This window comes from Amphritea atlantica (assembly GCF_900111095.1).
Lineage (GTDB): Bacteria > Pseudomonadota > Gammaproteobacteria > Pseudomonadales > Balneatricaceae > Amphritea > Amphritea atlantica.
Window position 1 is genome coordinate 1 of sequence record NZ_FOGB01000015.1, and the last position, 111,726, is coordinate 111,726.

Genomic DNA, 111,726 nt, shown 5'->3' on the forward strand with positions numbered 1-111,726 from the left:
ATAGGGTTCGATTCGAGCCGCTTTTTGGCGAGACAACGCCGGAGCTTGCGACGATGGCCGGCAGGGGGCAGTGATCCTATACGAGGCTCAAGTAAGATCTGTGACTTCTACATTAAGCCGCCACTCTTGATTAGAGATCGGGCGGTTATTTGCGTCTGAATTTTGTACATCAACGTTTATCTTTACTGTTGATCTAAGTACGAGGCTGATCAGTCTCGTTACTCTTTTTTCTTTTCTCTGTGTTCTCAGAGTCCTCTGTGGTAAAAATGCTCTCCTTATCTCTGATCGTTGAGCCAGTCAGTTAATGCAGCTGTCTGGCGTGTGATTCTGTACGCGATAGAGGTTATTGATGTGAGGGTGCTAAAAACCGATGAGAGCAAGATTAATTACCCAGCAAGGCTACGATAAGCTCAAAGAGGAACTGGATTTTCTCTGGCGCAAAGAGCGCCCGGAGGTGACTCAGAAGGTTACCTGGGCGGCCAGTCTGGGAGACCGTAGCGAGAATGCTGATTATCAGTACAATAAAAAACGTTTGCGGGAGATTGATCGTCGGGTCCGCTACCTGCGTAAATGTATCGATGAACTGGGTGTGGTCAATTATGCGCCGGAACAGGAGGGCAAAGTGTTCTTCGGTGCCTGGGTTGAGATTGAGAACGATGCCGGTGAGATAAAACGTTTTCGTATTGTCGGCTATGATGAAATTTTTGAGCGCAAAGACTACATCTCTATCGATTCACCAATGGCCAGAGGCCTGTTGAAAAAAGAGGTGGGGGACGAGGTGCTGATCAGAACGCCGGCCGGTGAGGCGTACTGGTATATTAATAAGATTGAGTATATTCAATCCTGACGGTACCGACAGCGCTCTGGCCAGTACTGCTGTTGTATTAAAGTCTGATCAGCAACAGGTTGAGAAAATAGCCGCCGACAATCAGTATCAGGAACAGTATCAGTGCCAGCAGCAGGGGTTTCGCTCCCGCCTGTTTGATGGTGGCCCAGCGGGTTTGTAATCCCAGTGCGGCCATCGCCAGCGCCAGACTGAACTGACTGCACAGTTTGATCAGCTGTAGCGCAGGCTCTGGAATCGCTGTCAGGCTGTTAACGGCGGTTGCAGCGATAAAACCAAAGACAAACCAGGGAATAATGATCGTCCCGCCTTCGGCCTTTTCATCAGCAGTGCGGTTCAAGCGCGAGCTGAGCAGCAGAATAAAAGGGGCCAGCATCATCACCCGAATCAGTTTTACCACCACGGCGGTTTGCAACGCCTCGCCACTGATCGATCCTCCCGCTGCCACCGCTTGCGCGACTTCATGCACGGTGCTGCCAATATAGATACCAAATGCAGATTCACTCATGCCGGCAAACTGATAGATCAGCGGGTAACTGAACATTGCCAGCGTGCCGAACAGGACGACGGTGGCTACCGCCACTGTGACATGTTGCTGCTTCGGTTTAAGTACTGACTCGGTGGCCAGCACCGCAGCAGCCCCACAGATTGCGCTGCCAACCGAGGTGAGGATGGCGACATCGCGATGCAGTTTGAAAAACCGTATGCCGATCCAGGTGCCGACACTGAAGATGCAGACAATGGTTACCGCATCCAGTAACAGTGCCTGCCAGCCAACTGCGAGTATCTGTTCCAGACTCAGACTAAAACCAAACAGTACGATGCCGGTGCGCAGTAAACGCTGCTGACAGAAGAGGGTAAAACGATTGTCAGCGAAGCTGAGTACAGGGTGATCGAAATGCCCCCAGATCATGCCCATCAGAATGGCCAGCGGCAGGGCGCTGAGCCCGATACTGGCGACAGGTTCCAGGTGGGCCAGTCCAAGTGCCAGAGCGGCAATAATGGGAAGCAGTATAGATCGTGGCATAGTTGGGCTCAGATTGGTTGTTAGCGCAAGGGTTGTGACAGGCGCTATCTTCCAATTTTAATGATATTAAGTAAAATGGATGTTTCTAACATTAGATATAAGAAAAACCGAACAATGAGTCTGTCCCTGAGACAACTGAGAATATTCGAGGCAACTGCACGTCTGGGGCGGTTGACGGCGGCGGCTGATGAGCAGGCGCTGAGCCAGTCCGCGGCCAGTCAGGCGCTCAAGGAGCTTGAGGTGTCGCTGGGATACCGCCTGTTTAGTCGTAACAGTCGTGAGCTGGTGATAACTGAGATGGGGCGGGATATTCTGCCCCGGGTACGGGATATACTGATCAATGTTGAACGCCTTAATACTCCTCGGGGCGGGGGGATCAGTGGCTCATTCCGGGTAGCGGCCAGTGTCACCATCGCCAGTTATCTGTTTGCACCACTGATGGCTGACTTTATCAGGCAGTATCCACAGGTTGAACCCGATCTGCAGATCGCTAATACCCGGCAGGTGATCGCAGGGCTGGAGAAGGGGCAGGCACATATCGGTCTGATCGAAGGCCCGGCTTCCCACTCTCAGTTGCAGATTATCCCCTGGCGCAGCGATGAGTTGCTGGTGTTCTGCAGTCAAACCCATCCGTTGGCGCAGGCAGGTCACCTGAGTGTTGAGCAGATGTCGCAACAACGCTGGATTCTGCGGGAGCAGGGATCAGGTACCCGCGAAGTGTTTGACCGGGCACTGCAGCAGGTGAACGGGAATGTCGCTATGGTGATGGCGCTCAACCGCCAGGAGGCGATTAAGCAATCGGTTAAGGCGGGTCTGGGGATAGGTTGTCTGTCACGGCTGGCGGTTGCTGAGGAGCTTCGCAGGGGCGAGCTGGTGGTGTTACAGACGCCGTTGCAGCTGTCCCGGCAGTTATCAGTGGTAGTGCCCAGCGACACCTGTAGCAACCCGTTGGTTCAGGCATTCCTTCACTTTCTGCAGCTACCAGAGGCTGCGCCGCTTCAGACTCATCCGGTGGCATCGTCTGCTCCGATAAGCCGATAATAAGTGTCAGAAAATACTCAAGAAATACCGCTTCAGGCCGAACTATAACTGACGCGATAGTAACCCGGGTATTGTGGTTTTCAGATGCAGATAGAACGGCTTGAACAGTTAGAGCAGCGAATTGAGGGCTACACCTCTTCGTTAACCCATGCGGTTAATGAGGGGCGTGGTGCACAGTTCTCTATGCTGTTAAGTCTGATCACTGCTACCGAATATCAGACGCAGAAGGGCCGGACCACATCCGAAGGGTTTCGCCTGCCGGAACCCGAGACGCTGGAATACCCTGATACTGACTCGTTGCATACCGCCGAGGTGGTAAGCCGTCTTAACAGTGCGGTCAATGAACATCATGCGGGGGATTTCGCCTACCTGCTCAGTCACCTTTCGGTGCAGGAGAATACACCGGTCAGAAGTGTGTCTGCGGCGGATGATTTTGCCCGGATCGGGCTGGCTTCTGCGGGTCGTCTGATGCTGGATGAGATCGACCGTTCCGGTCAGCAGTTCAGTGCCCGGGCCTGAGGGCGCGTGTCGCTGGCTGGATCTGCAACCGCGTTTACTGAGCGTTGGCAGTATTACGTACGCCAGTGAATCTTTTCAACCGTATCCCCCTCGATCCGCCACCACTCATCCGGATCATCCCCTGAGGTCCAGCCGCTGGCGATACAGCGTATTTCGGTCTCCAGTTCACGGGCAGCCTGTTGCGCACAGTCCAGATCTTTGATCCAGGGAGTCTGGTCGGAGTTAAACCAGATACTGCTCCAGGCTTTGCCTGAGACCTTTTCATGGATCATCACTGGGATCTCGCAACCACTGATTCTGGCGTTGAAGTGGTGCACCTGGCCCTGCTCGAAATCTCGCTGCAGCGATTCGCAGAGGCTCTCCAGCCACTGGGTTATCCGTTCGAGAGAGCGGTCTTTAATGTAGATCTCAATATCGGGGTGGCGTTGGTCTTCAGTCATGGTTTTGGTCAGATTTCAGGTCGGGTTGGCTGTCGGTTAGCAGAAAGCGGAAAATCCGCAGAACGCTCAGGCTAATATAGCCGAAGGCGGCGGTTATTGCTCCGCAAATTGCGACAATAAGTCCGACCAGTGCGAGAATCTCCCGCGGCAGGCTTTGCATCAGCAGAAACTGGGCAATCGCCAGGGCGATAAAGCCGATCATAAAGAGACCGATGCCGAGCAGCAGAATGGTCAGGTTCTGCTTGACGTTGTCGGCACGGCGGATAAGACGTAAGCGCAGGCGTTGTTTTAAGTTGCCCCGGCGCATCGCTTAAATCCGCCGGAAACGCGCCAGGCAGACATCCAGAGTCAGTTCTAACTGGCTCAGCGCAGCCAGTCGTTCACGGGCACTCTGATTGATCCGCCAGCCATGGGGCGTCATCGCCAGTAGCTGGCTGATCTGGGTCTGGTCAGGCAGGGAGAAACGATATCTGATCGCTTCAGTGGAAATATGCTCAAACGCTTCGCCGAGCACGGTTGCCGGATCAAAGCCTGAGTGACGCACCTCGTCGTAGATCAGTTCGCGCAGCTCGATCAGGTGGTCTTCGCCAGGGTAGGCGATCAGCAGCTCCGCGCCTGGCTTCAGCGTGCGACTAAACTCATCCGGCATCAGTCGGCTGAACAACACTGATATCAGCTCCAGAGAGTAGTCCGCTACCGGCATCCGGGCACCGGAGGCGACCATCCAGGTAATGCCTTTACTCTGGCTGCAGGCTGCTTTGACGGCGTGTTTTGAAATGTCGAGTCCGGCCAGTTGATAATCGACGCCGCTTTGTTGCAGCTGCTGCTCCATCCGGCAGGTGTAATAACCCTCACCACAGCCCATATCGAGAATGCGGGGTGATTGATGCTCTGCCGCACGCTCAGCCAACCGGGTAGCGATAGTGTCAGCCAGTTGCTGGTAATGCCCCAGGGCAAGAAAGTTGCGCCGTGCCTGCACCATTTCGGCATTGTCGCCGGGATCCTTAGAGCGTTTCTGATTGGCTAACAACAGATTCCAGTAGCCCTGTCGGGCCGCATCAAAGCTGTGGCGATCCGGGCATTCAAGGTGCTTGCTATCGCCTGATAAGGATTGCAGACAGACGGGGCAGTTCAGGTCAAAGTTCATTCCGCTTACCGGGTCAGCAGTTTTGCCATAATGTTTTCATACAGTGATGACAGGGTGTCCAGATCATCCGCCTTAACCCGCTCGTTGACCTTATGGATAGTCGCATTGATCGGTCCCAGCTCGACAACCTGGGCGCCGGTGGGTGCGATAAAACGGCCATCAGAGGTGCCGCCGGAAGTGGAAAGCTCTGTCTCCAGGCCGGTAACCGCTTTGATTGAATCGATACAGGCGTCTACCAGATCACCGCGGTCGGTAATAAAGGGGTTACCGCTGAGGGTCCAGTTGATATCAAAATTCAGGCCGTAGCGGTTGAGAATCGCATAGGTCCGCTCCTTGATCTGCTCTGCGGTGACTTCGGTGGAGAAACGCAGGTTAAACTGCACATCGATATGGCCCGGGACCACGTTGGTTGCACCGGTACCGGCATGGATATTGGAGATCTGCAGGCTGGTTGGCGGAAAAAACTCATTCCCCTCATCCCAGACTTCAGACGCCAGGTCGTTCAGTGCCGGAGCGGCCAGGTGGATCGGATTTTCCACCAGATGAGGGTAGGCAACGTGGCCCTGCACGCCGCGTATGGTCAGGTCACCGCTGATTGAGCCGCGGCGCCCATTTTTGATCACATCGCCGACCTTCACGGTGCTGGAGGGTTCGCCAACAATACACCAGGTGATCTTTTCATTGCGTGCTTCCAGATGATCGATTACCCGGGTGGTGCCATTCACAAACGGCCCCTCCTCATCGCTGGTGATCAGCAGGGCGATCGAGCCATCATGGTCGGGGTGATGCTCTAAGAAGCGTTCCAGCGCGGTAATAAACGCCGCCAGGCTGCCCTTCATATCGGCGGCACCACGACCACACAGAAAACCGTCCTCTATTACCGGATCAAACGGTGGATGGTCCCAGTTGGCTTCCGGGCCGGTGGGCACCACATCGGTGTGTCCGGCAAAACAGAACAGCGGTCCTTTGCTGCCCCGGCGTGCCCAGAAGTTTGTCACCTCTTCAAACTGCAGGCGTTCGATATGAAAGCCCAGCGCTTCCAGCCGTTCGATCATCAGCTCCTGACAACCATCGTCTTCGGGGGTGACGGAGCGACGGGAGATCAGTTGTTTGGCAAGTTCGAGGGTGGCACTGAGTTGAGACATGGAGGTTACCTTAACGCCGGATGGCCGTTGCAGGGGTGGATAATGGGGTGCTGCGGTGAGCAGCACCCTGACACTGGACGGAGAACGCCAGGCTTAGTTGTGCGCGTGCAGCTCTTCGTTCAGCTCGATTGCAGACTTGTTGGTCTTCACTTCGACGCGACCGGTCTGAGAGTTGCGGCGGAACAGCAGATCCGGCTTACCGGCCAGTTCGGCGGCTTTCACAGTGCTGACCTCGTTGTTCTGGTCATCCAGCAGTGTCACTTTGGAGCTGGCAGTGATATACAGACCCGCTTCAATAGTACAGCGATCACCCAGCGGCAGACCCAGGCCCGCATTGGCACCCAGCAGACAGTTTTCACCGACGGAGATCACGACATTGTTGCCACCGGACAGGGTTCCCATAGTGGAGCAACCGCCGCCGAGATCAGATCCGTTACCGACCACAACCCCGGCTGAGATACGGCCCTCGACCATGCTTACGCCCAGCGTACCGGCGTTAAAGTTAATAAAGCCTTCATGCATCACCGTGGTGCCTTCGCCGACGTGGGCGCCGAGACGGACGCGGGAGGTCGCTGCGATCCGGGTGCCGGCAGGGATAACGTAGTTCGCCATTTTCGGGAACTTATCAACTGAATGGACATCGATAATCCGTCCCTGAGCGCGGGCTGCCAGTTGGCGTTTAGGCAGGTCCGCCAGGGAGATGGCTCCCTCACTGGTCCAGGCAACGTTAGGCAGCTTACCAAACATGCCGTTCAGGTTCAGACCGTGAGGCTTCACCAGACGGTGAGACAGCAGGGTCAGTTTCAGGTAGACCTCCGCGGTGGACTCAGGGTCAGCATCGGTTTCCAGAATGGTCAGAATCATCGGTTGCTGAGTACCTTTACAGATCTCAACGATCTCGGCCTGATCCTCTGCATCGATCGCCAGAAAAGCCGCTTCCAGTTCGCTCAGCTGAGAAGTTGTCAGTTCGATCGCCTGATTGCCACCGTTATAGCCGGCGATATCCTTAACCGCGGTGATCAGTTGTGCGGATGGATTCAGCAGCGGGCTGTTAAAATAAACTTCCAGCAACTCTCCCTCTGATGATTTTGTGCCGATACCCAGGCCGAATGCAAATGTACTCATTGTTTGTAACTCCATAGAACTTTTAAGAATTTATTTGAACAGAGCGCTGTAGTCACTCTCTTTGAAACCCACCTGAATGCGGTCGCCGAGGTTCAGCACCGGACGCTTGATCAGCGTCGGAGTGGCCAGCATCTCGCGAATGGCGGTGGTTTCATCAATACTGTTTTTTATACTGTCATCCAGAGCACGCCAACTGGTGCTGCGCTTATTTAACAGCGCCTCCCAGCCGAGGCTGGCAACCCATTCCTGTAACTGGGCTTCTGTCAGCCCGTCTTTGCGGAAATCATGGAAACTGAAATCCACCCCGTTGCTTGTCAGCCAGCGCTGCGCTTTCTTCACTGTATCGCAGTTTGAAATACCATATAGTGTCGTCATGTTCTGCTCCTCAGGCGGTGAGTGATTCAACGTAGCGGCGAATCCGCTGCGCACCTTCAACACACTCTTCCAGGGTTGCCACCAGTGCCATCCGCACAAAGCCCGCGCCCGGCAGTTCGCCTGTCTGGTCCTCCCTGGAGACGTAGCTACCTGGCAATACCGTAAGGTTTTGCTGGGCAAACAGTCCCTGAGCAAACTGGTCGTCAGGAATCGGTGTAGCGGCCCAGAGATAGAAACCGGCATCGGGCATTCTGACATCCATAACAGGCTCAAGAATTTCCAGCACTGCGGCAAACTTCTCCCGATACTTATCGCGGTTCTCCAGCACATGGGTCTCATCGTTCCAGGCCGCAATACTGGCCAGCTGTACCGGAATTGACATGGCGCTGCCGTGATAGGTGCGGTAGCTGGTGAACGGTGCAATCAGACGGGCATCGCCAGCCACAAATCCTGATCTCAGGCCCGGCAGGTTAGAGCGTTTCGACAGGCTGTGGAACACGACACAGTTTTTATAGTCGTGACGGCCCAACTGGGCACAGACTTCCAGCAGGCCTACCGGCGGATTGGCTTCATCGAAATAGATCTCTGAATAGCACTCATCGGAGGCGACAATAAAATCATACTGGTCAGACAGAGCAATCAGTTTAGCCAGCGTTGCGGCGTCTGTAACTGCCCCGGTGGGGTTACTTGGTGAGCAGAGAAACAGCAACTGGCAGCGTTGCCAGACCGCTTCGGGCACCGCATCAAAATCGGGCACAAAATGGTTTTCAGCGGTGCAGCTCAGATAATAGGGTTCGGCACCGGACAGATAGGCCGCGCCTTCGTAGATCTGATAAAACGGGTTCGGTGATAACAGCAGCGGTGTTGCCTCGGTGGCAGGCACCCGGTTGATGGCACACTGGGTGAAGGCGAAGATCGCTTCCCGGGTGCCGAGCACCGGTAGTACATTATCGGCACCGGTCAGGCTGCCAGGCTGCAACTTAAAACGCCGGATGGCCCAGTCCGCAATGGTCTGACGCAGTTCAATTGTGCCGGCGGTGGTTGGATAGTTGGCCAGTTTGTCCAGATTCTGGCTCAGTTCATCGATCACAAAAGCGGGTGACGGGTGCTTCGGTTCGCCGATGGAGAGCGCGATATGTTCAAGCTCGGTGGGAGGGGTTACCCCGGCTTTCAGCTTAGCCAGTTTTTCAAATGGATATGGCTGAAGCTTCTGCAGATCTGAATTCATTGAAATGCCTTGTAATTGCCGCTGACAAAAGAGCGGAAATTATACCGGATGGAAGCCAGCAGGCCAATGAAAGCCACCATCTATTGACGTTTATATGCAATGGCGGATGAGATAAGTGACATTCTGCCGTCTACGACATAACCTTAAGAAACAGGAACAAACGGGGGAGTTGGTAAGCGTGCTTACAGATAGTCGATTACACCCTAGGGTTGACGCTGATTTTGAGGTCCGGGTGGGCATCCCTGGCGATAATACCGGTGCCCGGATTATCAATATTAGTCTGGGTGGTGTTGCCATTCAGGGTAGCCAGGCGCTGGTGCAGGTGTTAAAAAACGACAATGCTAATCCCAAAGGGGTGAGTGAGCATGTGGTCAGTTTTAGCATGCCTGACGGTGAACTGAGTGAAGTTTGCCGGTTAATCCATATCCGGCGATTGTCTCAGAGCCGGTTTGAATTTGGTATGAAGTTTGTCGATCTGAACCCGCAGGATGAGCAGATCATCGCCAGCTATGTTGACCGCCATGTGGTCTGATCTGCCAGAACAGTAGCGCAATCACTGCCCGGTGAGACCGCCGGGCTCTCTGCCTTGCATCGCTATCAGGACTGCAGGGGCGCCTTTTCACGGCGGATAGCTGATCTGAACAACTCTTTGCCATTCTCCAGCATCACCAGCAGGGCTGGTACAACCAGCAGAATCAGCATGGTGCCAAACGCCAGCCCGAATACCAGTGAGGTGGCCATGGGAATCAGGAACTGCGCCTGCAGCGAGGTTTCAAACAGTATGGGTGTCAGGCCTGCAATGGTGGTGAGAGAGGTCAGCAGCACCGCCCGCAGACGCTGACAGGCCGCTTCCACTATCGCGTTGTGAACACTCATCCCCTCTTTGCGCAACTTCTGGAAAAAGGTGATCAATACGATGGAATCATTAATGACGATGCCAGAAAGGCCAAAGCAGCCAAACAGTGACAGTATGGTCAGGTTCTGCCCCGTTAGCAGGTGTCCGGCGATGGCTCCGGTCAGTCCCAGGGGGATCGCCAGCATCACTGCCAGAGGCCAGCTGTAGGATGAGAACACCCAACTGAGAATGATAAAGATCAGCAACAGCGCTATTAACAGACCCATCTTCATATCCGCCAGGGTTTCCCGCTGGTTTTTATTACGCCCTTCAAAACTGGCCTGAACGCCATATTCTGAGGTGATCTGCTGTAGTTTGCCGGCGTTCAGGTCAGCGATAATTTCATTGGCATTGGCGACTGCTTCATCAAGATCGGTGGTCACCTTAATCGCCAGCTGACCGTCGACCCGCTGTAGCCGGTCAAGCCCCTGCTTATCGGTGAACTGCACCACATTGGCCAGCGGCGCAGTCTCGCCATTGGGGAGCAGAATCGGCAGGTTTTCCAGGGCGCTGAAACGATCCCGTTCGCTGTCTGGCAGTACCACTCTGACCTCGACCTCATCCTCTCCCCGGTTGAATATCTGTACCAACTGGCCATCAAAAGAGGAGCGTAGCTGGCGGCCAACCGAGTTGAGAGTCAGTCCGGCGGTCTTGCCTGCCGGTGTCAGTTGGTAGATCAGCTGAGACTTACCAAAGGGCAGATCATCATCGACGTTGCTGACGCCGTTGTACTGACTCAGTGCGTCCTGAACCGCGAGCGAGGCTTGCTTCAGCTGTTCAACATCGGAACCGACCAGTTTAACTTCAAGCGACTTGCCGGGTGGGCCGGAACGATTCAGGTCGATGGTGAATTTTTCAATACCGGCGGGCAGTGTGATCTTACTGCGCCACTTTTTAATGATCTCCCCGTTGGTGATCTCCCGGCTGTCGATTGAGGTCAATTGCACATAGAGCGCACCAAATTCATCGCCCTGACTGGACCCCTGACTGGTGCGGCTGCTATTGGTTTTGCGGTGGATCTGCAGTGCCATCTTAATCAGATTGCCGCCCAGCTCCTCCTCGGTCTGGTGCAGCGTCTGATCCAGATGTTGCAGGAATTTATCCACCTGATCGGGACTACTGCCCGACGTGAACTGAATGTTGGCGTTCAGGGTTTCCATCTCAACCGCCGGGAAGAAGGTGAACTTTATCCGTCCACTGCCCACCAGCCCGATGGCAATAATAAACGCTGCCAGGGCGATTGTGACTGTCACCCAGCGAAACCGGATGGCGCTTTCAACCCAGCTGCGAAACCGGCCGTTCTTAAAATTATTGAACGCGGCATCGAGTCTGATACGGGTTTTTGAGGGGTGCAGATCGGCCGCTTTATGCAGACTGTGGTGCAGGTGGCCGGGCAGAATCAGGAAGCACTCCACCACCGATGCCATGATGACACAGATAACCACGGTGGGAATATCGATAAGGATATTGCCGATAATGCCGCCAATTAACAGCAGCGGCAGAAACGCGGCGATGGTGGTGAGAGACGAGGCCATGACCGGTGCCAGCATCCGGTGGGCTCCGCCGATGGCTGCCTTGAGCCCCGGTTCCCCCATCTGCAGATGGGTCAGGGTGTCTTCACCGACCACAATGGCATCATCAACAATAATACCCAGTGCCATGATCATACCGAACAGGCTGATCATATTGATGCTGCCCCCAATACCGTAGAGAACCGCCAGCGTCGCCATAAAGGAGACGGGAATCCCTACCGTTACCCAGAAGGCCACCCGGGCATTGAGAAACAGAAACAGGGTGGCGATCACCAGAATCAGTCCGCCGACGCCGTTTTTGATCAGCAGGTTAATGCGGTCCTGGATCGCTTCATAGCCTTCATCAAAGGCGATGAGCTGGATATCCGGTGGCAGTGTGGGTTGCCTTTCACTGAGCCAGTCGCGCATTATTTTAGCGGCTTTCAGGGTATCTTCATGCTCTGTGCGGCGCAGCAGTAACTGGATTGCCGGTTGGCCGCGATAGGTGAGATAGGTCTGGTTGTCCCGGTTGCGCCAGTCAAGGGTGGCGATATCTCCCAAACGCAGCAACCGGCCATCTTTGGCGGTAATCAGGGGTAGCTGACTAAAGCCCTCAACATCGCGCTGCTGACTGAGACTGCGGATCTGACGGGAACCATCCCCCTGTGCAGCGGTACCCGCCGGCAGATCGACGCTGCGCTGATTGATAATCTGGGCGACATCGCTGAGACTCAGCCCCAGTTCATGCAGGCGGCTGGAGGGGATCTGAATGGCGATCTCCTCTTCTGGTAAACCAACAAAATCGATTTTGCGGATACCCCGCTGCAGCAGTTCCCGTTCATACTGACGCGCCAGAATCCGTAGTTCCTGTGCGGACGCTTTGTCGCTGGTAATCAGGATCCGGGCGATATCATCATAGCGGATCACCCGCTGTACGATCGGCTTTTCCGCATCCGACGGCAGGTTGGTGATGCCATCGACCTTCTGTTTTACCTCATCAAGAATATAAGCAACATCACTGTTTTCCTCCAGCTCCAGGCGGATGGAGGCGGAACCCTGGGTGGCGGTCGAGTAGATTGCATCGATACCGTTAACCGATTTCAGCTCCCGCTCTATGGGAAGGATGATCGAGCTTTCCACATCTTCTGCGGCCGCACCACTCCAGGGCACGGCGATGGTGATAATATCCAGCTCGAAAGTGGGAAAAAACTGGGTGTTAAGCTTTTTTAATCCCCAGACGCCCGCCAGGATCATCAGCATCATCAACAGGTTGGCGGCCACCCGGTGTTCGGTAAACAGAGTGATCAGGCTTTTCAGTGGCCCCTGGCTGGTCGGCATAACTTACTCCGTCCCGGCGGCTGATGCGGGTTTGGTATCAGGCGTTGGCTCAGCCGCAGCCTGACTGCCTGCAACCTCAACCAGCAGTCCGGTCATCGCATTGGGGAGCTGCGTGGCCAGTATGGGTTCGCCGGGCTGGATCGTCGCGCTGCGAACCAGCACTTTCGACTCGCCCTGACTGTCGCGAAGGTCGCCTACCCGCTCAATGGTGACGCCCTGCAGACGATTGTCTTTTACGGTGTAGATCCGGTCGGTGCCAAAAATCGCCTGCGGCGGCAGTGCCAGCAGGTTATCCTGCTCCGGCATGGTCAGTCTCAGCGACAGAGAACGCCCCGGCTCGCCACGATAATCCCCGGAATCGATGCGGAACAGTGCGTCTACCCCGGCACTGCCGCTCTCGACTGCGGCGGCAAAACGCGCCAGTGTCAGTTTAAGGGGCTGACCATCGAGGGTGGCTGTGGCGATAATCTGTTTGCCATGTTTCAGCTGTTGGTGTAACTGCGGCAGGTAGCGACTGGGAACCTGCGAACGCACTTCAAGGGTGTCGGTTGCATACAGTGTCAGCAGCGGGTCTCCGCTGCGAACCCGCTCACCGGCGGCGATGTTAACCTCAGCGACGCGGCCACTGAAGGGGGCGGTTATCTGGCTGCGTTCCAGGTCGAGGGCGGCACTGTCTCGCTGTGCGGTTGCCTGCTTCAGCTGGGCCTCCAGCTGGGCCAGCTGGTTAGGGTAGTCATCGATCGACTGTTGACGGCTGTTAAGGGACAGCGCCTGCTGCTGCTTGGTTCTGCGGGCATCATCCAGCTGGTTCTGGCTGGCCAGGCTGCGGCTGCTAAGGTCCTGATAGCGTTCCAGGGTGCGCTGAGTAAGTGAGACCAGTTCCTGCTCTATTTTCAGTGCTTTCAGGTTGGCCTGGTAACGCACCTTTTCTGCGTCAATCAGCGCTTCAATCCGGTCAACCTCGGCCTGTTTCTGCGACAGCAGTAATGACGCATCGCGGTTATCAAGCTGAATCAGTAGCTGCCCCGCATCGACAGAGTCCCCTTCGGCGGTGAGGCGTTGTTCCACATAGGCGTTGATCGATGAGGAAAGGGTGCTGCTGGAGGGCGATTCTATCCGGCCATACAGTGACAGCTGAGGCGAGTAGTGTGCGGGTTGCGCCTCGATAACCCTGACCGTCCAGACCTTCTCTTTGGCCGGGCGGGAGGGGGCGGTTGGCCGGGTGAGTATCAGCGTCAGAAATATCGCCACAGCACCCAGCAGAATCAGCACAGACAGTAGCCAGTGCTTGTGTTTTTGGTAAAACGATTGTGTCTGCTGTTCAGCCATTACCCGTCCATCTGTAAGCCGTAGTTATTAGATTAGCAAATCATAATACATCTGTTCTGGTCAGTAAGCAGGTTTGTGTGGCTCTTTACAATTCTTTACCAGATGTTAGCTTTACGTTATTGGCTGCGTTTCAGATGACAGGAGAGAGTTATGCGAACCCGATCAGTAATGGCGCTCAACCCTCAGGGGTTTCACCGGGTGGTGTATCACGAATGGGGCAGTGCTGATAATGACCGGGTGCTGGTGTGTGTCCATGGACTGGCGCGTAACAGCCGTGATTTCGATGAGCTGGCCCGGGCGTTAGCACGGGACTATCGGGTGGTGTGCCCGGATATGCCCGGGCGGGGGGAAAGCGACTGGCTGGCACCGGGAATCAATTATGATATCCCCCGTTACATGAGCGATATAACGACCCTGCTGGCCCGGCTGGATGTCGACCAGGTTGACTGGATTGGCACCTCGATGGGGGGCATAATCGGTACCTGCCTGGCGGCACTGCCTGATTCGCCGATTCGTTCGCTGGTGTTGAATGATGTGGGATGTTTTATTGGCAAAGCCGCACTACAACGGATTTCACAGTATCTGGGTGATCATCGTTTCAGCTCGCTGGCAGAGCTGGAACAGTATATGCGCACCACCTATACCGCTTACCAGGGACTGAGTGACCGGCAGTGGCAACATCTGGTCCGCTATGGTCACCGGACGCTGGCAGAAAATCAGTACGGGCTGCACTACGATCCCAGGATTGCAGAGCAGAGCCGCGAGATAGAGGACCAGGATATCGATCTGGAACCCATCTGGCGGCAGGTAAACTGTCCTCAGATGCTGATCTGGGGCGATCAGTCGGATGTGTTGACCCCCGACACTGTGACACGGATGCAGCAGCTGCGTCCTGATCTCCATCTGTACCGGATTAAGGGGATGACCCATGCGCCATCACTGATGGAAAGTGAACAGATAAACGCGATACAGCAGTGGTTACGAGACAACCGGATTAAACATCAGGGAGCAACATAATGAGTTCACTTTGTAGCTGGCCATCGGACCAGCTGTGCCTGACAGCGGAGGCCCGGGAGCAAGCCGTGCGTCGGGTTGAAAAAGCGTTCGCCCTGACGCTGGAATCACTTAAGGTCGATATTGGGCTGGTTGAACTTCTGGAGTCGATCTATGTGCCGCTGGGCGCCTGGCTGGTAGCGCGCAAAAATCAGCAGCAGGGACCGCTGGTGGTGGGTATCAATGGCGCCCAGGGGGCCGGTAAATCCACCCTGTTCAATCTGCTCGAGGTGATTCTCGAAGAGGGCTTCGATCTGAAAGTGGTGGGTCTGTCGATCGATGATCTCTATAAGACCCGGGAGGACCGCGAAGCACTCGCCCATGCGGTACATCCATTACTTAAAACCCGCGGCGTGCCCGGCACCCACGATGTTGAGCTGGGTATCGAACTGATTCGCGGGTTGAAAGGAGAGTTTGGCGATGACGGCCGCAACGTCAAAATTCCGGTCTTCGATAAATCGATAGATGACCGCTGCCCAACTGCATTATGGCAGGAGTGGCAGGGGGAAGCGGATGTTATCGTGCTGGAGGGCTGGTGTGTGGGTGCCTCCGCCCAGTCGCAGAGCCAGTTAGCCGAGTCGGTTAACGATCTGGAGCGTAGTGAAGATCCCCTGGGGTTCTGGCGGGGCTATGTTAATCAGCAGCTGGAGAGCAGCTACAAAGAGCTGTTCGATATGATCGATGTGCTGATTATGCTGAAAGTGCCGAGCATGGAGTCGGTGTTTGAGTGGCGCTCGCAGCAGGAGAAAAAACTGGCGGAAAGAGTGCGCTATTTTTACGATACTCAGCAACCTACACAACACCTGCGGATTATGAACGAGCGGGAGATCCGGCGCTTTATTCAGCACTATGAACGACTCACCCGCAATATGCTGGAAGAGATGCCGGGCCGGGCCGATGTCTGTCTGGAGCTGAATCAGAACCATAAAATCGGTAATATCCGCATCAACAAACCGTTGTAAAACAGTGTTAAGGGAATCAGATGAAACGTATTGTGCTGGCCTGTGTGTTGCTTCTGCCACCGCTCGTACTGAGTGGCTGCCAGAGCGCCTATTATTCGGCGATGGAGAAAGTGGGGATTCATAAACGGGATATTCTGGTGGACCGGGTTGAAGATACCCGGGCGGCTCAGGATGATGCTCAGGCGGAGTTTGTCTCTGCACTGGAGCAGTTCCGTACTGTGGTGAACTTTGAAGGGGGCGAACTGGAGTCGGTGTATAACGATATGCAGTCTGCCTATGATGATAGTGAAGCGGCGGCGGAGTCGGTCAGTGATAATATCCGTCAGGTAGAGGATGTTGCCGAAGCGCTGTTTGATGAGTGGCAGGGGGAGCTGGATCAGTACACCAATACCAAACTGCGTAATCAGAGTGCCCAGACCCTGAAAGAGACCAAATCCCGTTATCACGCATTGCATACAAGTCTTAAACGTGCGGAAGCCAAAATGCAGCCGGTATTGGCCGCCCTGAAAGACAACACCCTGTTCCTCAAGCATAACCTCAATGCCCGGGCGATTGGCTCGCTGAAAGGGGAGTTTGGTGGCATTAAACGGGATATCGACCGCTTGCTGGCCGAGATGCAACGCTCCATTAAGGCATCAGATCAGTTCATCAGAGAGATGCAGCAATAACCGCCGTTGTCGGTGCGTGAAAGGGATGTTGTGCGCTTGATACACCCCTCAGATAGGCAAAAATGTCATTGAGGCGGCACTCTGCACCACCCGGGTAATATTACGGTTGGTGGTGTCTGCGATCAGCAGCGCCATCATATCCTGCAGGCTGATCAGCTTTCCAAACAGACGCTCATAACTGAGATTGCGGATACCATTCTCAGAAACGCCATTACTGAGAATATAGCGTTCCCCCGTGCTGTTTCTGCGGTTGTTCAGTTGCCAGGCAACTGTCTCCAGGTTCCGGGCACTGTTGTACAGTTTCTGCTGATCGATCTCGTCGAGCAGGAAAAATTCATCCTGATAGTTGTAGGCGGCAAACAACATACTGCTGAGTCCTGCCATTAGTGCGAAGACCCGGTCGCCCGGGTACTCTTCACTGAAACTGAGCGTGATCGCCTTAGTACTTTTAGCGCCATTAAGCTCGGTAAAGCCTTTGATTCGCTGATTGCTGAAGATCTGTGCGATACGCTTCTTTACCGTGGTGCCCGGAGGGGCTTTTGCCAGCTCCCGGGGGTTACGTTTATACAGTTTTATCGTCAGCTCACGGCAGAGTTTGTGAACCTCTTTGATATGCATGTCGGTGACACTGTCGATATCACTTTTCGCCAGATTACTGAGTTTGAAGTTGCTGGCAGAGTTGGTTGCGCAGCCGCCCAGTAATAGCAGCGAGCTGATCAGACAGGCCAGTAGCAGTGAGTGAAGTCTCACGTGTCCGGCTCCTCTTCAAGCAGTTCAAACTGATAGCCGGAGCTGACCGGCTGGGCATTATCCTCCGGTGTACTGAAGGCGATACCGCCCTGAACCAGGCTTTCCAGATTGGTGGTTTCCACTTTTAATCCCTTAAAAATTCCAAACTCAGCATCAATGCCGCCAATATTCCAGAATTTGCTGGCCTTGGTTACCAGCTTGCTATAGCGGCTTTTAATATTCACAAAGAGCTTCACCCGGTGACCGTCATCGCTCAGTTCATAACCGGATACATAACCAACCGGCATGCCCCGATAGTAGATATTACTATTGATATCGATAGCGCCGAGTTGTTCCGTTTGCAGCACAATATTCAGGCCCGGCAGGTTGCGCTCCGCCGGGCTCTCCGGTAAACCGGTGAAGCTAAGCTGTCGTTCGCCGCTGCCTGGTAGCGCCTCGATATGGTTTCCGGCAATCAGGGTTTCCGGATAATCCACGCCGGACAGGTTGATCCGTGCGGCGGCGATCCAGAAACGGGAGCCCTGGCGGGCCAGCAGCGCCCCCTCTTCGGTGAGAGCGATCTTTGTTTCGGCACTGCCCTGACTATCGAGCAGCCGGACCTGTTCGACCCTGCCCATTATCAGACCTTTGAAGTAGACATTTGCGCCGACGGTAATATTGGGCCCCGCCGGAAAAGTCACGGTGATATCGGGCCCCTTTTGCAGCGCTTTACTGCGGGTGTTATAGAGTTTAAACAGCTGACGGCGGACGGCGGCTTTGCCATGGTCGCTGAGATTGTCAAAGGCGATTCCACCCCGCAGCAGCGTCTGCATCGATTCACTGTGTATCTTTACGCCACTGCGGCTGAGGCTGGCATCCACGCCACTGGCATTCCAGAAACGGCTCTGGTCGGTGACCAGGTGGCGGTAGGGTTTATCGATCAACAGGTGAACAATGACGCTGTCATCATCTGCCAGGGCGTAGTAACTGATAGTGCCGACAGGGAGTTGTTTATACAGCACTGGCGCTCCGCTGGTGAGCGAACCGAGCGTGTCGGCTTGCACCCGAATCGCCAGCTTATCTGCATTCTCCTTATACAGTAGACGTCCCTGTTTACTGGCATTGTCAAAGTTGCGAAACAGATGAAACGGGTGCTCCTGACCGACGCTTTGCTGATCTTTGGTATCGGGGGTGAAAAATCCGATGCCACCATTGATTACACTGCTCAGCGAGCCACTTTCGAACTCAACACCATCAACATCCGCTTTCAGATGGATGCCACTTTCTTCCCAGAACCGACTGTTGTGTTTGACCAGACCGGCGTACTGCTCTTTGATGGTGGCATAGATCAGAACTTTGGTTCCATCCGGGTTGAGCTCATAGCCGCTGACCTCACCCACCGGAATCTGACGGTACATTACCGGAGAGCCGTAATCGAGGGACCCCAGCCGATCACTTTCCAGGCGGATATTGAGGCCGGAGATCGCGGGCCGGTGGGCCGGCGGCGTATTCAGGGCGGTGAAGTTAAACTGCGCTTCACCGGTGCCCGGTTGCAGGATGATGGCGGACCCCTGAATCAGGTCGCCAATGTTTTGCAGCCGGGTGAGTGACAGCTTGGGTTTCGGCAGCCAGAACTGACTGCCGGAGCGTAACAGCGGTCTGGCTCTGGGATCGATCAATAGCCGGGCATTGAGGGTTTGCAGGTCTTCGCTCAGCTGCAGACTTTGCACCCGGCCAATCTGAATCCCCTCACTGATGACCCGGGTGCCCTCATGGACACTGGTACGCGCCGGAAACTGAACATTGACCACAATACCATCCTCCGCCGCTTCGAAATCGGCAAACAGGTGGAACTTATGATCCGGCGTCAGCACCGATGTGTCATCCGGTGGCGTGTAGAAACTGATCCCTCCGGCAATAATTGCTGCCAGAGAGCCAAAGCGCAGGTCTACCCGTGACAGGTTGGCTTTGAGGCTGATACCACTGGCGTTCCAGAAACGGGTGTTATCGGTGATCAGATGACGGTATGGCGGCTCGATAAACAGTTCGATGCGGATCTGTTCGGCATTGTCGGTGAGACCGAAATTGATCACCTCGCCGACCTCTATCTGGCGGTAATAGACTTTTGCGCCGCGCTGTATCGACTGTGCGGAGTCGGCTAGTAATGACAGGTAGAGCCCCTGGCGGTCTTTGAGGGGCGGGGCCGGTTCATTATCAGCGATAAAGCTGAAACGCTCTTTACCCTGACCCGGTTGCAACTCGATATAGTAACCGGACAGTAGAGTATCCAGGCCTTTTACGCCGCTGAGGGAGATCTGTGGCTTGACCAGCCAGAAACGGGTGCCATCGACCAGGATCTCAGATGCCTCCTTCTCCATCTCGATGATGGCGGTAACACTTTTCAGGTCTTCATTCAGTTTCAGGCTTTTAATTTTGCCTGTTGGCAGACCCCGGTACATCACTTTGGTAACACCGGCCTCAAGGCCTTCAGCCGTTTCAAACTGTACCTCAATCATAATACCGGCGTCCTGATAGTTTTTTACTACCAGCCAGCCGGCGATAATGGCGGCCAGGAAGGGTAGCAGCCAGACTACAGAGGGGCCACGGTGGCGCTTTATCGATGGCGTTACAGGCGCATTATCCGCTTGAGGGGTGCTCATTGTTCATCCTTTTTATCGCTCACGCCGGAGGGCAGATCCGGCTTCCTGTTATCCCAAATCAGCCGTGTATCGAAGCTGAGTGCAGAAAACATCGTTAACAGCACAACGACGGCAAAGGCGGTGGCGCCATCGTTACCTTCAATATGGGCAATATTCCCCAGTTGCACCAGCGCGACCAGTATACCGATAACAAAAATATCCAGCATTGACCAGCGGCCTATCCACTCGACGATACGGAACATAATGGTTTTCTGGCGCAGGTTGGTCTGCAAACGAAATTGAACCGTGCAGAGTAAAATCGTCATGGCAATAATCTTCAATACCGGCACCACAATGCTGGCGATCAACACCACCAGACCGATCAACAGCATATCCTGTTCCAGCAGATGGAGTATACCGCCGAGAATGGTGTTTGGCTCGCCCTGGCCGAAGGATTTGAAGGTCATGATAGGTAACAGGTTGGCGGGCAGGAACAGCAATACGGCGGCCAGCAGGCTGGCCCAGCTAAGGCTTAATGAGTTAGGAATACGACTGTGTAAGCGGGCTCCGCAGCGATCACAGTGGGCTCCCTCCTGGCTGATACTGTGCAGTTTTTCACAATCGGTGCACAGCAGATAACCACGCTCACGGGCTGAATGGTACTGGGGCAGGTGGTCAGCCATCGGTATTGTCCTGCTGGCGATGCTGATGGATCTCATGCCAGATCTGGTGGGGGTTAAAAAAAATACTGTTGAGGGTGATCACCAGAATCAGTGCGCCGAGGCTGTAAAGCCCCAGGCCGATATCCAGGTCAGCGATATCTTTCAGTTTGATAATGGATATCAACACCCCGAGCAGGAAAATCTCCAGCATCCCCCAGCCCCGCAGATGCTGATAGCTGTGCATCGCCTGCCGTAACAGTCGCCCTTGCCATCGGTAGTGCAGAGTGAAACTGATGTAGAACAGGGCGATTAACTGGAACAGAGGCACGACCACCGCGAATAGCAAAATCAACAGGGCCACCAGTGGCAGACCGCCTTCGTAGAGCGACATCGCACTCTGGAGAATAATTTCGCTCTGGCTCTGGCCAAATACCTGCAGGCTGAGAATGGGAAACAGGTTGGCGGGAATAAACAGAATCAGACCCGCGACGGATAGCGCCAGCAGGCGTTCAATGCAGTTGTTGGTGGTGTAATATAAACGGGCATGACAACGGGGACAGATAACATCCTCGCCGGGCTGACTCGCGACCCGTTCCAGCAGCAGATCACATTCGTGACATGCGATCAGTTGTTCAGGTGTGCCATGCATAGAGGTATAGACCGTTACTAAAACAGAACTCAGAGTATGCCAGATTTGTTACCTGAACCCATAGTCAAATGGATCAAGCAGCAATCGTTACAGCTAACCTCAACTCAGGCGCTGTCGGGTGGTTGTGTTGCCGATATTCGCAAACTGACTCTGCACAGTCAGCAGGGGGACTGTCTTGAGCTGGTGTTGAAGCAGATGTCGGGCAGCTCAGCGGAACAGCTGGCGGCAGAGGCGTCCGGTTTGCAGGCGCTTCGTCTGCCCGGTGACGCTGCGCTAAGAGTGCCGGAGGTGGTATGGCAGGAAGGGAACTGTTTGCTGCTGGAATACCTCCCGACGGCTGTTCCGGCTGAGGATTTTGCGGTTCAGCTGGGGATAGGTCTGGCGTTGCAGCACCGGTCAGGCAGCGTCAACAGGGGATTTGGTTTTGACACCGATACCTTTTGTGGTGGCACCCGGCAACCCAATCGCTGGCAGGCGGATGGCACTGTTTTCTACGCACAACAGCGTTATCAGGTGCTGGCAGAGCAGAATTTGCAACGCAATCGTATCTCATCGGGGTTGTTTGAGCAGATGTTACGGCTGTGCGACAGACTTTCTGAGCTGGTGCCTTGTCAGCCTGCGGTGTTGCTGCATGGGGATCTCTGGTCGGGGAATGTTATCTGCGGTCCCAGGGGCGAACCGGCGCTGATCGATCCGGCGGTTTATTATGGCTGGGCAGAAGCGGAACTGGCGATGACCCGGATGTTTGGCGGTTTCAGTGAGCGTTTTTATCAGGTCTACGAGGCTCATAGTGATGTTCTGCCAGACTGGCGAGAGCGTGTTGAGCTTTATAATCTCTATCACTATCTGAATCATCTGTTGCTGTTTGGCGATGGCTATCACCGTGATGTTGAACGCATTGTGAAGTACTATAGCGGCTGAAGTGCCTGTATCAGCCTGATCTGATACAGGGGGATGACACCGTCAATTAATTTTCAGGTTCTCTATGAGTCAATCCGATCAGGGCGATTTTAAAGCCCTGCGCCGTGAATATGAGGCGCACCCTCTTAACCGTTCCGATCTGGCCGCTGATCCGGTGCAGCAGTTTGCTGACTGGATGCAAACGGCTACCGAATACCGTCCCGATGATGCTACCTCGATGACTCTGGCCACCGCTAGTGCGTCGGGTATGCCCTCTGCACGAATCGTTCTGCTGAAGCATTTTGGCGCTGAAGGCTTTGCCTGGTATACCGACTATCGCAGCCACAAAGGGCAGGAGCTGGCAGACAATCCACAGGCGGCGTTGATGTTTTACTGGTATGGGCTGGAACGGCAGGTGCGGATTCAGGGTCGGGTAGAAAAACTTTCTGCTGCAGAAGGGCAACGTTATTTTAACGAGCGTCCGGTTGGCAGCCGTATCAGTGCTGCGATTTCTCATCAGAGTGCCGTTGTCGATAGCCGTGAAACACTGGAGCAGGCCGTCACAGAGTTACAACAGCAGCATCCAGAGGGTGATATCCCTTATCCTGAATTCTGGGGTGGCTATCGTCTGATTCCCAGCTATTTTGAATTCTGGCAGGGACGGGCAAGCCGCCTGCATGACCGCTTCAGCTATACGCTGGTGGACGGTCAGTGGCAGATCGATCGTCTCTCACCCTGAACCCCGACGGAGCTTAACGGATGACAGAACAACGACTCTCCTGTGTTGAAGTCGAACCCGCGCAACCCGCCGTTGCCAGTGTGATCTGGTTGCATGGGCTGGGTGCCGACGGACATGATTTCGAACCCGTAGTACCGGCGCTTAATCTGCCGGATACTCTGCCGGTCAGGTTTGTGTTTCCTAATGCGCCGGTGCAACCGGTCACCGTGAATGGGGGCTGGGAGATGCCCGCCTGGTATGACATTCTGGAGATGAAACTGGAGCGTAAGATTGATGTGCAGGGGTTACTTCACTCTGTCAGTCAGATTGAGGCTCTGATCGAGCGCGAAATTGCCCGGGGAGTTCCCTCCGAGCGGATTGTGCTGGCCGGTTTCTCTCAGGGCGGTGCCGTGGCGTACCATACCGCGTTATGCTGTGACAGGCCGCTGGCGGGTCTGTTGACCCTGTCTACCTATGTGGCCACTGCCGGGCTGATTAAGCAGCATCAAAGCGATGCTAACCGGACGATACCCATTGCGATCCATCATGGCAGTGAAGATGACGTGGTGCCCATCACTCTGGGGACTCAGGCTGTTGAGCTGTTGCAGCAACTGGCATATCAGCCGGAATGGCATCGCTGGCCTGTTGATCACGGTCTGTGTCTGCCCGAGGTAGAAGCGATCGGTATCTGGCTGACAAACATATTAACCATGGAAACGAACTAAATGAAGATCAGCGATAATTGCTATGTTGAGATCCACTTCACCCTCAATAACGAGGATAACGAAGTGGTGGATAGCTCTCTGGGCGGCGAACCACTGCCTTATATCCATGGCATGAAAAATATCATTCCCGGCCTGGAGCAGGCGCTGGAAGGGCGGGTTGCAGGCGATAAATTCAGCGTCACAATCAAGCCTGAACTGGGCTATGGCGAGCGGGATGAGGATAAGGTCAGCATTATTGATGCTGAATCTTTTGCCGGTTTTGACCAGATCGAGGAGGGGTTGTTGTGCCAGATTGAGGGTGAAGATGGTTCGCCTCAGCTGGTGACAATCACCCATATCGATGAAGAAGAGGGTGAAGTGACGATCGATGCAAACCACCCGTTTGCCGGTCAGATACTGAACTTTTCAGTCGAAGTGATGCAGGTGCGTAGCGCTACAGAAGCGGAGCTGCGGGACGGCTTAACCGGTTAACATTCACTGTACAGAGTAAGCGAAAAAAGGAGATTTAATTATGCGATTGTTGTTAGCGCTGTTGCTGCCCTGGCTGCAGTTCTTCACCATTGGCCGCCCCTTTGCGGGTATCATCTGTCTGGTCTTGCAGTTGACGCTGGTCGGCTGGGTACCGGCTGCGATCTGGTCGGTCTACGCCCTGAGTCAGTACAACACCGATAAAAAAATAAAGTCCGCACTCGGCGACAAATAACCGTCGCAGGCCCCTGCGGGTTACCTCCGCGGGCCGGTACCTCTTTATATCTCGTTATTATTGAGGTACCGGGCCATCTACAGTCCTCCGGGCCCCTTCCCCTGCTGTTCAGCGTCAGATCTGCCTGGCAAACCTGTACGCAACAGGACGGCATCCGCCATTCCCGGAGACTGCATTGTGCTAACCGTCTCTGAACGCGACGGTTTGGCAAACTATACTTTTTCCTGCCACTCCATTTCACCGATCTGAACGTTTAGCCACTCAAATCCGATACGTTTGGCCACTGCGGCCGCTCCATCCAGACTTTTGAACTCCCGTTCTTTTCTTGAGCGTTGCAGGTCAAGGGTGAGCACCTCGTTCTGTTTGGTAATGAATTTCAGGCGCCAGCCCCGGGCAATAGAGACCGGAGCAGCCTGACAGGAATCAAACACTCCAGCTTTAAACAGAAGCTTAATTTCTCTCTCTTGCATGATCAATACCCTTTAATTGAAGGTTCTAAATACGATTAAGATTATTATATAACAATTATTGAATAATCAAAAGTTATTTTAGCTATTTTTATATGTATAAGTTGTTGTTTTGAAAGGTTTTTATTTTTGTTTTTCAGGAGGTTTTTGAGCGACAATAGACTTCTTTTAAGGTATTGATTTTATTAGATTTTATTTCTTTGTTCAGGCGGGGGTTGTGATTGTATTTTTCTATTCTTATTTAGTTAAAAATATGTTTTGGCTATTAGTTATGAGTTTTTGATAAGTCATAAATAAATTTAGATTTTTAGCGGTTGATTTGTGTATCCCGGTGACCAATCTGCCGACCCGCGAGGTTGTTGTCTGAGACTGTCTGGCTGAATAACGCTGTGCTGAATGGCGCTGTTATCGCAGTCTGGTGCTGCATGATCAGGCAGCACCAGACTGCAGTGACGTGTATAGCGGGACGTGTGCCTGTCTGAAAGAGTGACCTGAGGGCAGGGGATAGTCAGGCCGCCCGTGAGGGGGCGTTTGAGGAAAATGGTGAATCAATCTACTTATTGAGTTATATCAATATTCGCGAATCGCATCAGGAGTAGTATCAATACCAAGTTTGAAACACAAAAAAGGTAACTGTTATGGATCCGTATCTGTTCGAAACGCTGTGGCCCAGCCTGCTGGGGGTTGCCGGAATGGCTGGCGCCATGATCTGGGCGTTTATCAAAATTCGCAAACTGATGAGCGATGACAGCAAGAAGTAATTCGTTATATCGACAGTAAAGAGGCCGCCATTGCGGCCTTTTTAATGCCTTGAATTCAGAGTGATGGCTGAGCGGTTCTGATACAGTTGCGGCCACTTTGCTTGGCCAGGTATACACCGTTATCGGCGGCTTTTATCAGGTCATCCGGTCCGGCCATTTCCGGGGTGCGGCTGGATATTCCCACACTAACACTACCTTTCCATTCACCCTCTTTTCCGGCCGGTACTCTGAGAGCATTAACGGCCAGGCTCATTTTTTCTGCAACCTGTAACCCGCCTTTCAGGTCTGTATTCGGACAGATAATCAGAAACTCATCACCCCCCAGACGTGCGGTTATATCATCGTTTCGCACCGCGTTTTTCAGTGTATGTGAGAGCTGTCGCAGGACTTCGTCACCAGCATCATGCCCATAAGTATCGTTAATCTGCTTGAAGTAGTCAGCATCGATCATCATGCAGCAAAGCGGGGAGTTGTTTTTATCACTTTCCCCCCAGAGCTGCTCAAATGCCTGCAATGCATGGCGCCGGTTTGGAAGGCCAGTAAGGGCATCCGTGAGAGCGATAACTTCCAGTTTATGATTGGCGTTTTCCAGTTCCCGGGTTCGCTCCTCTACCCGCTGCTCAAGGGTTTGGTTTAGCTTGTACAGTTCATGATTGCGTTCAGAGACCTGTTGAAACAATCCAGTCAGAGCTGCAAGCAAAGGACCCGTCGATGATTCCTGATGTTGTTGCTCTTGTTCAAAGGCATCAGCCGGAGATACGCCTGCTTCAATCTGGCTGATCTGGCGAGCCATCGATTTATCGGTCCCAAGTATATGGTAAGCCAGCCAGTGCACCAGAAACTTCATCACCTTCTCGCAACGGTCCATGGTTGCCGGGGTAATAGACGTGCGCATTTTTTCTACTTCATTGATAAAGTGCTGGTGTGATTCTTTATGAGGAATGAGGTAGCGGGGATCTAAGTCAGCAGCGTCCATAAAGGCCTCTTCTTCGCTGAAGTGGTAATGGGTGTATTCTGTCAGTTCACTGAAAAGCGCTTCAACATCGCTATAGTTTGGAGCTTCCCTTCCAGAAATAAGCTCGCCAAAGCTGTTAATGACATCCACGAGGTGGTGGTGTTGATCATCGATATCGGCAATGCCTGTCAGAAACCCCTGGTCCCAATGAAAAGATTCCATAGTTATGCCCTGAAAGTGTTCTGCTATTAAACTTAAACAAATATTACTCTGATCAGGGGATGGTATATATCCACCAGAAGTCTTGGTATCAATGATCTGAGACGGTTGGGCTGGTTATGTTGAATAATGACTGCAGCACTTTTGAACAAATTAACGGATAGAGATGCGCTATGGGTTGTAAAGGCCAGCGTTATTGGCTGGCCTTGTTGGTGGTTTTTACGCTACAAATGCAGCGAATCGTTCATCGATAGGGGTATCTGCCAGGTGATTGATATAGTTGCTCATTATTTTTTGTGCCAGACCGAGAATGATCTCCAGCAGATGCTTCTGTGTATAACCTGCGGCGTAGAAGGCAGCGATATCCGCTTCATCGACGCGGCCACGATTACGGACAATCAGAAGGGTTGTATCATGGAGAGCCTGGAGCTTTGAGTTCGGCATCGGCTCACGATTACGAAGTGCAGCCGTTAGCTGATCATCAACCTTCATCATCCTGGCAATAGCGGCATGGGCTGGAACGCAGTAGTGACATTCATGCTCAACATTGATCGTTTGCCAGACGACTGTGAGTTCTTCTGCATCAAATGAACTTTCCTGAAACCATTTATGAAGCATCTGGTATGCCTCAAGCACGACAGGAGACTCGGCCATTACTCCATGAAGACTGGGAACAGAGCCAAAGTTTTTTATCGAATTCTGTAAAAGAGGCTGGCTCTCTTCAGGGGCTGTTTCCATGGTATGTATTTTTAAATCGTTCATTTGATCATCCTCAACGGCTGGAATTTATATTTTGAGCAATTGCTCAAAATTAAAGATTATTTGATATTGAGCGATTGTTCAAGTTAGAATTTGAGCAACTGTTCAAATTAAGGTGGCCAGTATGGCGAATGTTGCAAAGTTCAACCGTGAAGATGTTATTCGCAAAGCGATGCTGCTGTTTTGGGAAAAGGGGTTTAATGGCGCTTCAACCCGGGATTTGCAGCAGGCGATCGATATGCGTCCGGGAAGTATTTATGCTGCGTTTGGCAGTAAGGAAAAGCTCTATAGCGAGGCATTAGAATGTTATTCAAAAGAGATGTCGGATATTCTGATGCGTCATATTGCAGAACAGAGATCACCTTTGGCGGGGCTGGAAAGGTTCTTCCAGAATGTGGTGGTTGACCAGCGGGATTCAAATCCAAGTGAAGTGTGTATGCTGGTGAAAACGTTGTCAGAAGTTAATGAACAACATCCTGATTTATTGCAGCTGTCCCGCGAGTTGCTGAAGCGTACTGAAGACCGGTTTACAGACATTTTACAATTGGCACTAAAGCAGGGTGAGTTAGCAGGTCATCCAGATCCACGAATGATAGCGAAGCAGCTTCAGGTGCAGATGATTGGATTGCGTATCTATATGAAAACCAGTGGGAATATGGCATCGGTCAGCGAGTTAATTGCGGGTTTATTTAAATCTATCTCAACCCGGTCAGACCTGAACTGATACGACGACTCCCCTGTTATCATGTTTAAGTACTCAAAATATGTATAGTGGTAACGTCATTCAGGAGCTAAAGGGGCTATAGTTGTTGAAAAATTAGATAGTGTTGTTGGTTATGGTTATCTCTGTTGTCTCTTTTCGTTCTCGTCTTGCCATTCTTCCTCTTTTGTTGGTTCTTTTTGCGCTGTCAGGCTGTAGTGATGAACAACAGGGTGATACACCTACCATTATTTATGAGCAGTTAGAGCCCTCGAACCAGCAAGCCTTCATCCAGCAGATGGTGACTCGTTATCTGATGTTAAGTGACCGTCTGCAACAACAGTATCTGGCTTATAAGGCTGCTAATGATGCTGATGGATTCATTCTGTTCCGTAATAACGAGTGGACGCCGGAATATATAGAGTATAAAACCCACTATGATCAGGTTTTTTACGAGCAGAAAGCCTACATCTATCGGCATCAGCTGGATGGCCTGTTCGATCTGTTTTTTGGCTTGCACAAGTTGTCAGTCCATCTGAAACACAGCCTGCTTGAAAAAGACTGGAAACTGGAACAACAGGTACTGCAAAAGCTGACCGCAGATCAGGCCGCCATAAACCGCTACCTGCTGGTGACACCATAATCAGGGCGCCAGGCAAGGTTCTGCCTGATCGCTGTGGCAGTGTTTAGAATTGACTTTAGCCAATGACCTTATTACTTTGATTAAAGGTAACTGTTGTAGAGGTTACTCTGATCACTCCTTACAGGCTGGCGGGACACCGATAATGTCACTTGCTGGCAAAAGCCATAATATATAATGGTCTGGAGTCCTGATGCATGTGATTGATGGTGTTAAGCAGTTGTTTCAGAGCGCGAACTATAATCGTTCGACTCAGACAGACTATCATCGTTTACAGGTTATTCTTTTTATTGCGCCGATAGCTGCACTGGTGCATATCCTGCTTATCCCTTTTTTTTATTTTACCGGTGTTGAGTTGCTCGCCGGTCTGAATTGTATCAGTGTCCTGTTATGGGTTTACGGCATCCGCTTGAGTAAGCAGTACCGGATTGATCTGGCGATCCAGATTTTCTGCTGCGAAGTCTTGTTACACTCGGTGGTTGTGTCCTACTACCTGGGGCCAGATCCCGGCTTTCAGTATTATCTCTGGTCGATGTCAGCCCTGGCTGTTATGGATACCAGCAGTAGTCGTATTCGGGTGTTTATCACCGCGATTCTGCTGGTTCTGGTTTTTGCGCTGTTGAATGTGGGCCTGTTTGAACCCCTGTTTGAGTTTCCGTTTAGCGAATATCTGCTTTATATGAAACTGGTGAATATGCTGGTGTCGGGCATGCTGTCGATTCTCGCCATTATGATTATGCGGGGATTTCATCTGAATCAGCAAGCCGAACTTAGAAAACTGGCTGACATCGATAGCCTGACCGGTTTGTATAATCGAAGACAGGGAGGAGTACTGCTGGAACAGGCATATCTGCAGGCGCTGAGAAAGAAGCAGCAAATTACTGTTGTCATGGCGGATATCGACCGCTTTAAACAGATCAATGATCGTTATGGCCATGCCGTCGGTGATATTGTGTTGTGCCAGATAGCTGATGCCCTTAAAGCCACTATCCGCAAAAGTGATGCACTGATTCGCTGGGGTGGGGAGGAGTTTCTGATACTGCTATCAGATGCATCCGCCGGGGATGCAGAAACGCTGTTAGAGAAGGTTTATCCGCGGCTGGAACAGTTATATGCTGATGATGAGATTCTCGATTCGCCCGTCACTCTTAGTTTTGGGATAGCGCAATGGTCTGCAGATGAGCCGATTGAGCAGACCATTATGCGCGCGGATAATGCGTTATATGTGAGTAAGCAGGAGGGGCGGAACCGGATCACTCTGGCGGACGGGATGGGGTGTGATAATCCGTTTGTAAACTTAGTGCAAAGCGGTAAGTGAGGCTCAGACTTAAAGATATCACTGCCGGGGGGGCTGCACATCGTCTTTTCTGACTGCGGTTATTCTACCTCCTTAAGGCTGGGCGGTGCGGCTTCATCGGTTAGCTGAGCGATCCAGCCCAGTTCAAGCCAGCGCACTAAAATGTTGAGTAACTCCGCGGCTGCGGTTGCTTCGCCGACCTCGGCTGCTGTGAGTTCTGCCGCTGTGGTGAAGTTGTCTCCCTGAAAGAAACTATGTATTAAGCGTTGTTCCAAAGGGGGCGCGGAGCGAAACTCTGTGAGTCTCTCCCGGTTACGCCAGATGACCCAGCAGGCCGGTTGTGGTGTCGGATCAGGAGGACGCTGTTCGGCCTTGATCGCCTGCCAGATCTCAACACTATTATAATAGCTGGTGAACAGTTGCAGGCTGGGATGAAAGCGCAGCTGCAGCTGAGGCCAGATCTCCGGGGGAAGTTGTTGCAGCGAGCTGACTGCCGCGGTGTCCCGGTCAGGGGCATCGAACGATGATAGTAAGCTGCGTTCAAATTTTGCCAGTTCAGCGATATGGGGGTATTGGCTGAAAAATGAATCCTGCTGCAGATATTCCGGTAACGGGTCACAATAATGGCGGAGCGAGCGGTATCGGCTAGGCACGGCTTCGATATAACCATCCACCATCTGTTCAAACAGATCATCCCCCAGATAGCTGCCCAGCACCGGGTGATCATTATCGATGACTTCCCGCAGGCGCAGTCGGTAGCCACTTTGGTAGATAGACAGACGTTGCTCCGCATTGAGGTTCTGATCGCCGGCGATATGTTCAGTAATCGCCTGATCGCCTGCCAGCAGTGCCGCCATCATCTGTTGCTGGCGCAGATGTAAACGGGTTGAGTGGCTCATCGTGCCTCCAGTGCTGCGACTGGCTTGCCGGACTGTTGGCGGGGCAGTATCCCGGCGGCAATATCGCGGGCGATCTGCAGTTCTTCCACCAGTTGATTCAGCGGCGGAATATTATCGTCCCGCTCAATCATCGTACTGACGGCACCAAAGCGATGCAGGGCCTGGCGATACAGTTCCCATACCGGATCGCAGATATCATGGTCATGGGTATCGATCACATGGGTGCCATAGTCGCTATGACCGGCGAGGTGAAACTGGCGCACCCTATCCGGGTTGATCGAGTTCAGGTAGGTCTGTGCATCAAAATTATGGTTGCGTGAACTGACATAGATATTGTTGATATCCAGCAGCATCAGGCAGTCTGCCCGTTCAACCACCTCACTGTAAAACTCCCACTCGGACATCGCTGATTCGGTATAACTGATATAGCTGGAGACGTTTTCCAGCAACAGCTGTCTGCCCAGTGTTTCCTGCACCTGCATGATTCTTCCGGCGATATGCTCAATCGCCTCTTCAGTGTAGGGCATCGGCAGCAGATCATGACTATTAACGCCTTCCAGACCGGTCCAGCAGAGGTGATCAGAGAGCCATTGTGGTTGTACCTCATTGGCCAGCAGTTTCAGGCGTTGCAGATACTCTTTGTCCAGTGGTTCGGTGGAGCCGATCGACATCGACACGCCGTGCATTACCATCGGGTAGTGCTCTCGAATGGCGTGCAGATAGTATTTGGGTTTGCCTCCGGCAACCATGAAGTTTTCTGAGATAATCTCAAACCAGTCGACATCGGGGCGGGTTTCAAGCACATCATTAAAGTGCTGGGTTCGCAGCCCCAGGCCAAAGCCCAGAAAATGATCGTTCATGGCAACTCCATCAGGTAACTAGATACGCCCCTTACTCGTTGGGAAAGGGGCTTCAGGTAAAGCGTTTAGTCGTAGAGCTTCGCTTACTTAGTTGTGCCACCGATATCCGCACAGGATTTTGCAGTGGTCAAAACAAAACCAGTGCCTTTGCATGAACCGTGACCGGCACAGGCGTTATCTGCTGTTTTGCAGTCATTATGGCCTTTACAGACGTTCACGCCAAAGCATTGGGTAAGCTCTGCTTTAGCAATCTGATCCCGCCAGTCATCCCGCACCTTACCACCGGCATCGGTACAGGCTTTAGTTGGCATGGTAACAAAACCCTGTCCTTTACAGGACCCCATCCCTTTACAGGCATTGTTAGCGGTTTTGCAATCGTTATGGCCCTTACAGCTGTTGATCCCGTAGCAGTGCCCAAGTTCGACAGTATCGGTTGGTGCCGCGGTAGACGAGTTTGCGGCATTTGCCCCCATACAGCCGGCCAGACCTGCTGCCGCCATGGCGATAGCGGCACCGGAAAGTTTGGTTTTCATATTGGTGATCATTGTTATTCTTCCTCTGGTTTTGTGGTGGCCTCCTGCCTGGTCGGGCTGATCAGATCACTGATCACGGAGGCCCGTAAAAAGTAGTTTCTCAAACGGTGAAATCCAGACACCTTCAATGGATGCCAGACCAGTATTGATGATTAACTTGAAATGAACCTGAAAATCCGGCATCTGATTTCTGGTTTATGAATTTTTAATAACAGGGGCCTGTCATTGTTATCTGAAGTCGCTACACTATTTAGCCGATCCATCCAGTCGATAACATCGTGGGCATCAGCATTCCCCCCAGACCAATATCCGGAAGTGCTGGTGATGTTTTTTGTGTCAACGTGATCAGAATTTTAGGGCATCATGCAACCGTCAGACTCAGATAAGCAGGCAGTAGGCGAAGCGGATATTCAGCAGGCGGTTGTCGCAGGTATCCAGACGTACTTTCAACAGTGCCGGAAACGGGTTCCAGGTTTCATCGAACGACATTTTAGCTATCCGGCGGCGCTCGAAACCAACCGGGTAGCGTTTGGCTCTGATGTTTTACGAGCACCGGTGAATCTGTTCTGGGCACCGCTGTTTGCTCTGGTGAGTCTGATTCGCTTTTGTGTCGGCCGGTTTCCCCGGCTAGGCTGGTTATACCGTTTGCTGGGACGTTTCCCGGCGGGGTTTACCACCCGGGTGCAGACCCATATCAGTGAGCTGGTGCTCAGTGATCTGTTGCAGCACAATCAGCCCCACGCCTCGCTGAGCTGGTGCATAACCGAAGAGCTGAGGACGCTATATCAGCGGGGCGGTATGTCGTGTGTCAATATTGAACAGTTTCATACCCGGATGGAACCGGTTATCGAGGAAGCCCTGACCCAGTATCGCATCACCCGCACTGCGTCGGCTGATATCACTAACACTCTCTCCTGCACTGTGCTGGGCGCGTTTGCCTTTCAGAAATTTACCCCGGGAGGGATCGGTATCGCGCTGATGCTGGCGACGATTATCAGCACAAAACTGGCCGCCAGTGAGTTTATTCTGGGGGAAACCCTGGGCAATCTCTATTACAGTGTATTCCCGCCATCACCCTCTTTAGGGGTGACGGTGGCCACTATTGCCGGGGTGTTGTCCCTGTTATCTGCACTGGCTGCACTGTCCGGTGTTATCTCTGATCCGGTACAGGCGGCCACCGGGTTGCATCGTTACCGGCTTAATAAGATGCTCGGTCATATGGAGCAGGACATGTTGCAGCATAGCAGCAACAGCTTCCGCCCGAAAGATCAGTACCTTGCCCGGATTATGGAGTGTTTTGATCTGATTCGGGCAGGGGTGTTATGAATTGTTTAACTCTGACAGTTGAGATTCCACTGAGGCGCAGAGTTTCTGATAAAACTGTTTAGCATCGAGTGGTTTGGAAAACAGATAGCCCTGAAAACAGTTACAGCCCAGCTCCATCAAGGCGCTTCTTTCATTCAGGGTCTCTACACCCTCGGCGATCACCGTCAGATTCAGCCGGTCAGCGGTGGCGATAATCACCTCGACAATAGCAGCCAGTTCCGAAGAGGGACGCAGGCCCGTAACAAAAGAGCGATCAATCTTCAGGATATCCAGCGGCAGGTAGTGCAGGTATCGCAGTGATGAATAGCCGGTGCCAAAATCATCGATCGCAAAGGAGATGCCCCGCTGTTTTAACAGTTTCATCTTGTTGCTGGCGATCTCAAAATTGTTCAGCAACATATTTTCAGTAATCTCCAGCTCTATCTGAAGCCCGGGAATGCCTGTCTGGTCCAGCATCTCCAGTACACGATCAACAAAATCAACCTGCATAAACTGCAATGGGCTGATATTGATAGCCAGGCGTTTGAATGACTCCGGTAGTCCCTGCTCACGCCAGGCCGCCAGCTGTTGCAGCGCTTGCAGTAAAACCCAGTTACCGATCTCAACTATCTGACCACTCTCTTCAGCGATATGGATAAAACATCCCGGTAAAATAATACCTTTATCCGGGTGTCTCCAACGCAGCAGTACTTCGGCACCGAGAATCTGGTCCGCGCTGTTAACCTGGGGTTGAAACCACAGTTCGAACTCATGGTTGTTAAGCGCCTGATGCAGCCCTTTTTCCACCTCCAGCCTTTCCTGTGCGGAGGATTGCATCTCCGGGTCGAAAAACTGAAAGCTGTTACGTCCCAGCGTTTTTACCCGGTAGAGGGCGGTGTCGGCATGGCGCAGGGTTTCTGCCGCACTGTTATGTTTATCCGGAAAAACGGCGATGCCGATACTGGTGCTACAGAATAGCTGGTGGTTATCCACTTCAAACGGGACTACCAGCTCTGCCAGAATTTGCAGGGCACAGTTGGCGGCGGTCTCAGCACAGAGTTCGGCTGAACTCCCGGTATCGGGCAGTAGCGCCACAAACTCATCTCCGCCAAAGCGGGCACAGGTCGCATTCTCAGGCAGTATCTGAATCAGTCGCTTTGCCACCTCACAGAGAATCGCATCACCGATCGAATGCCCCAGCGAGTCATTGATGGTTTTAAAACGATCCAGATCCAGATACAGCACCGCACCATAGCGCTGATTGTCCTGATGGAATTTCATGGCGGTTTTCAGTCGGTCGATAAACAGTCGGCGGTTAGCCAGCCCGGTCAGGGTGTCAAAGAACGCCAGCTCATAGATCTGTTTTTCCGCTTCTTTTCTGACCGAAATATCCCGGGCCAGAATCAGAATATAGTCGTTATCATCGAGGCACATCCGGATGCAACGGGCCTCAATGGGGAAGGTGTCACCCTGAGTACTGATCTGAATATCTTCAATTGTACTGACCTGTTTCTCTTCAATCGTTGTAAACAGGATCTGCAGTGATTCGGTTGAATAGTTGTTGCTGAATTCCGCCAGGGAGCGACCGGTAAAGGCTGCTTCGTTACATTTGAGGGAGTCCGCTGCCTGATGGTTGGCCCGCACAATTGAACCATCAGGCAGACAGAGAAACATCGCATCACCAGCATTATCCATCAGTGAACGGGACAAATGTTCACTTTTGGAGAGACGCTCAATTGTGTCGTTGAGTTGATCCGTTTTATCTTTTCGCTCCTCCCAGAGGCGGGCAAAGCCTGTGGCCAGCTCACCCAGTTCGTCGGGTTTATCATAGGGCAGGGGCGGGCAGCTCTCACTTTGCCGCAGTTGATTAACCCAGTGGGCAATATCCAGAATAGGCTGAGACAGATAACGATAGATTAACAGTAAAAAAATAGTTGCCAGAATCAGGCTTGAAATCAGGCCCACGGAGAGGCTGGTCATGGCGCGGCGAACATAGTTATTAGCGATATGGGCGGTGTCCAGGTCAATCACCAGCCGGGCATCATCCTGATCAGACGGGTTGATGCTTAAGGGTTCCTCGATGTGACTGTTGATCTGAAACAGATGGTTCCCCAGCGAGGCTAGCCATGTTTTCGCGACTGGCTGACGGATCCTTTCGGCGAGCTTGTCGCCAAAGTCATCGATGATTGCAGCATGGTAGATAAAGGGGTTGGATATCAGCGTTGAGGTAATCTCTTCTGCCTGGGCATCATCCAGATTATACACAGCACGGGCGGCAGACTCTTTATGTAACTGGGTAATCTGCGAAACGGTGAGCTGGAGATGATGTTTTTCCAGATCAAAATCATTGTAGATCTGCCAACCGGTGGAGATCATCCCCAGTACTAAGGAGATGAGTAAAACAGACCTTGCCTGCTTAAAGGCGAGACGATGAATAAATTTAAAACGCAACATTACACCCCCGGTAATGGCAGCAACAAAATTGCCAATCCGTTTAGCGCCTGATCAGTTATATTTTTTATATATCGCATCAAACTCTCCAGAATGTTTAATTTTATTGAGCCCACTGTTGAACTGTTCTAACAGTGTCTGGCTGTCAGGGTAAAGCCTGCTGAGACAGAGGTGTAAGGGGGTGCTCTCAATATCCTCAAACCGGTGGAAAGCAATCTTATCCTGCAGGCCGAGGTTCTGGGCATGATAGAGGGATGGCAGTTTGCCGTTATAAAACAGATCAACATTGCGGTACACCACCGAACGGATGCCGCTGTCTATATCGGGGGTGACGGAATGACGCAGGTTGTGTTGACTAAGCTGCTGAGACTGACCCCAGTCAGCCACGGCGATCACCTCATAGCCCTGAATATCTGATAAGTGAGACAGGTTGTGGGAATCAAAATCCCGGGAGGTTACTGCTCCCCAGATATTTTCACTAATCGGCTCGCTAAACAGCATGAATTTCTCTCTGGGTGCATTTCGGGCACAGGAAAGGGTGCCGGCCACTCTGCCGTGTTCCATGTTTTTAAGGATGCGTTTCCAGGGGGCTTCGGTGATGATCGCTTCAATGCCTACGGCGGCAAACGCCGCAGTGACAACCTCTACATCGATACCGCGGATAGTGTTTTGCGGCTCAATAATGGTATAGGGGGGGAAATTAACCGTATAAAGCTCTAGCTGATGACCACCGGCAGCAGCAACGTAGCTCAGTGATGTCAGTAAGACAGCCAAAACCGATTTGTGTAAACGTGAAAACATTCAGATCCCTCTCAAATGTAAACAGATGCTTGTTTTGTACCTATATATTCGGGGCCTTTTGATGACAAAACAAGACTGACCGGGCTATAAAGTGACCAGAATGGCTGTTTACTACAGGCTATATACATTACATCGATATAGGTCTGCCTACGGTTTACAACCTGATCTTTGAGAATAGTCGCTTAAGCGACTTTTGGCGAATGCAAAGCCCTAAGGGGGCTGAACGAATTAACAGCGTCAGCCCACACCCGTTGCCCGGCCGGGCTTACTCTGTTGAGGTAAACTGCTGCCAGCCATCAATAATCTCAATAAAATCATCCAGGCCACAGCTGGCCGTTGACTGTTGGTCATAGAACACCAGATTATCTTCCGGTTGTTGCTCTTCAAATGCTGAATCCAGTGCGTGAGCTCGCACCACGGCTTCATCCCGGGTGAGCAGGAGGTTGTATTCCGCCCCCTCCATCAGATAATCGATTCGCTGATGGTTTTTCAACTCTGCGATAATCTCCAGCAGCTCAGTAATAACTGGCTGGCGGCTGCGTAACTCATAGGTCAGCCAGTACCCCAGTGCTTCATGACCCATCGAAAACTCAGCCCGGAAAGCACCGTATATATCGTGGGTGAAGTCGTAGTCCACAGTATTACTCTCCAGGCTCATTTTTTATAGATTAAATTAGTAATAGATTGTGCTTTAGTCAGCATGACCCATCGAACATCTATTTAGTCGGAATGGATGGGGAGCATAGCACAGGCTACCAGAATAGAGCAGCGGTAAGCCTGCTGTCGTGTCGTTGGACATATCTGCAGCACGCGTTTCTCATTCTGATAGTAAAAAATATATTTAGGTCCCAGTTTAAGTTTTTGAACGTTTATCAGAGACAGAGCTGGGGTATATTTGGAGCCTGGGTTTGTTGTTAGCTGGTCGGGGAACGCACTTGCCAGCTTTGAGGTTTTCAGGAGTTTGACCGCATGATAGAACAGGATGACGACATATATAGAACATTGCTCGAATCAACGAAGGCGATCCCCTGGAAAATAAACTGGGAAACCAAAGCTTTCGAGTATATAGGCCCTCAGATTGAGACGTTGCTGGGCTGGCGTCAGGATAGCTGGACGAGTGCCCAGGACTGGATCGATCGTATCCATGAGGAGGACCGTGAACAAACTGCTCATAACTGCATCAATCTGTGTGAAAACGGGATTGATCATGAAGCAGACTATCGCGCTCTGACCGCAGATGGCGAGTATGTCTGGGTGCGTGATGTTGTCCATGTGATTCGCAAGAATGGCGTTACCACCGACCTGGTAGGGTTTATTTTCGATATCTCTGAGCGTAAAGCGATGGAGGAGGCGTTACAGCAGGCCAATGAAAAGCTCGAAGCGCTCTCCTATCTCGATGGGCTGACCGGTGTACCCAACCGCAGACTATACGACAAAACGCTGGAGCGTGAATGGGAGCATGCAGTACGTACGGCAACCGCGGTTTCGTTAGTCGTTATCGATATCGATCACTTTAAAGACTACAACGATCAGTACGGTCATATTCAGGGCGATGAATGCCTTAAACAGGTGGCTGAAGCGCTACAGAAGGTTGCCGTCAAATCAACCGATTTCTTTGCCCGTTATGGCGGTGAAGAGTTTGTACTGCTGCTGCCTGATACCGGGCAGGATGCTGCCCGCGATATAGCAGAACAGTGTCGGCGCAGGGTTCTCGAACTGGCGATAGAGCATCCGGCATCAACGGCAGGCCATCTGCTCACTATCAGCGCCGGAGTCGCTTCAATGATACCAACCGAAGACGATCCGTTAGACGACCTTTTTTCGACCGCTGATCGTATGCTGTACCAGGCTAAGCGCAATGGTCGCAACCGGTTTGCCTGCAGCTGGTCGCAAGGTGTGGCGCGAAAAGAGCGTGAGAGTTGTTAGAACGTTTCTGCCAATGGTTAGATGTGACTGCGTCGCTCGCCAGGAAAAGCTGAAGCCCGGCAGAGCCACAAATTTGGGAAATTTGTCTTTGGTTTGTTATTGAACAGATAAAAGCACAGTATCACTCTCGAGTTCTTCGCTTAATCTGACTGCTAGCCAGTCGCGTAGCGACGTTCTGGCAACGACTTTTTTCTGTTCACATTCTGAGTAATATTCTGGAATCTTTATCTTGAGCTTGCCCCGGGGCGGGGCTAAATTTAAGGCCTCACTCTGCACCAGATTGTAGGCAGTCAATCAGTTGTTGGTCATGGAGACCTTTGGAAATGAGGCGCTGATCGCCTTATCAATAGGGAGTTACAACGGATATGTACTCTGACAATGGTTATTTTTGGCAGGCGGTGACGCGTCTGAGTCAACGCACTGCACACACTCTTTATCTGGCAAAACTCAGTCTGACCTGCGGTGCTCTGGCCGTTTGTTTTTCTGCGCCGTTAAGCGCCACTGAATATTTTGAGAGCTTCAATACCTTCAAAAAGACTCTGGTGCCGCAATCCTCTTCGGTACCACCGTTGCAAAAGTCTCAAAGTATTATATTGAGATATAATAATTCTATTGTGAGTTTTGAGTATGATAACTGGCAACTGCAGCCCGACAGCGTTTGCTATGCGGTTAAGTTCTGCAGTCAGGCTAAACTTACGCGCTGTATGCAGGCCGCGGGTAGTTTTTTTCGTGAGACCTGTGAAACGCTGAAGCAAACCGATAGCCAGCTGCAACCAGCTCCAGAGCTTCAGCAGCTTTACTGTCAGGGAGTAAAGCAGGTCGATCGTGTTGACCCAAACGCTATATCTAACCACTAGTAAGTGCGAGGGTTGCTTGGCAACGGCCCTTACTGGTGAAGCCTCCTGATTAGCCACCGCTCTGAATATTCAGCAACAGGGATCAGGATTCTGTCCCGGCTCAGTGCGATCATCTCTCCTGCAATGAATACCGAGGAGTTTGCATGAGTCTGAAAAGGGAAGACCCGCGCATCAGCCGGGTGTGTGATTATATAAATCAGAATCTGGATATTGAGCTATCGATAGAGCAGTTGAGCGGCGTTGCTGCACTGTCGAAATACCACTTCCATCGGCTGTTTTCGGCGTTTACCGGCGTCAGTGTGGTGCGCTTTATTCAGCTGATGCGTTTAAAGCGAGCCTCATTCCGGTTAGCCTTCGAGCCGCAGCTGCGGATTATTGATATCGCGTATGAAGCGGGGTTTGACAGCCCTGAAGCATTTTCCCGGGCGTTTAAACGAACCTTTGGACAATCTCCCAGCGGATTCAGAGCATCACCGGAGTGGCCAGAATGGCACTCTAAATTCCAGTTTGATATGCCTTCAGGAGGCGTGCTGAAAATGAATGTTGAGATTGTGGATTTTACAGAAACACCGGTTGCCCTGGTTGAGCATAAAGGCCCCAGAGAGCAGGTGTTAGATACGGTGGGTCGCTTTGTCGCCTGGCGTAAAGAGACCGGATTGTCCCCGGTGAAAACCAGTCAAACCTTTGGTGTCCCTTACAGTGACCCCAATACGACAAAACCGGAAGATTTCCGTTTCGATGTGTGTGGCTCTTTTGCGGGAGAGGTGCCTGACAATAGCTTTGGTGTGAAGTCCGGGGTTATTCCGGGAGGTCGCTGTGCGGTGGTTCAACATCGCGGTAGCCACGATAATATTGATGAGAGTATCTATTACCTGTATCGCAACTGGCTGCCCGATAGTGGTGAGGAGCTGCGGGACTATCCCTGCTTTTTCCAATACCGGAACTTTATCCACGAAGTGGATGAATGTGACCTGTTAACGGATATTTTTCTGCCGCTTAAATAGTCAGACCCGATATTTACTGAATAAAAAGCCCGGTAGAGATACCGGGCTTTGATAAACGAGTCGTCTACTCCAGTAGATTCAGACTCGTTATTCTACTGCCCGGACATCACCCCGGGCAGTAGCCCCCTCAAGTCGAATCTTTAGCGTTGTCTATTATGCTCTTGCTAGCCACTAACAAGCGGCGAAGCCGCGTCTAGCCAGTCGCGTAGCGACGATCTAGCCTCTGCTCTATCAAGTATCCCGTCCGGCAAACAGCACATCCACCACTTCACGGAAATTGGAAGCCCGTTTGGAAATCTCCACTGGCACTTTCAGCCGGCGGGCAATATCACTGGAAGAGATGACGCCACGAATTTCGTGATTCAGCTGATTGACTACCAGCATATGCGGGGTCCCGGCGTGCTGTAGTGTCCGCAACAGGTCGCCGATGCTGGCATGGGTTATCTCAGAGAGAGGGATCGCATGCAGTTTTTCACGGTGCGTCATCACCTCTTTGATGGAGATATCATGACGTTTCAAACCGGCAGAGGTTGCAATACTCATGGCCGAACGGCTTTCAAGATCAGCAATGGTCAGCAGACCACGAAAGTTTTCATCTTTATCGATTACCAGAACGGAGCGAACATGGACCTTACGCATCATCTGGCGGGCTTCATCGATGGATACATCCTGTTCCATCATCAATGGCTGAACCTTTTCAAAGTCGGTCATCACTTCGATGGCCGGAGTGTCCAGCGTGTATTCAAGTAGTTCTTCCGGACGTGCGATATGGTCGGAAGCACCCAGCAGAATAGTTTTTAGTTCGTTATAGTTATTCATAGCATAATCCTGTCTCAAAAAAGACCTGTCATCAGGTATATAAAAACGATGAATATTAGCTAAAAGCGGGTGGAGCTCTGGTTGATGGGATTGTCCAGCGAACGCTGGAGGTTAGGGGGACTTCAATCGAAAGCGGGAAAAATCCGGGGCTTTGCAGAGCGATGTTAGTCTCAGTAACAGGCAGTAGGTCACAGGGCTGGTCGCCACTATCAACATCTGTCAGCAAGAGCTGCTCACAGCCAATACCATCATTAACTGAAATAAGTTGTTCAGCTAACGGTTCAAACAGCTGTATACGTGATTGCATCGCCATCAGCACCAGCAAAAGTAATAATGCAAACCACCGTTGTCTGGAGTGGCGCATAGCGCTGGATGAGGAAATACTGAGTGCGTGCTTCATGATCTCAGTGTAGGCCAAAATCTGAAGCGGGGGAATCCTGAAATGAAAAATTATAGTTCTGAATTAGCTCGCAAAAAGCGCGAGAGTGGCCAGAACGGGCTCGCAAAGAACGCGAGAGTGGCTAGAACGGAAACTGCGTTTCCTGCTAGTGGTTAGACGCGACTGCGTCGCTTGCTAGAAAGAGCCGTCGCTCGAACGTCGCTTCGCGTGCTCGCATAAAGCGCGAGAGTGGCTAGAATGGAAACTTCGTTTCCTGCTAGTGGTTAGACGCGACTGCGTCGCTTGCTAGGGAAGAGCCGTCGCTCGAAAGAGCAAAAGCCTGCGCAGGTTCTTCAGGGATCAGTTGGTTGTGGCCACTCTGCAAAGCGCTCGGAGTTATGATAATAGCGATAACAGCAAGGTCACCTGACAACCAACGCCGACCAGAAAGGCGACTGTTCTTAGTGGGATAGGAAAGCCAAATATACTAAAGCCATAATGGCCAACCCGGGTGAAAAAATAGACCATACAAGCCGTTTCCGTCGCATGGCTGCTGACGCCACTCAGATGAACCAGAATCACCAGAGGCGCAAAAATAACTAAGTTTTCAACCGCATTATTATGTGCCCTCATCGCTCTGTCGGCCCACCGGGCTTTTGGTGGCGGATCAGGCAGAGGGAACCAGGCTAAAGAGGGTGGTCCGAGCTCCTTGATACGGTTCCCAATGTAAGGAATCCAGAGAGTTGCCGTTAATGCAATGGTTAATGTCAGCCAAAATAGTTCAGTGGTCATCATATTTCCCCATTAATATCGAATAAAAATCATCGTTTAATCATTGGCATCGTGCCTGATTACTGTGTTCTGAAGAGCAGCCATATATTGGCTAACACAGAATATCGACAGCACCTGAGTACATAGCTTCCAGTGAGGTGCGCGACTCACCGCCTCTCGCTCTCACCGCCAGACTTTGCAATGTCGCGTGCAGGAGTTTAGCTACATTGTTGGCATCGCGATCTTTTGGCCAGCTTCCGTCTTGCTGGGCAGCCAGCAGACGCTTCTCAATCACGGAGTCAATTCTGTTAATAACAACTTCGAGGTCCTCCCTGATCTCTGGATGTGCCGCGGCCTCAACAACCGCTGTAGAGGTGACAAAGCAGCCAAGGGGGGCCGTACCGGTAAAATAAGTATCCAGAGCTGTGCGATAAAACTGCTTCATCGCTTTGTTTAAATCAGGTTCACCGAACAGCTCCCTATCTAACTGCTCACCCAGCTCAGCAACAAACCGGGCAAACGTCTTGCGATAAATAGAGGTTTTATTCCCAAACGCATTATAAATACTGGGGCGGTTCATCTTCATTGCAGCCGCCAGATCATCCAACGACGTGGCTGAAAGGCCTTTCGTCCAGAAAACCTGAATGGCGCTATCCAAAGCCTCGTTGTGATCATACCCAGGAGGGCGTCCACGTTTTTTCATAATTCAGTACTGCCAGAAATAAGTGATTGACACGTTTTTAAGATTGTTAATATATTATTATGCGAATCAGTACAAAAAAACAAGAGGGGATTCAATGACACTCACAAATACAAAGGCTTTGCCATCAAAGCCCTGTTTGATCTGTCGTTTTATATCAGCCGATATAACTCACGCTTATCAGCGAACACGTCGATTTATCTCGCGTGAGCAGATCCGGTATGTTGCAAGAGAGGCATACCAGGTGCCCGACTCTCAACATTGTCAGAAGGCGTTAGAGCTGGTCATGAAGTACAGCCCGGATCATCTGGTTAACCACTGCCTGCGAAGCTACGCTTTTGGTGTGGCAATGGCGCACAAGGTAAAGCAGCCCTTCGATAAAGAGGTTTTTTTTCTTGGCGCGATAATGCATGACCTTGGATTAACCCCCAAATTCGATACCGGAGACACTTTTGAGATTGATGGAGCAAAAGCCGCGAGATCATTCTGCATTGAACATCAGCTCAACACCGAAAAAGCCGATTTAGTCCACGAGATGGTTGCTCACCACAACACCGTGGGCGTTGCTCATAAACTCGATCCAGAAATTGCACTGTTACACTATGGTGCCGGGGCGGATGTCGCCGCCCTGTGGATTCGTGATATTCACAAAAAAACATTAACCGAAGTGCTATCAGAATATCCCAGACTGGATTTTAAAGAGGGGATGATCAAGCTTCTCTCCGACCAGATTGAGAGAAAACCGAACAGCTATATGGCTCCACTGATTGCGCTGGGTTTTTTGAAAAAAATTGAGAAAACACCGTTTTAGGCTCGCGCAAAGGGCGAAAGCTCGCAAAAAGCGCGAGAGTGGCTAGAACTCGCAAAAAGCGCGAGAGTGGCTAGAACGGAAACTGCGTTTCCTGCTAGTGGTTAGACGCGACTGCGTCGCTTGTTAGAAAGAGCCGTCGTTCTAAAGAGCAAAAGAAAAATCAAAACGCGTGGTCAAATCGTCTTCTGGATAAAGTTTGTGATGATTGGATACATAGTCTGGGTGATGGTGTGTGGGGTGGCTGGCAGCAGGTGTAGTTCGCTGTTGATGCCCAGTTCGGATAAGTGCTGATGGCTCTGCTGTGACTGGGTCACACTGATCACCTGATCGGCTTCACCATGAATCAGGCAGACCGGCAGAGGGTTGTCGGGGGCAGAGCAGGCGGGTGCGTGTTGGGGTAACTCGGCAAAGCGGCCGGCGATGCCGATAATACCGGCAACAGCTTCACTGCTCTGTTTCAGCCATTCCAGTGACATAATAGTGCCTTGTGAAAAACCCATTAACACAACCTTATCGAGTGGTACGCCCGCCGACGCTGCCTCATCGTGAATTAACCGATTAAATGCAGGCATCGCTTCCTGTACTCTGGCAAGCCGGTTCTCCTCGGTGACACCGATCACATCAAACCACTGAAACCCTGCAGGAGAGATTGTCGAAGGGGAGAAGCCCGCTGGAATCCGGATCTCCAGATCAGGATTGTACTGGTGCAGAGACTCACCCAGCGGCTGCAATGATTCCGGATTGGCACCCACACCGTGAAACATCAGTATCAGGGCTGCAGGTGTGGCGGTTAGAGATTCAAAACGGATAGATGGCATAGGATGGCACTTAAACTATTAAGGAACAGGGGAGTATTCTGGCATTTGGGAAGAGAGGGAACAAGTTGCTTGGAAGAGCGGTGGCTTCGCGTGCTCGCATAAAGCGCGAGAGTGGCTAGAACGGACTCGCAAAGAACGCGAGAGTGGCTAGAACGGAAACTGCGTTTCCTGCTAGTGGTTAGACGCGACTGCGTCGCTTGTTAGAAAGAGCCGTCGCTCGAACGTCGCTTCGCGACTTGCTCGTTGTTCGTGGCTCGGAAATCAAGAGCCTGCGGGATTAAGTTTTGTAGGAGGCACGCTACATGCCCTCTGGGTACTATCATGCCGATGGGAGAGCAGCCGTGGATTGAAAGAGCGATGTGAGACTGCGTTTGAATAGCCTATGCGGTTAGTTTTTCGATGGATGCATATTTCTCTGCATCGATTCCTTCATGTTCAGATTCCCACACATCAATAGCTGTTTGCATGTTCAGCCAGCTTTCCATACTGGTATCAGTGGCTTTACCCAGGCGGGTGGCCATATCTCTGGAACAGGGGATATGACCATTGATGAATAGTGACAGGTGTTTACGAGATACACCAAGCTTTCGGGCGGCATCACTGATGTTGGTTTTTAGGGGAACCAACACATCATTCAGTAATACCTGACCCGGATGGGTGGGTCTGCGATTGCGTGCTCTGCTCATTGCTTCGCTCCTGTAACCAGTTTGGTAACAATTCTAGTTTGTGTATTTGTAGACTACAACCCAATTGGTAACGGGTAGGCTCGCAAAGAGCGCGAGAGTGGCTAGAACGGAAACTGCGTTTCCTGCTAGTGGTTAGACGCGACTGCGTCGCTTGCTAGATAAGAGCCGGGGTCCGAATGTCACTCCGTGACTTGTCTGAAGTCCGACGTCTGGAAAAAAGGCCATCCCCGTTTTGGGAGGTGGGTAGTGGTTTTGTGGGCTTTCGGGGTTGAGCAGAGTATTGTCTGAGAGTAGATTCAGGCTATAACTATTCGTTCGTTACCAGATTGCGGCGGCAATCATGCAGTTGGTCATGAAGACCCAAGGATCGAAGGCGCATAGCGTCTTGTTGAAATGGATGTAATATGGAAGAAGTTCAAAGCCCTTATGCGGCTCCTCAGTCAGATCTGACACTCCCTGCTGAAGAAACTATCCCTGTTGCTGCCAGCAAAATGCGGCGATTTTTAAATTACCTCATCGACATTTTTCTAATGCAGCTTGTCCTTGGCTTTCTGATTGGGGCAGTCACAATGCTGCTCTTTGGTAATGCCGGTCTTGATTACATTGATTCGATACCCGATTACCTCTTTGGGGTCACCGTTATGGTGATCTATTACCTTATTTTTGAAGGTTTTTTTGGGGTCACTATTGGCAAACTAGTAACAGGGACCCGCATAGTAAACGACACAGGGCTCCCTCCAACTTTCGGCCAGATCCTGGGCAGAACTGTCCTCCGGATAGTCCCATTCGAACCGTTTTCATTTCTGGGTAAAACCGGCCGAGGCTGGCACGATACCGTATCGAATACTTATGTGGTCTGCATACGGGAACCCGAAAAGAAGAGGTCTGAAAACGTTGAAAGTAAAACAGACCCGACACCCGATCAACCTTCAAACGTTGTGGAAAGCCCAACGGGCAGGTAGCTTAAACAATAACAACCGTTACCATGCTGCGATGTGCAGCGCTGTTGGTCTGGACGGCCCAAGGAATGAGACGCTGCGCGTCTCGCTAAAATGGATGCAACATGGATACCTCTCTAAAGAATCGCTGTTTTTGGCTCGCGGTTCATCGTTCAAAAAAACATGACACTACTTATTTATTGCGTCAGCATTGTTTGCTGAGCCTGATAAGCTGCCTGTTTATACCGCAGGCCGTCTCAGCTAATCCGTTGATTGATAGCTATGTACAGTTTAACGAGAAACTGTCCTACGCTATTTTGAAGCCGATGCGTGAGGGGATGGGGGTTGAGCTTGAATCGGTTAATGTGGACTACCACGACCAGCCGGTGAGTTTTCAATACCAGATGTGGCGGCTTCGCCCCAACAGCGTCTGCCTGCCTCAGAAAAACAAACTGCTTGAATACTCCGCCTGCACCGAAGCTGCCAGTCAGTTCTTCCGTGAAACCTGTCAGACTCTGCAACAGAAGCCCATCAGAGCAGCCCTTTATTCAAACTATAAACGCCTCTACTGCAACGCCGCCGCCAGCTACCAGCCGGTGGTCGCCAAAGTCCGTCGCTCAGAACCGATGGATGAAACCACCGCGCAGCGCCAGCAATGCTCAATGCTGACCATAAAAGCCGCCCGCACCCGGAAAAATATCGATATTTACGAACGGGATAAGGCATGCGAAGGGGATAGTTAAAGAGCCGTGGCTCGAACGTCGCTTCGCGTGCTCGCATAAAGCGCGAGAGTGGCTAGGGCTCGCAAAGAACGCGAGAGTGGCTAGACGTCACTGCGTGACTTGCTAGTCGTTAGACGCGACTTCGTCGCTTGCTAGGGAAGAGCCGAGGCCCGAACGTCACTCCGTGACTTGTCTGAAGTCCGATGTCTGGAAAAGAAAAAGCACATGCTCGTTTTGGGGAGAGGTAATCGTTTTTATTTTGGCTTAGGCTTGAGCGGAATGCTGTCTGGGAGTACATTCAGGTAATAACTATTCGTTCGTTACCAGATTGCGACAGCAATCATGCAGTTGGTCATGAAGACCCGGGGAACGAGACGCACAGCGTCTCACTGAAATGGATGTAATATGGATGCGCTGCTCTTCCCGCTACTGCTGTTAATTGCTGTGGTTATTCTGGCAGGTTTCCTTAAAAACCTGAAAGGCACTGGTTCACCTGCTAAAGATGACAGCTCAGCATTAAGCTATCGAAAAAAAGGCCCGCTATTCACCCCTGCGGAACGCTCCTTCTACGGCGTACTGCTACAAGCCATAGACAGTGACACCTACCAGTTGTTCGGCAAAGTACGGGTCGCTGACCTACTGGAACCCCAACCCAGCCGCAACCGCAGCCAGTGGCAAAAAGCCTTTAACGCGATATCTGCCAAACACTTCGACTTCGTTATCTGCAAAACCGACGACCTGACCCCCGTCGCCGCAATCGAACTCGACGATAAAACCCACAACCAGAAACACCGCCAAAAACGCGACGAACTCCTGAAAACCATCTGCAAACAAACAAACTTCCCACTCCTGCGAGTCCCCGCGCAATACGCTTATAAAACGGAAGTGTTGAAGATGATGTTGGCTAAAGAACTAGGCGGCGGTGTAGAGACGAAACAAGATGATGCTGGACTAAAAGCAGAAGGAGAGTTGGCGTGACTAGTTTTATACTGACCCCATTTATCCAATTGGTGTGTCTATTTTTAAAATTCCCCATTTGTTTTGAAATTATCACACTTTTACCGGTGTAAATCTTTTATTAAATATAGGGTTTTATATGTCTCTAATAATAGTTCATTTAAGTGATATCCATATTAAAACGGATAAAGATGGGATATTAAGCAAAGTAGAAAGCCTTGCAGATGTGGTAAGAAGCTATCAGAATAAAAAAGATTCTTGTGCGATTGTTGTTTCAGGTGATATTGCATTTAGTGGAAATAAGAGTCAATATTTGTTGGCTGCATCCTTTTTTAATGGAGTTATTGATAGAACTAAAGGCTGTTTTAGTCGAGATGTGTCTTTTGTTTTCGCCCCTGGAAATCATGATTGTGATTTTTCAGATAATCCTGTTCGAGATGTTTTGATAGATAGTTTAAAGAGCCTAGAACCAGAGTCAAATGTTAAGAGCGCAATAATTGATCAGTGTATTGCTGTGCAAGATGAATACTTTAATTTTCGAGATGCTTTTCGTGATGGTTTAGTGGAAGAAAATAAGCTGTGGTCAAAATATATCTTCAATTTTGAAGGAAAGTCAGTTTGTTTTGAATCGTTAAACTTTTCATGGTCGTCTCAAATTAGTGAACAGCAGGGAGGGTTGATATATCCGCCTTCTTTGTTTAATGGTAAGGCTGAAGAGAGTTTTGATTTGCGAATCTTTGTTTTTCATCATCCGCTTAATTGGTTTAAGCAGGGACAGTACCAAAGTTTGAGGTCTAAAGTTAGAAATTTAAGCGATATAACTTTGAGTGGTCATGAACATGTTGATAGTGTTTCTTCAACAGATGATGCGAGAGAAGGCACATCAGTATTAATTGAAGGTTGCTGTTTTCAAGAGACGGGGGATTCTAGCTTTTCTGAATTTGGAGTATTGAGTATTGATTTAAATGAATACGTTTTTTCATATGAAAAATATAGTTTTCATGATGAGAAGTATGTGAAAGTTGATACTAATTTGGCGAGGAAAATTTTTTCTAAAACCTCTGTTAATAATTCTAATAAAATTAAATTGAAAGATGAATTTATAGTTTGGCTAACTGATCCAGGAGCTAACTTCTCACATCCTTATAAAAATAAATTATTATTGTCTGATATTTTTGTATATCCGGATATTGAAGAGTTTTCTACCTCGATAGAAAGTGAAGGCTATTTTAAATCTTCCGTATTGTTGAATTATATCGAAGAGGAGGAAAAGGTTTTTATTAAGGGGTGTGAGAAAAGTGGTAAAACTTCTTTAGTTAAGTCGCTGTATTTTTTGTTTTACGAAAATGGCTATTATCCATTATTTATTGATGCAAGCAAAATAAATAGAGTGGCATCAAAAGACCTGGGGAAACTTTATGATGAAGTTATATCTGATCAGTATGGAATCGATTCTTCACAGGAGTATAAATCTCTTTCTAGAGAAAGTAGAGTAGTATTTATTGATGGGTTTGATAAAGCGAGGGTGTCAGATCGATATCAAATAAAAGTGCTTGAATATTTTTCTGATTTATTTGATAAGATCATAGTTACTGCAGATGATTTGATGGATGTGGGAGAAATTTTAATATCTGAGAGTACTGAGGTTTTGTCAGATTTTAAGCACTATAAAATTCGTCACTTTGGTAATAAATTAAGGTATGAGTTAATAAAGAAATGGAGATCTTTAGGTGATGACTATAATTTAAGTCAAAAGGAATTGTTGGTAAGAGTTGATTCTGCTGAAAAAACTCTTAATTCGGTTATTGGTAAGAATTTAGTTCCAAAAATCCCAATTTATATACTGACAATACTTCAAAGTTTAGAAAGTGGAAATAAATCAGATTTTCATAATGGAGGTCTGGGACACTATTATCATTACTTAATAACTGAGGCCCTTGGGAAAGTAAAAGTCTCTTTGGAAGAACTTGATGAGTTTTTTGGATATTTAGGCCAGTTGTCTTGGTTCTTCTATAGTCACCCTACTCCAGATTATGTTGCTCGAAGTGATATTGAAAAGTTCACAGATGTTTATTCAGAAGAATATACAAAGATTTCATGTGATGAACGAATTAGAATTTTGGTTGACGCTAGAGTTCTTATAGAAAATGGCGGCGGGCTCTCATTTTGTTATCCATATATATATTATTACTTTTTGGGGCAGTATATAGCTCAAAACATAGTGGGTAATGAAGAAATTCAAGGTGTTGTTTCAAAATGTTGCAACCACCTTTACATGAAAGAGTATTCTAATATAATTTTATTTACAATACATCATACTAAAGATAGAGATCTTGTATCTGATATAATTTCAAATCTTAAAAATATATTTGATGAACACTTACCAATTTCCTTTGATGGTGATACGGAATCTATTAGTAAATTTGTTGGTGATACTGCTTCAATGGTATATCAAGAATTAAATCCTGATGATGTTAGAATGGAAAAAAGTGAGTTTAAAGATAAGATAGAAGATAAACTTGATACTCTTGATGTTAAAGAGAGGGAATGTGAGAATGAATTAGATATTTTATCAAAAATGAATAAGATGTTTAAAATTATTGATATTCTAGGGCAGATGCTTAAAAGCTATTATGGGACTATTAGAAACTCTGATAAAAAAGATTATATGTTTGAAATTTTTAATGCGCCGCTGCGTGCTTTAAGAGATTTTTATCTATTTTTGGAAACAAATAACGATACCTTGGTTATAGAGATAGAAGAATATTTAAGGTCCAAAAATGGAGATTTGGATCCTGCTGAACGAAAAAAATTGGCTGAGATGTTTTCTTATGAAATTGTTGGGATGGTTACGACCTCATTCATAATGAAGCCCGCTGCGTCAGTTGCTTCTACAAATCTTAGATCTGTTATTCATGATGTTATTGATGAAAACTCGACCACAGCGTTTAAATTGATAAAAGTGGCGTCTGATTTAGAGTTACCTGGGTTAATTCCATTCGATCAAATATCAGATTTATCAAAAAGCACAAATGGTGATATGTTTGCGAGAAGAGTTTTGCAAACAATTGTTTTGAATCATTTGTATTTGTTTAAGGTTTCTGAGCCGGATAAGCAGAGAGTTTGCTCTATTCTTGATATTGAAATTAAGAAGCAGAGGCAGATTGAGTTTAATAATAAAGGTTCTAAAATAAAGTGATATCTGTAATTTAAATGTTGATTTTATTTGGTTGGATAGTAAAAAAAGTTTGATAATAAATTCTGATTGAGCTTGAATAAATACAAAAAGCCCAGCATCACTGCTCGGCTTTTTGCTTTTTCTAGCTACTAGCAAGCGGCGGAGCCGCGTCTAGCGAGTCGCGGAGCGACGTTCTAGCTACTTAAAATAGAATCCTCAGAGGGATTCTATTTTTCCATACTGCTCACTCAACTGCCCCAGCGAAGCCTTATACTCCGCCAGCTTCTCCCGCTCTTTAGCAACAACCGCCTCCGGCGCATTAGCCACAAACTTGTCGTTGCTCAGTTTACCTGCCAGACGTCCGGCTTCTTTCTCCAGCTTGTCCATCTCTTTCTTCAGACGGGCCAGTTCGGCGTCTTTGTCGATCAGGCCAGCCATCGGTACCAGGACCTGCATATCGCCAACCAGCTGTACCGCTGACATCGGTTCTTCATCGCCCGGGTTGAGCCAGGTGACGGAAGCCAGTGAGGCGAGTTTGGCGAGGAAGGCTTTGTTGGCTTCGAGACGGGTTTTATCGTCGGCGCTGCCGTTTTTGATCAGGATATCCAACCCTTTGGCGGGTGAGATGCCCATCTCGCCACGGATGTTACGGACGCCGGTGATAACGCCTTTCAGCCAGTTGATATCGGCTTCAGCGGCGGCATCATGTTTCGCTTCATTGGCAACCGGGTAGGGTTGCAGCATGATGGTCTCACCGTCGACACCGGCCACTCCTTTAATGGACTGCCAGATCTCTTCGGTGATGTATGGCATGATCGGGTGGGTCAGGCGCAGGATCACTTCCAGTACCCGTACCAGGGTGCGGCGGGTGCCACGCTTGGCTTCCGCTGAGGCGTTGTCATCCCACAATACCGGTTTGGACAGTTCCAGATACCAGCCACAGTATTCGTTCCAGATGAAGTCATACAGGGTCTGGGACGCCAGATCGAAACGGTATTCGTCCAGGTGTTTGGTCACTTCGGCTTCGACTTTCTGCAGCTCGCTGGCGATCCAGCGATCGGCCAGAGATAGCTCGATTTCACTATCTGATGCGAGTTGACCGCAGTCTTCACCCTCGGTGTTCATCTGCACATAACGGGCAGCGTTCCAGAGTTTGTTACAGAAGTTGCGGTAACCTTCCAGACGCTTCACATCCCAGTTGATGTCGCGGCCGGTGGAGGCCAGCGCCGCCAGGGTGAATCGCATCGCATCGGTACCGTGGGCCGCGATTCCCTCAGGAAACTGCTTTTCGGTCCGCTTGGCGATCTTCTCCGCCAGTTGTGGCTGCATCATATTACCGGTACGTTTCTCCAGCAGTTCTGGCAGGCTGATACCGTCGATCATATCCAGCGGATCAAGCACGTTACCCTTGGACTTGGACATCTTGTCGCCGTTTTCATCCCGGATCAGACCGGTGACATAAACGGTTTTGAACGGTACCTGGGGCTTGTCGTTTTCATCTTTGATCAGATGCATGGTCATCATCATCATCCGGGCAACCCAGAAGAAGATGATATCGAAGCCGGTCACCAGCACATCGGTGGGGTGGAACGTCTGCAGACGCTCGGTATTTTCCGGCCAGCCCAGGGTGCCGAAGGTCCACAGACCGGAGCTGAACCAGGTGTCCAGTACGTCATCGTCCTGACGCAGCTCTGTTTCCAGATCCAGGCCATATTTTTCCCGTGCAGCATCGGCATCTTTGGCGACGTAGACATTGCCTTCGTTATCGTAGAATGCCGGAATCCGGTGGCCCCACCACAGCTGACGGGAGATACACCAGTCCTGAATATCCCGCATCCAGGCGAAGAACATGTTTTCGTACTGCTTCGGTACAAACTTGATATCACCGTTTTCAACCGCTTCAACGGCAGGGCCGGAGAGGGTCTTGGCATCGGCAAACCACTGGTCGGTGAGCATCGGTTCGATCACCACACCGCCACGGTCACCGTAGGGGATGGTCATTGCGTTTTCTTCGATCTTCACCAGCAGACCGGCGGCTTCCATATCGGCAACGATCTCGCGACGGGCGGCGAAACGCTCCATGCCACGGTATTTTTCCGGCAGGGTTTTGTCGATCTCGTGGTTTTCGCTGCCATCGGTATTGAAGGTCTCGGCCTCATCACGGATATCGCCGTTGAGGGTAAGGATGTTGATCATCGGCAGCTTGCAGCGCTTGCCTACTTCATTATCGTTGAAGTCGTGGGCCGGGGTGATCTTCACACAACCGGAACCTTTCTCCATATCGGCGTGTTCATCGCCGACAATGGGGATGCGACGGTTAACCAGCGGCAGGATGATCTCTTTGCCGATCAGGTCTTTAAAGCGCTCATCATCCGGGTTAACGGCGACACCGGTATCACCCAGCATGGTTTCCGGACGGGTGGTACCCACCACCAGATAGTCATCACCGGCAGCGGTTTTAACACCATCCGCCAGCGGGTAACGCAGATACCACATCTTACCTTTCACTTCGCGGTTCTCCACTTCCAGATCGGAGATCGCGGTGTGCAGTTTCGGGTCCCAGTTGACCAGACGTTTGCCACGGTAGATCAGGCCTTCGTCATACAGGCGGATAAACACTTCCTGCACGGCGTTGTAGAAGCCGGAGTCCATGGTGAAACGTTCGCTTGGCCAGTCAACGGAGTCACCCAGACGGCGCATCTGGTTGGTGATCATGCCACCGGATTCCGCTTTCCACTCCCAGATCTTTTCGATAAAGGCATCGCGGCCGAGATCGTGGCGGGTTTTCTGCTCTTCGGCGGCCAGCTTACGTTCAACCACCATCTGGGTGGCGATACCGGCGTGGTCAGTACCGACCTGCCACAGTGTGTTCTTACCCTTCATCCGCTGATAACGGATCAGCGCATCCATGATGGTGTGCTGGAAAGCATGACCCATATGCAGACTGCCGGTGACATTCGGCGGCGGGATCATAATGCTGTAGGCCTCGCCTTCACCGGAGGGGGCAAAGTAACCTTTCTCTTCCCAGGTTTTGTACCAGGATTTCTCGATCTCGTGCGGCTGGTAAGTGGTATCCATTAAATGACCGTGCTCTCAAGGCTTGAATTAGTGCAAAAAAATAGTCGCATATTATAGCGCCGGGGGGCTTAAGTAGCTAGAACGGAAACTTCGTTTCCTGCTAGGAGTTAGGTACTTGCAAAAAACGCGAGAGTGGCTAGAACGGAAACTTCGTTTCCTGCTAGTGGTTAGACGCGACTGCGTCGCTTGCTAGGAAGAGCTAAGATTAAAAGCTTCTGGTGAATTGGCCGGGTATGGGTTTTATCTTTTTCTAGCAAGCGCAGCGTTCTAGCGACTAGCAGTCGCGCAGCGACGTTCTAAGGATCGGCCGCTAGACGTGCTTCGCACTTGCTAGAGGCTCGCACAAAACGCGAGAGTAGCTAGAACGGAAACGTTGTTTCCTGCTAGGAGTTAGACGCGACTGCGTCGCTTGCTAGGAAAAGCTAAGATTAAAAGCTTCTGGTGAATTGGCCGGGTGTGGGTTTTATCTTTTTCTAGCAAGCGCAGCGTTCTAGCGACTAGCAGTCGCGCAGCGACGTTCTAGCCACTTAATTACCGAATGGGATTCCCATTGTGAACTGCGTGTTTTTTTGAACTAGACTCATTGCCAGAAACAACAAAAGGAATTGTTATGAGTTATGAAGACCTGGATGTATGGAAGCGTGCTTGTCGATTGAGTTGTGAGGTGTATACCGTTCTTTCCCGCTGCCGGGATTTTGGTTTCAGGGATCAGATAACCCGCAGTAGTTTGTCGATACCCAGTAATATCGCTGAGGGGTTTGAGCGGGGATCACTCAAGGAGAAGCGGCAATTTCTCTACTATGCCAAGGGTTCGCTCGCTGAGCTGAAAACCCAGGTTTATATCGGTCAGCGAATTGGTTACATCCATACGGAGCGAGGCTGTGACTGGCGAAAGGAGCTGGATGAGATTCAGAAAATGCTGGCCACACTGATTAAATCAACGGAGCCCTGAGCGCGGTTGCTTTTTTTAGCTGCTGGCAAACTACGTTATGACGCGCAGAAGCTAGACGTGCTGCGCACTTGCTAGTGGTTAGGTACTCGCAAAAAAACGCGAGAGTGGCTAGAACGGAAACTTCGTTTCCTGCTAGTGGTTAGACGCGACTGCGTCGCTTGCTAGGAAAAGCGAAGATTAAAAGCTTCTGGTGAATTGGCCGGGTGTGGGTTATATCTTTTTCTAGCGTCTAGCTGCTCTGGCGTTTTATGTGAGCTCTGCTTTTTTATCGCCGCGAGGGAGCGCCTCCTACGAACACGTATTACGAGCCATAGCGAGATTTTGCTTTTTCTAGTGACTAGCAAGCGACGAAGGAGCGTCTAACAAGTCGCGCAGCGACGTCTTGCCTCTGCTTGTTAAATCGCTGCAGGATGCAGCTCCTACATAAGAGTTTTAAAACCGCAGTGAGTGTTGTTGCTTTTTCTAGCGACTAGCAAGCGACGAAGGAGCGTCTAACAAGTCACGCAGTGACGTCTAGCTACTGCTCTTACGCATATCATGCATCTTCGGTGTGATGCCGTTGTTTTTGTAGAGGGCGAAGTTTTTCCGGGTGGCGGCGAGGATGTCGGGTTGCTGAATAACGATCTCGAGGATGCGGTCGAATTTCAGGGTTTCTTCTGAGGCATCCAGCGCCAGGTTGATGTAGACATCGCGGTGTTGCGGTAGCTGATCGCCCCAGCCGATCTGCACCGGGGCGTCGGGTTTGCTGTTGAGCAGGCCGTGGGGGATGAAGGCGTCGGCGCGATAATCCCACAATAGCTGATCCAGACGTTCCGCCTCGGTTTCACCGGCGACGTGGATATAGGCGTTGAGGCCGTGGCCCAGCACTTTATCCGCCAGACGGCAGAGAAAGGCGGTGCGACTCTCCGGGTCGGCATCCGGCAAAACATAGAAATCAGCCTGGCTCATATTAACTATCCCGCTTGAATCGTTGAACAACGATGAATTCGCTGGATTAGCGGCGCAGGCAGCGCTGAAATCATTGAAAGCCGCTGCCGTTTTGCAAGGGCTTTGCAGACAATGATCAGCACTGCCGTAACCGTTAAACGCTGGATTTATTCGTCGTCAGCCAGATCATCTACCTGTGCAATCAGGTGCTGACACAGCAGTGGTACACAGCGGCCGGTGGCACCTTTCGATTTACCGTTGCTGTTCCAGGCGACGCCGGCGATATCCAGGTGTGCCCAGCGATACTTTTTGGTGAACCGGGACAGGAAGCAGGCCGCAGTGATGGTGCCAGCGGCGGGTCCGCCAATGTTACCCATATCGGCAAAGTTGCTGTCCAGCTGTTCCTGATACTCATCCCAGAGGGGCAGACGCCAGGCTTTATCCGCGGCAAATTCACCGGCGGCCAGCAGATCGTCCGCCAGCAGGTCGTCATTAGAGAGCAGGCCGGTTGCATGGTTACCCAGGGCAACGATACAGGCACCGGTCAGGGTGGCGATATCGACGACGGTTTCCGGTTCAAAACGTTCGGCGTAGGTGAGCGCATCACACAGCACCAGTCGTCCTTCGGCATCGGTATTCAGAATTTCAACGGTCTGGCCGGACATGGTGGTGACGATATCACCGGGCTTGGAGGCGTTGCCGGAAGGCATGTTCTCTGCAGCGGCGACAATGCCGACGACATTGAGATCCAGCCCCAGTTGCGTCAGTGCTTCCATGGTGCCGATGACACTGGCCGCGCCGCACATATCAAACTTCATCTCATCCATCTTGGCGCCCGGCTTCAGACTGATGCCGCCGGTGTCGAAGGTGATCCCTTTGCCCACCAGTACGTGAGGCTGTTGATCCGGCTCGCCGCCTTTGTATTCCATCACAATCAGTTTGGATGGCTCAGAGCTGCCTTTGCCGACTGACAACAGGGAGTGCATACCCAGTTTTTCCATCTCATCTTCGTTGAGGATGGTGGTGCTCAGATCTTCACAGCTTGCCGCCAGTGCCAGCGCTTTTTCAGCCAGATAAGAGGGCGTGCAGATGTTGCCTGGCAGGTTGCCCAGTTCGCGGGCGGTGTCGATACCGTTGGCGATAGCTGAACCGTCGCTGATAGAGAACTCCCCCAGTTCGGCATCATCCTGACTCAGCAGGAAGGCGATGCTTTCCAGATTGAGTGGATCAGCTTTTTTGCTCTTGGTAGCGTCATACTGGTACAGCTCTGCGCTGGCCCATTCGGTGTTGTGACGCAGTTGGCGGTAGAGGTCCTGATCGGCACTTTCCAGTCCATCCAGAGCGATCACTGCGGTCTTGCAACGAATCGCTTTGAGGCTGGCCATGATGCTCTTGATGATCTTCAGCTGATTACGGTCGCTGCGCTCATCGGCTTTACCAAGGCCCACCAGTAGCACCCGGCTGGCGCTGATACCGGGAACCTTATGCAGTAGCAGGGTTTCACCCGCCTTGCCGTTGTGATCGCCGAGCACCTCTTTGAGGTAGCCCGCTGATGCCTTGTTGACCAGATCAGCAGAGGGGGCTAGCTCGCCATCAGGGGCAACGCCGACGATTAAACAGTCAGTTTCAAGGGATTCTACTGAACCGGTAACGATTTCAAATTCCATGCTTTCTCCACACAAGACATCGTGCTTGGTTTATAAGATAATGACGCACCGGCGCAACCTGTATCTGTTGCCCGGTTTTTAATTTGATACCCGGATTTTATCCTAATGCCGCAGAAACAAAACCCTGTTTTCGGTATCAGAGAGAATTCTTTACCTGCAATTACACAGGATATGGCAGTTTGATTATCTTTCGCTACCTGGCCAAAGAGGTGTTGATCAGCATGGCCGCAGTCACTCTGGTGCTGCTGTTGATCATTATGAGTGGTCGTTTTATCAGTTATCTGAGTATCGCTGCGGCCGGTGAGATACCGATGGAAGCGGTATTTTACTACCTTCTGTACCGAATGCCCGGTTTTCTTGAACTGATTTTGCCGCTGGGACTGTTTCTGGGCATTCTGCTGGCCTACGGTCGTCTCTATCTGGAAAGCGAGATGGTGGTGCTGCAGGCCACCGGTATGAGTCAGCGCCGTTTGACCATGTATACCCTGGGGCCGGCGCTGTTTACCGCTCTGCTGGTATCACTGATGAGTCTCTATCTCTCGCCTGTGGGCGCTAATCAGACCGAGATTATGCTGCAGAAACAGCGCAATATCGGTGAGTTTGATGTGATTACCGAGGGGCGCTTTCAAACCATGCCCAGGGGCAACCGGGTCACCTATATCGAAAATCTGGATAGTCTCAGCGGCACCATGAGGGGGGTGTTTATCTCTGAGAAGGTTAAGGTGGATAACCGGGAGCAGGCGGTGATGGTGGTGGCTGAGAAGGGGCGCAGTTATACCAATCCTGACACCGGCATACGTTACCTGGTGCTGGATAATGGCTATCGTTATGAGGGCAACCCCGGAGAAGCGGACTATCGTCAGATTCAGTTTCAGGAATATGGGATCCGTCTGCCGGATCAGCAACCGATTCAGCAGGTAAATGAACTCTACTCCCTGCCGACCACTAAGCTGTTTGATGGCAGTGCCGCAGAACGGGCGCAACTGCACTGGCGCTTGTCGTTGCCGATGCTGACGCTGATTGTTGCGCTGCTGGCGGTGCCCCTGAGTAAAACCAATCCCCGACAGGGGCGCTATGCCAAGCTGATACCCTCTATTCTGCTCTATATGGCTTATCTGATGTTGCTTACCAATATACGTAAATATATTGAGCGTGACGGGGGAGAGGTGATACTGCTGTGGCTGGTACATCTGCTGTTCTTTGCGCTGGCCATGGGGCTGTTATATGTCGATGGTTCATGGAAAAAACTGCTGGGACGGCGGAGGGCTGATCATGCTGTTTAAGCTGGATCGTTATGTCGGTAAGCAGGTTTTACTCAGCATTATGGTGGTGATGCTGATTGTGGTTGGTCTGGACTTTCTGTTCCAGATTATCGATGAGATGTCGGAGCTCAATGAGGGCTATACGCTGATTATCGCACTGGGGTATTCCGCCCTGAATATGCCCGCCGCGTTTTATGAATATCTGCCGCTGGGATGCCTGGTTGGCTGTCTTCTTGGGCTTGGCGGACTGGCAAACGGGAGTGAGCTGACGGTGATGCGGGCTGCCGGGGTGTCGGTGTGGCGTCTGGTGCGGATGGTATTAAAGCCGGTGATTGTGCTCGCGGTAGTGGCGCTGTTTCTGGGGGAATATGTGGCACCCTATGCCGGCGCACTGGGGGAGAGTATCCGCGCTCAGCACCTTAATCGCGGCACTATCTCCGCCCGTACCGGGGTGTGGCATCGGGAGAATGGCGAGTATATCCATATCAACGTGGTGACCCCTGCCGGCGATATACAGGGCGTTACCCGTTTGGGTCTTGCCCCCGATAGCAGTCTGTCGTTCAGCAGCTATGCCAAATCGGGCCACTACCAAAACGGCGTCTGGGTGTTGAAGGATGTCGCTGAAACCCGCTTTCTGGAAAATAAGGACCAGACTCAGGTCCAGCATTATGACTCTCAGGAATGGAATATCGAACTGAACCCTCAGCGACTGAAGGTGTTGATGGTCAAACCGAAAGAGATGTCCACCAGCGAGCTGTATCAATACAGTCAGTATCTCGGTGATCAGGAACTGGATAATGATCGCTATATGCAGAGCTTCTGGCGCAAAGCGTTTCAGCCGCTGGCCATTATCGGACTGGTACTGGTGGCGGTGTCGTTTATCTTTGGCTCATTGCGCAGTGTGTCCTCAGGACAACGTATCATCACCGGCGTGGTGGTGGGGATGATCTTCAAAATCAGTCAGGATATCCTCGCACCGATGAGCAGTCTCTATAGTATTGACCCGGTCTGGGCTGCGCTGGTGCCGATTATGATCTGTATGATGCTGGGCAGCTGGTTGATTAAACGAGCAGGATAAATTGCGCAGCAATTTATCCTGCTCGTCAGACCGCCGAACAAGTTCGGCTAGCTAGAACGTCACTGCGTGACTTGCTAGTGGTTAGAACGCTTCGCTTGCTAGAAAAAGATAAAGATTAAGAGCTTTCAGGGGCATGGTTGTCAGCTTTTTATGTGTTTTATGTGTTTTATGTGTTTTATGTGTTTTATGTGTTTTGTGTGTTTTGTGTGTTTTGTGTAGGAGCGGCTTCCAGCCGCGATCGGTCATTCGCGGCTGGAAGCCGCTCCTACAAGGAGAGACCTTACAAAGCCACTCCGTGCTATTGCTCTTAATCTTTGCTTTTTCTAGCAAGCAACGCAGTTGCGTCTAACTACTAGCAGGAAGCGAAGCTTCCGTTCTAGCTACTTTCATATTTCGAAGCTACAAACATCCAGTTAACCCCCGAAAAGCGTTCTTACTTCAGTTTTTGGGAAGGAGAACAATCTGCGTTTCTGAGAAGCTGTCATGCCAGGTGGCTTTGTTGGATGAAAACAGCATCCAGAAGAAGCCCAGGCCTAAGCAGGCGAATGAGACGATGGCGGTCATAAAGCGGATCAGCGCCTGGCGCAGGCTGATATGGCGACCATCGAGGGTTTGCACCCGTAGTTTCCACGCTTGCATCCCCAGGGTCTGACCCAGGCGGACCCAGAAGTAGGCGAAGAAAGCGAAGGTCAGCAGGAACAGGACTGATTGAAACAGCGGACCGCTGACCGCTTCACCATGATTTAGTCCGACGGCTGCGAAACCGGTACACATCCAGATGGCAACCACCAGAAAACCGTCATAGATCATGGCTGCGAAACGGCGCATCAGGCTGGGCTGGCGCAGTTCGCCTTCAAGTTCGGGGAAAGGTTTACTCATTGTGATTCTTACAGTCTCTGGCTGAAAATTACTACCGGTCAGGCATGTCGGGATTGATGCTGGCAAGCCGTGACCATCTAACAGCCGCAGACTATACCATCAAAACAGGCCCGGTTGTTACGGCCCGACAATAAAAAAACCGGACACAGGGCCCGGCTTTTCAGTTGTGCGGTGGTGTTATTTGAACGGTGTAACAAACTTCTCTTTGTATTCCGCCGCCAGTGCTTTGGCTTGTTCCAGTTCGCTGTCAGAAAGTTTCATGACGATACGGGACTGGATCGCTGTCGCAGTCTGGTTGCCCAGTTCCAGCGCGTTCTGTAACCAGGCATAGGCGATGATGTTGGTTTGCTGATCAGCCTCTTCACCGTGGTTGTTGGAGTACAGCGCACCGAGGAAGAACATGGCATCCATATGCCCCTGCTCTGCGGCTTTACGGTACCATTTCTCCGCCATGGCGAAGTCCTGCTGAACACCGGTGCCGAAGTTATAGGCCCGTCCCAGGTTGTGCTGAGCGACCACCAGCCCCTGATCAGCGGCCAGTGAATACCATTTGAATGCCTGGGCCGGATCGCGTTTGACACCATAGCCAAACTCATACATCTCGCCGAGGCGGTTCTGAGCGGTGGCATCGCCGGATTCAGCGGCTGGTTCTACGGTTTTCAGTTCAACTTTGTAACCTTTATCTTTGTACGCCCGCAGACTGTTGACACAGGCCAGGTGTCCCTGAGCGCTACAACGGTTATAGAGCTTTACGGCGGCCTGTTCGTCGGCTTCAACGCCCAGACCGAATTCATACATCTGCCCGACAAGATTCATCGCGTCCAGATTGTTGTCATTGATCAGTGGCTTCAGCTCAGTCATGGCAGTGCTGTAGTCCTTGGCTTCAAAGGCTTTCAGGCCTTTTGCCAGACTGGCGGCATATGCGGAGGCTGTGTTGAGAGTCAGTAGCAGCCCGGTCATGGCCAGTAGTAGTTTCTTACTCATCGAGTTACGCCCGTAGTTAAAGATAAAAAATTGGCGCCTATTATAACGGCCTGCTTTCCGAAGTTGATAGGGACAAAACGGATCTTTTTGGCCGGCACTGTTGGCGCAGATCAGTGAAATGCTTAATTAGCAATATCTAATGTTGGGCGTATTCTACACGATACCTGTGCAAAAATCATGACGTTGACCGGGCAGATTCTCTCTCTCGGGATGATCGGTTGGTCAGTCGCTCAGCAGTTCGATCATATAGCCGTCGGGGTCGCGGACAAAGGCCAGGATGGTTGAACCGTGTTTCATCGGTCCCGGCTCTCTGACGATCTGTCCGCCGAGGGATTTTATCTTTTCACAGGCGTCGTAGACATCTTCCACTTCGATGGCGATATGGCCGTAGGCGTTACCCATATCGTAACTGCTGGTTTCCCAGTTGTGGGTCAGCTCCAGTACGGTGTTGTCTGACTCGGGACCATAGCCGAGAAAGGCGAGGGTGAACTTGCCGTCGGGAAAATCTTTGCGACGTAACAGTTTCATATTGAGGATCTCAGTATAGAATGAGATCGATTTCTGCAGATCTGTCACCCTGAGCATGGTATGCAATAGTCGCATTTTGAGGTCTCCTGTTTGTGGCCTGATGGTTGTTCATCGTAAACTATCCATCTGGCAGATCAAATTAATCTATCTATATATTATTGGGGTTCAGACACCCGGCCGGGTGGCGAGCAAGGATATTGTTATGTTTCAAGATATGTCTAAAGTACTGAGTCAGTCTATGGGGCCGTTTAAAGAGTTAGTCAATATTCAGACAAAAATGCTGGAAGAGCTGACCCGGCAGCAGATGGAATGCACTAAAGCTTGTATTGATGCAACGGTGGCGCAGACGCGGCAGATGCAGAACTGTACCTCGGCAGAGGAGTTAATCAGGTCGCAACAGGAGTATGCGGAGCAGCTGGAAGAGATGCTCAGGCAGGCGAACGACAAAAATATGAAGGCGCTGCATGAGGCCCGGGAGTCGGTTGAAAGGCTGGCCGGTGATGCGTTTGATGCGTTTGCTCCAAAACGATAATGTTTCTGGTCTGATTAATTAAGTGAGACATAATGAGTAAGGAAGTGGGGCTTTTTTACGGATCAACAACTGGCAATACGGAAAGCTGTGCCGAACTGATTGCGACGCATGTTGGTCCTGAACGGGTTGATCTGCATGAGCTGGCGACAGACGGACTGGCGGGGCTGGGCAATTATAATTATCTGATTCTGGGGATCCCTACCTGGGACTATGGCGAGCTTCAGGAGGACTGGTCTGATGTCTGGGCGGAGCTGGATGAGGTAGATCTCAACGGCGTCAGATGTGCGCTGTTTGGTCTGGGAGACCAGGTTGGTTATGGCGAATGGTTTGTGGATGCAATGGGTGCACTGCATGACAAACTGGTGAGCCGGGGCGCGCTTATGTGTGGTTACTGGCCGATCTACGGCTATAACTTCGAGGCGTCCAGGGCGTTGAATGAGAGTGAGGATTATTTTGTCGGTCTGGTGCTGGATGAAGACTGTCAGAGTGAGCTGACCGCGGACCGGATCGCGCAGTGGGTGCCCCAGGTGATGACTGCGTTTGAGCTCTGAGAAGCTGGCAAACTTACGGCTTAATAGCCATTGATCCACAGGTGGGCGGTGATGCTGAGCAGATAGCCCAGCGCGATCGCCCAGCTCCACTTCAGATGGGCGTAAAAAGTATAAACCCCTTGTGCCTGCCCCATCAGCGCAATCCCGGCGGCTGAGCCGATGGATAGCAGCGAACCGCCGATGCCGGTTGTCAGAGTCACCAGCAGCCATTGATTGGTGGACATCTCCGGCTGCATAGTCAGCACCGCAAACATCACCGGAATATTATCAATCAGGGCGGAGATCACCCCGATCATGCTGTTTGCAAGGGTCGCTCCCAGGGTGCTGTAGATCAGGTCCGACAGTAACGCCAGATGTCCCAGGGTGGATAAACCGCCCACGCATAACACTACCCCATAGAAAAACATCAGCGTATCCCAGGAGGAACGTTCAACCACCTGAAAGATATCGAAACGACGGATAACATCGGTATGATCGCCTTTCATCTGACTGATATCGGTCAGGTTATCGATATGATGGTTATGAATATGGCCGGTATCCCGGATGTGAGCTTCAAAACGGCTCAGGTAGTAGCCATACAGTTTTAAGATGCCCAGTCCGGTCATCATGCCCAGCACCGAAGGCAGGTTTAGCAGGCTATGGCTGGTGACGGCCAGCATTATGGTGAACATAAACAGCAGCAAAATCGGCAGCGCTCCGCGTTTCATCCGACGTGGCTCGTTGCGGCGTTCCGCTACCGGGTTGCCTTTTTCAATGACAACCGACATCAATACGGCTGGTACCAGCCAACTGACTGCAGAGGGGATAAACAGCGCGAAAAAGCCGCCGAACTCAATCACCCCTTTCTGCCAGACCATCAGCGTGGTGATATCGCCAAAGGGGCTGAATGCCCCGCCAGCATTGGCAGCGACCACCACATTGATACAGCCGACGGCAACAAATCTAATGTTGTGCTGACCCACCGCCATCACTACCGCACCCATCAGCAGGGCGGTCGACAGGTTGTCCGCCACCGGCGAGAGGAAAAATGCCAGGGCTCCGGTTGCCCAGTATATCTGTACCAGCGTCAGTTCGCAGGACACCAGCCAGGCACGCAGGGCGGCAAATACCTGTCTCTCCTCCAGGGTGGTGATAAAGGACATCGCCGCCAGCAGGAAGAAAAACAGCTCAGCATATTCAAGCAGGTTATGCCGGAAGGCGATCGCCGCGGTTTCGCTATCCCCATCCAGGGTATAGGCCAGCCCGATTAGCAGCCAGATCAGACCGGCGGCGACAATTACCGGCTTCGATTTGCGCAGATGAAAAAACTCCTCTCCCAGCACAAACAGATAGCTGATCAGAAAAATGACAACGCAGGCGATACCGATAAATGTATCGGCATGGGGGGGGGCGGTTTCTTCTGCGGCCATCAGGGGCGGAGGAAGTAACGCAAAAAACGTGCAGAAGATGATCAACAGTCGATACATTTTATTATTGGTTATCTCGCAGTTCCCTGGGTTATATCCAATTCTTGCTGATAAAGGGGGGTAAAGTCGAGTTTTTTCAGCCGTTTGGATACACAGCCGCAGGGGAATCGGGTAAAATGTGCTGCTTTTTTAAACGGCTAATTCAGCCAGTCCCGGTACCGATCAGATAGAACGCTGCCAGCGCAGATAGAGAGAGTAAAGCGATTACGATGGAAATCAATCCGATCATCAATAGCCTGAAAGATATAACCGAGCGAACCGAGGTGTTACGTGCTTATCTGGAATACCCGGAGAAGCAGGAGCGCCTGGAAGAGGTCAATCGTGAGCTGGAAGATTCTGCCGTCTGGAGTGAGCCTGAGCGGGCGCAGGCGCTGGGCAAGGAACGGGCGATGCTTGAAGGTGTGGTGCAGACTATCGATGATCTGACCGCTGGTGTCGCTGATGCCCGTGATCTGCTGGACATGGCGGTTGAAGAGGATGATGAGGATACCGTTGAAGAGGTGCGCAGCGAAGTTGCAAATCTCGAGGGGCTGCTGAATCAGCTGGAGTTTCGCCGGATGTTCTCCGGTGAGGCGGATGCTAACAACGCTTTCCTCGATATTCAGGCCGGTTCTGGTGGCACCGAAGCGCAGGACTGGGCTGAGATGATGCTGCGGATGTACCTGCGCTGGGGTGAGGATAAAGGGTTTAAAACCGAACTGCTTGAGTGTTCTGCCGGGGATGTGGCGGGTATCAAATCCGCCACCATCCGTTTTGAGGGTGAATATGCCTTTGGCTGGCTGCGCACTGAAACCGGGGTGCACCGTCTGGTGCGTAAATCACCGTTTGACTCCGGCGGCCGTCGTCATACATCGTTCTCCTCGGTATTTGTTTCTCCTGAGATCGACGATAACGTAGAGATCGAAATCAATCCGGCTGACCTGCGGGTGGATGTATACCGGGCCTCCGGTGCCGGTGGTCAGCACGTTAACCGGACCGAGTCTGCGGTGCGTATTACCCACGGACCTTCCGGCATTGTGGTGCAGAGCCAGAGTCAGCGCTCGCAGCACCAGAACAAAGACACCTGTATGAAGCAGCTGCGGGCCAAACTGTACGAGATGGAGATGCTGAAGCGCTCCGAGGCCGCCCAGGAGCAGGAAGACAATAAAGCGGATATTGGCTGGGGCAGTCAGATCCGTTCCTACGTACTGGATGATCAGCGTATTAAAGATCTGCGCACCGGGGTGCAGAGCAGTAACTGCGATAAGATTCTCGATGGCGATCTGGATCTGTTTATTGAGGCCAGCCTGAAGGCCGGACTTTAAGCTTTAAATACTGTGAAAGCTATTGCGCTCATCACGCTTTCACCGCGTTTAAGCGACTGCGCTAGCCAGCGCAACGCTTAAACGATTTAGAAAATATGAAGAGATTGCTCAGTGGCGATCTCTGAAATTAAAGAGTTAACCATTAAAGGTTCCACATAACATGTCTGATAACACTCAGCAGCAAGATGAAAACCGCCTGATTGCGGAGCGTCGTGAAAAACTCAACGCGCTGCGTGAAGCGGGTAACGCTTTCCCAAACACTTTCCGTCGTGACAGCTATGCTCAGGATCTGCAGGATCAGCATGGCGATAAATCGAAGGAAGCGATTGCTGAAGAAGGCATTAAAGTCAGTGTTGCTGGTCGGGTGATGCTCAACCGCGGTGCTTTTGGTGTCATCCAGGATATGTCCGGGCGGATTCAGTTCTACGTGAACAAAGAGGCGCGTGCTTTCGCTAAATCACTGGATCTGGGCGATATTATCGGTGTCACCGGTACGTTGCATAAGTCAGGCAAGGGCGATCTGTATGTCGATCTGGAACAGTATGAACTGCTGACCAAGAACCTGCGTCCGCTACCGGATAAGCATAAGGGGTTGCAGGATACCGAGATTCGCTATCGTCAGCGCTATGTGGATCTGATTACCAATGAACAGTCCCGCAAAGTGTTTGAAACCCGTTCAAAAATTGTTGCCGGCATTCGTAACTATCTGACTGAAAAACGCTTTATTGAAGCGGAAACGCCGATGCTTCAGGTGATTCCTGGTGGCGCCAGTGCCCGTCCCTTTATCACGCACCACAATGCGCTGGATCGGGATATGTATCTGCGGATCGCTCCGGAACTGTATCTGAAACGTCTGGTGGTGGGCGGTTTCGAGCGGGTGTTTGAGATCAACCGTAACTTCCGTAACGAAGGCTTGTCGACCCGCCATAACCCTGAGTTCACCATGATTGAGTTCTATCAGGCGTATGCTGATTACCATGACCTGATGGACCTGACTGAAGATATGCTGCGTACCGTGGCGCAGAATGTGCTGGGGACGACGACCATCGTTAACACTGTGCGCAATGAAGACGGAGAGGTGCTGGAAACCTTTGAGTACGACCTTGAAAAGCCGTTTACCCGTCTCAGTGTGTTTGATTCAATCCTCCACTATAACGACGATATCACCGCTGAAGCGCTGGCCGATGACCATGCTGCCCGTCAGATCGCAGAGCGTATGGATATCGATGTGAAAGATAGCTGGGGGCTGGGTAAGGTGCAGATCGAGATCTTCGAGAAGACCGTTGAGCACCGACTGCAGCAACCGACTTTTATCACCGAGTATCCGACCGAAGTTTCACCGCTGGCCCGGCGTAGCGACGCCAACCCGTTTGTGACTGACCGGTTTGAATTCTTTGTTGCCGGACGCGAGCTGGCGAACGGCTTCTCCGAGTTGAATGACTCTGAAGATCAGGCGGAACGTTTTCAGGCACAGGTGGCAGAAAAGGATGCCGGTGATGATGAAGCGATGCACTACGATGCAGACTACATCAATGCGCTGGAATATGGTTTGCCGCCCACTGCTGGTGAGGGTATCGGTATCGATCGTCTGGTGATGTTATTCACCGACTCTGCATCGATTCGTGATGTTATCCTGTTCCCGGCGATGCGCCCCCGGGGCTGATGCGTCTTTGAACCGAACCGGTTAATCTATAAGGGCTGCCCACGGGTGGCCCTTTTTGTCTTCAGGAATCTCTGTATGAGCTGGTTAATACCGCAACAGAAACGCCATCTGCCCGGTAAACGCTGGATCAGTATTATGCTGCGTTCGCTGCATCTGGTGGGAATTGCCGGGCTGGCGGGTGCTTACCTGTTTCATCAGCCGCAGACTGCCTGGTTTCCCTATCTGTTGCTGGCTGTTGGCAGTGGTGTGCTGATGGTGGTCAAGGAGCTCTATGTGGACTCTATCTGGCTGTATCAGCTGCGGGGCCAGTTGATACTGTTTAAACTGCTGTTGCTGAGTGCCGCAATCTACTGGTTTGCGCAGCCGCAGGCCTGGATCTATATCGTGGTGATTCTGATTTCCGGCGTGATCTCCCATGCCCCGGGTAAGGTGCGCTATTACTCGATTATCTATGGCAAAGTCCTGACCCGTGATGTGTGGCAGGGGCGGTCTGATGCGAGGATTCGTGACTGTGGTGATAACTGAATGAGTGAGGAGAGTGTGATGGCACTGGACAATGCCCCGAGCTGGCAACCCTGGTTAAACGCTGAGTTTGAAGCGCCCTATATGCAGCAGCTGAAACAGTTTTTGCAGCAGCAGAAGGCGGCTAAAAAAAAGATCTATCCCCATTCGACTCACTGGTTTCATGCCTTGGAGGCAACACCGCTGGATCGGGTGAAGGTGGTGATTATCGGTCAGGACCCCTACCATCAGCCGGGTCAGGCGCACGGTCTGTGCTTCTCGGTGCGACCCGGTATCAAGACGCCTCCTTCGCTGGTGAATATCTATAAAGAGCTGCACAGCGATCTGGGGGTGACCCCGGTGGATCACGGTTATCTGGAAAGCTGGGCAAAGCAGGGGGTGTTGCTGCTGAATGCGGTACTCACGGTTGAGGATTCACAGGCCGCCTCCCATCAGGGGAAAGGCTGGGAGCAGTTTACCGACCGGGTGATCGCCACGGTGAATGAGCAGTGCGAGCACGTGGTGTTTCTGTTGTGGGGCAGTTATGCCCAAAAGAAAGGCGCTGTTATCGATCCGCAACGACATCTGGTGTTGAAATCGGCCCATCCGTCGCCACTGGCGGCCTATCGGGGTTTCTTTGGCTGCAAGCATTTTAGTCAGGCGAATGAGTATCTACAGAGTTGTGGGCGTGATCCGATAGATTGGCAGCTCCCGGGGGAAATTAGCAGCTAGACGCGACTTCGTCGCTTGCTAGAACGGCGCTACGCGCCTGCTAGAGGCTAGCAAAAGAGAGAGTTTGAGCAAATATTAGTAGAGTAAACTGCTGATTGTGTTACGCTTTTTCTAGCCACTAGCCACTAGCCACTAGCCACTAGCCACTAGCCACTAGCCACTAGCCACTAGCCACTAGCCACTAGCCAAGCCGTATCTGTCGACTGAAAGGAGACTCTCCCATGAATGAAACCGTGCGTTTGAAAGTATTTCATCTGGATACCGATGCTCAGGAGACACTTTCCCAGTTATTTGATCTGCGTCTGGATGAGATCTGGGCAGGAGGACTGCATACCTGTCTGGGGCAGGATATGAACCGTGCCTGCTGGCTGCGATTTCGTTTGAGTGATGAACAGTGGATTGAGGTGAGTGTTGCCCGACACCCGTTTGCCGATGGTTTTACGGTGGGTTGTCTGGCGGTTAATGAGGTTGAAGCGGAGGTGCCTCGTCCTGATCAATGCAGCTGGATCAGTCTGCCTGCAGCCGCTAGTATTCTCTCTATCGAGATCTATGAACAGAGGGAACTGATCGACATTGTGGCGGCAGAACTGAATATCCCCTCTGAATCCCTTAACTACGACGCGCTGCTGATTCTGCATCTGGATAACGGTTCTGCGATTATGCTGGGGATGGAGCAGGATTTCGTTGATGGTGAACTGGTGATACTTCAGACTGACCAGCCTGAGGCGCAGGTTGGCCCCGGCTTACGTTTGCGGCGTAAACTGGAAAACCGTGACAATTGAAATTCAGGGCTCAGAGCGGCCTTAAGTGATGCCTAAGGAGGTGAACTATGAGTGATACATTAACGGTAACGGGTCAGTGTCTTTGTGGTGCGGTGTCGATGAGTACCGGATCGATGTCTCCTTCAATGGGGGCCTGCCACTGCAGTATGTGCCGGACCTGGACCGGAGGGCCGTTGCTGGCGGTGGATTGTGCAGCTGATCTGCAGATCTCAGGGGCTGAGTATATTAGCCGGTTTCAATCTTCGGACTGGGCTGAACGGGGGTTCTGCAGTCAGTGCGGCACACATCTGTTTTACCATTTAAAGCAGCAGGACCAGTATATTGTTCCGATCGGCTTTTTTGCGGTTGATGAAGGGGTTACGTTCAGTCATCAGGTCTTTATCGATGAGAAGCCTGAGTACTACTCTTTTGCCAATGTCACAAAGGATATGACCGGGGCGGAGGTCTTTGCTCTTTATGCTTCTGAATAAGCATCACCGATAAAAAAACCGCCTGAGTTGGCGGTTTTTTTATAAGCTGTGTTAATTATGCACGGCCGGTAAATTTACGCTCTTCCACGTTGACCCTGATGCGGTCTCCGGTGGAGATATGTTCCGGTACCTGTACCACCAGTCCGGTGGACAGTTTGGCTGGCTTGGTGCGGGCAGTCGCAGAACCGCCTTTGATTGAGGGGTCGGTTTCGATGATCTCAAGCTCGACAATACCGGGCAGGTCCAGCGCTACCGGCACATCATTTAAAACCATGACATGCATTCCCTGCAGGTCTTCGGTGATAAACGGTAGTTCATCTTCGATGGTTTCTTTGTTCATGCTGTAGGAGGTGTAATCTTCGCTGTCCATGAACACATACTCATCACCGTCGGTGTATGAGAATGTGGCTGCACGACGGTTCAGGTCGGCCAGGGTCAGCATATCCGAGTCTTTGAAGGTTTCATCTATCTTAGCGTTGGTGGCAACATTGTACATCCGCATACGATAGAGACTGCCTCCGGCGCGCCCTTGTGGAACCGAGCGTTCAATATCCCTGACAATATAGGCTTCGCCATTAATCTCGATGGCGGCATTTCTTTTTATTTCGCTAGCTTTAGGCATGGTCTGATGTTCCAGGATAAAAATGTTAGCGTAGTATAATCAGGTCTTCGGCCGGAAAAAATGGGGCGACAGACATTTTCTCTATAAAGATGATGCTAGCCCGGCAACCGCCTGTCGGGCAATCGTTATTTTCAGCGCTATTGCGACCCGGCGTTCATGAATCAGAGCCGCTGAGGGCGCTCAAACAGTTCCGGATCGAGTTCATAGGGCAGTGTCAGACGCTGCAATGGCTGATCACCACCTTCCAGTGTCAGTGCGGTATCGGCATCATCAAAACTGGTTTTCAAAATGACGGCCAGCAGTTCTCCCTGCTGCTCTGAGGTCATGGCGGCACTGACAACGGTGCCAACACCGGCGCGATCCGGCGTGCTGATCGCTGTGCCGGGCGCGGGAGCCTGGTCAGCGCTGAACGCCAGACGGTACATTGGCCGGTTGAGTTTGCCCCGATGTTGCAGGCGGGTGACGACTTCCTGACCGGTATAGCAGCCCTTGCTGAAACTGACGCCGTCGAACACCTGAAGGTTGGTCATCTGAGGGATAAAGGCTTCCAGGGTCTCGCTGTCCAGTGATGGGATGCCGCTACGGATATCCTGCAGCTTCCAGTTGTTGGTATCCGCCAGTGTGGCCTCTTTCAGCAGTCCGCTGAGCAGAGTTTCGGCCTGTTCAACCGGCAGCCATAACTCAAACCGTTCTCCCGGAACCCTGATTAGTAAGCCGTTGCCATAGATGGAGAACTCACCGGTTTCTGCCGGGAGGGTGAAACCCTCAGCCAGGAGTACCCGGTCCGCCTGTGCACCACTGATGCCCAGCCCCACAATCTCTTCTGAACGGTCATGGCTTTCCGCTTTGGAGAAGATCATATATTTCTTCAGGTTGGTCATCGCGGTGTCCAGAATCGACCGTTCGGTGCGTAGCCAGAAGCCATTTTCAACCGGCATCAGGCGACTGAGGCTGATCATGCCTCCTTTGATATTACAGTGAGAGCCGAGCAGACTTTTACCTGCGCTGACCTTTTGGACATCGCAGGAAAGTTGTCCCTGAAGAAATTTCTCTGCATCGGGACCGGTGACACCGAACAGCCCCAGATGGGTCAGCGGGGTAACCGTGACCGCCGCATCGCGGCTCTCTGCTGCTGAAACCTGGCAGTTTCCCAGCTCATCAACCTGAACACCCAGCGCATTAAGCGTTTCTAACCAGCTCATAATATAACCTGAAAAAGTGAAGTTCTTGTATTAAGTTCTTGTATTAAGTTCTTATGCAAGCTCTTGTATGTAAGCGCTTGCTAACTCGCAGTGGCCTGCTTAATCTTTTTCTAGCCACTAGCCACTAGCCACTAGCCACTAGCCACTAGCGAAGCCGCATCTGGCGAGTCACGCAGTGACGTTCTTGCACGGCTCGTTCACGAGCCACTGATCGCCTGCCCAAGACGCACCGGATCATCCGCTTTCAGTGTCCCTGACCATTCTATCGCATCTTTACCAAATAGCAGCACAACGGTCGACCCGAGCTTAAAGCGGCCCATCTCGTCGCCCTGTTGTAGCACGACCGGCTCAACCGGTTTGTGATGGTCTGTACGCCAGCCGTGTTTCTGCGGTGGGGCCACCTGACCGCCCCAGACCGTTTCAATACCCGCGACAATCATCGCTCCGACCAGTACCATCGCCATCGGCCCCAGCTCTGTATCAAATATAGCGATCAATCGCTCATTTCGGGCAAACAGATTATCGACCCCTTTGGCGGTGGTCTGATTGACTGAGTAGAGATCGCCCGGAACATAAATTGTTTCCCGCAGGGTGCCGGTAACCGGCATATGCACACGGTGGTAATCACTGGGGGACAGATAGATAGTGGCAAAGTGACCATGGATAAACTCCTGTGCCAGATCTGCGTGGCCGCCTAACAGGGTACTGAGACCGTAACCCCGGCCTTTCGCCTGCATAATTCGGCCATAATCGATACCACCGATCTGACTGATCGCGCCGTCGGCAGGAGATACCACGGCGGCGTCATCAAGTGGGCGCATTCCGGGTTTCAGGGCGCGGGTAAAGAAGGCGTTGAAGTTGTCAAACTGATCCAGATCCTCAATCAGTGCTTCACTCATATTGACCCGGTAGTGTCTGGCAAATGTCTTAATAAAAGGGCGCTTGATCCAGTTGCAGCGGCTCTCAGCCAGATAACCTACCGCCCGGGATAGCAGGTGTTGGGGCAGTATGTGTTGCAGCAGAATAAACAGGGAGTCTTTCACAGTCAGGTTTCCGAAAAATAGGTCAAATAGTTCTGTTAAATATTATCGTTGAACAGAGGTGTGGATGATCGCGGCGGTAGAACAGCGGCGTTGCTAACATCAGGTCTCAATCGGCGTATCATCCCGGTTACCCCATTCAAACCAGGAGCCATCGTAGCAGCGTACCTTGTCGAACCCAAGGTGTTTTGTGAACAGATAGCTCAGGCCTGAGCGGCGGTGAGTCTGGCAGTGGGTGATGATGGTCTTATCCGGGGTAACACCCAGGGCGTTGAGTTCTGCCATTATCTCCGCGGCAGGTCGCAGTTGAGGCTGTTCGCTGGACACCAGGGCGCGGGTCCATTCATAGTTTACCGCGCCGGGAATATGTCCCCCCCGTTTGGCGTTAATGATCTTCTCGCCCGTGAACTCTGCGGGGGAACGGACATCGAGAACGATATGGTCACTGGCATCCAGATGGTCGTAGATATAGGCGATATCTGCCAGATACTCTGATGTTAAGGTTACCGGGTAGAGGGTTGGGGTCGGGGTGTTTATCTGGGTTTCCAGTGGCAATCCCGCTTCAATCCAGCCCACCAGATGGCCATTCACAAATGAGCAGCGCTGGTGGCCGATACTGTTCAGGGTCCAGATCATCCGTCCGGCCCAGGGCCCCATCTGGTCATCGTAAACAACCACATGCCGTTCAGGGGTCAGACCGATCTCCCCCAGCAATCTACTGAGCTGTTCAGGCTCAGGGATTTTGTTTGGCACCTCGCCATGACCCCGTAACAGTCTGGCCGGGTCCATATGTATGGCGCCGGGGATATGCCCCTTGTGATAGTTTTCTGCTGAAGAGAGATCAAGAATCAGCAGATTTGCGGTGGATAGTTGTTCTGATAGCTGCTGAGGGGAGATAACTAGTGGCAGGCTCATTTTTTGGCTCCGGCGCGTAATTTATAAACATGGTCCAGACAGCGTCCGGCGCTATTACACAGATCTTTAAACTTTTTATGATGAAAGGTCTGCACCCCATCGGCAGTGTTATCCCGGTCAGCGTAGATAATAACCACCGAGCGGTTACTGGCGATCAGTGACATCAGCAGATAGTCCTCCTGACTGACATGGCGGCTGAAGGTGGCCGGCAACATTGTTCTGACCTGTTCTCGGTTGGTCTGGTTAATCAGCAGACATCCCGGTTTTTCATTCAGACGGCTGAACAGACTCTTGGGCCCCAGAATATGGGTCGAGTGTGGCAGGGGGTGGTCATCGGCAAAACCGGTGGCTTTAACAACTTTCAGGGAGTTACTTTTCGGTGGCAGGATAATCAGTGCAGCGCGTTGCATACCCAGCCCGGCAATGAGCGCTTTTAGCAGATCATTAAGCACCTGGGCGCCCTGGCTGTAGTAATCCCCTAACTCATTGAATCGCTGCAGATACTGCCGGTAGAGGTTCTTATCGAGAAAGTCAGCATCGGGCACAGAGTCTCGTTCAGCTGTTCTGATCGCCGGCTGAGTTTCGGGGCCGCCGACCGGCTCATCCTCTGCCGGGTTTTGCGCTTTAGCCGGGATCTCCAGCGTTGCGGCTTCCTGGGCCGGGTTCTGTTGATGACCCTTTGACGCGACCTCATCTCGGCTGATACGACCCGCATCAGGTTGATCGGTTGCGGCTTCAGCTGCCACACGTTGGGGTGGGGTCGGCCGGTTAACCGTTGTGGTTGCGTGGGTTTTGGCGGACTCAGATATTGATTTATCATGAGGCAGTTGAAAGAGTTTTCTGTCTGTTGCGGTCAGTCTGTATGTGGGAGACAGATCCGATTCAAGCATCAGCATCTCGGCGGCAGGGGCGAGTGTTCCGGCGACATGATAGTTGCGCGAAGCCATAACGCAGTTTCGATGCAGGAACGCGAAGGTACGGTTGAGTTCGCCTCGCAGGTAATCATTGATGATGTCGATCAGGTGGAGAGTTGCTTCTTTACCCCAGCCATAGTTGGCCGTCAGCGCCAGCAGATTACCCAGTTTGACCGGGAAAAACTTTTGCTGTGTCAGATGATTTAACTGGCGCAACTGGTCACCATCCAGTCGGGGATCACTCAGGGCGCGCTGGTGTAATTGCAGGATCATCTGACGATTCAGGGGGGTACTGTTCTCCAGCGTCACTCTGGCCAGTGACGAAACTGGCCAGAGGCTCAGCAGTCGCTTGGAGATGCCATCAATAGTGCAGCCCAGTACCCGGGTTTCAGCCAGTTCAGGACCGACATCTTTTTCGCGGATCATGATCTGGATTTTAACCATATGCTGAGGGGCAAAATACCACAGCAGCCAGTGACCTATGTTGTAAAACAGCGCGGCGAGATAGCTCTCTTCGGCAAACATACCGCCACGGCACTGTTTCAGCCACTGATGCACCTGAGTTGCAGCATGATGACTGTTGGCAACGGCCCGGAAATACATTTTCTGCGCGGTACTGGCTGGATTCAGGCGGAGGGTGGGCAGACTGTTGATCAGCTGTTCCAGTTTATGCATCCCCAGTGAGCCGATGGCGTGATCGATACTGGTGATCTCTGACTGCTTCTCATCATGCAGCCTTCCCGCCGCCAGTGCCACGTGAAAGCAGAGCAGAGGATCGCTTTTGATCAGCTTGCTCAGATGGTTGACTGAGCAGTTCGGGTCGGCCAGTTTTTTTTGTAGCCGTTTGATGATGCTGAGTCTGACCGGTGGCTGTTTTTCACTGAGAAAGTGGTACCACTGCTCAGCATTCTGCGGAATCTGTTGTTCGGTCATTGGTCCTGCTGCCCCGTCAGTCCTGATTCAGGGTATTCAGAATATGCTTGTAGCTGTTTACCCGTTGCTCACTGATCTTACCCTCTTCGATGGCCTGTTTGATAGCGCAGCCGGGCTCCTTTTCATGGTTGCAGTCCCTGAACTTACAGTAGCCGATAAAAGGGGCAAACTCGCGAAACCCATCGAGAAGATTATGTTCATTAATGTGCCACAGGGCAAACTCCCGGATTCCGGGGGAGTCGATCAGGTCGCCCCCATCAGGAAAGTGAAACAGCCGGGCGGTGGTGGTGGTATGGGTGCCTTTGCGGGTGGCCTCGGACAGAGCCCCCACTTTGAGATCTATTCCCGGTAGCAGGGCGTTAATCAGTGATGATTTGCCCACTCCTGACTGGCCGACAAACACACTGATACGGTTATTCAGCTGTTGTCGCAGAGGAGCCAGCCCCTCTTTGTCCATCGATGAAACCTGCATCACCTGATAACCGATGGAGCGATAGAGGTCGACCATCGTGTCTACCCGTTGGCGATTTTCATCGTTTAGCAGATCGGTTTTGTTGAGCAGGATGACCGGTTCGATGCCACTGAGTTCGGCAGCCACCAGATAGCGATCGATCAGATTGTAATGGGCCAGCGGTTCAACGGCGATGGTGATCACGATCTGATCGATATTGGCTGCTACCGGCTTGAGTTCACCGTGGTTGTTTGGCCGTTGCAGAATCGTGCTGCGTGGCTGGGTGGCCACCACCACACCATATTCAGCTCCGGCGCGCCAGATTACCCGGTCTCCGGTCACCAGCGTGTCGAGATTGGTGCGCATATGACAGCGAAAGATCTGCCCGGCAGCATCGCCTTCCTGCGCTTCAACGTCGACCTGCCGGCCAAAGTGGGAGATGATCTGGCCGTGTTGTTCCGGCCCCAGATCACCGCCTTCCAGTTGCTGATCGATATCTGAATCTTTGCGCGCTGCTCGCTGGGCGCGCTCGTCCTGAATCTTCTGTACGCGCCAGGTCTGGCGTCGGGTAAGCTTACGTTTCGACATTTATCAGCTAATTCTGGTATAGGGGTGAATTTTCACAGCATGCTAAGGTATTCTATTAAGCACTAATTTTACAGTACTGGTACTAAGGAATACTAATATGTCACGGCAGAATAACCTGATCTGGATCGATCTTGAGATGACCGGTCTGGATCCGGAGCATGACAGAATCATCGAGATCGCCACTATCGTAACAGATTCGCAGCTGAATATTCTGGCAGAAGGGCCAAATCTGGTGGTTCATCAGTCTGATGAGTTGTTAAACGGTATGGATGAATGGTGTACCAGGCAGCATGGTCAGTCTGGTCTGACGCAGAAAGTGCGCGACTCTCTGATTAGTGAGCGGCAGGCTGAACTGGATACTATTGAGTTTGTTCTTGAGTATGTGGATAAAGGCGCGTCACCCATTTGTGGCAACTCAATTGGTCAGGATCGCCGTTTTCTGGTGAAGTATATGCCGGAGCTGGAAGCGTTTTTCCATTACCGTAATTTGGATGTCAGCACTATCAAAGAGCTGGCCCGGCGCTGGGCGCCAGAGGTGCTGGATGGCGTGGTAAAAAAAGGCAGTCATCTGGCGCTGGATGATATTAAAGACTCAATTAATGAGTTAAAGCACTATCGTGAAACATTTTTTAAGTTATAAGGTATAGGTCTGAAGTACGCTCCCATTATGGGGGGAGAGCTCTGAGTCGGATGAAGACTTAGCCCTCTTTCTGTCATATGCTTACTGGTGAACCGGAACCTGGACACTGCTCATGATTGATGAAATCGATAGTGTAAACTCATTTGACCAACCGCCTGTTGAAGAGCGGGCGATGTCGGTTGAAGAGCTGGATAAGATCCTCAGGTTGCAACAATCTATTTTTGCTCAGGTAGCTGGCAACGCTGAGTACATCGATACCCTCAACGCTTTGTGTAGCATGGCGGAGCAACTGCTACCAGATTCTGTCGCTTCAGTGATGTTGCGCGATGAACAGAGTGGTCTGCTCAATGTGCTGGTTGCTCCCAGTGTACCGCAGCAGGGGGTGGATGCGTTACAGGGCCTGGCCCCAGGGCCTGGCAGCGGATCCTGCGGCAATGCGGTGATGCGCAATGAGCCGGTGTTCGTCAGAGACACATTCAATGATCCCCGCTGGCAGGATCTCAGGCAACTGGCTCATGATTTTAATCTGCGCGCCTGCTGGTCGATGCCGGTGCGCAATAATGATGGCAAGGTCATCGGTTCGTTTGCGCTCTCCTCTTTTGAGCAGCGCGCGCCATCGGCTTTTCATATTCGTTTGCTGGATGTCGGTGCCTCGATGGTGAATATCGTGCTGGCGAAACAGTATCAGGAGCAGGCGCTGGAAGAGCAACGAAAGCAGCTGATAACGGCGCTTGAGTGCGACAGCCTGACAGCCCTGCCGAATCAGTCAAAACTGAAGGTGCAGCTGAAAAACTGTATCGCTATGCAATCTCTGTTGTTGATCAATCTGGACAACTTCCGTTTTATCAATACCGCTTATGGTCCCTCCTTTGGTGATCTGTTTCTCTGTCAGGTGGCCCAGATGCTGCAGCAGCAGTTTCCCGAGGCTGAGTTATACCGTATCAATGCGGATGAGTTTGCCCTGTATTACCGGCTGCCGACCGATCTGCAACAACAGATTGAGCGGTTCAGGGAGTATCTGTTCGGGCACCCGTTGAAGATTGACGACCAGCTGTTCAGTGTCACCTTTACTGCGGGCGGAGCATCAGGGCGTAAAAACCTGCTGGAACAGGCCGTTCAGGCGATGAGCCAGGCAAAAGCACGGGGTAAAAACCGTTATCACATCTATGATGCCGAACGGGATGAACCTGATCAGGCATTGCGCCGTGAGTATATCCGCTGGAATGCTATGCTGCATCAGGCACTGAATGAGGGGCGGGTGAAACCGTACTTTCAGGGGGTTCGAGATAATAGTAGTGGCGACATTGTCAGTTATGAGGCGCTGGTGCGTCTTGAGGATAGTGGCAAGGTCTATACCCCCTACCATTTCTTTAATGCGGTCAGGCTGTCCGGTCTGTTTCCCACCATTACCCGTCTGGTGATTGATAAGGGGCTGGCTGAGATTGCCGGTAGCGGATTGATTCTGTCGGTTAATATCACCGAAGATGATCTGCTGCTGGAGTATCTGGAAGCCTATCTGACAGAGAAGACGGCCGCCTACGGGGTGGCGCCGGAACAGGTTGTCCTGGAGATTCTTGAGGGAATCAGCTCTTCAGGCAAGAAGAATCACATTGCTCAGTTAATCCGGCTTAAGGATCTGGGGTATAAACTGGCTATCGACGATTTTGGCACTGAGTATTCCAATTTCGAACGCCTGCTTGAGTTACACGTCGATTTTGTCAAGATCGACGCGAAATATATCAAAAATATCGCTACCGATAGGAAAAGCTATGAGATTACCCGGGCAATCGTCTTTTTTGCCCGAAACGCTGGCATCAAAACAGTTGCTGAATTTGTGCATAATGATGCGGTGCAGCAGGTGGTTGAATCATTAGGGATCGACTATTCTCAGGGCTATCTGTTTAGCGAACCAGTCGCTAAAATTGCCCATGATCACAAGTAAATAGTAAGAGTCGTGTTCCACTTACCCTTCTGAGCAAGCGAAAACTATTCATCTCTAATTCATCTCCCTGATGTTATTTTTGTGCATTGCACAATAATATCCGGGAGGTGTGTATGAAGCCTGTTTCTATCAATCTTGCATTGCAGGGAGGTGGTGCTCACGGGGCATTTACCTGGGGCGTGCTGGATCGTTTGCTGGAGGAGTCCTGGATCAGCTTTGATGGTGTCAGTGGCACCAGTGCCGGAGCTATGAATGCGGTAATGCTGGCTGAGGGCTGGCGCAAAGGAGGTCGTAGCGGCGCTAAAGCGCAGTTAGCGTTGTTCTGGCTGGCGGTTGCTTCCAGTGATTTTTCGATTCGTTTGCCGGAGCAACTGGAGGGAGCGGTGACCCGTTTCTGGCTGCATGCGATGCGCTACCTTTCCCCCTATGATCTCAATTTGCTGGATATCAATCCTCTCGAAGATCTGTTACTGGGGCAGGTGAATTTCGAACAGCTGAGGCAGAACTGCCCGTTTAAGCTGTTTATTGCGGCCACCGAAGTGGCCACGGGAAAGTTAACCCTGTTTAATGAGGCTGAACTGGATCTGCCCCATCTGCTGGCGTCGGCCTGTCTGCCTAATATCCATAAAGCGATTGAAATTGACGGAGCGTTCTACTGGGATGGTGGATTTTCCGGCAACCCCGCAGTGTTTCCGCTGATCTATGAGTGTGCTGCGGATGATGTGCTGATTGTTCTGTTGCAGTCGTTGCAACGGGACCCGTTGCCGGTTTCCGCAGAACATATTGCGGCGCGGGTGACAGAGCTAGGGTTTCAGAGCACCTTTATGCGGGAGATGCGAACCATCACCAATATCCGCAACTACAGTTCCGGCTGGCGCTGGCGGCAGGGCTGGGCGGAACGTAAGGTAAACGGCATGCGCTGTCACCTGCTGGAGAGTGATCCCCTTTTAGCGGGACTGGATGGGGCCAGTAAGTATGATAACAGTAAGCAATTTCTAACCGGACTGATGGAGTCTGGCCGGGAGGCAGGTGAACACTGGCTGTCTGCCCATGGTGCCCAGTTAGGAAAGCGGGAAAGTTGTGATCTTAACGCCCTGTTTAGTTAAGCAGATCCATGAGTATGTGGGGCTCTTTATTCAGTCCGGCAGTGTTGCTGACCGGCGGTGGCTCAGGATGGGAGGTTGCTGGTCTGCATTGCGGCTTTGCAGATGCTGGAGTGCCCAGAGGGCGTGCTCCCTTACCAGTGGATCATCTCCATCGATCATGCTCTGTAGCGCGTTCAGTACCTGTTCGCCGCCGCGGCTGTTACCCAGAGCAACGGCGATATTGCGTTGCCAGCCGCTGTAGCCGGTGCGCCGGATCGCTGACCCTTCTGTGCGTTTCAGAAAGGTCGCTTCACTCCACTGCTGAAGCTCCAGCAGCGATATGCGGTCAAGGTTATGGCGTGGCGTAAAATCAGTCTCGTCGCTGTGCTTTGCAAAACGGTTCCAGGGACAGATCAACTGGCAGTCATCACAGCCGAAGATCCGGTTGCCAATCAAAGGCCGGAACGCGGTAGGAATAGAGCCCTTCAGTTCGATCGTCAGGTAAGAGATGCAACGCCGCGCATCCAGTTGATAGGGCGCGACAATCGCCTGGGTCGGGCAGATATCGATACACGCCTGGCACTGGCCACAGTGTTCCTCTTCGTAGGGGGGATCGACCGGCAGTGGCAGATCGACAAACAGTTCCCCCAGCAGAAACCAGGAGCCGGCCTGACGATTTAAAATCAGGGTATGCTTGCCCTGCCAGCCCAGACCGCTGTTGCGGGCCAGCGGCCTCTCCAGTACCGGGGCGCTGTCGACAAAGGCACGATAACCGAACTGACCGATCAATGTTTCCATCTGTTTGCCCAGCTGGGTCAGCTTTTTGCGCATCACCTTGTGATAATCCCGTCCCATGGTATAGCGGGATATATATGCCTGATCCAGGTTTTTCAGCACGCTGATGGTTTTTGTATCGGGGGGCAGGCAGTTCATGCGGACACAGATAATACGCTGAGTGCCCTCGGTGAGCAGTGCCGGGTTGATCCGTTTATCGAAGTGGTTTTCCAGATAGCCCATCTCTCCCTGATAGCCTTTATCGAGCCAGGCTTTAAGGGGCGCTGCTTCCGCACTCAGGTCGGTGCCGGTGATGCCGCACTGCTGAAACCCCAGGGAGATGGCCATCGCTTTGATCTGATCCGCCAGGGTTTGCAGTATTTCAGGGTCGTATTGAGTCATCGGCGCTATATAATGAAGTTAGGAAAAGCCTTTCAGAGAATATGTTATGTCACATTCTGACCTGCCAGCATCATTATACACAGCGAAACAGACCCGCGCTCTTGATCAGACAGCGATAGCGTCGGGTGTGCCGGGTTTTAAACTGATGCAACGGGCTGGGCATGCCGCCTTTGACCGTTTACGGCAGCGCTGGCCCGACGTTCGGAAGCTGACGCTGTTGTGTGGCGGTGGCAATAATGGTGGGGATGGCTTTGTGGTGGCGGTGCTGGCGCAGCGTTTGGGTATGCAGGTGCAATTGCTCTGTGTCGGTGGCGATGATTTTGCCGCGCGGTTGTCCGGTGAAGCATTGCAGGCCTGGGAGTGGTTGCAGGCGGAATCTGTGGCGTGGCAGCTGTACCACGGGCAGACTTTCACCGGCGAACTTATCATTGATGGGCTGTTGGGGACCGGGATTAGCGGTGAGGTACGCGACCCATTCCGCACTGCGATTAAACAGATTAACCGGGCGGGCCTGCCGGTTGTGGCGCTGGATATCCCATCGGGTTTATGCAGTGATACCGGCGCAGTTCTCGGCGTTGCTGTGCGGGCCGATATGACGGTGACCTTTATCGGTGTTAAGCGCGGATTGCTGACCCATGAGGGGCCGGCGTTTACCGGAGAGCTACTGTTTGACGGATTGCGTGTCAGTGATGATGTTTATGAGTCGGTGGATGTCGCTGGATTTATCACCGGTGCAGATGATCTCAGCCACCTGTTACCGCCCCGGAATAAAACCACTCACAAGGGTGATTGTGGTCATGTGTTGGTGATTGGCGGCGATACCGGTATGGGCGGCGCGGCAATTATGGCGGCCCAGGCAGCCGGGCGCTGTGGTGCCGGGCTGGTGACGGTTGCGACCCGGGCTGAACATCTTTCGGCACTGTTGTCCCGCTACCCTGAAGCGATGGCGGTGGGGGTTCGTTCAGGTAGCGAGCTGGAACCCTTTATTGAACGGGCTGATGTGCTGGTGGTGGGACCGGGTCTGGGGAAAAACGCCTGGGGGGAGCAGTTGCTGATGCAGGCGCTGAGCGCTGACAAACCGCTGGTGCTGGACGCGGATGCGTTGAACCTGCTGACGCTTCGCCGGGAGTTTGGCCAGCGCAATGGTGAGCGCTGGGTAATCACGCCACATCCGGGGGAAGCCGCCCGGCTGTTGGGCTGTAGCGTTGCCGGATTGCAGGCTGACCGGTTTGCCGCGGTGGTTGAGTTGCAGGCCGCATTTGGCGGGGTTGCGCTGTTGAAGGGACCGGGAAGTCTGAGTTTTGATGGCGACGCGCTGCATCTGAATCCTACCGGAAACCCGGGGATGGCCAGCGGAGGCATGGGGGATGTATTGAGCGGCGTGATCGGCGCGCTGATCGCTCAGGGGTTGTCTGCTGCCGATGCGACCCGCCTGGGGGCCTGGTTGCATGGTGCTGCAGCAGACCGTAGTGCTGCACTTTATGGCTCCCGAGGTATGCAAGCGACCGATCTGTTGGCACAATTACGCCTGTTGGTTAATGGTTTGTAAGGAAGGGCAGAGTGCCGCAGAAATCTGATTACAGTGTGTTTATTGCCGATGAAGCGGCAATGGTTATGTTTGGGCAGCAGATTGCCCGTGCAACCACCGGCGGAGAGGTAATCTTTCTTGAGGGAGACCTGGGTATGGGTAAAACCACCCTGAGTCGTGGTGTTTTGCAGGGCTTTGGTCATCAAGGCTCGGTTAAGAGTCCGACCTATACACTGGTTGAACCCTATGAACTGGGCGATATAACGGTGTTTCATTTTGATCTGTATCGGCTGGGAGACCCTGAGGAGCTCGAATACCTGGGTATCAGGGACTATTTTACCGATCAGAGTATCTGTCTGATTGAGTGGCCTGAACGGGGAGAGGGGGCGTTGCCGCTGGCGGATCTGATACTGAATATTACGGTGGAACAACGGGGCCGTCGGATAAACTGGCACCCGCAGACTGAAAAAGGCCGGCAACTGGCCGATAAGCTGATAGTCAGTTGATACGTTTGGCAGGCAGCCTGTCAGCAGGTATGTTGTAATGGATATATTCAGAGCGTATGTGAGCGCTTGATTTAGGGGCTTGGGTTGTAACAGTACGATGAGAAACCGAATGATACGACGGGCGGGACTGATAGTATTGCTTTTGAGCTGCTGGTTGAGGGCGGCTGGTGGCTATGCGGCTGAAGTTCATAATGTGCGGGTGTGGATCGCTCCGGATCATGCCCGGTTGGTGTTCGATCTGTCCTCGGAAGTACAGCATAAGCTGTTTACTCTGAAGAAGCCTGACCGCATCGTATTGGATGTCTCCGATGCGTCGCTGCAATCCAATCTGGAAACCGTTGACCTGTCTGGCAGTCCCGTATCACTGATCCGTTCCGGTTCCCGTAATGGTGGTAAAGATCTGCGCATCGTGCTTGATCTTAAAGAGCATGTGAAGCCGAAGAGCTTTGCCCTCAAACCGAATGATCAGTACGGGCACCGGCTGGTGCTCGACCTTTATCGTGATGTGGCGCCTGAAGCCCCGCAGAAAACTGCAGTGGCGTCTGCAGACGATCCGGCAGCGTTGCGGGATATCGTGATTGCCATTGATGCCGGGCACGGCGGTGAAGACCCCGGGGCTATTGGTCCCGGACGGGTCAAGGAGAAAACCGTGGTGCTGGGGATCGCCCGGGAGCTCAATGCGCTTCTGCAAAAGGAGCGGGGGTTTCAGCCTAAACTGACCCGTGATGGGGATTACTATATCAGTCTGCGCAGCCGTACCGAACGGGCGCGTAAGATGAACGCAGATATGTTTGTCTCGATCCATGCGGATGGCTTTCGCGATCACCGTGCCCGGGGGGCTTCGGTCTGGGTGCTCTCCCCCCGGGGGGCCAGTAGTGAGATGGGACGCTGGCTGGCGCAGAAAGAGAACAGTGCCGATCTGATTGGTGGCGTGGGCGGCGTGAGTCTGGAGGATAAAGATGATGTGCTGGCCAAGGTGTTACTGGATATGTCGATGACCGCCAGTCGCAGTGATAGTCGGGATATCGCCCGCAGTATCCATAAAAATATGAGTAAGTTTGCCAAAATGCATAAAAAGCGGGTTGAACAGGCGGGATTTGTGGTTTTGAAGTCTCCTGATATCCCCTCTATTCTGGTCGAAACCGGTTTTATCACCAACCATGATGAGGCGGCCAAGCTGAAGTCTAAGGCGTATCAGCGAAAGATGGCCGAGGCCATTTTTGCCGGCATCAAAGCCCATTTCTCGGCTAAGCCCCCTGCGCTGACCTGGCTTGCCTGGCAAAAAGAGGGGCGGGGCACCACCAGGGCAACACCCTCCAGCTACAAGGTGGTGCGGGGGGACACTCTCTCTGTTATTGCCAGCAGGAACGGTGTATCGTTGTCCGCACTACGCAAGGCGAACGGGCTTAGCAATGCTGACCAGATACTGGTTGGTCAGGTGCTGAAGATCCCTGCCAGTTAAATAACTATTTGTAATCTGTGATATGTCCCGAATACACCTGCTGACCCCCCGGCTGGCGAACCAGATCGCCGCCGGTGAAGTTGTTGAACGTCCCGCCTCGGTTGTGAAAGAGATCCTTGAGAACAGTCTTGATGCGGGAGCGGGCCGGATTGAGCTGGATATCGAGCAGGGCGGAGTCAAGCTGATCCGCCTGCGGGACGATGGACAGGGGATAGAGAAAGATGATCTGCCGCTGGCGTTGAGTCGCCACGCCACCAGTAAAATACTCAATCTAGACGATCTTGAAGCGGTCGAAAGTCTCGGCTTTCGCGGCGAAGCGCTGGCATCGATCAGTTCGGTGTCCCGTCTGACGCTCACCTCACGAACCGCGGATCAGGAGGCGGGCTGGCAGGTGCAGACGGAGGGGCGGGATATGGTCGCTGAGGTGTCGCCCGCAGCGCACCCTCAGGGCTCTACAGTCGAAGTGCGGGATCTGTTTTTTAATACCCCGGCGCGGCGCAAATTTCTGAAAACGGAAAAAACTGAGTTTAAACACCTGGAAGAGGTGGTGAAACGGCTGGCACTGAGCCGCTTTGATGTTGGATTTACACTGCGACATAACCAGAAAGTGATCCATCAGTTGCGTCCCGCCATCAGCGAAACCGAACAGGAACGGCGAATTTCGACCCTGCTGTCGCCGGCATTTATTGAAAATGCAATGAAAGTGGATGTCAGTGCCGAAGCCTCCGGGCTGCGTTTATGGGGCTGGGTGGCGCTGCCTACCTTCTCCCGCAGTCAGGCGGACCTGCAGTACTTTTTTGTCAATGGCCGGATTATCCGCGATAAAGTGGTTGCCCATGCATTGCGCCAGGCCTATCAGGATGTCCTCTACCATGGGCGGCATCCGGCTTATGTTCTTTATATGGAGCTGGATCCGAAGCTGGTGGATGTCAATGTGCATCCTACCAAGCATGAGGTGCGCTTCCGTGAGACCCGTCTGGTGCATGATTTTATCTTCCGCACCACTCATCGGGTGATAGCCGATATCCGTCCGGAGCAGGGCAGTGAACCGGCGATCTCCGGTGCTTCCGCCAGTCACCTGTTGAATGCTGCCCCGGGACAGCCCTTGGCGCAGCAGAGTTTTGAGCAGGGCCGCATGCCCCTGCATCAGTTGCAGGGTGGTTCTGGCAGCACTGCCGGTGCCGGATCCGCCTTTCGTGGTACGTATCAGTCAGATCGCCCGGCTGCTGGCCAGATTCGCGATCAGATCTCCGCCTATGGTGCGCTGCATCCTCAGGGAGATTCTGCCACTGGCATGCAGTCGGCCTCTATGCCGCAGGCGGATGATACCGAGTGTCCGCCGCTGGGATACGCTATTGCTCAGCTGCACGGCGTGTTTGTTCTGGCACAGAATGATGCCGGTCTGGTGGTGGTGGACATGCATGCCGCCCACGAGCGGGTGGTATATGAACGGATGAAGCAGGCGTATGAGATGGAGGGGGTTCGCAGTCAGCCGTTGCTGGTGCCCGTGAGTATGGCGGTCAGTTCTATGGAAGCCGATTGTGCTGAGGAGCAGGCACAGGTGTTCTCGAAGCTCGGTTTTGAGATCGCCCGGATGGGAGAGGAAACTCTGGTTGTGCGCCAGGTGCCGGTGGCACTGGCCAGCGCCGATATCAGTAAACTGATTCTCGATGTGCTGGGGGATATGGCGCAGTTTGGTACCAGTCAGAAGATTCAGCAACACACCAATGAGTTGCTGGCGACCATGGCTTGTCACGGTTCTGTGCGGGCCAACCGGCAACTGACTATTCCTGAGATGAACGCATTGTTGCGGGATATGGAGAGTACCGAACGCAGCGGGCAGTGTAACCATGGCCGACCCACCTGGACACAGATGTCGATGAATGATCTCGACAGTCTGTTTATGCGGGGACAGTAAATTGGCTGATCAGTTGCCGCCAGCCATCTTTCTGATGGGGCCGACCGCGTCCGGCAAAACAGATCTGGCGATGGCGCTCTGTGATCGCTTGCCCTGCGACATTATCAGTGTTGATTCGGCGATGATCTACCGGGAGATGAATATCGGCACCGCGACGCCGGATGCAGAGTTTCTGTCCCGTTACCCCCACCGACTGGTGAATATCCTTGATCCGGCTGAGAGTTACTCAGCGGCTGATTTCAGAACCGATGCTCTGCGAGAGATGGCTGAAATCACGGCAGCAGGGCGGATTCCGCTGCTGGTAGGTGGCACCATGCTCTATTATCAGGCACTGCTCAAAGGTCTGGCTACCCTGCCGCAGGCGGATCAGTCGATCCGTGAGCGTCTGGTTAAGGAGGCTGAACAATCAGGCTGGGAGGCGCTGCATCAGCGTTTGCAGCAGGTGGATCCGGTGGCCGCGCAGCGTATCCATCCGAATGATCCGCAACGGATGCAGCGGGCGCTGGAGGTGTATGAGCTGACCGGACGTTCGATGACTGAGTTGTGGCAGGAGCAGGAGTCACAACGGTTGCCCTATCGTGTCACCCAGCTCTGCGTTATGCCGGGTGAACGTAAAACTCTTCATGAGCGGATTGAACAGCGCTTTCATATTATGCTGGAACAGGGATTTGAGGCTGAGGTCAGGGCGCTCTGGGAACGTGGCGATCTCAATCTGCAGATGCCTTCGGTGCGCTGCGTTGGTTATCGGCAGATGTGGGAGTATTTCGAGGGCGTTTGGGATTACCCGACAATGATCGAAAAAGGTGTCATCGCGACGCGACAATTAGCAAAACGACAGGTCACCTGGCTGCGTAGTTGGGATAATCTGCATCATTTTGAATCGGCAGACCCTAATTTAACTAATAATGCCTTGAAATTGTTGGATGGGATCATTATATAATGCAGTACTGAAAATAACTTTTGGGCTGTCCGGCTTTTTAGAGGCAGCATTTTGTATCGCGGGCTATAAAATATAGCTGACCAGCGCTGCATTACTTAGTCTTAGGAAGGAGCTTCCAATGTCAAAAGGGCAATCTCTACAAGACCCTTATCTGAACGTACTGCGTAAAGAACGGGTACCTGTTTCGATTTTTCTTGTAAATGGTATCAAACTTCAGGGACAGATTGAGTCCTTTGACCAGTTCGTTATCCTGCTAAAGAATACTGTCAGCCAGATGGTATACAAGCACGCTATTTCTACTGTGGTTCCAGCCCGTCCGGTAAAACTACCGCAGGGTGACGAATCGACCGACTGAGGTATTCATTGTTCTTTGAGCGCCCTGAGTCTGGCGAATGCGCCATACTAGTTCATATCGATATGGCAGATGAGGTGGACCGAGAAAGTCCTAAAGAGCTCGAAGAGCTTGCCCTGTCTGCTGGTGCAGATCCGGTAGCCTTTCTCACCGGATCTCGCAGTCTCCCAAATCCGAAAACGTTCATCGGCTCTGGTAAGGTAGAGGAGCTGAAGGATCTTGTGCACCTGCATCAGGCTGAACTGGTGATTTTTAATCACAGTCTGAGTCCCGGGCAGGAGCGTAACATCGAGCGTGAGATCGAATGTCGTGTACTTGACCGTACCGGCCTGATTCTGGATATTTTTGCCCAGCGGGCACGCACCCATGAAGGTAAGCTTCAGGTTGAGCTAGCTCAGCTTGAGCATATGTCGACCCGATTGGTGCGCGGCTGGACCCACCTGGAACGACAGAAAGGGGGGATCGGTCTGCGTGGTCCGGGTGAAACCCAGCTGGAAACCGACCGCCGGCTGTTGCGGGCGCGTATAAAAAGCATTCTTAAACGGCTGGAAAAGGTGCGCAAACAGCGCGAGCAGGGGCGTCGTGCCCGCAGCCGCTCCGAGGTGCCAACAATCTCATTGGTTGGTTATACCAATGCGGGTAAATCAACGCTGTTTAATCGTATTACTGATGCTGAGGTTTATGCTGCAGATCAGTTGTTTGCGACGCTGGATCCTACCCTGCGCCGGATCGATCTGGCGGATGTGGGGGCCGCAATCCTGGCTGATACTGTGGGCTTTATCCGTCATCTGCCCCATAAGCTGGTTGAAGCGTTCCGTGCTACTCTGCAGGAAACGACTGAGGCAGACCTGCTGCTGCATGTTATCGATGCCTACGATGAAGATCGGCAGTCACATATGGACGAGGTGCACTCTGTCCTGAAAGAGATCGGTGCCGATGAGGTGCTGACTCTCGAAGTTTATAACAAGATCGATATGCTTGAGCGAGCTGAAGCACGTATCGACCGTAATGATGAGGGAAGGCCTGTACGGGTCTGGTTATCTGCAGTCTCAGGTGAGGGGATCGATCTGCTATTTCAGGCGATCACTGAGCTGCTGGCTGGCGATATCTTCCATGAACAGCTGAGCTTACGACCGGAGGAGGGTGGTTTGCGTGCCCAGCTTTATGCTCAGGGGGCTGTTCTGAATGAAGTGGTGGATGATCAGGGAGTTATCGATCTGGAGGTTCGTATTCAGAAAAAAGATCTGCTGCAGCTATTAAGTCGTATGAACATAGCACCAGAGCGCTATCTTGGCGTTAATGTCAACAAACCCGAGTGGTTGCATAGTTAAGTTATGCTGCTTACAATTTTTTAATGGTTTAAACAGTTCTAGACGGAGTACAGTATGGCTTGGAATGAGCCTGGTGGTAACGGGAATAATCAGGACCCCTGGAATAACGGCGGTGACCGTCGCGGTGGTGGTAAAAAGGATCAGGGACCGCCTGATCTGGATGAGGCTCTGCAGAAACTGCAGGAAAAGCTGAACGGTATATTCGGTAAAGGTGGTGGCAATAAAGGCAGCGGTGGTTCCGGTTCCGGCCCTTCGGCGGGCTCTTCCGCCGGTATGCTGGTGGTGGTTGCTGTTGTGTTGCTGGTTGGCTGGGCGGCGATGGGTTTCTACACCGTGGACCAGCAGGAGCGTGGTGTTGTGTTGCGGCTGGGTAAATATCACGAAACCGTGATGCCGGGCCTGCAATGGAATCCGCCACTGATTGATGATGTTACCACTGAAAACGTGACCCGCGTCAGTGCCTATGAGCACCGTTCACTGATGCTGACTGAAGATGAAAATATCGTCGATGTCAGTATGACTGTTCAGTACGTCATCTCTGATCCGGTCAAGTATGTGCTTAAGGTTCGTGACCCTAAGTCCAGCCTGGAACATGCATCTGAATCTGCGCTGCGTCATACCGTTGGCTCCTCTGAAATGAACTCAATTCTGACCGCTGGTCGTGAGGTGCTGGGTAATGATGTGAAGGAGCGGCTGCAGAACTATATGGATGGTTATCAGACCGGTCTGCGGATTACGCAGATCAATATCAAGGAAGCGAAAGCGCCGTCCCAGGTTCAGGATGCTTTTGATGATGTGATTAAGGCCCGTGAGGATGAGCAGCGCTCTATTAACCAGTCTGAATCTTACCGTAACGGTATTGTCCCTGAGGCGCGTGGTAATGCACAGCGGATGAAAGAGGAAGCGAACGGTTATCGTGAGCGGGTTGTGGCGCAGGCTGAGGGTGATGCAAAGCGCTTTACTTCGCTGCTGACTGAATATCAGAAAGCCCCTGAGGTGACTCGTGAGCGTCTCTATCTGGATGCCATGGAATCCGTGTATGCCAGCAATGCTAAAGTGCTGGTCGATGTAGAGGGAGGGAACAATATGATGTACCTGCCTCTGGATAAGCTGACAGAGAGCCGGCCCCGTACGGCAACCGGCAGTAGTAACAGTCGTTTAAGCAGTTCTGAACTGCGGGATGTGACTAATCAGGTTATGGAACAGCTTCGTCAGCGTCAGCAATCGACATCACGGGAGGTACGCTAATGTCAGGTAAATCTATGACGGGATTGGTAATCGCGCTGTTAATTATCGTGGTTGGCTATAACTCCCTGTATATCATTAAAGAGACTGATCGGGCGGTACTGCTGAAGTTTGGTGAGATCGTTAATCCGGATATTAAGCCTGGCTTGCATATCCGCTGGCCAATTATCAATAAGGTGCGTAAGTTTGATGGTCGGGTGCAGACGCTGGATGCGCAGCCGCAGTCGTACCTGACGGTTGAGAAGAAGCGACTGATTGTTGACTCATTTATTAAGTGGCGTGTCATCGATCCGCAGAAATACTATACCGCCACCTCGGGTGACGAGTATAAAGCGGCAGAGCTGTTGTTCCCGAACGTTGATGCAGGTCTGCGGAATCAGTTTGGTGAGCGTACCCTGACCGAGGTGGTTTCCGGTGAGCGCGATGAGTTGATGCTTGAACTGGTCGACTCCCTGAGCGTTCAGACCAAGGAAGAGCTGGGTATTGAGATGATCGATATTCGCGTCAAGAAGATTGATCTGCCGCAGGAGGTGTCTGCCTCTGTTTACGAGCGGATGCGTACTGAGCGTGAACGGGAAGCCCGTGAGTTGCGTTCCCGTGGTAAAGAGCTGGCTGAGGGTATTCAGGCGGATGCCGATCGTCAGAAAGCGGTTATCGAAGCGAATGCTTATCGTGATGCGCAGCAGGTTCGTGGTGAGGGTGATGCCATGGCGGCCAAGATCTATGCTGAAGCCTACAATAAGGACCCCGAGTTTTATGCCTTTTACCGCAGTCTGAATGCGTACAAAGAGGCGTTTAATCAACAGGGCGATATTATGGTGCTCAAGCCTGACAGTGATTTCTTCCGCTATCTGGGAAATTCCAGCGGAAAGGGCAAGTGATCGCAATGCGCCGATTGTAGTATAAAAAATCCACGGAATAGGCTGCACTAACTGCCCTGTTCCGTGGTAGAATTCCGCAACCGGGTTTTGACCCGGTTTTTTTATGTGGCGGCCGTGCCGCTGTGTTGAGGTGGGTAATGCATTCTGAACTCTGGCACCAGTTACTGATCGGCTTCTGTCTGATGCTGGTGATGGAAGGGATTCTGCCTTTTCTCTATCCACAGCGCTGGCGTAATCTGGTTCATCAGCTGGCTTTGGTGAGTGACCGGGCGCTACGTATAACAGGTTTTGTAAGTATGATGGCTGGCGTCATCCTGCTTTATATATTTAACTGATCCACTGTATTTCGGAGAGTTACATGTCGTTGGCAGAACGCTGGTTGTTACCAGACGGCGTCAAAGAGGTGCTGCCGCCTCGGGCACAAAAGGTCGAGACAGCGCGGCGGCGTTTGCTGGATCTTTATGATACCTGGGGTTATGAGTTGGTGATGACCCCGCTGATTGAGCATCTGGATTCTCTGCTTGTCGGAGTGGGACGCGATCTGGAGCTGGATACCTTTAAGGTGACAGATCAGCTGACCGGACGGATGCTGGGTATTCGCGCAGATATTACTCAGCAGGTAGCCCGCATCGATGCCAACCATCTTAGCAATCAGGGGCCGGTCCGTTTCTGTTACTGCAGCACTATATTACACACTCTGCCGGCTAATCCTTTAGCGTCGCGAAACCCTTTGCAGGTGGGGGCTGAGCTGTTTGGTCACAGCGGTGTCGCCAGCGATGTGGAAATCATCTCGCTGATGGTGGAAACTCTGAATGCGATGCAGGTTAATCAGGATCTGAGTCTCGATCTGGGTCATGTAGGTATCTACCGTGGCTTGATGGGCGAGGCGGCACTGACTGCAGATCAGGAAGCTGAGTATTTTGAGTTGTTGCAACGTAAGGATCTGCCTGAGATAACGCGCTTTCTGGCGGGTTCCGGGCTTCCTGAGAGTGTTAAAACTCATCTGACTATATTGCCAACACTGCATGGCGGACGTGAAGTGCTCAACAAGGCACGCACCTGCTTTGCCGACGTTGAAATGATTAAGGATGCGCTGGATTATCTGGATGCCGTTGCAGATCAGATCACCCGGCGTTACCCCCAACTGGATCTGTATTTCGATCTGAGTGAGTTGCGGGGCTATAACTACCACACGGGTGTGGTGTTTGCTGCTTATGTTCCGGCATTCGGACAGGCGGTTGCCAAGGGTGGTCGTTATGATGAAGTGGGGCGCGATTTTGGTCGTGCCCGTCCGGCAACCGGATTCAGTGCTGATCTGAAAACTCTTGTAGAGTTATCTGCCCTGGAAGATAAGCCTGCGCGTAAAGTGGTGCGGGTTCCGGCTGTTGAAGATTCTGCAGCGCTGGATGCTGTGGCTAAGCTGAGAGCTCAGGGGGAGCGTGTTGTACCGATGCTGGATGAAACGGTTGTGGAAGATGCGCAGCAGTTTACACACCAGTTGGTGCAGCAGGATGGAACTTGGGTTCTCGAGAGCCTGTAAATTTTTGATTGATTAATCGCTAGAGACAACCAATGGGCAAAAACGTAGTTGTTTTAGGAACACAGTGGGGCGACGAAGGTAAAGGCAAAATCGTTGACCTGTTAACAGATCAGGCATCTGCCGTGGCACGCTTTCAGGGCGGGCATAACGCAGGTCACACGCTGGTAATTGATGGTGAGAAGACGGTACTGCACCTGATTCCGTCCGGTATCCTGCGTGAGAATGTACTTTGTCTGATCGGTAACGGTGTGGTGTTGTCACCGGAAGCGCTGTTGAAAGAGATTGATGAGCTGGAAGGCCGCGGTGTGCCTGTACGTGAGCGACTGCGTCTGAGTCCTGCATGTACATTGATTCTTCCATATCACATCGCACTGGATAAGGCGCGTGAGCTTGCGCGTGGTGAGGCCAAAATTGGTACCACCGGTCGGGGTATCGGCCCTGCCTATGAAGACAAAGTTGCACGTCGCGGTTTGCGCGTCGATGATCTGATGCATCCGGAGCGTTTTGCGGTGAAACTGAAAGAGGTGATGGAATATCACAACTTTATGCTGCAAAACTACTATAAAGCCGAACCGGTCAGCTATGAAGCAGTGCTGGAAGAGGGGCTGCGGATGGCTGAAGTGATGCGGCCGATGGTGGCTGATGTCACCGCTAAGCTGCATGAGTATCGCGAGCGTGGTGAAAATATCATGTTTGAAGGCGCCCAGGGCTCTCTGCTGGATATCGATCACGGTACTTATCCTTATGTAACGTCATCTAATACGACTGCGGGCGGCACCTCGACCGGTAGTGGTTTTGGTCCGCTGTATCTGGATTATGTTCTGGGTATCACTAAGGCTTATACCACCCGGGTAGGGTCTGGTCCTTTCCCAACTGAGCTGGGTTGTGCGGTAGGTGAGCGTCTGGCTGAGCGTGGTCATGAGTTCGGTGCAACCACAGGGCGTGCCCGTCGTTGCGGCTGGTTTGATGCTGTTGCACTGAAGCATGCGATTCAGATTAACTCTGTATCCGGTATCTGTCTGACTAAGCTGGATGTGTTGGATGGTCTGGAGACGATTGAGATCTGCGTCGGCTATAAAGATGCTCAGGGCAATGTGGTGACCTCGCTGAGCGGTAGTGAGGCGTATGAGGCAGTTGAGCCGGTATACGAGTCTATGCCGGGTTGGAGTGAGTCCACTCTTGGCGCGAAAACGCTGGACGAGCTGCCTGCCGCTGCGGTTGCTTATATCAAGCGTCTGGAAGAACTGACCGGTGCGCCGATTGATATTATCTCAACCGGCCCGGACCGGGTGGAGACGATTGTCCTGCGTCATCCGTTTGATGTCTGATCTGCTTTTCTGAGATTCACAGACAAAATAAGCCCGGCACTTCGCTTTGCCGGGCTTTTTTGTGTCTGATGTTATTTTTTTGAGAGTAAAAAAAACCAGGCAATGCCCGGTTTTCTGTTAGCTGCTGATGTGAAAGCTGCTTTAGTGATCCGTTTATTTCAGTTCGTCATTCAGTGCCGGGCGGATATTCTGCAACAGTGCTTTCAGAATTTTCGGATTGCCAGCGACCAGGTTGCCTGAGCTCATGAAATTGTTGTTGCCGGTAAAGTCGGATAGCAGGCCGCCTGCTTCCTGGATCATCAGGATACCCGCTTCCATCTCCCACTGGTTGAGTCCGATCTGGAAAAAGCCATCCAGTCGTCCCGCTGCTGTGTATGCCAGGTTCAGGGCAGGTGAGCCGCCGCTATAGATGCTGCCGCTTTCCAGGGTGATGTTCTTGAAGATCTGCTGGAAGCTGTCCAGGTGGGCTTTGTCACTGCTGCGGCCAAAGAAACCGCTGCCGATCAGGGAGTTGTCCAGGAGTTTTCGATTGCTGACCCGCAGACGTTTACCGTTCAGTTGCGCCCCTCTGCCCCGGCTGGCGGTGAACTCTTCACCGGTAATCGGATTGAGGATAATGGCGTGTTCAAGTTTGCCGCGCTGGTGGCAGGCGATGCTCAGAGCAAAGACTGGCAGGGCGTTGGAAAAGTTGGAAATGCTGTCGATCGGATTCACTGTCCAGATGACATCACAAACCCGGTCTTCAGGTTTGTGTGTACCGGTATATTCACAGTTGATCTGATGCTCGGGATACGCCTTATGGATCGCGTTAACGATAGTGCGTTCAGCTTGTTTGCAGGTGTCTTCGAGAAACTCGATAACACTTGATTGTTCAGATTTGATCAGATCGAGTCGTTCGACTGAACGGGTGATCTGTTCACCTGCGACGCGAGCCCCGCGCAGGGCGATATTAACCATCGGTTGCATCTGTAAATACCAGTAAGGGAAGCAAAACGCGCATTATACAAAACAGTTGTCATATAAAGAACAGTCCGGGATTAATAGTTGTAAAATATCTGATAAAATACGCCCTTTTTTTCAATGGGTGGGTTAAAGATGCTGGAAAATGTCCGAATCGTGCTGGTGAATACCACCCATCCGGGAAATATCGGCGGTGTTGCCCGGGCGATGAAAAATATGGGACTGTCTGATCTTTGCCTGGTGAAGCCGAAACTGTTCCCCCATGCTGATGCAGAAGCGCGGGCATCCGGTGCTGGTGATATTCTCACCCAGGCGAGGGTGGTTGAGAGTCTGGAAGATGCCCTGGCTGATTGCCATCTGGTGGTGGGAACCAGCGCCCGGAGTCGGACGATTCCCTGGCCTTTGGTAAATCCGCGGGAACTGGCGGCGATTGTCGCGCCTCTGCCTGAAGCGACCCGGGTTGCGATTGTCTTTGGGCGGGAAGACCGGGGGTTGACAAATGATGAGCTGCAGCGCTGTCATCAGCATGTCCATATTCCGGTAGATGAGCAGTTCAGCTCGCTCAATCTCGCCGCGGCGGTGCAGGTTATCAGTTATGAGCTGCGCATGGCGAAAGTGTTTGGTGCCGATGATGTTAAGCCGCGCTGGGGCACTGAGTGGGATGTGGAGCTGGCTGAAAACCGCGAGCTTGAGCTGTTGTTTGGCCATCTTGAGCAGACTCTGACAGAGATTGAGTTTCTCGATCCGCAAAAGCCGCGTAATCTGATGCCAAGATTGCGTCGTCTGATATTGCGGGCGGTGCCTGATAAGGTCGAGGTGAATGTGCTCAGAGGAATGTTGACGGCAGTACAAAAACGTAGCCGCCGCTAAGCATCGTGCAGAGGGTTGTTGTTGATCGGTTTATAGTTGACTATTTTAGTCGGTTTAATAGTTGACCAAAATAGTTGGTTATTGCATAATGCAATCAGCTTCGTTGAACCACGAAGAATGACGGAGAGATTGGTAATGCGATTAACAACAAAAGGCCGCTATGCGGTGACAGCAATGCTTGATCTGGCAATACATGCCGGAAAGGGACCTGTAAGTCTGGCAGATATTTCCGAGCGTCAGGGTATCTCCCTGTCCTATCTTGAGCAGTTGTTTGCCAAGCTGCGCCGCAACGAGCTGGTGCGTAGTGTACGCGGTCCTGGTGGTGGTTACCAGCTTAACCGTGAGCAACAGGATATAGATGTGGCGCAGGTGATTGACGCCGTAAATGAATCAGTTGATGCCACAGGCTGTGGTCACACCGGCAGTTGCCATGATGGTAATATCTGCCTGACCCACCATTTGTGGTGTGATCTGAGTAGTCAGATCCATGACTTTTTAAGTCAGATATCACTGGCTGATCTGATGGCAAGAAATGACGTTCGTAGTGTTGCTGAACGGCAGGAGCGCGGTCATATGGCGTCATTCGAAGATTCACTTATTTCCGCAAAAGTAACAGCCTGAGCCGCGATTCAGGTTTTGGAGAAGTATAGACAATGAAATTACCAATCTACTTTGATTATTCTGCAACTACGCCGGTAGATCCCCGGGTTGCGGACAAAATGATTGAGTGTCTCACTATGGACGGTAATTTCGGTAACCCGGCATCCCGTTCACATGTGTACGGCTGGAAAGCCGAAGAGGCTGTTGAAACGGCGCGTCGCCAGGTTGCTGATCTGCTCAATGCCGATCCCCGGGAGATCGTCTGGACCTCGGGTGCCACCGAGTCTGATAATCTGGCGATAAAAGGTGTTGCACACTTCTATCAGAAGAAGGGTAAACACATCATTACCTCCAAAATTGAGCATAAAGCGGTGCTGGATACCTGTCGTCAGTTGGAGCGTGAAGGGTTTGAAGTGACCTATCTGGACCCGGATAAAGAGGGCATTATTCAGCCGCAAGCAGTAGCTGATGCGCTGCGTGAAGACACTATTCTGGTTTCACTGATGCATGTCAATAATGAGATCGGTGTGATCAACGATATCGCGGCAATCGGTGAAATTACCCGTGCCAATGGTTTACTGCTGCATGTCGATGCGGCGCAGAGTGCCGGTAAAGTCGATATTGATGTCGAGAAGATGAAGGTTGATCTGATCTCTCTGTCTGCCCACAAGATGTATGGGCCAAAAGGGATGGGCGCGCTCTATGTTCGCCGTAAACCGCGGGTTCGTCTTGAGGCGCAGATGCATGGTGGTGGCCATGAGCGGGGCATGCGTTCGGGTACCCTGGCGACTCATCAGATCGTAGGTATGGGTGAAGCGGCGGCCATTGCCAAAGCTGAGATGCACCAGGAGAAAGAGCGGATAACCGCGTTGCGCAAGCGTTTCTGGGAGGGGCTGTCCGATATGGAGGAGATCTACCTGAACGGTTCTGAGAATCAGCGCTATATTGGCAATATGAATGTCAGTTTCAACTATGTTGAGGGTGAATCTTTGCTGATGTCGCTGAAAGATCTTGCGGTCTCTTCCGGGTCCGCTTGTACCTCTGCCAGTCTTGAGCCCTCTTATGTGCTGCGAGCTCTGGGGTTGAACGATGAGATGGCGCATAGCTCTATTCGCTTCTCGATCGGTCGTTTTACCACTGAAGAGGATATTGATCAGGCTGTCGAAGAGATTCGCACAGCGGTAGGTAAGCTCCGTGAACTTTCTCCTCTGTGGGATATGTATAAAGACGGTGTGGATTTAACCAAAGTTGAATGGGTTCACCATTAATCTTTATCAGGTGAATACTGCTTTAGGAGGTCGTTATGGCTTATAGTGAACAGGTTATCGATCATTACGAAAATCCTCGTAATGTCGGCAAAATGAATGATCAGGATGATAATATCGGTACAGGTATGGTGGGTGCACCGGCTTGTGGTGACGTTATGCGTCTGCAGATCAAGGTCAGTGATGACGGTATTATTGAAGATGCCAAGTTTAAGACCTATGGTTGTGGTTCTGCTATCGCTTCCAGCTCTCTGGTGACCGAATGGGTAAAGGGGATGACTCTGGATCAGGCTCAGGAACTGAAAAATACTAAGATTGCAGAAGAGCTGGCGCTTCCGCCGGTAAAAATCCACTGCTCAGTTTTGGCCGAAGATGCCATTAAAGCAGCGGTTGCCGACTACAAAGAGAAACAGGCGAAAAAGCAATAACAGAGCTAAGGGCTCAATGGAGAAATCGGATTCATGGCAATTACAATGACACCGGCAGCGTCTGATCATGTCAGCAAATACCTCAAAACCCGGGGGCACGGGTTTGGCATCCGTCTGGGCGTGCGGACATCGGGCTGCTCTGGTATGGCCTATGTGCTGGAGTTTGTTGATGATATTCAGGATGAAGATAAGGTGTTTGAGTCTGACGGTGTAAATGTTGTCATTGATCCGAAAAGTCTTCTCTATCTTGATGGTACTGAGCTGGACTTTGTTAAAGAGGGGTTGAATGAGGGGTTTAAATTTAATAACCCTAACGTCAAAAACGAATGCGGTTGCGGCGAAAGCTTTAATATCTGAGCCTTCCCTCTTTACGCCACTGTTATCTGAGCGCTTGTTTATTAAAGCGCTTTGATAATGTATAACACTTCTTTTTTTTTCACCTGCTGGTTAGATGATGGATATTACCCAGAACTATTTCGAATTCTTAGCTCTGCCGGTGACGTATCAACTGGACCTGCAGGCGCTGTCTGAACGCAGCCGGGAGTTGCAGAAAACCCTGCACCCGGATCGCTTTTCACACTTGTCAGACCGGGAGCGCAGGCTCTCGGTACAATATACAGCCTATCTGAATGAGGCTGTATCGACGCTGAAAAATCCTCTTTCCCGTGCGCAGTATCTGTTAAAGCTGGAAGGATTTGATACCTTCTCTGAAAGCCAGCGGCAGCTTGATCCGATGTTTCTGATGCAGCAGATGGAGCTGCGCGAATCGCTGGCAGAGATTTCGGCTACATCAGATCCTGCAGCTGAGCTGGATGCCCTGAGGGCAACGGTTGAACAGGAGCAGGCGTCTTTGCGTGAGCAGTTTGATAAATATTATCAACAATCGACACCATCATCTTTTGAGGCTGCTGCGGTCTGTGTCAGAAAGATGCAGTTTTTTGATAAGCTGGGCCGAGAAATTGAGGCTCTGGAAGATCAACTATTCGACGAATAAGCAAATACTATGGCGTTATTGCAGATTGCAGAACCGGGACAAAGTCCTGAGCCCCACAAGCGGAAGCTTGCGGTTGGCATCGATTTAGGAACAACCAACTCGCTGGTTGCCGCTGTGCGCAGTGGTGAATCAACCACGCTGCCGGATGAGGGCGGGAGTCACCTGCTCCCCTCCGTTGTGCGGTATACCGAGCAGGGTGTGGTGGTTGGTCAGGCTGCCCTGTCGAAAGCATCGGTAGACCCGTTTAACACCATTGTATCGGTTAAACGCCTGATGGGGCGCGGTGTTGATGATCTTAAAGGTCTGGAAGGTGAGGCGGTGTATCGCTTCACTGAGCACGAGGGTGGAATGCCCTATCTGCAGACAGTCGCCGGGGATAAGAGCCCGGTTGAGGTGTCTGCTGAAATTCTGAGAACACTTAAGGCGCGGGCGAGGGCTTCACTGGAAGGTGAGCTTGAAGGCGCGGTTATTACCGTTCCGGCGTATTTTGATGATGCCCAGCGGCAAGCCACTAAAGATGCGGCGCAGCTGGCGGGTATCAAGGTTCTGCGGTTGCTGAATGAGCCTACGGCGGCTGCGGTGGCCTATGGTCTGGATAAAGCTGCCGAAGGTGTGATCGCGGTCTATGATCTGGGTGGCGGAACCTTCGATATCTCTATCCTGCGTCTCAATAAAGGCGTATTCGAGGTGCTTGCCACCGGTGGTGATAGTGCGCTGGGCGGTGATGATTTTGACCTGGCGCTGGCAGGATGGTTTCTGGAGCAGCTTGGCGGTAAAGAGGTGGTTGCCGGTGAATCCCGTTATCTCACTGAAAAAGCCCGCTGGGTGAAAGAGAAGCTGACCGATAATCCGGCGGTGACTGTGGATCTGGATCATGCGGGTCAGAAGATCTCGCTGGACGTTTCGCGGACGTTGTTTGATGACCTGGTTGAGCCTCTGGTGAGTAAAACAATTCGTGCCTGCCGTCGTACGCTGAAAGATGCAGGTGTCGCTATTGGTGAGGTGCAGGATGTGGTCATGGTCGGCGGCAGCACCCGGGTGCCGGCTGTGCGTAGCCGGGTCGAAAGCTTCTTCGAGCGTGCACCGCGGATCGATATCGATCCCGACCGGGTTGTGGCCGTAGGTGCGGCGATCCAGGCTGATGTGTTGGCGGGTAACAAGCCGGACAGTGAGATGCTGCTGCTGGATGTTCTGCCGCTCTCGCTGGGACTTGAAACGATGGGCGGGCTGGCAGAAAAGGTGATTCACCGTAATACCTCGATACCGGTTGCCCGGGCGCAGGAGTTTACCACCTATCAGGATGGTCAGACGGCGATGATGATTCATGTGGTTCAGGGTGAGCGGGAGCTGGTTGATGATTGCCGCTCGCTGGCTCAGTTCGTGCTGCGGGGGATTCCTCCTATGGCGGCAGGGGCCGCTAAAATCAGAGTGGCCTTTCAGGTTGATGCGGATGGTTTGCTGGGGGTTTCAGCGAAAGAGTTATCCACCGGTGTTGAAAGTGAGATCCAGGTAAAACCCTCATACGGTCTGGATGATAATGAGATAGCAGAGATGCTGAAGGCATCCTATAGCTTTGCCGAAGATGATATGGCGCTGCGCAATCTGCGTGAACAGCAGGTCGAAGCGGATCGTCTGTTAGTGTCGCTGGAACAGGCGATGCTGACTGATGGTGAGCAGTTACTGACTCCTGAGGAGGAAGAGCATCTGCGTGAGCAGATGGCGATTCTGCAGGCGCTGCGTAACGGCTCTGATGCTTCAGCGATTGAGCAGGGTGTGAGTGTGTTATCTCAGGCCAGTGATTTTTTTGCTGCACGCCGGATGGATCAAAGTATTAAAAATGCTCTCAAAGGGCATAGTATTCAAGAGATTGAGGGAGAGTCCTGATGCCGCAAATTATTTTTCTGCCCCACGATGAACTCTGTCCGGATGGCAGAGTCATTGACGCTGAGGCGGGGGAGACTGTCTGCGATGCTGCTCTGCGGGAGGGGATTGAGATTGAGCATGCATGTGAAAAATCCTGTGCCTGCACAACCTGTCATGTCATTGTCCGGGAAGGTTTTGATTCCTTGAATGAGTCCGATGAACTTGAAGACGACATGCTGGATAAGGCCTGGGGACTGGAGCCCGAATCCCGTTTAAGCTGTCAGGCGGTGGTGGGCGATGATGATCTGGTGGTGGAGATTCCAAAATATACCATTAATCAGGTGTCTGAGCGTCATTGAGAACTGAGTTTAAGGGCTGAGTTCGGGTTGAGCGGAGGTGGTTATGAAGTGGGTAGATGTTTACGATATTGCGATAGAGCTGGATGAAAAGTATCCGGACACGGATCCTCTGACAGTCAGTTTTCCTGATCTGTATGAATGGGTGATGGCCCTGGATAGCTTCGATGATGATCCTGACCGTTGTGGCGAAAAAGTCCTGGAAGGGATTCAGATGGCCTGGATCGAAGAGCGTCAGTAGATGATATGGAAAAAGCCCGCACTTGCGGGCTTTTTCATGGCTGGAGACGCTGTTCACTCCGGATCGCATAGCGTATAATTGCGCGTTTCATTTTTCTGGCGAGTCTGCGACTTTAGTCTGCCGGCTTCAATTTGCCCTGAACTTTATACAGAGGATTAATAGCACATGGCTATCGAACGTACTTTTTCTATCATCAAGCCTGATGCAGTTGCAAAAAACGTTATCGGTAAAATCGTTTCCCGTTTTGAGTCTAACGGTCTGAAAATCGTTGAGATGCAGCTGAAACAGCTGTCCCGTGAAGAAGCTGAAGGTTTCTATGCTGAGCACAAAGAGCGTCCTTTCTTTGGTGATCTGGTTGAATTCATGACTTCCGGCCCTGTAGTTGTTCAGGTACTTGAAGGTGAAAACGCTATCGCTCTGAACCGTGAGCTGATGGGCGCAACTAATCCACAGGAAGCTGCTGAAGGCACTATCCGTCGCGATTTCGCTCAGTCTATCGATGCGAATGCGGTACATGGTTCCGATTCTCCCGCGTCTGCAGAACGCGAGATTGCTTACTTCTTCGGTAAGTAATCCCTGCGGGCCGCTGACCGGCGGCCCGTCATTTCATGAAAGTTGAGACCGCTATGACTGAATCCACCCAAAAAATTAACCTGCTCGGGTTCTCTCCCAAAAAACTGGAAGAGTTCTTTGTGAGTATTGGCGAGAAACCGTTTCGCTCAACTCAGGTGCTGAAATGGATTCATCAGTTTGGTGCCAGCAGCTTTGATGAAATGACCAATATCAGCAAGGCACTGCGACAGAAGCTGAGTGAGGTTTCTGAAATTCGTGAGCCTGAAGTGCTGGTGCAGAATATTTCCAAAGATGGCACCCGTAAATGGGTGATTCAGCTGGATGGCGGTTCCGCTGTTGAGGCGGTATTGATCCCGGAAAATGGCCGTGCCACCCTGTGTATCTCATCTCAGATCGGTTGTTCGCTGGATTGTAGTTTTTGCTCAACCGGTAAGCAGGGGTTTAACCGTAATCTCAGTGCAGCAGAGGTTATCGGTCAGGTGCGTGTGGCCATCCGTTCATTTGGTCCGTTTGATCCTAACGGCGACCGCCGGGTAACCAATGTGGTGCTGATGGGAATGGGTGAACCGCTGATGAACTTCGATAATGTGGTCGATGCGATTCAGCTGATGATGGATGATAATGCTTACGGTCTCTCCAAGCGCCGTGTTACCTTGAGCACTGCCGGTGTGGTACCGCAGATCGATAAGCTGAGTGAGGTCACCGATGTCTCTCTGGCTATTTCGTTGCATGCCCCTACCGATGAATTGCGTGATCAGTTAGTGCCGATCAATAAGCGTTATCCGATCGCCGAACTGGTTGATGCCTGCAATCGGTATATGGCAAGTTTAAAGGATAAACGGGTGATTACGGTTGAATACACCCTGATTGCCGGTGTAAATGACCACCCAAGTCAAGCAAAACAACTGGTTAAGTTGTTAAAACGTTTACCCTGCAAGTTAAACCTAATACCATTTAACCCATTTCCGAACTCAGATTATCGGCGACCCTCTGAAGATGCTATTCAGGCGTTTAAGATGATCATGGTTAAAGCGGGTATTGTTACCACGGTGCGGCGAACCCGGGGGGATGATGTGGATGCAGCCTGTGGGCAACTGGTTGGGCAGGTGATGGACCGTACCCGACGCAGCGAAAAATATATCCCTCTGAAAGATGCCAGCGGAGTGCAGCAGGAACCGCCCCGTTAATTGATACAATGTGATACTAATCTCACCAGGAGTGAATACGATTGAAAGGTTATCTGATATTACTGATTAGTCTATTGATTACCGGGTGTGCTGGGCAACAGGTTAGTACAGCAGAACAGGATTCTCCCAAAGCGGTTCAGGCGTATAATTCGCTGGGTATGCAGTATCTGCGCCGGGGCGATACCGGCAATGCCAAACTCGCTTTCCAGCGCTCCATTGAGATCGATTCTGGTTCAGCTCAGGCCTACAATGGTCTGGCAATGGTGTTTCAGCTGGAAGAGGATGCGACGCTGGCCGAAAACTATTTTAAGAAAGCGATCAAAGTCGAGCCGGACAGTGCCATGCTGCACAACAATTATGGCGCTTTTTTGTTCAGTCTTAAACGCTATCCGGAGGCTTGCAAGCAACTGGCCAGGGCCACAGAGGACCCGTTTTACAATCAGCGTAGTCAGGCGTTTGAAAATCTTGGTCGCTGTTACCTTCTGATTGATCGTCTGGATGCCGCAGAACATGCTTTTAAGCGCAGTCTGACATTAAACCCGAAGCGGCCTCTGGCCATTCTGCAACTGTGCGATGTCATGTTGCAGAAAGATGATCTTGAAGCAGCGGTGAGTCTGTTTGATCAGTACAGTGCGATGGTGGATGCAAAGCAGATCCAGCATAACGCTCAAAGTCTGTGGCTTGGGGTGCAGATCTCCCGGCTGGAGAAGAACGGCGTAGATGCTGCAACCTATGGTCTGATCCTGAAGAACCTGTTTCCGGATTCAGAAGAGTATCAGCAGTATAAGGAGTCAACTCCGTGAGTAATGAGCAGTTGCTGAATCAGGAAGCTGAAGGGCTCGAAACAGAGTTTCCGGCAGGTGAGCTTGCAGTCGCCAGAGAACAGCAGGGGCTGACCCGCAGTGATGTCGCCCGGGAGCTGAGGCTGTCAGAAAAGTATATAGACTCGCTGGAGCGGGGTGCGTTTAATGAGTTGCCCAGTATGGTGTTTGCGCGGGGTTATATTCAGTCATATACCAAGCTGCTGAAACTTGATGCTAAGCATTATCTGGACCTTTTTGATCGCCTCTATGGTCGTACCGGCGCCGGAGCTGCACCGCAGTTTCGTATTGCACCAGGGGTACAGTCTACAGCGAAGCTTGGTGACCCGGTGATCAAGTGGTCGGCCTGGATATTTGTACTGGCGATTATCGCTGCCACCGTCTGGTGGTGGAAAACCCAGCAGGGAGTTGGTCAGCCAGTATCGCAGATGCCTGCAGCACAGTCGGTGGAAGTGGAATCGGTTGATGGCAGCACACTGATCGTACCCTCGGGTATCACTGAAGAGTCGGAAGCGCAGAGTTCCGATCAGCCTGGGATTGATGCTGCTTTGCCTGACGTAGCGACTGAGGCGGGACAAGATACTGCAGCTGCGGTCACAGGTTCACCCGAAGAGGAAATGGCTCCGGAAGCGGGTGATACCTCAGAAACACTGGTTGCCGGTGATACTGCTGTTGAAGAACCGGACCCGCAGCCGGTAACTGGCAGTGATGCTTCACTGCGGATTACGTTTACCGATGAATGCTGGGTGAGTGTTGAAGATCATACCGGTAAGGTGCTGGCTATGCGGGTTAAGCCTGCTGGTAGTGAACTCAGTGTCAGTGGCGAAACGCCGATCAAACTCCTGCTTGGCAGGGTAGAGGCTGTCGGACAGGTGTTTTTCAATGGCACGCCGATAGAGTTTAACCGTGACAGCCGCTCAGGGGTGGTGCGTTTAACGCTGCCGCAATAATTGATAAAGCCATAACAGATCAGGAAAAAGACATTGGCCAAGATTAAAGCCATACGTGGAATGAATGACATCCTGCCAGACCAGACGCCGGTCTGGCATTTTCTTGAGAGCAGTGTGAAGTCGGTGCTGGGTGCTTACGGGTATTCTGAGATCCGTATGCCGATTGTAGAGCAGACCGATCTTTTTAAACGCTCCATTGGCGAAGTAACCGATATCGTAGAGAAAGAGATGTACACCTTTGAGGATCGCAATGGCGAAAGCCTGACGTTGCGACCTGAGGGGACTGCCAGCTGTGTTCGCGCTGGTGAAGAACATGGTCTGCTGTTCAATCAGGCTCAGCGCCTGTGGTATCAGGGGCCGATGTTTCGTTATGAGAAGCCGCAGAAAGGGCGTTATCGTCAGTTTCATCAGATCGGTGTCGAAACCTTTGGTATGTCGGCCGCTGATATCGATGCCGAAGTGATCATGCTTAGCTCGCGCTTGTGGAAACAACTGGGAATCATTGATTCGGTTACCCTGCAGCTGAACTCGCTGGGCAGTAATGAAGCCCGTACTGAATACAAAGCGGCACTGGTTGAGTATCTGTCCGCCCGTAAAGATCAGCTCGATGAAGATAGCCAGCGTCGTCTCAGTAGTAACCCTTTGAGAATCCTGGACAGTAAAGACCCTCAGACCCAGTCGTTGCTGGATGGTGCTCCCTCGCTGAGTGACTATCTCGATGATGAGTCACGGGAACATTTTGCAGATCTGTGTGAAATGCTTGATCAGGCAGGTATCGCCTATGAGCTGAACCCCCGTCTGGTACGGGGTCTCGATTATTACTGCAAAACCGTTTTTGAGTGGGTTACCGATAAGCTCGGCGCTCAGGGCACAGTGTGTGCCGGTGGCCGCTATGACGGTCTGGTAAAACAACTGGGTGGTCGGCCAACACCTGCCGTGGGTTTTGCAATGGGGGTTGAGCGACTCATCCTGTTATTGGAAACACTGGCGGTGATTCCAGAGGCGGTCAAACAACCCTTTGACCTTTATCTCGCAGCAGAGCATAAAGGGCTGCAGCAGTCGCTAATGGTGTTGGCTGAGCAGTTGCGGGACGAGATACCCGGCCTGAGAGTCCGGGTGCATTGCAGTGGTCTGAAAAATATCAGCAGTAAGGCCAGGCAGACGGGTGCTCCCTGGGTGGTATTGGTCCGTGAAGAAAACGGGTCTCTGCTTGCCAACCTGTGGTATAACTCTGAACCAACCTATGATGTTCAGGTCAACAACCTGAGCAGCTTGCTGCTGCAGCAACAGGCATAATAACTAAATTTTCAAAGGCGATTAGGAGCTGGCTGTGTCGGATATGCGCACTGAAGAAGAACAGGTTGAAGCGTTAAAGAACTGGTGGAAGGAAAATGGTAAATCGCTTGTATTAACCATCGCGCTGGCGCTGGCGGTTATTTTTGGCTGGAAGGCCTGGCAGAACAATCAGCGCATCACTGCTGAAAATGCCGGTGTCATGTATCAGAATCTGGTTCAGGCTGTCGCGCTGGCGAGTGCGCCTCAGGCCACCGACGATCAGCGGGCGACCGCGTCGCATCTGGCAAAATCGCTTAAAGATGAATACGGCGATACCACCTATGCGCTTTTTGGTGCGCTGTTCAGTGCCCGTCTGTATGTAGATGCCGGTGATTATGCGGCGGCACTGACTGAGCTGGACTGGGTATTGGCCCAGTCTGATGACAGCGTGATGAAAACGGTTGCGACGATGCGTAAAGCGCGGGTGATGGCGGCGATGGGTGATGCCGATAAGGCGATCGCGCTTCTTGATGGACTGGCAGAGCCCAGCTTTAGCGTCAGTGTCGCGGAACTGAAGGGTGATCTTTATCTGCAGACGGGCGAGGTTGATAAGGCGCGTGCTGCATATCAGTCCGCAGCCACTGATGCACCTCAGGGCGCACGTCCGCTTCTGACTCTGAAGCTTGATAGTCTTGCCGTAAAAGGAAGTTAACAGATGAAACAGCTATGCCGAGTTTTACTGCTGACTATCAGCATGCTGTCAATGACAGCTTGTGGCTGGTGGGGTGGCGAGGTCGAGATTGAACCGGCTGAACTGGTCGATTTTCAGGCTGAAAAAGAGGTTCAGGTCCTTTGGAGTAGCTCTGTCGGGTCGGGCCTGGGGGAGAAATTTAATAAGCTCAGCCTGGCGGTGAATGGCGAGGTTATTTATGCACTGGATGTTGACGGCAAAGTATTTGCGGTCAACCGCGGTGATGGTAAGGAGATCTGGAAAACCGATCTCGATACCCCTATTCTGGGCGGGGTTGGTGTGGGGCCAAACCACGTTGCAGTTACCACCGAGTCGGGTGAAGTTGTTATGCTGAATGCCGATGATGGGGCGGAGATGTGGCGTCAGCAGCTCAGCAGCGAGACCCTGAGTCCGGTACAGATGAACACTGACATAGCGGTTGCTCAGCTGCAGAATGGTAAACTGGTGGCTATGGATATCAGCACCGGTAAGCGTCTGTGGAGCTATGATAGTCAGATTCCACGGTTGACGCTGCGCGGTACCAGTTCACCGATTGTTGCTTCCAATGTCACAATTGCTGGATTTGCAAATGGTAAGCTGGTGGCGGTGCGCAATGATAGTGGCGCTGAGTTATGGGAGCGCCAGGTTACAGTACCCGAAGGTAAAACTGAGCTGGAACGTCTGATCGATATTGATGCCAGGCCGCTCTATATCAATGGCGTTATCTATATTGTCTCTTATCAGGGGCGTCTTGTTGCGGTGAGTGCCTCAGATGCTCAGATACTGTGGTCGCAGAAAGCTTCCAGCTATCAGAGTCTTGCGGCCGGTTTTGGCAATATTTACGTAAGTCAGGAGAATGGCTTTATAGAGGCTTTTGATCAGCGTAGCAGTGCCAGTGTATGGCGTCAGACTGCTCTGGAAAACCGTCAGACAACCGCGCCAGAGGTGCTGGGAACCACCGTTGCGGTGGGTGATTTTGATGGTTATCTGCACTTTATGTCTCAGGTTGATGGGCATTTCGTGGCCCGTTACCGGGTCGATAGTGATGGTATGCGTGGTGATATGGCCGTCGTTGATGATGTTCTCTATGTGCTGGGTAATAGTGGTCGTCTGGTGGCGCTGCAGTTAAACTAGCCACAGAATTTCTGATCGGGCGGCTATCTGTTACTCCAGGTAGCCGCCATTTTGTTTTATATGTAACGCTTTCTTAAATGTGGTAATGAAAATATGCTTCCGGTAATTGCGCTCGTCGGCCGACCCAATGTGGGCAAGTCGACACTGTTTAACAGACTGACAAAAAGTCGCGATGCGCTTGTCGCTGACTATTCGGGTCTGACTCGTGACCGGAAGTATGGCGAGGGTCGTCTGGGTGATCGTGACTATATCGTCGTGGATACCGGCGGTATCTCAGGTGATGAAGCGGGTATTGATTATAAGATGGCTGAGCAGTCGCTGCTGGCGATTGATGAAGCGGATATCGTGTTGTTCCTGGTCGATGGCCGGGCGGGACTTAATCCTGCCGATGAGATGATTGCAGACCATCTGCGCCGCTCCGAAAAAGAGTGCTATCTGATTGTTAATAAGACTGATGGCCTTGATCCAGAAGTAGCGATGGCGGATTTTCATGGCCTGGGACTGTCTGAACCCCTGCCGATAGCCGCGTCACATGGTCGGGGTGTTACCCAGTTAGTGGAATATGTTCTGGCCGAACTGCCTCTGCGGGATGAGGCGGAAGAGGAAGAAGAGCGACAGCGGCAAAAGAAGATCGCAATTATCGGGCGCCCTAATGTGGGCAAATCGACACTGGTGAACCGGATTCTGGGTGAGGATCGGGTGGTTGTATTCGATCAGGCAGGCACAACCCGGGATAGTATCTATATCCCGTTTGAAAGAGATGAAGAGGCTTATACGCTGATCGATACGGCGGGGATTCGTCGCCGAAAGAATGTGACCGAAGCGGTGGAAAAGTTCTCCATCATTAAAACATTGCGTGCAATTAACGATGCCAATGTTGTCGTGCTGGTTATCGATGCCCGCGAAGGGGTTTCAGAGCAGGACCTGCATCTGCTGGGGTACGTGCTTGATGCCGGACGATCCCTGGTGATTGCGGTCAATAAATGGGATGGTATGTCCGGCGATGAGAAAGAAGCGGTGCGTGAGCAGTTGCGCCGTCGGCTGGAATTTGTTTCTTTTGCGCGGATGCATTTTATCTCCGCCCTGCATGGCAGTGGTGTAGGCAACCTGTTCGCTTCCGTTGATGAAGCTTATGGCTTTGCTATGGCCAAGTGGGCAACCAACAAGCTGACCCGCTTGCTCGAAGATATTGTTGCAGATCATCAGCCTCCTATGGTCAATGGCAACCGGATTAAGTTGAGGTATGCTCACCAGGGTGGTTCTAACCCGCCCATCATCGTTATTCACGGCAATCAGACCCGTTCCTTGCCGGGGTCATATAAGCGTTATCTGGAAAATAAATTCACCAGCGTCCTGGGAATCAAGGGCACGCCTCTGCGTTTTGAGTTTAAGAGTAGTGAAAACCCATTCAAAGATAAGAAGAATGAACTGACCAAGCGCCAGGTGATGAAAAAACTGCGTCAGAAGATGCACAATGATAAACAGAAAAAGAAAGGTAGAAAGCGGTAAAGGCTTTGGAGTAGCTAGACGCTTCGCTTGCTAGTGGCGAGGACGGAAACTGCGTTTCCTGCTGGAAAAAGCAAAGACAAAACATAAAAACCGCCGCGAGGCGGTTTTTATGTTTAAGGGTTAAGAGATTTTATTCTACGGACTCGCGTACGAAGTGGGTTTTCACAACACTGATAAAGAAGGCTCTGCTAACCACTAGCAAGCGAAGCGTCTAGCAGCGGCGCAGCCGCGTTCTAGCCACTTGCTGTTAAAAACTCCAATACTGTTCATCAAATTGAAACTTTTTTCGCATCCCCTGTTGACTCCTCTGCCCCAGAATGTAGAATGCGCTTCCTCGCTTGAGACAGCCACCGGAAACGGTCTCTGAAACAGGTGAGGCTGTTGAGTTTAACGCCTTGATAAATCAGTGTTTACACGGTTTTTCAGGTGGCGATAAACAAAACAGGAAGTGGATCAGGCGGTTTGAAAATTTAGTTAAAATTCTCAAACA

112 protein-coding genes are annotated in these 111,726 nt (G+C 51.8%); 68 read left to right on the forward strand and 44 right to left on the reverse strand.

The genetic code is table 11. From position 1 onward, the window contains the following. The first annotated feature begins 370 nt into the window (after nt 1-370). On the forward strand, nt 371-847 hold the full coding sequence (greB, locus tag BMY09_RS18215; RefSeq protein WP_091361083.1) for a transcription elongation factor GreB: 477 nt from the start codon (nt 371-373) through the stop codon (nt 845-847). 37 nt (nt 848-884) lie between these two features. Here the strand turns inward: greB and BMY09_RS18220 are convergent, their stop codons facing one another. Continuing rightward, on the reverse strand, nt 885-1,871 hold the full coding sequence (locus BMY09_RS18220) for a YeiH family protein (protein ID WP_091361085.1): 987 nt from the start codon (nt 1,869-1,871) through the stop codon (nt 885-887). Nucleotides 1,872-1,985: 114 nt separating this feature from the next. Between BMY09_RS18220 and BMY09_RS18225 the strand changes: the two genes are divergently transcribed. Continuing rightward, nucleotides 1,986-2,912 (forward strand): LysR family transcriptional regulator, encoded by a 927-nt coding sequence (locus BMY09_RS18225; RefSeq protein ID WP_091361087.1) that lies wholly within the window; start codon nt 1,986-1,988, stop codon nt 2,910-2,912. Between the two features lie 84 nt (nt 2,913-2,996). Beyond that, a complete protein-coding gene (locus BMY09_RS18230; RefSeq protein WP_091361088.1) occupies nt 2,997-3,431 on the forward strand; it encodes a hypothetical protein in 435 nt (144 codons plus the stop codon). A gap of 53 nt (nt 3,432-3,484) precedes the next feature. Here BMY09_RS18230 and BMY09_RS18235 read toward each other — a convergent pair whose 3' ends face one another. The 7 genes from BMY09_RS18235 to dapC form a co-directional block, all read right to left on the reverse strand. Continuing rightward, nucleotides 3,485-3,871, reverse strand: coding sequence for a hypothetical protein (locus BMY09_RS18235; RefSeq protein ID WP_091361090.1), 387 nt, complete (start codon nt 3,869-3,871; stop codon nt 3,485-3,487). Continuing rightward, nucleotides 3,864-4,178, reverse strand: coding sequence for a hypothetical protein (locus BMY09_RS18240; protein ID WP_091361092.1), 315 nt, complete (start codon nt 4,176-4,178; stop codon nt 3,864-3,866). The genes BMY09_RS18235 and BMY09_RS18240 overlap by 8 nt, the downstream gene beginning before the upstream one ends. Before the next feature lie 3 nt (nt 4,179-4,181). Continuing rightward, nucleotides 4,182-5,018 (reverse strand): putative RNA methyltransferase, encoded by an 837-nt coding sequence (locus BMY09_RS18245; RefSeq protein WP_091361094.1) that lies wholly within the window; start codon nt 5,016-5,018, stop codon nt 4,182-4,184. Nucleotides 5,019-5,023: 5 nt separating this feature from the next. Then, nucleotides 5,024-6,163: a succinyl-diaminopimelate desuccinylase gene (dapE, locus tag BMY09_RS18250; RefSeq protein ID WP_091361095.1), complete on the reverse strand. Its 1,140-nt coding sequence runs from the start codon at nt 6,161-6,163 to the stop codon at nt 5,024-5,026. A gap of 93 nt (nt 6,164-6,256) precedes the next feature. Continuing rightward, nucleotides 6,257-7,288, reverse strand: coding sequence for a 2,3,4,5-tetrahydropyridine-2,6-dicarboxylate N-succinyltransferase (dapD, locus tag BMY09_RS18255; RefSeq protein WP_091361097.1), 1,032 nt, complete (start codon nt 7,286-7,288; stop codon nt 6,257-6,259). Nucleotides 7,289-7,318: 30 nt separating this feature from the next. Further along, nucleotides 7,319-7,663: an ArsC family reductase gene (locus BMY09_RS18260; RefSeq protein ID WP_091361099.1), complete on the reverse strand. Its 345-nt coding sequence runs from the start codon at nt 7,661-7,663 to the stop codon at nt 7,319-7,321. 10 nt (nt 7,664-7,673) lie between these two features. Then, nucleotides 7,674-8,891, reverse strand: coding sequence for a succinyldiaminopimelate transaminase (dapC, locus tag BMY09_RS18265; protein ID WP_091361102.1), 1,218 nt, complete (start codon nt 8,889-8,891; stop codon nt 7,674-7,676). Nucleotides 8,892-9,069: 178 nt separating this feature from the next. On the opposite strand from dapC, the gene BMY09_RS18270 reads away from it, so the two are divergent. Further along, nucleotides 9,070-9,423, forward strand: coding sequence for a PilZ domain-containing protein (locus BMY09_RS18270; protein WP_175483592.1), 354 nt, complete (start codon nt 9,070-9,072; stop codon nt 9,421-9,423). Between the two features lie 65 nt (nt 9,424-9,488). On the opposite strand, the gene BMY09_RS18275 is transcribed toward BMY09_RS18270, so the two are convergent. Together BMY09_RS18275 and BMY09_RS18280 are read right to left on the reverse strand one after the other, a co-directional pair. Further along, the gene (locus BMY09_RS18275; protein WP_091361107.1) at nt 9,489-12,635 is read right to left on the reverse strand and encodes an efflux RND transporter permease subunit; all 3,147 of its coding nucleotides are present in this window, start codon (nt 12,633-12,635) and stop codon (nt 9,489-9,491) included. Nucleotides 12,636-12,638: 3 nt separating this feature from the next. Continuing rightward, nucleotides 12,639-13,964: an efflux RND transporter periplasmic adaptor subunit gene (locus BMY09_RS18280; RefSeq protein ID WP_091361110.1), complete on the reverse strand. Its 1,326-nt coding sequence runs from the start codon at nt 13,962-13,964 to the stop codon at nt 12,639-12,641. A 150-nt stretch (nt 13,965-14,114) separates the two neighbouring features. Here BMY09_RS18280 and BMY09_RS18285 point away from each other — a divergent pair, with 150 nt between their 5' ends. Genes BMY09_RS18285 through BMY09_RS18295 form a run of 3 tightly spaced genes read left to right on the forward strand, consistent with a single transcriptional unit; the run spans nt 14,115 to nt 16,647 of the window. Continuing rightward, nucleotides 14,115-14,981: an alpha/beta fold hydrolase gene (locus BMY09_RS18285; protein WP_091361112.1), complete on the forward strand. Its 867-nt coding sequence runs from the start codon at nt 14,115-14,117 to the stop codon at nt 14,979-14,981. Then, nucleotides 14,981-15,979, forward strand: coding sequence for a hypothetical protein (locus BMY09_RS18290; RefSeq protein WP_091361113.1), 999 nt, complete (start codon nt 14,981-14,983; stop codon nt 15,977-15,979). Before BMY09_RS18285 ends, BMY09_RS18290 begins: the two co-directional genes overlap by 1 nt. Nucleotides 15,980-15,999: 20 nt before the next feature. Then, nucleotides 16,000-16,647: a DUF2959 domain-containing protein gene (locus BMY09_RS18295; protein ID WP_091361115.1), complete on the forward strand. Its 648-nt coding sequence runs from the start codon at nt 16,000-16,002 to the stop codon at nt 16,645-16,647. A 48-nt stretch (nt 16,648-16,695) separates the two neighbouring features. Here BMY09_RS18295 and BMY09_RS18300 read toward each other — a convergent pair whose 3' ends face one another. From BMY09_RS18300 to BMY09_RS18315, 4 genes are read right to left on the reverse strand one after another with little or no spacing between them, the layout of a single operon-like run. Then, a complete protein-coding gene (locus BMY09_RS18300) occupies nt 16,696-17,397 on the reverse strand; it encodes a hypothetical protein (RefSeq protein ID WP_091361116.1) in 702 nt (233 codons plus the stop codon). Continuing rightward, nucleotides 17,394-20,036, reverse strand: coding sequence for an MlaD family protein (locus BMY09_RS18305; RefSeq protein ID WP_091361118.1), 2,643 nt, complete (start codon nt 20,034-20,036; stop codon nt 17,394-17,396). Before BMY09_RS18305 ends, BMY09_RS18300 begins: the two co-directional genes overlap by 4 nt. Next, the gene (locus BMY09_RS18310) at nt 20,033-20,698 is read right to left on the reverse strand and encodes a paraquat-inducible protein A (RefSeq protein ID WP_091361119.1); all 666 of its coding nucleotides are present in this window, start codon (nt 20,696-20,698) and stop codon (nt 20,033-20,035) included. Before BMY09_RS18310 ends, BMY09_RS18305 begins: the two co-directional genes overlap by 4 nt. After that, a complete protein-coding gene (locus tag BMY09_RS18315) occupies nt 20,691-21,326 on the reverse strand; it encodes a paraquat-inducible protein A (protein ID WP_091361121.1) in 636 nt (211 codons plus the stop codon). Before BMY09_RS18315 ends, BMY09_RS18310 begins: the two co-directional genes overlap by 8 nt. 36 nt (nt 21,327-21,362) lie before the next feature. Between BMY09_RS18315 and BMY09_RS18320 the strand changes: the two genes are divergently transcribed. The 5 genes from BMY09_RS18320 (at nt 21,363) to BMY09_RS18340 (ending at nt 24,372) form a co-directional block, all read left to right on the forward strand. Further along, entirely contained in the window at nt 21,363-22,247 is an 885-nt protein-coding gene (locus BMY09_RS18320) for a fructosamine kinase family protein (RefSeq protein ID WP_091361123.1), read from the forward strand. A gap of 64 nt (nt 22,248-22,311) precedes the next feature. Beyond that, nucleotides 22,312-22,965, forward strand: a complete 654-nt coding sequence (gene pdxH, locus BMY09_RS18325) for a pyridoxamine 5'-phosphate oxidase (RefSeq protein WP_091361124.1) — start codon at nt 22,312-22,314, stop codon at nt 22,963-22,965. 20 nt (nt 22,966-22,985) lie between these two features. Beyond that, entirely contained in the window at nt 22,986-23,669 is a 684-nt protein-coding gene (locus BMY09_RS18330) for an alpha/beta hydrolase (RefSeq protein WP_091361126.1), read from the forward strand. After that, on the forward strand, nt 23,670-24,140 hold the full coding sequence (locus BMY09_RS18335; RefSeq protein ID WP_091361128.1) for an FKBP-type peptidyl-prolyl cis-trans isomerase: 471 nt from the start codon (nt 23,670-23,672) through the stop codon (nt 24,138-24,140). Between the two features lie 40 nt (nt 24,141-24,180). Next, the gene (locus BMY09_RS18340; protein WP_091361130.1) at nt 24,181-24,372 is read left to right on the forward strand and encodes a YqaE/Pmp3 family membrane protein; all 192 of its coding nucleotides are present in this window, start codon (nt 24,181-24,183) and stop codon (nt 24,370-24,372) included. 212 nt (nt 24,373-24,584) lie between these two features. On the opposite strand, the gene BMY09_RS18345 is transcribed toward BMY09_RS18340, so the two are convergent. Further along, nucleotides 24,585-24,842, reverse strand: coding sequence for a hypothetical protein (locus BMY09_RS18345; protein ID WP_091361132.1), 258 nt, complete (start codon nt 24,840-24,842; stop codon nt 24,585-24,587). 635 nt (nt 24,843-25,477) lie between these two features. Between BMY09_RS18345 and BMY09_RS22465 the strand changes: the two genes are divergently transcribed. Further along, nucleotides 25,478-25,600 (forward strand): hypothetical protein, encoded by a 123-nt coding sequence (locus tag BMY09_RS22465; RefSeq protein ID WP_261832950.1) that lies wholly within the window; start codon nt 25,478-25,480, stop codon nt 25,598-25,600. Nucleotides 25,601-25,655: 55 nt separating this feature from the next. Here BMY09_RS22465 and BMY09_RS18350 read toward each other — a convergent pair whose 3' ends face one another. After that, nucleotides 25,656-26,777, reverse strand: a complete 1,122-nt coding sequence (locus tag BMY09_RS18350; RefSeq protein WP_091361134.1) for a GGDEF domain-containing protein — start codon at nt 26,775-26,777, stop codon at nt 25,656-25,658. Between the two features lie 216 nt (nt 26,778-26,993). Continuing rightward, nucleotides 26,994-27,536: a carboxymuconolactone decarboxylase family protein gene (locus BMY09_RS18355; protein ID WP_091361136.1), complete on the reverse strand. Its 543-nt coding sequence runs from the start codon at nt 27,534-27,536 to the stop codon at nt 26,994-26,996. Between the two features lie 121 nt (nt 27,537-27,657). On the opposite strand from BMY09_RS18355, the gene BMY09_RS18360 reads away from it, so the two are divergent. The 3 genes from BMY09_RS18360 to BMY09_RS18370 all read left to right on the forward strand — a co-directional run bounded on the left by BMY09_RS18360 (nt 27,658) and on the right by BMY09_RS18370 (nt 30,191). Further along, nucleotides 27,658-28,257 carry a TetR/AcrR family transcriptional regulator gene (locus BMY09_RS18360; RefSeq protein WP_091361138.1) on the forward strand — a complete coding sequence of 200 codons (600 nt, stop codon included), beginning with the start codon at nt 27,658-27,660 and terminating at the stop codon, nt 28,255-28,257. Nucleotides 28,258-28,369: 112 nt separating this feature from the next. Then, nucleotides 28,370-28,876 (forward strand): hypothetical protein, encoded by a 507-nt coding sequence (locus tag BMY09_RS18365; protein WP_139203219.1) that lies wholly within the window; start codon nt 28,370-28,372, stop codon nt 28,874-28,876. Nucleotides 28,877-29,066: 190 nt separating this feature from the next. Then, entirely contained in the window at nt 29,067-30,191 is a 1,125-nt protein-coding gene (locus BMY09_RS18370; protein WP_091361144.1) for a GGDEF domain-containing protein, read from the forward strand. A gap of 59 nt (nt 30,192-30,250) precedes the next feature. Here the strand turns inward: BMY09_RS18370 and BMY09_RS18375 are convergent, their stop codons facing one another. The 3 genes from BMY09_RS18375 to bufA2 all read right to left on the reverse strand — a co-directional run bounded on the left by BMY09_RS18375 (nt 30,251) and on the right by bufA2 (nt 32,474). Then, the gene (locus BMY09_RS18375) at nt 30,251-31,069 is read right to left on the reverse strand and encodes an HvfC/BufC N-terminal domain-containing protein (protein ID WP_091361146.1); all 819 of its coding nucleotides are present in this window, start codon (nt 31,067-31,069) and stop codon (nt 30,251-30,253) included. Continuing rightward, on the reverse strand, nt 31,066-31,929 hold the full coding sequence (bufB, locus tag BMY09_RS18380; RefSeq protein ID WP_091361148.1) for an MNIO family bufferin maturase: 864 nt from the start codon (nt 31,927-31,929) through the stop codon (nt 31,066-31,068). Before bufB ends, BMY09_RS18375 begins: the two co-directional genes overlap by 4 nt. Nucleotides 31,930-32,012: 83 nt before the next feature. Next, on the reverse strand, nt 32,013-32,474 hold the full coding sequence (gene bufA2, locus BMY09_RS18385; RefSeq protein ID WP_217647473.1) for a BufA2 family periplasmic bufferin-type metallophore: 462 nt from the start codon (nt 32,472-32,474) through the stop codon (nt 32,013-32,015). 351 nt (nt 32,475-32,825) lie between these two features. Here bufA2 and BMY09_RS18390 point away from each other — a divergent pair, with 351 nt between their 5' ends. Beyond that, nucleotides 32,826-33,788 (forward strand): DUF6635 family protein, encoded by a 963-nt coding sequence (locus BMY09_RS18390; protein WP_091361150.1) that lies wholly within the window; start codon nt 32,826-32,828, stop codon nt 33,786-33,788. Here BMY09_RS18390 and BMY09_RS18395 read toward each other — a convergent pair. The 3 genes from BMY09_RS18395 to BMY09_RS18405 form a co-directional block, all read right to left on the reverse strand. Next, nucleotides 33,783-36,221 (reverse strand): putative bifunctional diguanylate cyclase/phosphodiesterase, encoded by a 2,439-nt coding sequence (locus BMY09_RS18395; protein ID WP_245756627.1) that lies wholly within the window; start codon nt 36,219-36,221, stop codon nt 33,783-33,785. The genes BMY09_RS18390 and BMY09_RS18395 overlap by 6 nt on opposite strands. 51 nt (nt 36,222-36,272) lie before the next feature. Continuing rightward, a complete protein-coding gene (locus BMY09_RS18400) occupies nt 36,273-37,019 on the reverse strand; it encodes a substrate-binding periplasmic protein (protein ID WP_091361152.1) in 747 nt (248 codons plus the stop codon). A gap of 265 nt (nt 37,020-37,284) precedes the next feature. Continuing rightward, nucleotides 37,285-37,656, reverse strand: a complete 372-nt coding sequence (locus tag BMY09_RS18405; RefSeq protein ID WP_175483593.1) for a YacL family protein — start codon at nt 37,654-37,656, stop codon at nt 37,285-37,287. 332 nt (nt 37,657-37,988) lie between these two features. Between BMY09_RS18405 and BMY09_RS18410 the strand changes: the two genes are divergently transcribed. The 3 genes from BMY09_RS18410 (at nt 37,989) to BMY09_RS18420 (ending at nt 40,806) form a co-directional block, all read left to right on the forward strand. Then, nucleotides 37,989-38,945 carry a sensor domain-containing diguanylate cyclase gene (locus BMY09_RS18410; protein WP_091361156.1) on the forward strand — a complete coding sequence of 319 codons (957 nt, stop codon included), beginning with the start codon at nt 37,989-37,991 and terminating at the stop codon, nt 38,943-38,945. 365 nt (nt 38,946-39,310) lie between these two features. Beyond that, nucleotides 39,311-39,802, forward strand: a complete 492-nt coding sequence (locus BMY09_RS18415; protein WP_091361159.1) for a hypothetical protein — start codon at nt 39,311-39,313, stop codon at nt 39,800-39,802. A 143-nt stretch (nt 39,803-39,945) separates the two neighbouring features. After that, nucleotides 39,946-40,806: an AraC family transcriptional regulator gene (locus BMY09_RS18420; protein ID WP_091361161.1), complete on the forward strand. Its 861-nt coding sequence runs from the start codon at nt 39,946-39,948 to the stop codon at nt 40,804-40,806. A 231-nt stretch (nt 40,807-41,037) separates the two neighbouring features. Here the strand turns inward: BMY09_RS18420 and BMY09_RS18425 are convergent, their stop codons facing one another. The 4 genes from BMY09_RS18425 to BMY09_RS18440 form a co-directional block, all read right to left on the reverse strand. Next, nucleotides 41,038-41,625 (reverse strand): CBS domain-containing protein, encoded by a 588-nt coding sequence (locus BMY09_RS18425; protein ID WP_091361163.1) that lies wholly within the window; start codon nt 41,623-41,625, stop codon nt 41,038-41,040. Nucleotides 41,626-41,680: 55 nt separating this feature from the next. Then, complete coding sequence (locus BMY09_RS18430; protein WP_091361166.1) at nt 41,681-42,025, reverse strand: hypothetical protein; 345 nt, start codon at nt 42,023-42,025, stop codon at nt 41,681-41,683. Nucleotides 42,026-42,400: 375 nt separating this feature from the next. After that, nucleotides 42,401-42,796, reverse strand: coding sequence for an MAPEG family protein (locus BMY09_RS18435; protein WP_091361168.1), 396 nt, complete (start codon nt 42,794-42,796; stop codon nt 42,401-42,403). 91 nt (nt 42,797-42,887) lie between these two features. After that, nucleotides 42,888-43,478, reverse strand: coding sequence for a TetR/AcrR family transcriptional regulator (locus BMY09_RS18440; RefSeq protein WP_217647474.1), 591 nt, complete (start codon nt 43,476-43,478; stop codon nt 42,888-42,890). A gap of 241 nt (nt 43,479-43,719) precedes the next feature. Between BMY09_RS18440 and BMY09_RS18445 the strand changes: the two genes are divergently transcribed. Beyond that, on the forward strand, nt 43,720-44,286 hold the full coding sequence (locus BMY09_RS18445) for an HD domain-containing protein (protein WP_217647475.1): 567 nt from the start codon (nt 43,720-43,722) through the stop codon (nt 44,284-44,286). A 173-nt stretch (nt 44,287-44,459) separates the two neighbouring features. Here BMY09_RS18445 and BMY09_RS18450 read toward each other — a convergent pair whose 3' ends face one another. Both BMY09_RS18450 and BMY09_RS18455 read right to left on the reverse strand, forming a co-directional pair. Next, nucleotides 44,460-45,104, reverse strand: a complete 645-nt coding sequence (locus tag BMY09_RS18450) for an alpha/beta hydrolase (protein ID WP_091361174.1) — start codon at nt 45,102-45,104, stop codon at nt 44,460-44,462. Nucleotides 45,105-45,484: 380 nt separating this feature from the next. Continuing rightward, complete coding sequence (locus BMY09_RS18455) at nt 45,485-45,790, reverse strand: HigA family addiction module antitoxin (protein ID WP_091361176.1); 306 nt, start codon at nt 45,788-45,790, stop codon at nt 45,485-45,487. A 404-nt stretch (nt 45,791-46,194) separates the two neighbouring features. On the opposite strand from BMY09_RS18455, the gene BMY09_RS18460 reads away from it, so the two are divergent. From BMY09_RS18460 to BMY09_RS18475, 4 genes are all read left to right on the forward strand, one after another. Continuing rightward, nucleotides 46,195-46,752, forward strand: a complete 558-nt coding sequence (locus BMY09_RS18460; RefSeq protein ID WP_091361178.1) for an RDD family protein — start codon at nt 46,195-46,197, stop codon at nt 46,750-46,752. Nucleotides 46,753-46,997: 245 nt separating this feature from the next. Next, nucleotides 46,998-47,471: a hypothetical protein gene (locus BMY09_RS18465; RefSeq protein ID WP_139203220.1), complete on the forward strand. Its 474-nt coding sequence runs from the start codon at nt 46,998-47,000 to the stop codon at nt 47,469-47,471. 384 nt (nt 47,472-47,855) lie between these two features. Beyond that, on the forward strand, nt 47,856-48,428 hold the full coding sequence (locus BMY09_RS18470; protein WP_091361181.1) for a DUF2726 domain-containing protein: 573 nt from the start codon (nt 47,856-47,858) through the stop codon (nt 48,426-48,428). A 118-nt stretch (nt 48,429-48,546) separates the two neighbouring features. After that, the gene (locus tag BMY09_RS18475; RefSeq protein ID WP_091361183.1) at nt 48,547-51,606 is read left to right on the forward strand and encodes an anti-phage protein; all 3,060 of its coding nucleotides are present in this window, start codon (nt 48,547-48,549) and stop codon (nt 51,604-51,606) included. 195 nt (nt 51,607-51,801) lie between these two features. Here the strand turns inward: BMY09_RS18475 and BMY09_RS18480 are convergent, their stop codons facing one another. Continuing rightward, nucleotides 51,802-54,663, reverse strand: coding sequence for a valine--tRNA ligase (locus BMY09_RS18480; protein WP_091361185.1), 2,862 nt, complete (start codon nt 54,661-54,663; stop codon nt 51,802-51,804). A gap of 610 nt (nt 54,664-55,273) precedes the next feature. On the opposite strand from BMY09_RS18480, the gene BMY09_RS18485 reads away from it, so the two are divergent. After that, nucleotides 55,274-55,615 (forward strand): four helix bundle protein, encoded by a 342-nt coding sequence (locus tag BMY09_RS18485; RefSeq protein WP_091361187.1) that lies wholly within the window; start codon nt 55,274-55,276, stop codon nt 55,613-55,615. Between the two features lie 513 nt (nt 55,616-56,128). Here the strand turns inward: BMY09_RS18485 and BMY09_RS18490 are convergent. Both BMY09_RS18490 and BMY09_RS18495 read right to left on the reverse strand, forming a co-directional pair. Beyond that, nucleotides 56,129-56,563, reverse strand: coding sequence for a DNA polymerase III subunit chi (locus tag BMY09_RS18490; RefSeq protein ID WP_091361189.1), 435 nt, complete (start codon nt 56,561-56,563; stop codon nt 56,129-56,131). Between the two features lie 146 nt (nt 56,564-56,709). Beyond that, a complete protein-coding gene (locus BMY09_RS18495) occupies nt 56,710-58,209 on the reverse strand; it encodes a leucyl aminopeptidase (protein WP_091361191.1) in 1,500 nt (499 codons plus the stop codon). 179 nt (nt 58,210-58,388) lie between these two features. On the opposite strand from BMY09_RS18495, the gene lptF reads away from it, so the two are divergent. Both lptF and lptG read left to right on the forward strand, forming a co-directional pair. Beyond that, nucleotides 58,389-59,492, forward strand: a complete 1,104-nt coding sequence (gene lptF / locus BMY09_RS18500) for an LPS export ABC transporter permease LptF (RefSeq protein ID WP_091361193.1) — start codon at nt 58,389-58,391, stop codon at nt 59,490-59,492. Next, entirely contained in the window at nt 59,434-60,549 is a 1,116-nt protein-coding gene (gene lptG, locus BMY09_RS18505; RefSeq protein ID WP_245756628.1) for an LPS export ABC transporter permease LptG, read from the forward strand. Before lptF ends, lptG begins: the two co-directional genes overlap by 59 nt. A 438-nt stretch (nt 60,550-60,987) precedes the next feature. Here lptG and BMY09_RS18510 read toward each other — a convergent pair whose 3' ends face one another. From BMY09_RS18510 to gloA, 3 genes are all read right to left on the reverse strand, one after another. Next, on the reverse strand, nt 60,988-61,428 hold the full coding sequence (locus tag BMY09_RS18510; protein WP_091361195.1) for an RDD family protein: 441 nt from the start codon (nt 61,426-61,428) through the stop codon (nt 60,988-60,990). A 177-nt stretch (nt 61,429-61,605) separates the two neighbouring features. Beyond that, nucleotides 61,606-62,412, reverse strand: a complete 807-nt coding sequence (locus tag BMY09_RS18515; protein WP_091361197.1) for a tetratricopeptide repeat protein — start codon at nt 62,410-62,412, stop codon at nt 61,606-61,608. A 222-nt stretch (nt 62,413-62,634) separates the two neighbouring features. Continuing rightward, nucleotides 62,635-63,015, reverse strand: coding sequence for a lactoylglutathione lyase (gene gloA / locus BMY09_RS18520; protein WP_091361199.1), 381 nt, complete (start codon nt 63,013-63,015; stop codon nt 62,635-62,637). Nucleotides 63,016-63,142: 127 nt separating this feature from the next. Here gloA and BMY09_RS18525 point away from each other — a divergent pair, with 127 nt between their 5' ends. Continuing rightward, nucleotides 63,143-63,472, forward strand: a complete 330-nt coding sequence (locus tag BMY09_RS18525) for a phasin family protein (protein ID WP_091361302.1) — start codon at nt 63,143-63,145, stop codon at nt 63,470-63,472. A gap of 32 nt (nt 63,473-63,504) precedes the next feature. Beyond that, entirely contained in the window at nt 63,505-64,023 is a 519-nt protein-coding gene (fldB, locus tag BMY09_RS18530; protein WP_091361201.1) for a flavodoxin FldB, read from the forward strand. 20 nt (nt 64,024-64,043) lie between these two features. Here fldB and nhaD read toward each other — a convergent pair whose 3' ends face one another. Further along, nucleotides 64,044-65,489, reverse strand: coding sequence for a sodium:proton antiporter NhaD (gene nhaD / locus BMY09_RS18535; RefSeq protein ID WP_091361202.1), 1,446 nt, complete (start codon nt 65,487-65,489; stop codon nt 64,044-64,046). Between the two features lie 209 nt (nt 65,490-65,698). Between nhaD and prfB the strand changes: the two genes are divergently transcribed. From prfB to BMY09_RS18565, 6 genes are all read left to right on the forward strand, one after another. Then, entirely contained in the window at nt 65,699-66,793 is a 1,095-nt protein-coding gene (prfB, locus tag BMY09_RS18540; RefSeq protein ID WP_091361204.1) for a peptide chain release factor 2, read from the forward strand. Nucleotides 66,794-66,953: 160 nt separating this feature from the next. Beyond that, nucleotides 66,954-68,456 carry a lysine--tRNA ligase gene (gene lysS, locus BMY09_RS18545; protein ID WP_091361205.1) on the forward strand — a complete coding sequence of 501 codons (1,503 nt, stop codon included), beginning with the start codon at nt 66,954-66,956 and terminating at the stop codon, nt 68,454-68,456. A gap of 75 nt (nt 68,457-68,531) precedes the next feature. Then, the gene (locus BMY09_RS18550) at nt 68,532-68,981 is read left to right on the forward strand and encodes a hypothetical protein (RefSeq protein ID WP_091361207.1); all 450 of its coding nucleotides are present in this window, start codon (nt 68,532-68,534) and stop codon (nt 68,979-68,981) included. Between the two features lie 18 nt (nt 68,982-68,999). Next, a complete protein-coding gene (ung, locus tag BMY09_RS18555; RefSeq protein ID WP_091361303.1) occupies nt 69,000-69,689 on the forward strand; it encodes a uracil-DNA glycosylase in 690 nt (229 codons plus the stop codon). Between the two features lie 221 nt (nt 69,690-69,910). Continuing rightward, complete coding sequence (locus BMY09_RS18560; RefSeq protein ID WP_091361208.1) at nt 69,911-70,471, forward strand: hypothetical protein; 561 nt, start codon at nt 69,911-69,913, stop codon at nt 70,469-70,471. A 47-nt stretch (nt 70,472-70,518) separates the two neighbouring features. Continuing rightward, nucleotides 70,519-70,941 carry a GFA family protein gene (locus tag BMY09_RS18565; protein WP_091361210.1) on the forward strand — a complete coding sequence of 141 codons (423 nt, stop codon included), beginning with the start codon at nt 70,519-70,521 and terminating at the stop codon, nt 70,939-70,941. A gap of 55 nt (nt 70,942-70,996) precedes the next feature. On the opposite strand, the gene efpL is transcribed toward BMY09_RS18565, so the two are convergent. The 6 genes from efpL to rsgA form a co-directional block, all read right to left on the reverse strand. Continuing rightward, the gene (efpL, locus tag BMY09_RS18570) at nt 70,997-71,563 is read right to left on the reverse strand and encodes an elongation factor P-like protein EfpL (protein WP_091361211.1); all 567 of its coding nucleotides are present in this window, start codon (nt 71,561-71,563) and stop codon (nt 70,997-70,999) included. 161 nt (nt 71,564-71,724) lie between these two features. After that, a complete protein-coding gene (gene ygfZ / locus BMY09_RS18575; protein ID WP_091361213.1) occupies nt 71,725-72,765 on the reverse strand; it encodes a CAF17-like 4Fe-4S cluster assembly/insertion protein YgfZ in 1,041 nt (346 codons plus the stop codon). A 197-nt stretch (nt 72,766-72,962) separates the two neighbouring features. After that, nucleotides 72,963-73,808 (reverse strand): archaetidylserine decarboxylase, encoded by an 846-nt coding sequence (gene asd, locus BMY09_RS18580; RefSeq protein WP_091361214.1) that lies wholly within the window; start codon nt 73,806-73,808, stop codon nt 72,963-72,965. 99 nt (nt 73,809-73,907) lie between these two features. Beyond that, the gene (locus BMY09_RS18585; RefSeq protein WP_091361216.1) at nt 73,908-74,720 is read right to left on the reverse strand and encodes a sulfurtransferase; all 813 of its coding nucleotides are present in this window, start codon (nt 74,718-74,720) and stop codon (nt 73,908-73,910) included. Continuing rightward, the gene (locus tag BMY09_RS18590; RefSeq protein ID WP_091361217.1) at nt 74,717-76,567 is read right to left on the reverse strand and encodes an HDOD domain-containing protein; all 1,851 of its coding nucleotides are present in this window, start codon (nt 76,565-76,567) and stop codon (nt 74,717-74,719) included. The genes BMY09_RS18585 and BMY09_RS18590 overlap by 4 nt, the downstream gene beginning before the upstream one ends. A 16-nt stretch (nt 76,568-76,583) precedes the next feature. Beyond that, nucleotides 76,584-77,606 carry a small ribosomal subunit biogenesis GTPase RsgA gene (rsgA, locus tag BMY09_RS18595; RefSeq protein WP_091361219.1) on the reverse strand — a complete coding sequence of 341 codons (1,023 nt, stop codon included), beginning with the start codon at nt 77,604-77,606 and terminating at the stop codon, nt 76,584-76,586. Between the two features lie 97 nt (nt 77,607-77,703). Here rsgA and orn point away from each other — a divergent pair, with 97 nt between their 5' ends. The 3 genes from orn (at nt 77,704) to BMY09_RS18610 (ending at nt 81,294) form a co-directional block, all read left to right on the forward strand. Beyond that, on the forward strand, nt 77,704-78,246 hold the full coding sequence (orn, locus tag BMY09_RS18600) for an oligoribonuclease (RefSeq protein ID WP_091361220.1): 543 nt from the start codon (nt 77,704-77,706) through the stop codon (nt 78,244-78,246). 112 nt (nt 78,247-78,358) lie between these two features. Continuing rightward, on the forward strand, nt 78,359-80,188 hold the full coding sequence (locus BMY09_RS18605; RefSeq protein ID WP_091361222.1) for an EAL domain-containing protein: 1,830 nt from the start codon (nt 78,359-78,361) through the stop codon (nt 80,186-80,188). Nucleotides 80,189-80,301: 113 nt separating this feature from the next. Then, the gene (locus tag BMY09_RS18610) at nt 80,302-81,294 is read left to right on the forward strand and encodes a patatin-like phospholipase family protein (protein WP_091361223.1); all 993 of its coding nucleotides are present in this window, start codon (nt 80,302-80,304) and stop codon (nt 81,292-81,294) included. Nucleotides 81,295-81,324: 30 nt separating this feature from the next. Here the strand turns inward: BMY09_RS18610 and queG are convergent, their stop codons facing one another. Beyond that, nucleotides 81,325-82,449, reverse strand: coding sequence for a tRNA epoxyqueuosine(34) reductase QueG (queG, locus tag BMY09_RS18615; protein WP_091361225.1), 1,125 nt, complete (start codon nt 82,447-82,449; stop codon nt 81,325-81,327). Between the two features lie 46 nt (nt 82,450-82,495). Here queG and BMY09_RS18620 point away from each other — a divergent pair, with 46 nt between their 5' ends. The 12 genes from BMY09_RS18620 (at nt 82,496) to BMY09_RS18675 (ending at nt 95,480) form a co-directional block, all read left to right on the forward strand. After that, nucleotides 82,496-83,998, forward strand: coding sequence for an NAD(P)H-hydrate dehydratase (locus BMY09_RS18620; protein WP_091361226.1), 1,503 nt, complete (start codon nt 82,496-82,498; stop codon nt 83,996-83,998). Between the two features lie 11 nt (nt 83,999-84,009). Then, nucleotides 84,010-84,483, forward strand: coding sequence for a tRNA (adenosine(37)-N6)-threonylcarbamoyltransferase complex ATPase subunit type 1 TsaE (tsaE, locus tag BMY09_RS18625; protein WP_091361228.1), 474 nt, complete (start codon nt 84,010-84,012; stop codon nt 84,481-84,483). 109 nt (nt 84,484-84,592) lie between these two features. After that, nucleotides 84,593-85,945 carry an N-acetylmuramoyl-L-alanine amidase family protein gene (locus tag BMY09_RS18630; protein WP_245756629.1) on the forward strand — a complete coding sequence of 451 codons (1,353 nt, stop codon included), beginning with the start codon at nt 84,593-84,595 and terminating at the stop codon, nt 85,943-85,945. Between the two features lie 22 nt (nt 85,946-85,967). Continuing rightward, nucleotides 85,968-87,863: a DNA mismatch repair endonuclease MutL gene (gene mutL, locus BMY09_RS18635; protein WP_091361231.1), complete on the forward strand. Its 1,896-nt coding sequence runs from the start codon at nt 85,968-85,970 to the stop codon at nt 87,861-87,863. Continuing rightward, the gene (gene miaA, locus BMY09_RS18640; RefSeq protein WP_091361233.1) at nt 87,829-88,803 is read left to right on the forward strand and encodes a tRNA (adenosine(37)-N6)-dimethylallyltransferase MiaA; all 975 of its coding nucleotides are present in this window, start codon (nt 87,829-87,831) and stop codon (nt 88,801-88,803) included. Before mutL ends, miaA begins: the two co-directional genes overlap by 35 nt. 118 nt (nt 88,804-88,921) lie before the next feature. Further along, nucleotides 88,922-89,158 carry an RNA chaperone Hfq gene (hfq, locus tag BMY09_RS18645; RefSeq protein ID WP_091361235.1) on the forward strand — a complete coding sequence of 79 codons (237 nt, stop codon included), beginning with the start codon at nt 88,922-88,924 and terminating at the stop codon, nt 89,156-89,158. 8 nt (nt 89,159-89,166) lie between these two features. Next, nucleotides 89,167-90,486, forward strand: coding sequence for a ribosome rescue GTPase HflX (hflX, locus tag BMY09_RS18650; RefSeq protein WP_091361237.1), 1,320 nt, complete (start codon nt 89,167-89,169; stop codon nt 90,484-90,486). Nucleotides 90,487-90,540: 54 nt separating this feature from the next. Then, a complete protein-coding gene (hflK, locus tag BMY09_RS18655) occupies nt 90,541-91,734 on the forward strand; it encodes an FtsH protease activity modulator HflK (protein ID WP_091361239.1) in 1,194 nt (397 codons plus the stop codon). Continuing rightward, entirely contained in the window at nt 91,734-92,612 is an 879-nt protein-coding gene (gene hflC / locus BMY09_RS18660; RefSeq protein WP_091361241.1) for a protease modulator HflC, read from the forward strand. The genes hflK and hflC overlap by 1 nt, the downstream gene beginning before the upstream one ends. A gap of 137 nt (nt 92,613-92,749) precedes the next feature. After that, nucleotides 92,750-92,947, forward strand: coding sequence for a DUF2065 domain-containing protein (locus BMY09_RS18665; protein WP_091361243.1), 198 nt, complete (start codon nt 92,750-92,752; stop codon nt 92,945-92,947). 23 nt (nt 92,948-92,970) lie between these two features. Then, nucleotides 92,971-94,152, forward strand: a complete 1,182-nt coding sequence (locus BMY09_RS18670; protein ID WP_091361246.1) for an ATP phosphoribosyltransferase regulatory subunit — start codon at nt 92,971-92,973, stop codon at nt 94,150-94,152. A 32-nt stretch (nt 94,153-94,184) separates the two neighbouring features. Next, nucleotides 94,185-95,480, forward strand: a complete 1,296-nt coding sequence (locus BMY09_RS18675) for an adenylosuccinate synthase (protein ID WP_091361248.1) — start codon at nt 94,185-94,187, stop codon at nt 95,478-95,480. A gap of 153 nt (nt 95,481-95,633) precedes the next feature. Here BMY09_RS18675 and BMY09_RS18680 read toward each other — a convergent pair whose 3' ends face one another. After that, on the reverse strand, nt 95,634-96,446 hold the full coding sequence (locus BMY09_RS18680; protein ID WP_232846465.1) for an inositol monophosphatase family protein: 813 nt from the start codon (nt 96,444-96,446) through the stop codon (nt 95,634-95,636). 129 nt (nt 96,447-96,575) lie between these two features. On the opposite strand from BMY09_RS18680, the gene BMY09_RS18685 reads away from it, so the two are divergent. The 17 genes from BMY09_RS18685 (at nt 96,576) to der (ending at nt 111,236) form a co-directional block, all read left to right on the forward strand. Then, nucleotides 96,576-97,310, forward strand: a complete 735-nt coding sequence (locus tag BMY09_RS18685) for an RNA methyltransferase (RefSeq protein WP_091361250.1) — start codon at nt 96,576-96,578, stop codon at nt 97,308-97,310. 135 nt (nt 97,311-97,445) lie between these two features. Then, nucleotides 97,446-97,931 carry a Fe-S cluster assembly transcriptional regulator IscR gene (gene iscR / locus BMY09_RS18690; RefSeq protein ID WP_091361252.1) on the forward strand — a complete coding sequence of 162 codons (486 nt, stop codon included), beginning with the start codon at nt 97,446-97,448 and terminating at the stop codon, nt 97,929-97,931. Nucleotides 97,932-97,963: 32 nt separating this feature from the next. Beyond that, complete coding sequence (locus tag BMY09_RS18695; protein WP_091361255.1) at nt 97,964-99,178, forward strand: IscS subfamily cysteine desulfurase; 1,215 nt, start codon at nt 97,964-97,966, stop codon at nt 99,176-99,178. A gap of 35 nt (nt 99,179-99,213) precedes the next feature. Next, entirely contained in the window at nt 99,214-99,603 is a 390-nt protein-coding gene (gene iscU, locus BMY09_RS18700; protein WP_091361257.1) for a Fe-S cluster assembly scaffold IscU, read from the forward strand. 33 nt (nt 99,604-99,636) lie between these two features. Beyond that, a complete protein-coding gene (gene iscA, locus BMY09_RS18705; RefSeq protein ID WP_091361260.1) occupies nt 99,637-99,960 on the forward strand; it encodes an iron-sulfur cluster assembly protein IscA in 324 nt (107 codons plus the stop codon). A 97-nt stretch (nt 99,961-100,057) separates the two neighbouring features. After that, complete coding sequence (gene hscB / locus BMY09_RS18710; RefSeq protein WP_091361263.1) at nt 100,058-100,597, forward strand: Fe-S protein assembly co-chaperone HscB; 540 nt, start codon at nt 100,058-100,060, stop codon at nt 100,595-100,597. Nucleotides 100,598-100,606: 9 nt separating this feature from the next. After that, on the forward strand, nt 100,607-102,481 hold the full coding sequence (gene hscA / locus BMY09_RS18715) for a Fe-S protein assembly chaperone HscA (protein ID WP_091361268.1): 1,875 nt from the start codon (nt 100,607-100,609) through the stop codon (nt 102,479-102,481). After that, nucleotides 102,481-102,819, forward strand: coding sequence for an ISC system 2Fe-2S type ferredoxin (gene fdx, locus BMY09_RS18720; RefSeq protein WP_091361270.1), 339 nt, complete (start codon nt 102,481-102,483; stop codon nt 102,817-102,819). The genes hscA and fdx overlap by 1 nt, the downstream gene beginning before the upstream one ends. A gap of 43 nt (nt 102,820-102,862) precedes the next feature. Continuing rightward, on the forward strand, nt 102,863-103,057 hold the full coding sequence (iscX, locus tag BMY09_RS18725) for a Fe-S cluster assembly protein IscX (RefSeq protein ID WP_091361272.1): 195 nt from the start codon (nt 102,863-102,865) through the stop codon (nt 103,055-103,057). Nucleotides 103,058-103,222: 165 nt separating this feature from the next. Then, nucleotides 103,223-103,630, forward strand: coding sequence for a nucleoside-diphosphate kinase (ndk, locus tag BMY09_RS18730; protein ID WP_091361275.1), 408 nt, complete (start codon nt 103,223-103,225; stop codon nt 103,628-103,630). Between the two features lie 53 nt (nt 103,631-103,683). Next, nucleotides 103,684-104,817 carry a dual-specificity RNA methyltransferase RlmN gene (gene rlmN / locus BMY09_RS18735; protein ID WP_091361307.1) on the forward strand — a complete coding sequence of 378 codons (1,134 nt, stop codon included), beginning with the start codon at nt 103,684-103,686 and terminating at the stop codon, nt 104,815-104,817. A gap of 41 nt (nt 104,818-104,858) precedes the next feature. After that, nucleotides 104,859-105,620: a type IV pilus biogenesis/stability protein PilW gene (pilW, locus tag BMY09_RS18740; protein ID WP_091361277.1), complete on the forward strand. Its 762-nt coding sequence runs from the start codon at nt 104,859-104,861 to the stop codon at nt 105,618-105,620. Beyond that, nucleotides 105,617-106,588 (forward strand): RodZ domain-containing protein, encoded by a 972-nt coding sequence (locus BMY09_RS18745; RefSeq protein ID WP_091361280.1) that lies wholly within the window; start codon nt 105,617-105,619, stop codon nt 106,586-106,588. Before pilW ends, BMY09_RS18745 begins: the two co-directional genes overlap by 4 nt. A gap of 60 nt (nt 106,589-106,648) precedes the next feature. Further along, on the forward strand, nt 106,649-107,884 hold the full coding sequence (gene hisS / locus BMY09_RS18750; protein ID WP_217647476.1) for a histidine--tRNA ligase: 1,236 nt from the start codon (nt 106,649-106,651) through the stop codon (nt 107,882-107,884). A gap of 43 nt (nt 107,885-107,927) precedes the next feature. Continuing rightward, nucleotides 107,928-108,575 carry a YfgM family protein gene (locus BMY09_RS18755; RefSeq protein ID WP_091361286.1) on the forward strand — a complete coding sequence of 216 codons (648 nt, stop codon included), beginning with the start codon at nt 107,928-107,930 and terminating at the stop codon, nt 108,573-108,575. A gap of 3 nt (nt 108,576-108,578) precedes the next feature. Further along, nucleotides 108,579-109,727 (forward strand): outer membrane protein assembly factor BamB, encoded by a 1,149-nt coding sequence (bamB, locus tag BMY09_RS18760; RefSeq protein ID WP_091361289.1) that lies wholly within the window; start codon nt 108,579-108,581, stop codon nt 109,725-109,727. A gap of 93 nt (nt 109,728-109,820) precedes the next feature. Then, on the forward strand, nt 109,821-111,236 hold the full coding sequence (gene der / locus BMY09_RS18765; protein WP_091361291.1) for a ribosome biogenesis GTPase Der: 1,416 nt from the start codon (nt 109,821-109,823) through the stop codon (nt 111,234-111,236). Nucleotides 111,237-111,726 lie beyond the last annotated feature (490 nt).

Coding starts and splice junctions, on each gene's coding strand:
- greB (WP_091361083.1), top strand. CDS start 371: ATGAGAGCAAGATTAATTACCCAGCAAGGCTACGATAAGCTCAAAGAG.
- BMY09_RS18220 (WP_091361085.1), bottom strand. CDS start 1,871: ATGCCACGATCTATACTGCTTCCCATTATTGCCGCTCTGGCACTTGGA.
- BMY09_RS18225 (WP_091361087.1), top strand. CDS start 1,986: ATGAGTCTGTCCCTGAGACAACTGAGAATATTCGAGGCAACTGCACGT.
- BMY09_RS18230 (WP_091361088.1), top strand. CDS start 2,997: ATGCAGATAGAACGGCTTGAACAGTTAGAGCAGCGAATTGAGGGCTAC.
- BMY09_RS18235 (WP_091361090.1), bottom strand. CDS start 3,871: ATGACTGAAGACCAACGCCACCCCGATATTGAGATCTACATTAAAGAC.
- BMY09_RS18240 (WP_091361092.1), bottom strand. CDS start 4,178: ATGCGCCGGGGCAACTTAAAACAACGCCTGCGCTTACGTCTTATCCGC.
- BMY09_RS18245 (WP_091361094.1), bottom strand. CDS start 5,018: ATGAACTTTGACCTGAACTGCCCCGTCTGTCTGCAATCCTTATCAGGC.
- dapE (WP_091361095.1), bottom strand. CDS start 6,163: ATGTCTCAACTCAGTGCCACCCTCGAACTTGCCAAACAACTGATCTCC.
- dapD (WP_091361097.1), bottom strand. CDS start 7,288: ATGAGTACATTTGCATTCGGCCTGGGTATCGGCACAAAATCATCAGAG.
- BMY09_RS18260 (WP_091361099.1), bottom strand. CDS start 7,663: ATGACGACACTATATGGTATTTCAAACTGCGATACAGTGAAGAAAGCG.
- dapC (WP_091361102.1), bottom strand. CDS start 8,891: ATGAATTCAGATCTGCAGAAGCTTCAGCCATATCCATTTGAAAAACTG.
- BMY09_RS18275 (WP_091361107.1), bottom strand. CDS start 12,635: ATGCCGACCAGCCAGGGGCCACTGAAAAGCCTGATCACTCTGTTTACC.
- BMY09_RS18280 (WP_091361110.1), bottom strand. CDS start 13,964: ATGGCTGAACAGCAGACACAATCGTTTTACCAAAAACACAAGCACTGG.
- BMY09_RS18285 (WP_091361112.1), top strand. CDS start 14,115: ATGCGAACCCGATCAGTAATGGCGCTCAACCCTCAGGGGTTTCACCGG.
- BMY09_RS18290 (WP_091361113.1), top strand. CDS start 14,981: ATGAGTTCACTTTGTAGCTGGCCATCGGACCAGCTGTGCCTGACAGCG.
- BMY09_RS18295 (WP_091361115.1), top strand. CDS start 16,000: ATGAAACGTATTGTGCTGGCCTGTGTGTTGCTTCTGCCACCGCTCGTA.
- BMY09_RS18305 (WP_091361118.1), bottom strand. CDS start 20,036: ATGAGCACCCCTCAAGCGGATAATGCGCCTGTAACGCCATCGATAAAG.
- BMY09_RS18310 (WP_091361119.1), bottom strand. CDS start 20,698: ATGGCTGACCACCTGCCCCAGTACCATTCAGCCCGTGAGCGTGGTTAT.
- BMY09_RS18315 (WP_091361121.1), bottom strand. CDS start 21,326: ATGCATGGCACACCTGAACAACTGATCGCATGTCACGAATGTGATCTG.
- BMY09_RS18320 (WP_091361123.1), top strand. CDS start 21,363: ATGCCAGATTTGTTACCTGAACCCATAGTCAAATGGATCAAGCAGCAA.
- pdxH (WP_091361124.1), top strand. CDS start 22,312: ATGAGTCAATCCGATCAGGGCGATTTTAAAGCCCTGCGCCGTGAATAT.
- BMY09_RS18330 (WP_091361126.1), top strand. CDS start 22,986: ATGACAGAACAACGACTCTCCTGTGTTGAAGTCGAACCCGCGCAACCC.
- BMY09_RS18335 (WP_091361128.1), top strand. CDS start 23,670: ATGAAGATCAGCGATAATTGCTATGTTGAGATCCACTTCACCCTCAAT.
- BMY09_RS18340 (WP_091361130.1), top strand. CDS start 24,181: ATGCGATTGTTGTTAGCGCTGTTGCTGCCCTGGCTGCAGTTCTTCACC.
- BMY09_RS18345 (WP_091361132.1), bottom strand. CDS start 24,842: ATGCAAGAGAGAGAAATTAAGCTTCTGTTTAAAGCTGGAGTGTTTGAT.
- BMY09_RS22465 (WP_261832950.1), top strand. CDS start 25,478: ATGGATCCGTATCTGTTCGAAACGCTGTGGCCCAGCCTGCTGGGGGTT.
- BMY09_RS18350 (WP_091361134.1), bottom strand. CDS start 26,777: ATGGAATCTTTTCATTGGGACCAGGGGTTTCTGACAGGCATTGCCGAT.
- BMY09_RS18355 (WP_091361136.1), bottom strand. CDS start 27,536: ATGAACGATTTAAAAATACATACCATGGAAACAGCCCCTGAAGAGAGC.
- BMY09_RS18360 (WP_091361138.1), top strand. CDS start 27,658: ATGGCGAATGTTGCAAAGTTCAACCGTGAAGATGTTATTCGCAAAGCG.
- BMY09_RS18365 (WP_139203219.1), top strand. CDS start 28,370: ATGGTTATCTCTGTTGTCTCTTTTCGTTCTCGTCTTGCCATTCTTCCT.
- BMY09_RS18370 (WP_091361144.1), top strand. CDS start 29,067: ATGCATGTGATTGATGGTGTTAAGCAGTTGTTTCAGAGCGCGAACTAT.
- BMY09_RS18375 (WP_091361146.1), bottom strand. CDS start 31,069: ATGAGCCACTCAACCCGTTTACATCTGCGCCAGCAACAGATGATGGCG.
- bufB (WP_091361148.1), bottom strand. CDS start 31,929: ATGAACGATCATTTTCTGGGCTTTGGCCTGGGGCTGCGAACCCAGCAC.
- bufA2 (WP_217647473.1), bottom strand. CDS start 32,474: ATGATCACCAATATGAAAACCAAACTTTCCGGTGCCGCTATCGCCATG.
- BMY09_RS18390 (WP_091361150.1), top strand. CDS start 32,826: ATGCAACCGTCAGACTCAGATAAGCAGGCAGTAGGCGAAGCGGATATT.
- BMY09_RS18395 (WP_245756627.1), bottom strand. CDS start 36,221: ATGTTGCGTTTTAAATTTATTCATCGTCTCGCCTTTAAGCAGGCAAGG.
- BMY09_RS18400 (WP_091361152.1), bottom strand. CDS start 37,019: ATGTTTTCACGTTTACACAAATCGGTTTTGGCTGTCTTACTGACATCA.
- BMY09_RS18410 (WP_091361156.1), top strand. CDS start 37,989: ATGATAGAACAGGATGACGACATATATAGAACATTGCTCGAATCAACG.
- BMY09_RS18415 (WP_091361159.1), top strand. CDS start 39,311: ATGTACTCTGACAATGGTTATTTTTGGCAGGCGGTGACGCGTCTGAGT.
- BMY09_RS18420 (WP_091361161.1), top strand. CDS start 39,946: ATGAGTCTGAAAAGGGAAGACCCGCGCATCAGCCGGGTGTGTGATTAT.
- BMY09_RS18425 (WP_091361163.1), bottom strand. CDS start 41,625: ATGAATAACTATAACGAACTAAAAACTATTCTGCTGGGTGCTTCCGAC.
- BMY09_RS18430 (WP_091361166.1), bottom strand. CDS start 42,025: ATGAAGCACGCACTCAGTATTTCCTCATCCAGCGCTATGCGCCACTCC.
- BMY09_RS18435 (WP_091361168.1), bottom strand. CDS start 42,796: ATGACCACTGAACTATTTTGGCTGACATTAACCATTGCATTAACGGCA.
- BMY09_RS18440 (WP_217647474.1), bottom strand. CDS start 43,478: ATGAAAAAACGTGGACGCCCTCCTGGGTATGATCACAACGAGGCTTTG.
- BMY09_RS18450 (WP_091361174.1), bottom strand. CDS start 45,104: ATGCCATCTATCCGTTTTGAATCTCTAACCGCCACACCTGCAGCCCTG.
- BMY09_RS18455 (WP_091361176.1), bottom strand. CDS start 45,790: ATGAGCAGAGCACGCAATCGCAGACCCACCCATCCGGGTCAGGTATTA.
- BMY09_RS18460 (WP_091361178.1), top strand. CDS start 46,195: ATGGAAGAAGTTCAAAGCCCTTATGCGGCTCCTCAGTCAGATCTGACA.
- BMY09_RS18470 (WP_091361181.1), top strand. CDS start 47,856: ATGGATGCGCTGCTCTTCCCGCTACTGCTGTTAATTGCTGTGGTTATT.
- BMY09_RS18475 (WP_091361183.1), top strand. CDS start 48,547: ATGTCTCTAATAATAGTTCATTTAAGTGATATCCATATTAAAACGGAT.
- BMY09_RS18480 (WP_091361185.1), bottom strand. CDS start 54,663: ATGGATACCACTTACCAGCCGCACGAGATCGAGAAATCCTGGTACAAA.
- BMY09_RS18485 (WP_091361187.1), top strand. CDS start 55,274: ATGAGTTATGAAGACCTGGATGTATGGAAGCGTGCTTGTCGATTGAGT.
- BMY09_RS18490 (WP_091361189.1), bottom strand. CDS start 56,563: ATGAGCCAGGCTGATTTCTATGTTTTGCCGGATGCCGACCCGGAGAGT.
- BMY09_RS18495 (WP_091361191.1), bottom strand. CDS start 58,209: ATGGAATTTGAAATCGTTACCGGTTCAGTAGAATCCCTTGAAACTGAC.
- lptG (WP_245756628.1), top strand. CDS start 59,434: ATGTCGATGGTTCATGGAAAAAACTGCTGGGACGGCGGAGGGCTGATC.
- BMY09_RS18510 (WP_091361195.1), bottom strand. CDS start 61,428: ATGAGTAAACCTTTCCCCGAACTTGAAGGCGAACTGCGCCAGCCCAGC.
- BMY09_RS18515 (WP_091361197.1), bottom strand. CDS start 62,412: ATGAGTAAGAAACTACTACTGGCCATGACCGGGCTGCTACTGACTCTC.
- gloA (WP_091361199.1), bottom strand. CDS start 63,015: ATGCGACTATTGCATACCATGCTCAGGGTGACAGATCTGCAGAAATCG.
- BMY09_RS18525 (WP_091361302.1), top strand. CDS start 63,143: ATGTTTCAAGATATGTCTAAAGTACTGAGTCAGTCTATGGGGCCGTTT.
- fldB (WP_091361201.1), top strand. CDS start 63,505: ATGAGTAAGGAAGTGGGGCTTTTTTACGGATCAACAACTGGCAATACG.
- nhaD (WP_091361202.1), bottom strand. CDS start 65,489: ATGTATCGACTGTTGATCATCTTCTGCACGTTTTTTGCGTTACTTCCT.
- prfB (WP_091361204.1), top strand. CDS start 65,699: ATGGAAATCAATCCGATCATCAATAGCCTGAAAGATATAACCGAGCGA.
- lysS (WP_091361205.1), top strand. CDS start 66,954: ATGTCTGATAACACTCAGCAGCAAGATGAAAACCGCCTGATTGCGGAG.
- BMY09_RS18550 (WP_091361207.1), top strand. CDS start 68,532: ATGAGCTGGTTAATACCGCAACAGAAACGCCATCTGCCCGGTAAACGC.
- ung (WP_091361303.1), top strand. CDS start 69,000: ATGGCACTGGACAATGCCCCGAGCTGGCAACCCTGGTTAAACGCTGAG.
- BMY09_RS18560 (WP_091361208.1), top strand. CDS start 69,911: ATGAATGAAACCGTGCGTTTGAAAGTATTTCATCTGGATACCGATGCT.
- BMY09_RS18565 (WP_091361210.1), top strand. CDS start 70,519: ATGAGTGATACATTAACGGTAACGGGTCAGTGTCTTTGTGGTGCGGTG.
- efpL (WP_091361211.1), bottom strand. CDS start 71,563: ATGCCTAAAGCTAGCGAAATAAAAAGAAATGCCGCCATCGAGATTAAT.
- ygfZ (WP_091361213.1), bottom strand. CDS start 72,765: ATGAGCTGGTTAGAAACGCTTAATGCGCTGGGTGTTCAGGTTGATGAG.
- BMY09_RS18585 (WP_091361216.1), bottom strand. CDS start 74,720: ATGAGCCTGCCACTAGTTATCTCCCCTCAGCAGCTATCAGAACAACTA.
- BMY09_RS18590 (WP_091361217.1), bottom strand. CDS start 76,567: ATGACCGAACAACAGATTCCGCAGAATGCTGAGCAGTGGTACCACTTT.
- rsgA (WP_091361219.1), bottom strand. CDS start 77,606: ATGTCGAAACGTAAGCTTACCCGACGCCAGACCTGGCGCGTACAGAAG.
- orn (WP_091361220.1), top strand. CDS start 77,704: ATGTCACGGCAGAATAACCTGATCTGGATCGATCTTGAGATGACCGGT.
- BMY09_RS18605 (WP_091361222.1), top strand. CDS start 78,359: ATGATTGATGAAATCGATAGTGTAAACTCATTTGACCAACCGCCTGTT.
- BMY09_RS18610 (WP_091361223.1), top strand. CDS start 80,302: ATGAAGCCTGTTTCTATCAATCTTGCATTGCAGGGAGGTGGTGCTCAC.
- queG (WP_091361225.1), bottom strand. CDS start 82,449: ATGACTCAATACGACCCTGAAATACTGCAAACCCTGGCGGATCAGATC.
- BMY09_RS18620 (WP_091361226.1), top strand. CDS start 82,496: ATGTCACATTCTGACCTGCCAGCATCATTATACACAGCGAAACAGACC.
- BMY09_RS18630 (WP_245756629.1), top strand. CDS start 84,593: ATGATACGACGGGCGGGACTGATAGTATTGCTTTTGAGCTGCTGGTTG.
- mutL (WP_091361231.1), top strand. CDS start 85,968: ATGTCCCGAATACACCTGCTGACCCCCCGGCTGGCGAACCAGATCGCC.
- miaA (WP_091361233.1), top strand. CDS start 87,829: ATGATCTCGACAGTCTGTTTATGCGGGGACAGTAAATTGGCTGATCAG.
- hfq (WP_091361235.1), top strand. CDS start 88,922: ATGTCAAAAGGGCAATCTCTACAAGACCCTTATCTGAACGTACTGCGT.
- hflK (WP_091361239.1), top strand. CDS start 90,541: ATGGCTTGGAATGAGCCTGGTGGTAACGGGAATAATCAGGACCCCTGG.
- hflC (WP_091361241.1), top strand. CDS start 91,734: ATGTCAGGTAAATCTATGACGGGATTGGTAATCGCGCTGTTAATTATC.
- BMY09_RS18665 (WP_091361243.1), top strand. CDS start 92,750: ATGCATTCTGAACTCTGGCACCAGTTACTGATCGGCTTCTGTCTGATG.
- BMY09_RS18670 (WP_091361246.1), top strand. CDS start 92,971: ATGTCGTTGGCAGAACGCTGGTTGTTACCAGACGGCGTCAAAGAGGTG.
- BMY09_RS18675 (WP_091361248.1), top strand. CDS start 94,185: ATGGGCAAAAACGTAGTTGTTTTAGGAACACAGTGGGGCGACGAAGGT.
- BMY09_RS18680 (WP_232846465.1), bottom strand. CDS start 96,446: ATGCAACCGATGGTTAATATCGCCCTGCGCGGGGCTCGCGTCGCAGGT.
- BMY09_RS18685 (WP_091361250.1), top strand. CDS start 96,576: ATGCTGGAAAATGTCCGAATCGTGCTGGTGAATACCACCCATCCGGGA.
- iscR (WP_091361252.1), top strand. CDS start 97,446: ATGCGATTAACAACAAAAGGCCGCTATGCGGTGACAGCAATGCTTGAT.
- BMY09_RS18695 (WP_091361255.1), top strand. CDS start 97,964: ATGAAATTACCAATCTACTTTGATTATTCTGCAACTACGCCGGTAGAT.
- iscU (WP_091361257.1), top strand. CDS start 99,214: ATGGCTTATAGTGAACAGGTTATCGATCATTACGAAAATCCTCGTAAT.
- iscA (WP_091361260.1), top strand. CDS start 99,637: ATGGCAATTACAATGACACCGGCAGCGTCTGATCATGTCAGCAAATAC.
- hscB (WP_091361263.1), top strand. CDS start 100,058: ATGGATATTACCCAGAACTATTTCGAATTCTTAGCTCTGCCGGTGACG.
- hscA (WP_091361268.1), top strand. CDS start 100,607: ATGGCGTTATTGCAGATTGCAGAACCGGGACAAAGTCCTGAGCCCCAC.
- fdx (WP_091361270.1), top strand. CDS start 102,481: ATGCCGCAAATTATTTTTCTGCCCCACGATGAACTCTGTCCGGATGGC.
- iscX (WP_091361272.1), top strand. CDS start 102,863: ATGAAGTGGGTAGATGTTTACGATATTGCGATAGAGCTGGATGAAAAG.
- ndk (WP_091361275.1), top strand. CDS start 103,223: ATGGCTATCGAACGTACTTTTTCTATCATCAAGCCTGATGCAGTTGCA.
- rlmN (WP_091361307.1), top strand. CDS start 103,684: ATGACTGAATCCACCCAAAAAATTAACCTGCTCGGGTTCTCTCCCAAA.
- hisS (WP_217647476.1), top strand. CDS start 106,649: ATGAATGACATCCTGCCAGACCAGACGCCGGTCTGGCATTTTCTTGAG.
- BMY09_RS18755 (WP_091361286.1), top strand. CDS start 107,928: ATGCGCACTGAAGAAGAACAGGTTGAAGCGTTAAAGAACTGGTGGAAG.
- bamB (WP_091361289.1), top strand. CDS start 108,579: ATGAAACAGCTATGCCGAGTTTTACTGCTGACTATCAGCATGCTGTCA.
- der (WP_091361291.1), top strand. CDS start 109,821: ATGCTTCCGGTAATTGCGCTCGTCGGCCGACCCAATGTGGGCAAGTCG.